The following is a 115,343-nucleotide window of genomic DNA, read 5'->3' on the forward strand; positions in this document are numbered from 1 at the left end:
GTCAAAGCGGCCTCCAGCGCTGCATTTTTCTCCGGGGTAAGCCAGAGCGGGTCGATGCGCAGGGACTCCACTTTTTGAATGCCATTGACCGTAATGCTCAGGGAACGGCTGGAATTGGTCTGTTCCGCTTTGACGGCCTGGAGCTGTTTTTGCAACTCCTTCGCCTTCTTCTGCATCTCGTAAATCTGTTTCATTTGATTAAGCATGGATGCTCCTTCTTTTTCGTCATCCCCGGCGGTCACTGGCCGGGGATCCATCATGCGTATGCGGCATGTCTAGATTCCCCGCCAGAGACCGCGGGGAATGACAACGTGACAAAATGGCTCTTCTGACGGTTAAGTATGCCTGATTTAGGCGTTCAATCAAGGGATTTATCGTATCAAATACGCATCTCAACTCCGAAGTCCCCGGCGGTTGCTGCAATGTATAATGAGAACATTCAATGAATCAACGTTTGCTGGCTTATGGTCGTCTGGTCAAGGTGGAACACACCCTTTTTTCGATCCCCCTGCTCTTCAGCGGAGCGGTTTTAGCGGCCGGCCATCTTCCGTCCTGGTCGTTATCTGTTCTCATTCTATTTGCGGGTTTTGGCGCACGAACCGCTGCTTTCGCCTTAAACCGTATTATAGACCGTCATATCGATAAACTAAATCCGCGGACGGCCGGCCGGGAGCTTCCGAAAGGATCCTTGACGGTCGCCGAGGCCTGGGGCGTTGGCGTGTTCGGGACCCTGCTCTACGGGGTTGCCGCTTGGTTCATCGCCCCGATTTGTTTTTATTTGTCCCCCCTTCCGCTAGTGGTGTTTGTCCTTTACCCCTATCTCAAACGGGTTTCCTGGATGGCTCATTTTGGGGTCGGACTGGCCGACGCTCTGGCTCCTTTGGGCGGATGGATCGCTGTCACGCAGTCCCTTCATCCCGTCTGGCCGGGGTTGTGGCTGGGGCTCTTTACCTTTTTCTGGGTGAGCGGTTTCGATATTATTTATTCCACGATGGACGAAACGTTTGATCGGGAGCATGGGCTGCATTCCCTGCCGGTGCGTGTGGGCTCGGAGGATGCGTTGCTGGTGTCCGGCGTTTTTCATATGGTCGCTTTCTGGGCCCTCGTTGCTCTCTATAAATATTATTTTCATTCCACGACCGCTTTCCTGACCCTGGGAGCGATCGGCGCTCTGCTGTACCTGGAGCATGCGAACGCCCGTGATGTGAATTTGGCTTTCTTTAAAATCAATGCCGTCCTCGGTTTTGGCGTTCTCGGTTTTATCGTCACAGGGGTCCTCTTCGCATGAGACTCATCGTTGGAATTTCCGGCGCTTCCGGGGTGGTTTATGGGGTGGAATTCCTGAAACGCTGTCCGGCGGAAGAGAAATACGTGATTCTGACGCGCTGGGGCCGTAATCTCCTGAGGACCGAAGCCGGTCTGACGCCGGAGCACTTGAGTCCCTTCGTTAAAAAAGTCTATGCCACCGAAGATCTCTCCGCGCCTTTCGCCTCTGGATCGAACCCGTTTGATGCGCTGGTCATCATGCCCTGCAGCGTGGCCACGCTGGGCAAGATTGCCAATGGTATTTCCGATACGCTGCTGACGCGCACCGCTGAAGTGGCGCTCAAGGAACGCCGGAAATTGATTCTGGCGATCCGTGAGACGCCGCTCTCTTCGATTGCCCTGGAGAATGCGCTGAAGTTGTCGCGCGAAGGGGTGGTCATCATGCCGATTGCCCCGCCTTTTTACACCCAACCCCGGACACTGGAAGATCTGGTGATCTCCTTCGTTGATAAGGCCATCGGAACGCTGGGACTGACGACAGCCGCCGCCGGCTGGCGCGCCTCGGAACTCGAATGAAAAATTCTTCTGTTGGAGTGCCAGATCCTAATCGTCGTCATCCCCCGCGGTTGTTGGCGGGGGATCTATGGATTCCCCCCCTACACCCGGGGGGAATGACGATCTGATATGTCTTTTCGAAATCTTTCGTCATTCTTAACAGAGTTGGAACAGCAAAAAGAACTTCGACGCATTCGCGTCGAGGTGGATCCCGAGTTGGAGATCACGGAGATCGCTACGCGGGTGGTGCGGCAGGAGGGGCCGGCGCTCCTCTTTGAAAAAGTCAAAGGGTCCCCTTTTCCCCTGGCGATTAATATTTTCGGCAGCGCCCGCCGGATCGAGCTCGCGCTGGGCCGTCCCCCCCAACAAATCGGGCAGGAGCTTCTGTCGTTGGCGCAGTCCATGAATCCTCCCCGGTGGCTGGGTCTTTGGAAATCCCGTAAGGCCCTTCGGCGGACATTCGCCATGCATACGCAAGTCGTACTCTGGGGAGCGCCCTCGCAGCAAATCGTTCAAGAACCCGCGTTGGACCGTTTGCCGGTTCTGAAATGTTGGCCGCAGGACGGCGGGCGTTTTATCACCTTCGGCCTGGTCATGACCCGGCATCCGCAGACGGGTGTCCGCAACGTCGGTGTTTATCGGATGCAGGTCTTCGGCCCTTCGTCGACAGGGATGCACTGGCAGATTCAAAAAGGCGGCGGTTTCCATTACAGCGAGGCCGAGCGTCGCGGCCAGAACCTTCCCCTGGCGGTTGTGATTGGAGCGGACCCTTGCCTGCTTCTGGCGGCGGTCGCGCCGCTGCCCGAAGGCATGGATGAAGTGGCGTTCAGCGGATTTCTTCGCGGCTCCCCGGCACGCCTTGTCAAAGCCCGGTCCATTCCCATGCGTGTGCCCTCCGAGGCCGAGTTCATATTGGAAGGTTATGTCCACACGGATGAGCGGGCCATGGAAGGACCTTTTGGGGATCATTTTGGGCATTACTCCAAAGCCGCTCCTTTCCCGGTGTTCCATGTCCGGTCCATGACGCACCGGAAGCGGCCCATTTATCTGGCCGCGGTGGTCGGCAAGCCGCCGCAAGAAGACCGGTATCTGGGGAATGCGACGCAGGAAATCCTGTCTCCTTTGATTCGTCTCATCCACCCGGAGATTCAGGAACTCTGGGCGTATTATGAGACGGGTTTCCATAATCTTCTGGTGGTTTCTGTCCGGCAGCGTTACGGAAAAGAAGCCGTCAAAACCGGGCTGGGTTTACTGGGAGAGGGGCAGCTTTCCCTGACCAAATGCCTCGTTCTGGTCGATACGAATGTCAATGTGCGGGATTCCCACGCGGTCTTCCGCGCGATCCAGCAGAACTTTGACCCGAGCGAGGATGTGCTGATTTTGCCCGGGACGCCGCTGGATACGCTGGACTTTACCGGGGATGCGATGGCTACGGGTGGAAAAATAAACCTGGATGCCACCCGCAAACCGAACATACGTCCCGTGCGCAAGTCTCCCCCGCAGCAGAGTTTTCATTTTTTAAAGGAGCGCGACTCGCGTATCATCGGCTGGAAGCTTCTGGATGACGCGCTTCTGGTTGTGCAGGTCGGCCGGGAGGGACGGTCGATTCTCGAGAGCCTGCTGTATGACGCCGCTCTGGAAGGCATCAAAATCGTCGCGATGGTCAGCCCCGATGTTGATCTCGAAGACCGCGAATCGACGTTGTGGGGTATCTTTACTCGCTTTGATTGTGTTCGGGACGTGACGTTTACGGAGATGCGTCTCGACGGTCCCGTCGCCCGCTACGGGGGCCGCATGGGAATCGACGCGACCTGGAAGAAGGGTTACCCGGATCCTCTGGAGATGAACGAAGAAATCCGCGAGAAGGTCAACGTCCGCTGGGATGAGTATGGAATCTGACATCTGGGAAAAAATCCAGAAGGGCGGCCGCCTGGATCTCGACGATGTCCGCACCCTTTGGGCGAGTCCGGATATCGTCGGGCTTGGCTGGATGGCCGATCAAGTGAAGCGGCGACGCTATGGAAACCAGGCGTTCTACGTCATCAATCAAAAGATTGAACCGACCAATGTTTGCGTTCTTTCCTGCACGTTTTGCGACTTTGCGACCAAGCGGAACCGCCCGGATGCCTACGAAATGACGCTTTCCGAAATGGTTCAGCGCTGCGCGGCAGGTGTTCGCGAAATCCATATCTCCGGCGGCATGCCTCCAGAGTGGACGTTCGACCATTACCTGGAGATCGTGCGGGCGCTGCGGCAAGCCTGTCCCGAGGCCGGGATCAAGGCCTTTACCGCGGTGGAAATCGAGTGGATGGCCCGGATTTCCCGGCAAAGTATTGAAACCGTCTTGTGGCGTCTGAAAGAAGCCGGACTGACCGCCCTGCCGGGCGGAGGCGCCGAAGTTTTCTCCGAACGTGTTCGTCAGGCGCTTTTCCCCTTCAAGATCGGAGAGAGGGAGTGGGTGGACGTTCACCGCAGAGCGCACCGCCTGGGGATCCCGTCGAATGCGACGCTCCTTTACGGACATATCGAAACGCCGGAGGAACGGTGGCATCATCTGGAAGTGCTTAGAAATTTGCAGGATGAATCACTACATCACACGTCATCCCCGGCGGGTTCTTTTTCGTCATCCCCCGCAGGTTCTGGCGGGGGATCTATGGATTCCCCCCCAGTGGCCGGGGGGAATGACGGTATAGAAACCGAGGGGAATGACGACACAAAAGCGGGATTTATGAGTTTCGTTCCGCTGGCCTATCAGCCAGGTCCATCAGGATTGACGACACAGCCGTCCTCTTTATTGGATGACCTGAAGATGCTTGCCATCGCACGGCTTTATTTGGACAATTTCCCGCACATTAAAGCCTATTGGGTTACGATGGGTGAACAAGCGGCCTCCGTGGCGCTTCATTTTGGAGCGGATGATGTGGATGGAACGATTGGCGAAGAGCGCATCATGCATGCGGCCGGCGTATCCTCTCCGTCAGGTCTCCTGCGGGATAAGGTGGAGGATCTCATCCGGGACGCCGGCTGCATCCCTGTCGAACGGGACGCTCTTTACAAGGTTGTGGCCTATTCTTCTGACATACTCCCTCTCCCTGTTGAGGGAGAGGGTTGGGGTGAGGGTAAGGGTAAGGGTAAGGGTAAGGCCGCGGATACACCCTCATCCGGCCTCCGGCCACCTTCTCCCTCAGCAGGGAGAAGGGGATGAGGTTTTTTGGAAAAGTGATCAACGTATGATTATTCGAATCGGATATATTCCCTATTTGAACATGGTCCCTTTCCAGCAAGGGTTCGGCCCGGAACCGCTGGAGATTGACCAGCGGCAGTTTGAATTCAAAACCCTTTCGCCTCGGGATTTAGGGATCAACGCGGGAGAAGGAACCATCGATGCCGGCGCTCTTTCGCTGGTGGACTTTTTGCGGGTGTTTCCCAGTTTTGAACCCATCAGCCGGTTTGGGGTGGGCGTTCGAAGAGCTTCGAAGAGCGTTTTGTTTTTTTCCAAACAGCCGATCGCGGCATTTTCCGGGACCTGCGCGGTGTCCGAAGAAACATCCACTTCGTTTCGTCTGCTTCAGCTGCTGTTGTCGGTGCGCTACCAGCGTCCGAATGTCCAGTACGGCCGGATCGCTTCCCATCAGACCTTTGACGGAGAGGCGGATGGAGTTCTTTTGATCGGGGACGAGGCTTTGCGCGCCAAACAAAAGGGTATTCCAGGACTGCCCTGCGTGACGGATCTGGGCGAAGAGTGGTATTTCTGGCAGGGAGTGCCTTTTGTGTTTGCGCGCTGGGCGGTTCGTCAGGGGCTTCCGCAAATGGTTAAAGATACTATTGAGACATCAGTCGAAAGCTCTTTGAAATCAATTATTTACAACAAGAAAGATGTGGCACTGCAGGAGAGTGCTAAACGCGGTTTTGATCCAGCTTTTATCGAGAACTATTGGAACGGGTTTTGCTACCGGTTGAATGAAGACCACCAGGAGTCCATCCGCCGTTTTTCCGAACTTTTGGAAGAGCAATGCTTGATCGGATAACCGCGAAAGTCACCCGGGGGCAGCGCCTGGACTCTGACGAAGGGCTCTATCTCCTGACCCAGGCCAACCTCATGGATCTGGGGCGGCTCGCCCAGCGGGTCCGGCAACAGAAACATCCGGGGAACCGGGTGACCTTTGTCATCGATTCCAATCCCAACTACACGAATGTCTGCGTCGCGGGCTGCCTGTTTTGCGCCTTTTATCGCCGGCCGGGCGCACGGGACGCCTACACGCTGACGGTTGATCAGGTGATGGAAAAAATCCGCCTGGCGGTAGAGCAGGGGGCCACCACCATTCTTCTGCAGGGCGGGCTGAACCCCGAACTCCCGCTGGCGTATTACACCGCCCTGGTCCGAGAGACGCGGAAACGTTTCCCCCAGGTGACGCCTCACTTTTTTACGGCCAGTGAGGTGCTCCTGATGGCCGAGGGTTCGGGGCAATCCACCGTCGATGTTCTGAAGGCTTTGAAAGAGGCGGGGCAGGTGTCCCTTCCCGGCGGCGGCGCGGAAGTGTTGTCAGAAGTGGTTCGGCAGCGCATCGCGCCGAAGAAAAACTCTTGTGACGAGTGGATCCGAGTGCATCGTCAGGCGCATCAACTCGGAATGAAATCCACCGCGACGATGATGTACGGGCACGTGGACAGGCCGGAGGATTGGTTGGAGCATTTTAACCGCGTGCGCGATCTCCAGGATGAAAGCCTTCGACAGAGCTCAGGCCAGGCCGGTAGTTTTACGGCCTTTATCCCCTGGAGTTTTAAACCGGGGAATACCGTTTTAGAGAAGAAAATCCCCTCCGGTAAAGGACCCTCAACTTACCTGCGAATGCTCGCCGCCTCACGGATTTATCTGGACAATATTCCCCATATACAGGCCTCCTGGTTTTCGGAAGGGAAGAAGATCGGGCCCCTCGCGCTTCACTTCGGAGCGGATGATTTCGGCGGGACGCTCATCGACGAGAATGTCCATAAAGCCGCGGGCCACGTGGTCACCACGAACGTCGACGACACGATCCGCATGATCCGCGAAGCGGGCTTCATCCCAGCCCAGCGCACGACGCTGTACGACATTTTGAAGGTCTACGAAGGACCTGTAGGGGCGGACCGCTGTCCGCCCGCACATGAGATGGAATTCGTTAGCGGTGACTGTCACAACGGAGCAACCTATTGATTCTCTGTGACAGTCACCGGAGTTGGTCAGATGAATCGAACGATTGGTTTGGAAGGTAAAAAGCCTAGGCGGAAGGCTTCGTCGTAGAGCTTTTGGAGTCCCTGCTGGACGTCGGCGCCCTGCTCGAGCGTGTCCTTGTTCACGTACATGGCGACAAAGCGTTTACCGAGCTTTTTGTCGAGGCCGCGGCCGTACCGGAGCGCGTACTCCAGTGCCTCCTCCGGATGGGCTTGCGCATAGAGGATGCTGTCCCGCAGCGCCTGGCTGATCTGCCGCGCCAGGGGTTCCCCGAGGTCGGCCCGCACGACATCGAGTCCCAGCGGCAGGGGTAAACCGGTCTTCTTCTGCCACCACTCCCCGGCATCCCAGACTTTCTCCAGGCCGTGGTCCCCGAAGGTCAACTGGCCCTCATGGATCAAGAGGCCGGAGTCGATCTCTCCCCGCTCAACGGCCGGCAGGATTTCATCAAAAGGCATGATACGTGTTTCAGCTTTCAGATTGTTTTCAGCCAGCCACAGGTTTAGAACCAGCGCGGCGGTGGTCCATTGGCCTGGAATTGCGATTTGAAATGGTGATTTTTTCCCGGAATTCTTCTGCTGCACGAGAATCGGTCCGTAACCGCGGCCCACGCTGGCGCCGCAGTTGAGCACCCAGTAGCGGTCCGTCAGATAGGCGTACGCATGGGCGCTGACCGCTGTAATCTCAAACTCGCCCCGGAACGCCCGGTCGTTGAGCGTCTGAATGTCTTCCAGGTGATGGTCCATCGTATAGCCCGGGATTTTGACCGCACCCTGATCAAATCCAAAGAACATATAGGCGTCATCCGGGTCGGGGCTGTGCGCGAAGGTCAGCGTTTGGATGGGAATTCCCCTTTGAGGGCTTTCCAGCAGAGGTCGACGACTTCCTGGGAGAATTTTCCGTCGCTGACGATCCACTGGATGTAATCCGGCTGTTGGCGGACCATGTTTCGCAGAAGTTCCCCTTTATATTTGCCGAAGTTAAAGGCGGCTTCACCGTCCCGCCAGATAAACTTGCGGTGGTTGTCTACAAAACGCTCGTCCTGCCGGTTGCAGTAGGCGTGGAGTCCCTCGGTATCCTGAGGAAGGTCCGGATAGCGCTGGAGTTGCGCAAAAAACACTTCCAGGCTGGCCAGGGCATCCGCCCGAGCGCCGTGGGCTCCTTCGAGTGTTTTCTGGCAGTAGAACTGATAAGCGGCGGAGAGGTCGCGTCGTTCGCGCTGATGGTAGATGGCCAGACCGTCGAGAAGCGCCCGGTCTTCGAGCGGGAGCGTCAGGTTGCAGCGTTTGAACTCTTCGGTGAGCAGCGGAATATCAAAGCGCGTAATCCCGAATCCGCCCAGATCGCAGCCTTCCATGAACGTGAGCAGCGAGGCGGCCACTTCTTTAAACGAAGGAGCGTTGGTGACATCTTCGTTGCGGATGCCGTGAATGGCGATGGCTTCCAGCGGGATGCGAACGCCCGGGTTGATGCGTTGGATCAGCTCTTTCCGGGATTGGTCCGGGTCCTGCCGGATCAGAGCGATTTCCACGATGCGGTCGCGCTGGGGGTCGGCGCCGGTGGCTTCCAGATCCAGAAATATAATGGGGCGCGTCAGTTTCATTTGGTTAAAGGGTTTCCTCTCCGTCATTCCCGGCAGTCACTGGCTGGGAATCCATCCTGCTGTATGGACGTGATAGATCCCCCGCCAATAGCCGCGGGGGATGACGATGGGTTAGATAGGGCATTTTTGTCATTCGATCGACGCGAGCGCTTGCGCGTTGGTCGGGTAACGCTGGAGCAGTTCAACCAGAAGGGAAGCCGCCTGAGTTTCTTCGATACCGGCCAAGGCCCGGCGTAATTTATAGATCTTTTGAAGCTCGTCGGCCGGAAGCAGAAGCTCTTCTTTCCGGGTTCCGGAAGCGTTGATGTTAATGGCCGGGAAGATTCGCTGCTCCGCGGCGGCGCGCGACAGCACGAGTTCCATATTTCCGGTGCCTTTAAATTCCTGGAAAATAATGTCATCCATCCGGCTGCCGGTGTCCACCAGAATGGTGGCGAGGATGGTGAGCGATCCCCCCTCTTCAATATTCCGCGCCATGCCGAAGAAACGCCGCGGCAGTTCCATGGCGCGGGAATCCAGCCCTCCGGACATCGTGCGGTTTCCTGTACTTCCCGCATTATGGACCCGCGCCAGACGGGTGAGCGAATCCAGAAGGATCACGACGTCTTTGCCGGCGTTGGCTTCACCGACGGCTTTTAAGGCCAGTTCCCGCGCGCAGCGAAGGTGCTCTTCGTAGGGCCGGTCGTTGCAGGAGGCGTGCACCTCGGCTGGGACCGAGCGTTTGAAATCCGTGACTTCTTCCGGCCGTTCGTCGATCAATAGACAGTAGAGCCGCAGCGCCGGATCAATGCTGGCCAGCGCCTGGCAGATGCATTTCAGAAAGGTTGTTTTCCCGGCTTTGGGAGGCGAAACAATCAGCCCCCGCTGGCCCTTTCCGATCGGGCAGATCAGATCCACGGCCCGGACACAAAGATGGGAGGATCCTTTTTCCAGATGAAGGCGCTTATTAGGATCAATGGATGTTTTGGCCAGAAACTGTTCTTCGTCGATATTTCGGGCCGGTTTGGGCTGGGCAAAGAAATGCGACGGATAACCTGGACGGTTCCCGTTGAAATTCTTCCCGTGGAAGCGATGATGGGGACGATTCTTCTTGTACAAGAGGAGTAACCTATTATACCGAAATTTCTTAGTGGCCGCCGCGGATCGGTGTCTCCAGCAGATTCTTGATCACGGCTTTGAACGCTTTTTTCTTCAAAGACTCCACGCGGACCTTCGGATTGCCGAGGGTGCCGGTGAGATGGGCGTTCACATCCATTTCACCCAGAACGGATGGCCGATCGGAGTTGAGATGGGCATCAATAGCCATTCCTGCGGTCGCCGCTTCCATAATTCCCTGAAGAGTGAGATGAAGCGAGTGGCCATCCACCTGAATGCTGTCCAGAGTCATAATCCCCTTATTGAAACGGTAAGAGCCGGCGATTTCGTACGGTTCCGGTTGTTGATTGATGAAAAGTGAGCCCTGGATTTTCGTCGATGTAAAATCGTTCAAGAGGATGCGAATTTCATCAATGGGTCCGGGTCGGCGAAGGGCATCGTAAACCGGTTTCATGAAATGGAGATCGGGATGGTTAAAGACGATCTCCTTTAAGAGGGGTGGGCGCCACAGCGGCCACCAGGACCAGCGGACGCGAGTGGATTCGATATAAATCAAAGTCCCATGGTTGAAATCGGGCGTTTCGGATAACCGCAGCCGTTCGATGGTCAGACCGTTGATCCATAAATGAATTTCGTTCAGCTGGGCATCTCGGTGCAGATGCGTTCGGATTTGCTCTAAAATCATGCTTCTCAATTTCGCCTGAGGCAGCGCCAGCCGCAGCGTCAGGAAGGTCAAAGTGAACAGGCTGACCAGAATGGCCAGCGAGATAAGACAGAATTTTAAGAGACGACGCATGTTCGTTCCCCGCCGTCATCCCCCGCGGTTGTAGGCGGGGGATCCATCATGCCGTCGACGGACGACATTCTTGGATTCCCCGCCAGTGACTGCGGGGAATGACAAAAAATACTTGTGTGTGCATTTATGGGTAGATTACTTCGCGACATTCCAACGAGATTCGTAATAGTCTTTTAAGGGAACGTTTTCGTATAGGTCATTGTAAAGCTCTTCCTGTTGGTGGACCATCCGGTCAATGTTGAATTCGTCGCCCACGCGGCGGGCCGCGGCTTGCCCTAATCGCCGTCCTTCTTCGGGGTGGTCTTGCAGCCACACGATTTTTTCTGCGGCCGAGCTTACGTCTCCCGGCAGGATCAAAAAGCCGGTCTGCCCATCCTGCAGAATATCTTTGACCCCGTTGACGCCATAGGCCACGCAGGGGAGTTGTGCGGCGGAAGCTTCCACCAAAGCTCGCGGAAGCCCTTCCCACAAGGACGTCAGTAAGAAGCCATTCGCGGCCGCCAGGATTTCGGGGATATCCTGACGCCATCCGACGAAATGGATAGAAGCCCCAATCCCCTGTTCTTGGCACCAGGTTTCCACGGATGGACGCAGTTCCCCATCCCCGACGAGAATAAAATGCGTGTTCGCCTTCTTTTTCAGGACTTCCGAAGCCACCCGGACCAAATCCATTGGATTTTTCTGCAATTTAAAATTGCCGATGGAAACCACCACCCAGGCCTTGCTGGAAATGCCGAGTTCTTGACGAACCCTGCTTTTGGCCGCGCGTTGGAAAACGATGCCGCTGCGAATCAAACTGTTCGGCGTCCGACGCCCGATCCCCAGCTCCGCGGCTTCGGTGCGATTGTCCTCTGAAACAAAGATCAAGTGGATGCTCAGGAGTGCGCAAAATTTCTCCAGCGCGATAAAGATCTTTCGGAGTCCCGGCGCCTGTTTGGGGGTAAAGCCAAATCCATGGAACGTGTGGATGATCACGGGCACTCCCGCGAGATAGGCGGCGATCCGTCCCAGAATTCCGGCTTTGGACGAGTGGGTGTGGACGATGTGTGGTTTCTGTTGCCGCAGCAATCGATAGAGAGAGAGGAGCGCCAGAAGATCTTGAATCGGACGGATCAGCCGGACCAGGGATGAGACAAAAAAGGTAGGCCAGTTCCCCCTTTTCGCTTCCTCATCCAGAAAGCCGCCGGCGCCGCAGATCAGTGAGACGTCAAATCGGTTGGAATCCAGATGCGAGAGGGTGTAAAGGGTATTCTGCTGGGCGCCGCCCAGTTCCAGTTGCGTGATGATATGACAAACGCGAAGTTTCATTTTGTTTTGTAGGGGGCGCCGGCTGGCGCCCCGTTACCTTCCCAGAATCCTCTCGGCGGTTGTTTTCCCATCTAAAATCGCTTCTTCCATATACGAGTACTTCCAGGCGCCATAGCGGCCGATGGAGTAAACGTTTTCATGGTCCAGGTAACGAAGGATGGTTTCCGCAGACCGGGTGCAGTTTTTGTCGAAGATGACGTAAGCCACCGGGATATGCAGGACTTTTCGGGCAATAATTCGATCGCGACGCTGCAGAAGGCCGCCGTCCCGCAGGCCGGCCAACAATTGCCGAAGGATAGTTTTGCCATCGGGCGGATGACCCGGTTGATAGGCCACTTCGATATACATCGAACTTGTTCCAGAGGGGGTTGTATGGGACGAGAAATTCGCCGGGAAGCCCACCCGGTAGAAACGGTATTTGGTTTCCGGAAAGTATATCCATTGCTTGTCGGTCAGATCCGGCCGGTCGATCCCCAGATTCAGGTTATAGAGCGATGTCCAACGGAGCAAGCGCCTGGCGTGTTCAATTTCCGGCGGCAGAGGTCTGGCGATTTTTAAAAAATAGGCCAGGGGCAGCGTCGTAATCAGGTGTTCATAGGCGATCACCTCACCCGTGTGAAGCGTCGCTTCTTTTTTGGCGAGATCAATGCCCGTCACTTCCGTATTCAAACGGAGTGCCTTTAAATCGTTTGCCAAAGCGGTCGGGAGCGCCTGAATTCCCCCTCGTTTTGGATAGTAGAACGTGGCGTTGTATCCGAACGTTTGGGTCTGTTCCGCGAGGCCTCCCAGGATAATTTCCTCAACGGAAGGGCGCGGAACAAAAGGAGCGACCCATTCCGCCGTCAACACGTCCGCCGGCACCGTCCAGAGTTTCCGATTGTATGGGAAAAAGAAGTGCTTGGCAAACCCTTTGCCGAAGGTCCGGAGGACCCAGCTTTTAAACGATTCGGGAGAGCGGACCGGAGCCGGACGGTGCTGCAATTGAGCTTCGATGAAACCGGCGACGCAGTCTTTCATCACCTGTTTTGGGAGCGCATACGTGTTGGCCTGGAACGGGTACGGAATATTGGTTCGGTGCGAGTAGATCCAGGACCGGCGCTTGTGAAGGGCGAGGTTATCGCCTAAGAGCTTGGGAATCAGTTGAAGCGTGTAGGGATTTCGCAGGTGGAGAAAATGACCGGTGTAATCAAAAACAAAACCGTCCTGGTGAATGGATTGCGCTAAACCTCCCGGCTGACTGGAACGTTCCACCAGGAGATAGTCGCGCTTCAAGTGATAGGCGCTGGAGAGCCCGGAGAGCCCTCCGCCTAAAATCAGCGTCCGGATTTTCATGGTTCGATGGGTATTCGTGCCAGCCAGGTGCCAAAGGCCAGCGCCAGCACGCCGATCACGGAGTAGATCAACAGGGCGTATTGAAAAGGAACCACCGTCACCCGATAGGCGCTGAATGCCAAGAGCAGGCTGATGGCATAAGACAGAATCAGGATCTCCTCCCGATAAAATCCGTATTTTTCAAGGCGCAGCGCATAATGGTCCCGGCTTCCCATAAAGGGAGACATCCCGCGCTTAAATCGCAAACAGGTCACCAGAAACGTGTCGTACAGGGGGAGCCCGAGAATCAACAAGGGCGCAAAAACACCCAGATTATTCACGCGCGTATAAGCGGTTCCCAGCGAAAGCGCCGCCATCATGAACCCGATCAAAAGGCTTCCGGTGTCCCCCAAAAATATCTTGAGACGTTTGGAGAGGTTATAAGGAATGAATCCAAGCAAACCCCCCGCCAGGGCGACAGAAGCCACATTGACATAAATCTCTTCGGAGGGTAGTGAAATAAACAGAAAACCCAGGCTGGCGATGACCCCGATGCCGCTGGCGAGGCCGTCCATGATGTCGATAATGTTGATGGCATTGATCAATCCGACAATCCAGATGAGTGTGATGAGATCGGCGAACCAATGCGGCGAGATGAATTTAATGCGGATGTCGAAAGCCATCAGACAAAGCGCGGCAACGAACTGGACAATAAATTTTGATTTATACCCGAGACCTTTCGGAACGACGTCGTCGATGAGTCCCAACAGGCAGATGATGCTGCCGCCCAGGAAAATCCCCCGCAAAGAGTGTAGTGTGCCGGTAGGAAAGTTGGTCATCCATCGAATTGTGAGCAGCGTGGCCGCGAGTGCGGCCGCCACGGCCAGCCCCCCCAGGTAAGGGACCGGGTGCCGGTGCGTTTTGACGTCCGTCAGAGGGCGATCCAGTATTTTGTAGGCCATCGCAACCTTCCGCGCGAGAGGCGTCAGAAGCGCGGACAGAACCAGGGCGAGAGAAAAACAAATCAGGTAAAGCATTCTTGTTTCACTGCTCAGGGTGACGAAGCTCATAGCTCGAAAACCTCACAGGCGGGATCCTGATAAAGACGCTTCCCGACCCGGGAAAGAAAATGATCCCAGTTTCTCTGTCCGGCGGCTGAGAACGGGAAAAGATGGTAAGCTTCCAGGCGTTTCATTTCCTTATGGTTGACCACGAGATGCGAATACCCCTGCGCACGAATCCGGTCCCGAAGCGCTTCAGCATCGGCCGCGGCATTGGCCCATGAGGCCAACGGGTTTTCATTAAAAACAGGCGTGATCCCCGTTGGCTTTTCATAATAATACCCTCTTTGGTCGCCAACCACCAGTAGGCGCGTGGCGCCAGGCAGTTGATTCACAAATGAAGCGGCGGCAAAGTAATCCAGTTTTCTCCGGAGATAGGCCGAGCGGTCTTCCAGGCCCAGAGCCACGCCAAAAGGTGAGAAGACGGTCGTTAGAGTGAAAAAAACGCAGAAACCGGAGACCAGCATCAACGTCAGCAGCGTCCGGCAGGTCCATCGAAAAGGCGCCGGCAAGCGTTCCACGCCTTCGGCCCAGGCATGCCCGGCCAGAAGAGCCAGCAGGGGAGCTACGGGCATGAGAAAACGAAGCACCGGCCGCGACATTCCCCACGGGATGAAAAACAGCAGAACGAACAGGCCCGAATCGGATAGGATTTTTCCCCGCTGACGACAGAGCGTCAGCGCCGGGAGCAGGGCCACCAGCGGCATCCAGCCGAAATCCCCCAGGACATCCATGCCGCCGCCGTAACGAAGGCCATTCACGGTGATCTCCCAGACCAGCCTGGCCAGATGGGTCAGCGAATACGGTTGGTATTCGGTCAATCCACGGAAATAACCGGCGGCGGCGCTCTGTACCCAGGGATTAAGTTTAGTCGAGCCCCAGGCATAGAAAAAAGGGAAGACCGGGTTTCCCACGTAAATGATATTTTTAATCAACCAGGGGCTGACGGTCGCACAAGCGGTTAAGCCATAAAGCGTCAGTCGACTCAGAAGAACTTTGGAAGGACTTCCCCAGCTTTCTTTGAAGATAAAAATCACAACGATCGCGGCCGGAATAGCGCCGGTATATTTGCATCCCATCGCCAGGCCCGCCATCACTCCAGACAGAATCAGCAGCGGGGGCTGTTTTTTCTGAGCCCAAAGTTGCAGCGCGTAGAAACTAAGAAAGCTGAAGAGCATGAGCCCCACATCCACATACCCGCCGGAACTCAGCAGCAGAAACGCAGGCATCACGCTCAGCAGCGCTCCGGCCCAGAGAGCTGAGCGCGGATTAAGAAACCGGCGTCCAAAAAGGATGAGAGCGGCCAGGGCGAGTGCGCCCAGAGAAAGCGCCAGAACATTCACCAGCGCATCGCCTCCAAGCAGAAGTCCGGCGGTCCACAGCATTTCCAGTGTTTGAGGAAAGGCGGAGTAAATTAAATTCGGTAGTCCAACCCAATGACCCGCTTTGACATACTCGGCCGGCAAAGCCAGGTGATAAACGAGCGAGTCGTAGTAGGTCGTGGGGGCCAGCGCCACCACGAGCGCCAGAACGCTTCCTAACAGGATAAGACCCCGGGCGGCGATCGAGGTTTTCTCAATCGAGGGATGAGAGGGTTTCAGGCGGCGGCAGGAGATCCAGAACGGATGACTCATCAGAAGGCCGGGGATTAACAAAAGGCAAACGCCGGGGAATGTCCAAGCCTGGCACAAACCGGCCAGGATCATCAAATGACTGAAAAGACCCAAGCCGAGCGACAAGGACATCACGACTTGTTCCCCCGGGCCCAGAACCGAAAAAGCCAGAAACCGGCCCAGGAAGGCGCCATAGCCGCCCGCACTCCAGAGAACCAGCGCGAGCCACCCGAGGGTTATCGCGGATCGAATAACGAACATGGCCAGAGATGAAACCGATGAAGATAATAACGCGCGATGCTTCGCAACGATTCCAGACCGTAACGGACGCTGCGGCTGAAGTTGATGGAGGAAGCTTCATCAAAATAGCGCGCGGGAACCGGGATGTCCCCCATCCGAAAGCCAAACGCGGCGGCTTGAACCAGAAACTCACAGTCGAAAACGAAATCGTTGGAGTTCCGTTCCCAGGGAATGGTTTCGAGCACCTTTCGGGAGTAGGCCCGCAGGCCGCTGTGCCATTCACCCAGATTCTGGCCCATCAAAAAGTTTTCCATCATGGTCAAGAACCGGTTGGCGATGTATTTGTAAACGGGCATTCCCCCATTTAAGGCTTCGTTTCGCGTTCGAATACGGTTCCCGAGCACCACGTCGCAAACCCCATCCTTCAGGAGTCCGGTCAGGTAAGGGACCAAACGGGAGTCGTATTGATAATCCGGATGAATCATGACGACGATATCCGCTCCGGCCTGGAGCGCGCTCCGGTAACATGTTTTTTGATTGCCCCCGTATCCTAAATTCTTTTCATGCACGATGACGGTGAGCCCCAGCTGGCGGGCCAGGGGAACGGTCTGATCGCGGGAGCAGTCATCGACAAGGATAATGCTGTCGACCGATCCGTCCGGGATATCCCCGACGGTTCGAGCCAGTGTTTTTTCCGCGTTATAGGCAGGCATCACCACAATGACTTTTGGTTTCATAAAAGTTCCACCCAGGGTAGATTGACGACTTTCCGAAGCCGGTAGGTGCGCATCCACACGTGAGCCATGGGTTCCTGTAAAAGACTCTCGTGAGCGAAAACAGGCGCCCGTTGTTTGAGTTTCGTCACTTCCGTTTTTAGAAGGTCAGACGGTATGCGCGTGACGTTCCAAGCCGGTCGTCCGGTAAAGTACAGCAGATAAATCCAGGGAACTCCTCCTTCCATCAAGTAAAAAGCGTCGGACGGTGTTCCTCGCGCCAGCGCCAGGGTCTGCTGATACGCGGCGTTGTTTTTCGCGGCATGCATCGGCCGTATTAAGGTTACAAAGTTTACCGCCAGGGTTGATCCGACGAGGCCTGCGAGACACCACCGCCGGGTCGTTTCCGAAAGGCCGCGCGCAAGACCCACCGCCAGCAGAAGCCCCAGGGGAATCACATCCGCCATCCGGTAAAGAAGCGTCCGGGGTTCCCACGTCCACAGAAAGAGCGCGTAAACGCCGATCCAAAGCAGGCTGAATCGCCAGATCCTGTCGGCTCGATGACGGAAAGAAAGAAAAATCCCAAGGCCGAACAATCCCAGGGAAACAACCGTCAGTGTCCATGTCAGAAAAGTGACGTGCGTCGTTCCGTAAGGCGAAAAGCTTCCCCAGAGATAAGGAAGGTTCCCCCAGGCCCATTGAAGCGGAGCGTTCCATCCCGCCCAATGCCAGGCCAGATGGCGGTCCGGGGTCAGACCGGCGCTTCCTCTCAGCCACGTGAGAATCCAGGGGAAGCCGCGATGGGACGGGATCAAAACAAAGAAAAGAACGCTCAGATAAGGGATCGCAACGGTGGATCCTAGAGTGGCTAGATAAGTCAGATAAGTTTTAAAGCCGTCATCCCCGAGTGTCTTTGTCGGGGACGCCACACTGCGGGCGTCCGCCAGTCGTGTGGCGGATCCATCATGCTGTCTGGATTCCCCGCCAGAGACCGCGGGGAAGGACGTCATCGTAACGCGTTCTTTTCGAATCCAATAGAGGGCGGGGATGATCCATAAGAGATGAATCACATGGCCAAGAACCGCCAATCCATGAAGGAGGCCGACCCAAAGATATTTCCGGGTCGACTGGCTTGCGAGCAGAACGTAAACCGCCCACGCCAACGCCGCGAACCCCAGGGGATAGACTTGCGCTTCCAGGCTCCAGACCCAGAAAACAGCAGACACGCTCATTGCCCAGGTGAGTCCCAGCGCTGTCCAGGGTTGACGCGTTTCATGCAGAAAAATCCGGTAAACGCCTGCCAGTCCGATCGCTGAAAGCAGCGGGTTCAGAAGTTGAAGAGCGGATAAAGCGCGAATGGAGGAAGAAAAGAAAAAAAGAGCCCGCCAAAACCAATACCCCAGGAAGCCATAGAGGAGATGATTGGAATGAAAAAAGAAAACCGGATCGCCCAGTTCCAGCGCCGCGGCGCAGGCCACCCCATCAAAGTTCCAAAGACAGGACGGGAAGCGGAAGCAAAGCCCGAGGGGGAGTGCGAACGCAAGAAAGCAGATCAAAGACGTACCAGGTGTTCCGACGAAAGTCCTCGCATGAGGTTTCGGGTGTCAATGACGAGCTTCGAGTTTTTCAGGATATCGTCGGCATTGAAGACGTCATGAGCGGTGGTGACCACCACCGCGTCCTGGCTTTGAAGCAGCCGAGCCGAATAAGGCTTGCTGGTGAGGTGTTGTTTCCCCAGAATCAGTGAAGGCACATAAGGGTCGTGATAGGACACCGTGGCTCCATTTTGCTGCAATAGATGAATCAAATCCAACGCCGGGGATTCCCGCATGTCGGATACATTGGCTTTGTAGGCGACGCCCATCACCAGGATCTTCGATCCGTTCACGGGTTTGCGCCGGGCATTCAAGGCCCGAGTTGTTTTTTCTAAAACAAACTCCGGCATGTGTGAGTTCACTTCGCCGGCCAGTTCAATGAACCGGGCCGAGAAGTTCAGGGATTTCATCTTCCAGGACAAATAGTGGGGGTCGATCGGAATGCAGTGCCCCCCAAGGCCCGGGCCGGGGTAGAAGGGCATGAAGCCGTAGGGCTTGGAAGCCGCCGCTTCGATAATTTCCCACACATTTAAGCCCAGCTTATCGCAGATCAGGGCGATTTCGTTGACCAATCCGATATTCACCGCCCGGAAGGTGTTTTCGAGCAGCTTCACCAGCTCGGCGGCTTCCGGCGAAGAAACCGGTACGACGCGCTGAATGATCTGGCCGTAAAGCATCGTGGCCAGTTCGGTGCAGCTCCGGGTCATGCCGCCCACGACTTTGGGGGTGTTCGGAAGCTTGAATTTTTTATTCGCCGGGTCGATCCGTTCGGGAGAGAAGGCCAGGAAAAAGTCTTTTCCAACCTTGTAACCGTTTCCGCCCAGCAGGGGAAGCACAAAATCCCGCGTGGTCCCCGGGTATGTGGTGCTTTCCAGAATGATCAGCTGGTCCTTATGCAGGTACCTGGCGATTTGTTTAGCTGAACTGGCGATAAACGAAATATCCGGATCTTTCGTTTTGTTGAGTGGGGTCGGGACACAGACAACGACCGCGTCCATCTGTTTGAGTTTGGAAAAATCAGTCGTGGCGGTGAGGTTCCCGGATTCAACGACAGAGGCTAACTCGGCCGTCGAAATATCTCCGATATAGGACCGCCGGGACCGGATCTTTTCGACTTTCCGGTCGTCCACTTCAAAACCGGTGACCGGGAAACCCGCTTTGGCAAATTCATAGGCGAGAGGCAAGCCGACGTACCCCAACCCTAAAATGCCGATTCTGGCGGAATGAGACTGAATTTTATCTTTGATCACAAAGGCACCCCTTTTTTGAAACACGAAATTATAACGGGTAGAGCCATCCGGTTACAACCATCCGCCAGACCTCATTGCTTTTCAATCACAATGGTTTGGAAAATGGAAAATACCCTGGGGCACTTCGACAGAAGATCATCCAGCGCATGCACCACAGGGTAAGCCCCCCCCGGCAGCAGGGCTCTCCACGATACGCCGCCCGATATCAGATACTTGAAGACCGTATGACGTTCCAGCGACCGGATCCGGAGCGCCGGCCAGAGCGATTCAAAGCGCTGGCGGTCGCGCCAGAAAATGATCCAGGGAACGGCGATATTCGCGCGGTGCAGACGGCCCTGCCCCTCGACGGTCCAGGCCGGGGCCTGGTCGTCAAAGGGTTCATGGTGGAGAAACCGGTAAAACACCCGTGACCACCACGAACGGTAGGGTTCGATCATCACAAGGCGTCCGCCGCGAACCAGGCAGCGGTTCGCTTCATTAAAAAATGCTTCGGGATCCGGAAGATGGTGCAGGACGTTCAATAGAAAGATTGCCCGGAGCGATTCATCCGGAAAATCGAGCTTTTCGGAGTGAACCACCCGGTCCAGCCCCGGATCCGGACAGACGTCGGAGGTCAGCACGTTGGGAAGGATGTCCTTCAGAAATCCTCCGCCGGAACCGATTTCGAGGCATGCGCCGGAGAGATGACTCACCGCCTGATGTTCCCGTACGAAGTACTGGTAGTAGTCCTGGTACATTTGGCGGAGGAACGGCTTCTTTCGCAAGATTTGACGGCAGAGACCAATCGACTCGGGCGCGTCGGGATCGGAATGTCTCGTCTCCGGTAGCCGGAATACGGATTCAAACAGTTCCCGAAAAAACCCGTGGGATGGATGAGGAGTGGCGTCGCTCATCGTTTGTCCGGCGCGCGCGGGGGGCGTGTCGCAAACAACAGGATGTCTTCAGCGGCATCCGCATAAAGGATCCAGGCGATCAGGCAGGCCAGTCCCCGCCGGATCCAGCGCAATATCCCGAAATGTTCTTCGACGATATGGGTGCGATACATGGCCACGTCGTACCCGAGGACCCTGAACAGACAATACAGATCCTGAGGCGGGAGGGGATGGATGTGCGTCATGTCCCCCTTCCAGACACAGTTCACGTGATTGGCGTTGGGAGTCGAGATCGCGATGGTTCCTCCCGGATTGAGATGGCTTTCGCAGAAAGCGAGATGCGCGTAAAAATCATCCAGGGGCATATGCGCAATGAGATTGAACATGACGATCACATCGTAGGATTGATTCACCTCCGACAAATCGTGATACTCGTGCGGGAACCGGGCGTCTAAATCGAGCGTGTGGTAAACGCCTTTGTGGCCCGCGGATCGCATCGCGCGCTGCACGAAATTATCGCCGGAGCCGATGTCGAGAACAGACTGGGAGTCTCCGATCACCTGTTTGAGTTTCGATCGGGATCCATCGAGCGTTGTTGGACTCATGAATCCGATGTTGATCGGCATTTTCTTTTTAAAATACTCGGGATAACACCCCTTAATGGCCCAATAGAGATCCCAATATTTCTTCGTGATCTGGCGTTGTGTTTCGGGCATTAGTTCGGTTCTCCTCTGCGCACGTTTTGCAGCGCCGATTCAATTTGCTGGTAAAAGCGGTCAATCATCCGCGTCATGCGGAAACGTTCCCTGATCCGGCCAGCCGCCGCGCGCGAAAGATCCTGGTTCTGGCCCAGGTTTTTCAGAAATTGAAGGCCTATCGCGGCGGCGTCCTGGCGGCCGGCGGCCGGATAAACGATGTGGCCTTCTCCAAATCCCGCCAGCGCGGAGATTTCTCCGACATCCGGAGCCATCCAGGGAACGCCCATGGCGGAAGCCTCGAGCAACGTCTGCGGGAAGCTCTCCTCGCGGGATAAGGACCAGAAGAAATCAATGGCTGAATAAAAACGACTGATCCGGTTCTCCCATCCCAGCCAATGAAGCCGGTTGCTCCAGGGGTGATGCGACGTTCGTTGTTTCAGCTCCGGTTCCAGAGGCCCCGTACCCCCCACGAGCAGATGCAGCCTGGGTTCTGCGCTCAGGAGTGCCGAGGCGAAATCGGGGATCAGTTCCGCTCCTTTTTCCCGGTGCAGGCGCATGAGTGTTCCGCCCACGATGGCATCCTCCGGAAGGTGATATGCCCGGCGAGCGGCCGAGCTGTCCTGAAGAACCAGGACTGAATCGTCCAGACCATTTTCCAGTTTTTCAAAACGCGGCCCCGCGCGGCGGCCCAGCCGTTTCTGAAGTACCATCATGGCCTCGGCCGAATTGCAGAGAACCAGATGAGCCATCGGCAACGTGAACCGGTCCATCCAGCCGTGCCACGGTTTCTGCCAGACATCGATGGAGCGTTGACTTGAGACGATTACGGGAATCCCGAGGATCCTGCCGGCGATCCGGCCAACCTGGTTGGCCCAGTATAAACAGGTATGAAGCGCATCCGGCTTAAACTTTCGTAATTCGTTCAGAAGAGTCGCCGGACAGACCGGGCCTTTCACGGCGACCCCGGCTTGACGGATTCGTTGTCCCATGACCCCATCCTTCCTCAGGAAGAATACCCGGGTCTCCATCGTAGCCGGAGCATGAGTGGTGATCTGGAAGAGGAAATTCTCCGTTCCCCCGCCTTCCAGACTCGTAATGAGATGGGCTATGCGCGTCGCCATAATCTGTTCTCGAGAAAATAGGCTGAAAAAAGAATGAAAATCGGCATGAGCGGCAGCCGGTAACGCATTTGACTGGCCATGATGAGATGGATGCTCATGAGAACAAGAATGAAGGCGTACGAAGGATACAGCTCTCTCCATCGCCGCCGCGTGAGCCAGAGTCCTGCGGCCCCAGCCAGGAGGAGAAACGGTTCCGTCAGAAGACTGATCAGCGTCAGTACCCGTTGGTTGTCCTGGAACGTGACATCCTGGCGAGGGTAAAAACGCCAGAAATTGACAAAATTCGGGATCACACGAGAGAGGATCAGCCGGGGATTTTCCCGGATAAACTGCAGAGCTTCTTTTTCATAGAGGAGGTCTTGTTCCGCTTCATTTAAACCGCTGGCAGCCTGGTAAGCGGGCAATTGAGGCAGAACAGAAGCGAATCGGGTTTCGCGGTGTATGTCGTAGTATTTGACGCAATCCAGCATGGAAATGCCTCCGTGGCTGTCCAGAAAGAAACGGCCAAAGGTGCGTTGGTTGCGTATTCCCCACCCCAGAATCGGAGTCACAAAAACAAGCATAAAAAGGACAAGGGTTTTGACGGAAACCGCGCCTGGGGAGCGGCGCCAAAGGGCTGCTCCTTCGATGGCCAGGAAAATGAGAAAAACGAGAATAAAATTGGATTTGGTCAAACAAAGCAGGCAAAAAGAAAGACCGCTCAGCGCGGCCCATCCGGCGGAACGTGGAGACTTTTTCCAACGAAGGAGAAGTCCGATGGTTATCGTGGTCCAGAAGACGATAAAACTCTCGGCGATCAACTGGCTGTCGTAGTAGATAAAGAAAGGATAGAGCGAGGTGAACACGGCCGCGATCCAGCCGGAGGCTTCCGTGCCAAAGAGAACCTTGCCTGTCCAGAACATGACCAGAACCAGCAGCGCCCCGGCCGCGGCCTGAGCCAGACGGGCGGCTGGCAGCGAATGCCCGGCGATTTTATAAACCCCTCCCAGAAAAAGCGGGTAGGCTGGAAGGCGGTAAGCGGATGGGCCTTCTTTCATGACATATCGGTTTTCGGAAGCGAGATGCCATCCGATCCCGTCAAAATTCTGCTCATCCCCGACGACGACAGGCGGACGCGAAAGGCCGTATCCGGCCCGTAGGACAAACGCCAGTCCGATCAAAGCACCCAGCTTGCCAATCGTCGATGTCATGGTGGGGAAGCTCCCGGCGAGTCGATATACACCTGGAACCACATCTCAAGCATCAGCAGCGCCCACAGGCGGTAGCTGTGATCGATCTGGCCTGACGCGTTTTCGTCGAGAAGCTGCTGAACGGCGGCCTGTTCAAAGAGCCCCCGGTTAGCCGTTCGTTTGGACAGCAGCGTGTCGTGCAGGAAGGGACCCAGATCTTTGCGGAACCAATGACTCATGGGGATCACGAATCCCTGCTTTCTGCGGTTAAAAAGTCCCGAGGGAAGATCGCTTTCAAATGTTTTGCGCAGGATATATTTGCCTCCGGTCAGCCCATGCAGTTTCCAGGCAGGAGGGAAGCTTCCGGCCAGCTCGGTGAGTTCATGGTCCAGAAAGGGAGAGCGGGTTTCGAGTGAATTGGCCATGGTCGCGATATCCATTTTAACCATCAAACATTCCGGCAGATACGTCATGAGATCCGTTAAGAGATAAGGGTCGACTCCTTCCAATCCGCTGGCGCGCTTCAGGGTGTCGAGCAGATAAGCCGGGGCATTGGCGGCTTTCCGGGCGTCCTTCATCAACGGTGTATAGAGCGATTCTTTTTGGTTTTCCTTGAAATAACAAATGGCATTCAGGTAGATCTGGTCCGGTTCCAGGGTGCTGAGGTAGAACAGACGCTTGATCCGGTGTCCCCAGGCCAGCGGCGGATGGCCGTTGGGCAGGCAGGCCGTGGCCCGGCTGAGGGCTTGGCGTAAGGGGGCGGGAACGTGTTGCCATCGCCGCGCAAAAGCCATCGCCTGATAGCGGAGATACCCCCCAAAGTTTTCATCTCCCCCATCCCCATTCAGCGCCACCGTCACGTACCGGCGGGCCATTTTCGATAGAAAATAAGACGGCAAGGCGCTGGAATCCGCGTAAGGCTCTCCGTAATGCCAGGCCAGCTTCGGCAGGACGTCGATGCTGTAAGGGTTGACGATGAATTCGTGGTGATCCGTATGGCAATGCTCGGCCACTTGCCGGGCAAACGGGAGTTCGGAATAGCCTTCTTCTTCAAACCCGATCGAAAACGTCTTGATCGGTTGGGCCGAGAGCCGGCTCATAAGGCTGACCACGATGGATGAATCCACGCCTCCAGATAAAAAGGCTCCCAACGGCACGTCCGCGATCATGCGGAGTTTGGTGGCTTCGGAAAGTTTTTCTTTCAGAGCGATTTGAGCATCGGGAAAACGAAGCGTGGTCTTGGGGGTAAACCGAGGTTCCCAGTACCGCCGGATCGAGGTTTTTCCATTCTGCCATCGCAGCGTATGCGCGGGAGGAAGCTTTTGTATCTGCCGGAAAACGGTTTTCGGGCTCGGGATGTATTGATAGGTGAGATACAAATCAATCGCGCTGTAGTCGATATCTTTGGAAACCGCCGGGTGCTGCAGCAAGGCCTTCAGCTCGGAAGCGAAGAGAAACTGGTTGCCCAGATCCGCATACACCAGCGGTTTCTTGCCGAAGCGGTCCCGGGCCATGAACAACGATTGTTCCCGTGTGTCCCAGATGGCAAACGCGAACATGCCCCGGAGATGCTCCACGCACTGTTCGCCGTATTCTTCGTAGAGGTGCAGGATCACTTCGGTGTCGCTGCGCGTCTTAAACGTGTGCTTGCCCGTTTTCTGAAGTTGTTCCCGGAGCGCCTGGAAGTTGTAGATTTCCCCGTTGAAGACGAGCCATAGACGGCCGTCTTCATTCGTCATGGGTTGATGACCGCCGGAGAGATCAATGATGGCCAGGCGCGCGAATCCGAATCCGGCCGGTCCCCAGGTCTGCGCCGTTTGTTCGTCGGGTCCGCGGTGAGAAATCACATTTGTCATGGACCGGAGAAGGCCTTCGTCCGCTGCCGTTCCATCCTTGTTCACGATTCCGCAAATGCCGCACATGGTTAGAGCGCCCCCTGGGCGATCGGCACGAACTGATTCAACAACTGAAGGCATGCGGCGGGATCTAATGTCTCGAGACAAAATTGAGGAGCCCGGCATTTCGTGAGGTAATAACACTCACAGGAATGAGCCGGCAGCCACGGGGCTCCGCGCCCGTTGAAATCTATTTCCGCAGGGGAGGTCGGTCCAAAGAACGCGATGACTTTCTTCTGAAGCGCCAGGGCCACATGCATGCAGAGGCTGTCGCTTGTAATCACCGCCTCGCAGAGGTTCACGATGGAAATAAAGCGGGCCAGGGAGTTATCCGTGCCGGTGTCGATTAAAAAAGTTCCGGTGTTTTGCAGGAGTTGAGCGTTCCGTTCTTTTTCGTCGGGGCCTCCCAGCAGCAGCCCGCGGCGGTATCCCGCTTTCTGGAGAGCCGTGACCAGGCGCGCGGTGGCTTCCACGGTCATCTGTTTATTGATCCATCGCGGGCCAGCTCCGGTGTTGATTCCCAGAAGAGGATGCGACTTGGGCTGCTCCTGCCGCCGAAGAAATTCCGCGGCCCGTGCTTCCTCTTCCGGATGGGGGATGAGGATCGGTTCGGTCATTTCTTTCGGAGCGTCTGTGAGTCCCAGCATTTCCAGAAGAATCCGGGGGTACGTTTTCCGGTTGGCCTGTTTCAATCGATTGGCTGTTTGGAGAGAGCCATCGGGGTCGCGGTTCAGCAGGCTCATTCCGAACCACGCCTGAGAGGAAGGGGTATAGGTGACGGTGTTGCTGTCGGTCAAATACGTCCCGAATTTCTCCCCCTTCAACCGCGCGGCCAGCGCGGCGGCCCGGCGGTCTTCATCAAGGCAGATAATCTTCTCGAAGGATTCCTTTTCCAATGCCGCCGCATCCTGTTCCCGGTCGACGATGCGCGTGATCCAAGGGTTTCGTGCCAGCAGGGGGCTGGCGGATGGAAGCGTGATCCAGGTGATTTCACAGCCGGGATACCGGTGATGCAGCGGACGGAGGATACTGGTGGTCCGAACCACATCGCCGAGCGCTCCGAGTTTGATGAGAGCCATGCGTGTGGTCATGATCGTTCGTTGATCTCCCAGATCACGACCCGCATATTTTCGAAGGTCGGAAGGTAAGGAAAGAATTCCGCGGCCCGGGCCGGATTATCCAGAACAGGGTGATAGAACGTCGGCAGCAGGGTTTTGAGATCCGGAGAGAGGTTCGACTCGGCCGTAATAATATACGGCGGCAGGGCCGCCGTATTCTGCCATTTCAAAGACACATTCGGTACAACGATCAGTGGATGGTTGTCGAAGGCAAACGGCGGGACGGTGGCGGGGGTAATGTTGCCGTTGACAATTCCTATCGGTGTGCCCGGCCGGATGTTCTCGTTTATCCATTTTCCCGTTTCGGTCATCGTGCCGCACCGGGCATAACGCGGCCAATCGCGGAGTTCCTTTTGAACCGGCCAGGCCAGAAGCCCGGCCGTGTAGATTCCAATCAGACAAACGGCCATCCGGCTGGATTTCCATTTTTCAAAAAGGCCATTCAAACCCAGGGAAAGAAAATAAGCGCTTGCCGCGACGATAATCAGAGCGACTCCTTCATGCCGCAGCCAAAGCGCGTCCACCAGCCCATAGGACAGTAGCAGCCCCAAAAGAAGGGATGTCCGTGAATCCTTCCGGGCCAGGCCGTTCCAAATCCCCCGGGCGATGAGCGGCAAAGCCAGGAGACCGGTTCCGTGAATCATAAAATGTTTCAGGAAAAGAAGGGATTCCGCCAGGTTAAGTTTTCCCTGCGCATAAACATCCATATGATGATGGAAAACCTTCTGTAAAAAGGCGTTCGGGTGGAGAAACATAAATGGGTTGAAGATCATCGAGACGACGGCGGCAATTCCGAGAGCCGCTGCCAGAAGAGACTGAAAACGGTTTTTCCGCGGGTAGAGCACAAGCCACCCAAGCGGCAGGATCAGAAAAGCCAGATAATTCGTGAGAAGACAGGCCGCGGACAACCCGAGAAGGGCAGCCGCCAGCCCATACCGGGGCGATTGACGCCGGTTCGTCAGCACGATGACTGAAAGAATGATCAATAGAACACCCAGAGCATGCGGCTTGGCAAGATGACTCTGCACAACCACCAGCCGCGAACTCAGGAAGAACAGTCCGCCGGCCAGCGCGGCCGGCAGCATCATGAACCGGCTGCCGAGGTAAATCATCAGCAGGGCGATCAGAAGATTGCAGACCGCACTGAAACCGCGTGCCCAGCGGTACATCAAGGCGATCGTGTCGGGTGCTTCCATCAGGGCTGGCAGGGAACGGACCGTCTGCAAACCCACCGGGATGAGGCGCAACCCCTCCAGAGTCCCGATGGAAGCCAGGTAAAAGGCTCCATAGGTGTACAGCTGGGGATCCCACTGACCGGTCCAGGGTTTGAATCGACTAAGAGCGGAAAGGGTCTGTTGATCATCGCTGATCACGCCGATGAGGTAGGCCCGTGAATCGCCTAAAACAGCGGAAGCCGGTATCCGGCTCCAGGCCGGAAGGAGTTCGGACGGCGATTTGTTGACGAAGGCCCGGCGTTCGGCGTCCGAAAACGAGCCGCTTTGAGCCAGAGCCGCCTCATAGCGTTCAAACAATTGATCGCGGCTTGAAAGAAGCGCCGGAATCTGACGGCGGAGGTTTTCCATGGATCCGAAGATCTGAAGGGATTTCGCGAGAGCCGGCGTCCCCCAGTCGAGCCCGTGGAAATGGAGCGGAAGCAGCAGCCCGAGGAACGGAATGATCAGCTGCCAGCGGTAGGTTTTACTTTTCCGCATGGACATAGACGGATCCCGCGATTTCCCGAAGCAGGACGGTTTTCTCCAGAGTGTGCCCGACGGAGTCCATGCACCCGGTCCACGCATCGGGTAGCCAGGGGTGCAGAAAATCGAACGGCTGAACAACGACATTCCGGAAGCCGGCGGCGCGGAATTGTCCGGCCAGAGACCAGCGAAAGAAAGCGGTTTCACTGGGGGTGTCTCCAGCCCAGCGTTTAATAATCGGAACGTTTTTCTGGATCATAATCTGGGGGTTGAGCATGTTGGGCTCGCTGAACCAGATGCGGCCGCCTCGTTTGAGTGTGCGATAGGCTTCGGCCAGCGTCTTGGGAACATCCAGATGGTGAAGAACGGATATTCCGCACACGCAGTCAAATGATTCGTCTGGAAATGGAAGTTGTTCCGCGTCACCGACGAGGAAGCGGACTCTGGGGTTTTGGAGGCGGGCTTGGGCCCGGTCCAGCAATTCTTTGGAAATGTCCAGAGCCGTAATGGACGCCTGGGTTTGCGCTAAATAGTCTGTCCAAAGCCCCGTGCCGCAGCCGAGTTCCAGAAGGGTTTTGCTTTCCATCGGTCCGAAAAACGACTTGAGATCGTTAATTCGATTTTCCAACCGGCGAAGCCCGGCCTGCGAGTTGCGTCCCCAAAAGAAAGGAGCCTTGTCGATAATCCGGCGGCCATGGTCCCTCTCGATTTGTTTGCGAGCGTCATCGGATAGTTTCATCAGAAAGCGTCCTTATGCATCAGCGGAATTTCTTCATGGCGTACAGACACATTTTGACCAGCAACCACCCGTGATAAAACCGGCGGATCTTTGTTGTTCCATAGGTCCGCGCCTGATACCGGATAGGGATCTCGACGATCTTGAGGTTCAGGCGGGCCGCGCCAAAGATTAAATCAAAGTCGCCAAAGGGGTCAAAATCGCCGAAAAAGCTGCGATTGGCTTTGATAGCCTGATAACTCTGACGCAAAAGCGCTTTGGTTCCGCAGAGCGTATCCATCAGCCGCTGGCTGATAATGCCGGAAAGGAACTTTCCGAAAAAGTAGTTGGCCAGCGCATTCAGGAAGCGCATGGATTTTTCCTGCATCGGATACACCAGCCGGGAGCCGTTGACGAACTCCGCATGCCCCTCGGCGATGGCCAGAAAAAACTTGGGCAGATCTTCCGGCTGCACCGTGATATCGGCATCCAGGATCATGAGGACGTCTCCCGAGGCAGCATCAAACCCTTCCCGGACCGCCTGGCCTTTCCCTTTTTGGCCCTTTTGCTGCTGTCCCCGAAGGGTCAACGGTCCTTGGTCGGTGCGGATCTTCTCCTGGATCAGCTCCCAGGTCCCGTCGGTAGATCCCCCGTCGACAAAAAGGAGCTCGGTGTTTTTCCCCATCACCGGGACCCGGTTAATAATCGCCTCGATGTTCCCTCGCTCATTCAGGCAGGGAACCACCACGGAACAACTGGACTGCGCGGGGTCTGAGACGGGAGCGGCGGCCGGCCGAGCAATCATGAAGCGTGAGAACGAAAAAGCCCGAAGGCCCGGCCAATGTGAGCAATACCGGTTGAGAAAATTGGTGATCAGCGGGATATAGAGCGGGAAAAACACGCCACTCCCCTCCCGGATGATTTCAAAACGATTGATTTCCAGGAGCTGGCGCAGGTCTTCCGAAGCGAACCAGTTTTCATCCTCGCGCGGCATCCGGAGATGAAGGGCTTTCGCCAGAGGGATAAATACCTGCCAGGCCGGGTTGAAGTAGGTGAAGACGACCCGCGTTTTGTCATGACAAACGCCCCGAAGATTCCTCAGAGCGGCCCAGAGGTCGGTCAGGTCATTGATGACGTCGGAAACAATGAGGTAGTCGTAGGAACCCCCGAGGACGTCATATTGGATATTCCGGCATTCAAAGGATGCGTCCGGGAGAGCCTGGCGCGCGCGAGCCAGAAGTTCTTCGGAGAAATCAACGCCGGTCGCTTTCCGCCCGGGGAGCTGCTTCAGCAGGTAACCGGTTCCGCAGCCGGCTTCAAGGACGGACATGCCTTCGGGGACCATCGCGCGCATAAACCGGGCCAGTTGTTCGTAATAGAAGCGGTTGCGATGAATCCAGTGGTCGCGTCTCGGCGCCAGCTGGTTCCATCGTTGGCGGACGCGCGCGTCACGCTCTAAATCAGCCGATGAAACGGGCAGGGATGTCATTACGGTACTTTTTCCATCAGCGTGATCGTTGGAAAGGGATAACGCCAATCATGCGGATAACGAAGATCTTTTCCATACAGGTCTATGGGACCAAGACGAACACGTTTACCGAATGTCGCGACGGTGCGGTAAGCCGCCGGGTTAAATACCTCCGCTAGAAATTGGCCGGCTGGCAACAGACGATAAGCGGACGGATTCAGCCGGTAAACCCCCGTGAAATAATCATTCGCCACCAGGTAATCGGGTTGCGTGAGCTGCAGTTGTTGGAGGGATTCATCCAGCGGATAAATTTTGAAAGCCGGTTGATCCGGGTTCTTGCCGGAAGTCTGCGGATGAAAATACGGCATCTGAAAAATCGTGGGATCCCATAAGTAGGGTTTTTGGGTGAATCCGACTCGGGCGTTCGGTGGCCAATGCTCGGCGATCCAATCCGAGGATGTATCCCTGACGTCGGGTGTCGACATGGCATAAACATAGCATGCCGAGTACACCGTTGTTCCGAGCAGAACAACCGCCAGGATGGTTTTTCGTCCGCGGATCGTGCTCAGCCACTCCGCTGTCCAAAGAAACATGGGGATCAGCAACGGAATGATCCAGCGCATCACGCGCCAGGACGTATTCGTGATGAGGACGAAGAAGATCACCAGCCAGGGCCACCAGATCATGTCGCCGGGATCGCGGCGGAACAAGGCTCGTGCGGTTCCGGCGAGAACCGCGATCCATAAAGGAATTCCCAGCCCGAAATAAAAAGCCTCAAGGCCATAAAACATGAGATTCGAGGGCGGGAAAGAACCGTCCATCAGCGGGCTGAATTTCATGAGACTCATGGTTTTCAGGTGATGCAGGAGCGCCACGAAATCATGAGGGCCCAGCACGGGGGTCGGGCAGCCGATCAAAAATCCGGCAACCGCTGTTCCCGTGAACAGAATCCAGTTCTTCCCGGGTTTGATCCCCTGATGGCGCAATACATCGGCGGTCAATGGGATCAGAAGGGCGCTGACCGCGTTGAATTTATTGGCGGTCAACAAACCGAAAACGAAGCCGGCCCATCCGAAGGCGGACAACGATCCCTTTTGGTAGATCCGTAAGCAGGCGATTCCCAACAAAATCAAATACAGGGTAAAAGCCGAATCCGTTGAAATGTAATGGGCATTCACGACATGCACTGGCGAAACGGCTAATAAGGCCGCCGCGATAAGCCCGGTCCGTGAATTCCCTGTCTTGAGGGTGCTCAGCCAGAACAGGGCGATGACCGCGGCCAAGGATTGGAGGACGCTGACCCATCGCCCGACACGGTAAATGCGGGAAAGCTCCTGCGGGTGCTCTTGATAATAGGTGCTGTCCGGGCGAATCGTCAGCCAGGGCCGGCAAACCGTCAAGGCCAGACCGATGGTATACATCTGGAGGGTTCCGCGGCAGCCGATGATCGGATCGGTCGGATAAAATTGCCGGCGGCTCCAGCTGATTTCTTTTAAGGCGTAGAACATGGATTGTTCATCGGGATGATAGGAACTACCGTGGTAATAGCGGCTTTGGTCAGGGAGTCCCCACGAAATTCCCCGAAAACGCAGGCCCAGCCCGAGCAGGAGAATCGCCAGGAGGATCCAAAGATGCCGGCGGCGAATGTCAGGCATGCCTGAGGGTGACCGGCATTCCGTTCCGGCGCAGGGATTGTTGGGCGGCTTCCAGGACGCGGACCACGCGCAATCCGAATTCTCCCCCTGACCGGAGCGGGCCGCCTTGCGTAATGGCTTTGGCCCAGGCGTCGCACTGGGAATGAAGGGGCTCGACGGTATCGATCTTCGGGCTGACGACATCGCCGGAGCGGTAGGTCAGCTGGAATTCGCCGAAGGTTTCAGGATTCTTCACGACGCCTCGATGATAAACCTTGACGCGCTCGTCGCTGGCCGCGTCGTTGTACACAACCATTTTTTCCGACCCCACCAGGGAGGTCCGGCGGAGTTTCACGGGAGCCAGCCAGCTGAGATGGCTCTGGTACATGACTCCTCCGGGGAATTCCATGGTCAAATACCCCGCTTCAGCGATGCGCCGGCGGACATGAGAGGTTCCGATGGCGCGGACGCGAACAGGATCTTTCCCCAGCCATAAGAGGGCGATCGAGACTTCATGCGGGCCCAGGTCCCAGAAGACGTCCACATCCGGCTGAAACAACCCGAGGTTGACGCGGGACGAGTCTACATAGAACAATTCTCCCAATTCCTTGTTTAAAAGCATCTGATGGATTTTTAAGACCGGAGGACTATAGAGAAACGTATGTCCGACGGCTAGAACTCGTTTTTTCCGGCGGGCCAGCGCGATCAGCCGGCGGGCTTCTGGAACCGAGGTGCACAGCGGTTTTTCAACCAGAACATGTTTGTCGTTCTCCAGAGCCTGCCGGACCAGCGCGTAGTGGCTTCCCACAGGGGTCGCGATGGCCACCGCCTCAATCGAACGGTCCAGCAGGATGTCGTTGAAATTGGCCGGCGTACGCAAAAGCGGGTATCGTTCGCTGATCCGTTCCAGACATTTGGGCGATTTGTCGCAGATGCTGATGAGCTCAAACGCGCGGTGTTCCGTCAAAACGCGTGCCAGGTTGGGTCCCCAATACCCATAGCCGACGACAGCACAGGGGATGCGGCGTTGTTCGGACGATCGCTTAGTCATGAGACCCATTCTCCTTGATGTGCAGAATATCGATAGACGGCGCTAAATACCGGTAATCCCACGGCAGGGGTCTCCTCCATTGACGCCATCTCCCGAAAGGAACCGGTTTGGAGAAGGAGGCCTTCACCTCATACGTGTCAAAAAGAGCCCGAATCCCCGCCGCCTGTTCAGGATACCATGTCGGGCTGCGCAAATACTCCCGGGTTTCGAGTTCGGAGACAACCCACCACCGGGGCAACGGTTTCAGGCTTTTGAATCGCGTTTGGCCGGTCCCCAGGGCATCTTGATCCTCGGAAGCTCTCATTACCTGAAAGGGTGAATTTCGTTGTCTCAAAATGGCCGGCGTCCAGAAATAGCTTTTGAAGATTCCGACGGACGTTCCTTTGGGTACATGTGTCTGGAGCCATTGGCTAGCTTGTGTCCGCGGGTCAGGCGGCCGGGCCAGGGACACAAAGCCGGCCGCGAAGGCCGCCTGAGTCGCCAGGACAACGCAGACCAGCCAAGAACCCCCTCGCACTTCCGTCCAGAACCAATTCAGAGCGTAGGCGCCGGCGAGGACAATCCATGGAAGCATGGGAATGGTGTAGCCGACAAAACGCGTGGGCGGAATGGCGGCGGCCAGAAAAGACATCAGCGCCATCATCGCCACAAATCGCGCAAAATTGTCCTCTCTTTTCCGAATCAGCAAAAAGACGCCGACGAGGGAGATCAGCCAGGGGCCCCAGCCAACGGCAAAAGGGACATAATAGGAAGCCATCCGCCAGAAACCATTGCCCTGACCGATTTCCCATAAGGGGGCATTAACCGCCATGCCGCTCTGTTGCACCAGCGCGGCACGAAAAGACGGGAAATCCAGTAACGCATAGGGATTCCCAATCAGAAAAAATACCGCGCTGGCCAGAATCCCTCCCAAAAGGGATTTAAAGGAACCGTTTCCAAGCCATAGCAAGACCGGCAGAGCGAGGATAAAAATCCCTCCGGTGTATTTGGTCGCGGCGGCCAGGCCGATGAGGGCTCCCGTCACCACCAACCCGCGCGGTTCGCGTTTAGCCAGGTAGCGTTGGGCGGACGCCGCGATCAGCGCGATCCAGAAGAGAAGCAGACATTCCACTTTGATGTAGGAGTTGTAGATGATGGCCCCGGGCGCAAAAGCCAGCACGAAAGCCGCAAAGAAGGCGGTTCGTCTGCCCGCCCATCGCCGGGCCAGAACAAAAAGCACGCACAGGCTCAAGAGCCCTGCCAAAACAGAAAAGAGGCGAGCCGTCAGATACATCCGGTCCAGCATCTCCGGATGGTCCAGCAGATAATCCCGCGAGCCGGGATGAACAAAGCCTGTCACCATGGCCGCTCCCAGCAGCGCTCCGGTCATGTACGTGTGCAAGCTTCCGTAGAGCAGGCCGAGGCCCGGGTGAAGGCTATGCGTCGATTTCATGTGTTCCAGGGCCAGGAAGGTATAGGTTTCGTCCGGGTGGTTGGAGGAAAGCGTGCCGGTCTGGCTCGGAAGTCCCCAGGGGACGCAGGCCAGCCGCAAAAGAAGCGCGATCGCGAGGAGGCCGATGAGCTCAGGGTGTTTCATTGAAAAAAGAGGCGACGGACGATGTATCGAAAAATATCCCGGAATACAGGCAAGATGACCTTGAGCTTGAAAATCGTCGAGGATCCGCTTTGCCTCTCGCGGTGAGAAATCACCTGTTCGATCCAGCGGAATCCTTTCCGGTGGGTTTCGAGGAGCAACTCCGCATGGACAAACGCGCTGTCAGCGGAAAAGTGAATGGCGTTGATCAGCGACCGTTTGAATACCACAACGGTGTCTACATCATGGACTCGCGCCCGCAAGAATAAGCTGATCAGAAGATTGTAGGTTCCCGAGAGGAGTTTCCGGAAACCGGCGTCCTGACGGTCGCGGCGCCAGCCGAGGATCAAATCAGCGGAATCGAGGGCCGGCAGGAGTTTGTCCATCTCTCCGGGAGCGATCTGCGCGTCGCCGGGAATAAAGAAAACGATCTCTTTTGTTGGTTTTTGAAAGACATCCTTGAGCGTGGCCCCAAAGCCCATGTTGCGCTCATGATGAAAGACTTTGACGCGGGGGTTTTCGCGGGACAGCGCGTCGACGATGGTTCTCGTGCGGTCGGTGCTGCCGTCGTTAATGACAACGACCTCGTAATCGTCCGTGCGTTTGGCCAGAACCAAGAGCGATTCCCGGATGAGGGGCTCGATGGTCTCTTGTTCATTGTAGGCCGGAATGCTGATGGAGATGGACGCGGACAATGGATCCTCGCCGTTAACGGGTCTTCCGATTAAGAACCCGCAGGGTTTCAGCGATCTTTAAATCTTTAACCCGTTTGTGAATCCGGGCGGGATTTCCCCAGGCCACGACGCCGGCGGGCAAATCGCGGGTGACCACGCTTCCCGAGCCGATCAAGGTGCCTGCCCCGACCGTGATATAAGGGAGCAGCGTGGAATTCACGCCGACTTGGACGCCCTTCCGAAGAGTCGGCCCGCGCAGTTGTTTTCCTGACGCGGCATTCCCGGGGTATTGATCATTGGCAAAAATGACTCCGGGGGCCAGGAAAACGTTGTCTTCCAGAATACTGTTCTGGGCGATGTAGCAGTTGCAATGGATCTTGACCCCGTGGCCGATCCGGCAGCCGTAATCAATCGTCGAGTTGTTCCAGATTTTTACGGAATCTCCTAAGCGATTATCCTCCCGGACGATCACATGGTGGCCTGTTTCGAACTCCGATCCGATCGACGTGCCGGCATAAATAACGGATCCGGATCGAATCCGGGCTTTCCGCCCGATGGAGAGGCTGGGCCTTTTCCCTTTACGCGGAGATGGGTATCCCAGAATAACGTCGGGATCAATGGTGTGGCCGGGATCAATTTTGACGCGTGTTTTCCGGATCATTTTGGGATTATCGTATCATCTTTCGAGCCTCGATCGCTTCCCGATAATAGCGGACAAACGTTTCGGTATGAGCGGACCAGGAATGGTTTTGGAGCACGAATTCGCGGCCCTTCTTGCCCAGGGTTTCCCGAAGAGAAGGGTCTTTCAACAGCCGGAGGGTTTGCCGGGCGAATTGCTCGGGTGTATCGGCGGTCAATAGATGCTCCCCATCCCGGGAATCAATCCCCGCCAGGCTCATGGGTGTGGCGACAACGGCCTTTTCCATCGCCAGCGATTCGAGGATTTTGTTCTTGATCCCTGAGCCGATGCGCATCGAGCTGACGATCACCGCGGCTTCGGCCATGGGTTCGCGTAGATCCGGGACAAAACCGGTCAGCCGGATACGCGGCTCGCTGCCGGTCAGGGCCCGCAATTCCTTCGGGGCCGCGTCGCCGACAATCCGGAACTCCGTATCCGGGCGCTGCGCCCAGATCAGCGGAAGCACCTCTTTTGCGAAGAACATGGCGGCATCGTAATTCGGGAGAAAACTCATGATCCCCCGGAATAAGACCACGTTGGATTTCACCGGGACAGGCTGCGGTTGAAAATAATCCGTGTCAACCCCGTTGGGATTCCACTCGATGGCGGCGCCGGGGCTGCGGCCCTGAAGAACGTCCCGGTCCACCGGTGAGACGACAACCGTTTTTTCAAACCAGGGAAGTATCTTGGACTCGTAGGCTTTCATCTTGCGGGTTTGGCTGACCATATACATGCGGAACAATCCGTTGCGTTCGGCTGAAATGTTGCGCTCGAAGAGCATGGACATGGCGTCATGAGGGAAAAAGATCTTCGGCCATTCCTTCAGTCGAGGCGCGTATTGAGCCATGCTGACAAAATCGATATGAACGATGTCCGGCTGAAATTGCCTGGCGGCTCTCTCGATGGTTTGGTGCATCCGTGCGGATTGAAATTGGTATACGGCATAAGGGTCGGGCTGGAACAGCATATTGAAGAGTCTCTTCCAGGCCTGCTTCGGCACCTTGTGTTCGACCACGTCGACCGACCGGCAGAACGGCGTGATGCGCGGAAGATACTCTTTTTCTTGAGCGGATTCCGTAAAGCAGATGAAATGGATTTCATGATGGGCCGAGAGGTGCTTGAGCAGATGGTAAACATGCAGGCGCACGCCTTCATGCAGCGGATAGGGAAAACTGTGGGCGATAAATAAGATCTTCATCGTCGAAACCGCTCCCGGATGAATACGACCGAAGTGTGGAACGCGAAAAACGGCATTAAAAAGCAGTAGACGCCCGGACCGTAGTATTTCCGGTAATAATTCAACAGACTCCGGTGCCGCAGGCGAAAAATAGCCCAGGGTTCAACGGCTCGCGTGGTCCCGGCCACATGGTGGCGAACCCGCGCGTCGGGATAATACACCACCTGCCACCCGGCTTGCCAGGCCCGGCGGCAGTAATCGGCCTCTTCCCCGTAAAAGAGGAAATGAGCCGCATCCAGGCCGCCGATCTGTTCGTAGAGGCTCCGGCGGATCAGAAAACAGGCTCCTCCGACGAAATCCACGGGGCGAAGGCTTTTACGGTCCCATCCCGCGTACGAGTAGTTCCGGAGGACCGGATTATTTGGAAATAAGTAATTCAGAAAGAGGTACTCAAAGAGCGCGAAGGCGATGGTTTGAAAGCGGCAGCCGCTTTCCTGGATCGATCCGTCCATGCGGAGGACCTGCGGCCCTAGGATGCCAATCTCCGGATGCTGGTCCATAAACCGGACCATGCGGTCGAGGCAGTCCGATTCATACATCACGTCATTGTTTGAAATCAGCACATACCGGCCCGTGGCCATGGCCAGGTTACTATTCGTGCCTTGAGCGTAGTACGTGTTTTCAGAATTGATCGTGAGTTTGACCTGCGGGTAGCGGCGCTGAATCAAGGATACGCTGTTGTCGCTCGAGGCGTTATCCACCACGAAAACCTCAAACAGGCAGGACGGCGGCCGGGTGTAGATCGAGTCCAGCAATGGGCTTAAATAGATTTCGCCGTTGTAATTCACGATGGAAATCGAGAGGTCCATGGCGTCAGGAGATCGTGTCATAACGATACATTTCGTCATTCCCCGCAGTCTCTGGCGGGGAATCCATCATTGTCGTTCGCAATTCTTGGATCCCCGGCCAGCGACCGCCGGGGATGACGAATTGCGACACAGTCTCCAGGTCCAGGGGACTGTTTTGTGAGGGTTCGTTCGACGATCTGGTGAATCTTCTCCTGGAATTTCTCGAGGGTGAATTCGCGCGATCGTTCCAGCAGCGTGGTTTGAACGGCGATCTGCAGGGCCTTGTCCTGCAGCAGGCGGATGATCTTTTGCAGAGCATCATCGGGATCTTTCCAGAGGATCCGTGAATCATTCCCGAGAACTTCAGCCTGTCCCCCTCCCTCATGCGCAAAAGGGATCATTCCCCCGCTGATCATTTCGGCGATGGCGATGCCAAAGCCTTCAAAATCCCGCATATGAATCCCGTATTGGAACCGGTTCATTAAGGAGGTAATGCCCGCTCGATTGAGCCGGCCCTCCCAGAAAATGCCTTGAGCTGGATTGGCCATCCGTTTCACGCGTTCGGCGTAAGGGCTTTTCCCGTCCCCGATCAGATGCAGATCGACGGAGAACCCTTTCTCCCGGAGTTGGCGAATCAGCAGGACCGCCTGATCCACCTTCTTTTCCGGCAAGAGATCCCCCACGCAGAGAAAACCCGTATGCCGCTGCTCCCAGGGAGCCGGATTGTTTCCGGGCAAAACCACCGGCGGGTAAACCACCTCAGCGTCCGTTCCGGGGTAGGTTCGCTGGAATACGTCTTTGCCCCATATCGAATTGACCAGCGTCGTATTCTGGAGGATGTGATCCGGCTGGAAGTGCGAAATCTGATCGCACAAACGATAGTACAGTTTCCGCCAACCCGATTCCTTGTATTGGGACAGGTAAAGCTGCGCGCCGAGCGTGCTGCGGGAAGGACCGTGAATGTATTGAATCCCGGGGACGCCGAAATCAAATTCGTTGTACGTGGAGATCAGAAGATCGAACCGCGGAGCCAACTGCTTGACGAATCGCTCATAGAGCGCGAGGATCAGCCTGAAAGGCCTTTGGTGGGCCTTCAGGAGCGTTAAAGAGGGGCAGTAATAGGTTGTGACCCTGGAGGGGTCGATCCGTGTGCCGTAATAGCTGTTGAGGGCGTTCCAGTCGATCGTCTGTCCCCAGGTCAGATAAGAGAGATCAAACGATTGGTGGAGCGCATCGAGGAGCCAGGCCGCGACAAAATCCCCTCCGCCTTTGTTTTGCAGCAGATTGTGGTGAACCAGCGCGATTTTCGGGCGCGGGCTCAAGGGATTCCAGCCTGGATGAGGATCTGATACCCGAAAAGATTTGGAAACACGTTATAGGCTTTCCACAAGAGCGGCCAGCCGATGACCGGGATCCGCCGGATGATAGGTTGCAGGAATGGGATTCCCATATCGGGATCTATCGAGAAGGCCTGAACGATATACCCCGCTTTCATGACCAATTCCCGGGCGGTTCGAGAGTTAAAAAATCGTAAATGGGTTTCATCCAGGATTCCGGTGGGCTGATAATGAAAGCGTCCCAGTAACAAATTCCACCGGATGGACCAATGGGCGATGTTGGGGAGAGCGATGATGAGTTTCCCCTGCGGTTCTAATTTGGTTTTGAGCCGTCGTAAGACGTCCAGCGGGTCATTCAAGTGTTCCAGAATCGACAGGCAGACAATGACGTCAAAGCTCCCCGGGAGGCTTTCGAGGACCGCCGGGTCGTCCAGGTCCCCCACGATGACCTTTTCGTAGGCTTGTGCCCGTGCCGCGGAGGCGGCGTCTTGCTCAACGCCAACGACGGAGCATTTTTTCGTTTGAACCAGATACCGCCCCATGTAGCCGGTTGAACAACCCAATTCCAGAACGCGCGAGGATTCAGGGATCCAGGCCAGCGCCTGTTTATCCGCGGCCCATGGGTATCCTTCATTCAGGGCTAATCCTGCCGGGCGATCATATTTCAAAGGCTGAGAAGCCCGTTCCACGGTTTGTCTCATGGGAGCACGACCGCCGTTGGAATTTGAAGAAGATGCCGCGTCCAGCGTTTGGCCAGGGTGCGGTCTTCTTCGTCGAAAAGCTTCCAATACAGGGTGATTATAAAAATCGGGATGATGATCAAGAAGGCGACTAAACGGTGCGGGACCCAGAGAAGCGGGGCAAAACAGAGCAGGGTGGTGCCCAGCACAGCGGTCAATCGAAGAGGTTCCCAGATGCGGTGAATTCGTTTTCGAATGACGAGGAAGTACAGCCCGGATTGTACGACTTGGGAGAGAATGAAAACCCAGGCCGCGGCGTCCGCTCCAAAACGGGGCATCAAGAGGCAATTGAGCGAGAGCGTCATGACAAACGTTCCGGCGTTGATCTGGAAGTAAGCTTTTTCCTCATGGGAGGTGATGAGGAGATTGCCGAAGATCCTGTTCCAGGCCACGAAGGGAAGGCAGCAGGCGAGAAGAGCCAGCAGCCGGCCGGTCGGTTCATAAGCCATTCCCCAGATCCGCTGCACGATGGTTGATGAGAAGAACAGCAGTGTCGCGGTGGCCGGAAAGGCCAGGACGGCCGTCCACAAAATCGCTTTCCGGCAGATCCAGGGAAGGTCGACGTCGTGATGGACGCCGGCCCGGGACATAATGGGATAAAGTACCGTCATAAAGGGGTGCCAGACGGTTTCAACCACCGTCAACATTAAGATCGACGCCAGACTGTAATAGCCGACAATCAGCGGCGCGCAGAAAAGCGATAAAAGGACCCGGTCCAGTTTTTCGCCGGCGGTGTTAAACAAGGACACGCCGCCCATGGGCGCGCCCTCTTTCAATTCACGGACCATGGTGGTTCGATCCAGCGTAAAGTCCGGCCATTCAAAGCGATGCTTCACGACCCACGCGTGGGCGGCGGCGATGAGAACGCTATTCAAGACCATCGCCCCGAACAGCCAGTTCAGGCCTTTCCCGTTGCTTAAAACGCAGAACCCCAGCAACGCCCACCCGATGGCCGAAGCGAGTTGGGTGGCCCAGAGATAGCTTGTTCTCTGATGCGCGATATAGATCGCTTCGCCGACCTGGGTGATGGTTGTCACGGCCAGGTGAGCGCCGGCCAGCAAAAATACTTTCCACATGAACTGGGGATATCCCAGAACCGGCAGGACAATCATCAGCCCGGTCCAGAGGACAAGGCTCGAGAGCAAACGGATCCAGAAAAACGAGCCAAATAATTTCGGCGCCTCAGCAGCGCGCCGGGTCGCCTCCCGGATGACCGCCAGGCTGATGCCGAAATTCGAGACGGGTAAAACCAGCGCCACAAAACTCATCGTCGTGTTGTATAAACCAAAATCCGACGGCCCCAGATGCTTGGCAAAATAGATCATCCAGCCGAAATTGATGAGCCGCGTTAAAAACTGGCCGCCGCCCAGCAGAATCGCGCTGGCGCCGATATTGTTAGCCGGGGACGTGAATGACGGCGGATTAATCGACTTTGAGGATGTCATAGGCTCCAAACCGTTGATAAGGCCGCATCGGGCCGTGAATGAATTTCTTCAGAGTGCCCCACGCCTTCACGTCCTGGGTCTGCAACACGACATAGCGGATGGGGTTCCGGGAAGACAAACCGTCGGGGACCAGCGTGACAGGTACCCCCCCGTTTTCCCTGAGCGCCACGCTGATCTCCCGGTCAAGGGGCAAGGTGCGCGCATGGCTCCGCGTGTTGTATCCGATATCTTTGTAGCTGGCGATCCCCTCCGTCCCTGTCAGATGATGGTTCAGGAAATCAATCGTTTCCGTATAGCCAGGATCGTCCTTGGGGTTGAGCAGCGTGTACGGATAACGCTTTAAAACAGATAATTCAACGAGATTCGCCGCGAGAGCGGCCACCACCAGGCCGAGGGTTATTCGTGAGCGGATGGATCCCGTCAAAACCCGCAGACCCAATACCAGGATGATTACAAAATCGGCTATCGCTTTCAAATAACGGACGAACCGGATATCCGTTAGACAGCCCCGGAAAGAATGAGTCGTCAGCTGTTGTTGCAGGGAAGGGATGACCACGATGTCCGGCGCCAGCCAGAAAGTCAGCGCCAGGGCCGCCAGGAAAAGCAGGGCCATGCGCTTGATTCCGGAAGCGGGCACGGAAAAGTCCAGGGATTGCACAATGGTCAAGAGGAGAAACGGCATGAAGGGAACCAGATATTTATCCACCGTCGGGATGCAGAGAGTATAGAGGATAAACCCGGTCGCGCCGATAAAAAGCGGCAAATCATCCGCGAGTGAACGGTCGCGGAGGGGTGCCGTGAACGTCCGGCGGATCAGGCTATAGAGATACAAGACAAAAACGGGGATGGACATCCAGGCCGCGTACCAGCGGACCGCACTGATCCGTTCATACAGCGAGGCGGCTTCCTGAAACTTGGTGCTCTGGGCGTGAAGCCCCAGCATAAAATCCCAGGGGACCCCCATCGCCTTTGTATAAAGCCACCAGGTCATCATGAACAGGATCACTCCGGCGATAACCAAAAAACACCACTGACGGAAAATTCGCCATTCGCGATGGAACAGAAAGGCCAGGCCGATACCGGCAAACCAGACGAGAGTTGTTTCTTTGATCCAGAGGCAGATCGATAGGTAGACGATCAGGACGAGGCTGCGCTGAAAGCGCCAGTTATCCAGGAGCCAGGTCATCAAGCCGAGAAGACCCACGCCGGCCAGCGTCATAATGCTCGTATCGATATCAATCAGCAGGCTGCCGCGAAGCCAGTAAGGGTTAAGGGCCGCCAAAGCGGATAACGTGAGGACTTGGGGCGCCCAGGGCGTCGAAGGCGCTTTCTTCTTTGCCCGTTGTCTCAGCCAGAAAACACACAAGAGAAGGCTGATCATAAAACAGGCCTGACCCAGAACACGAGCCCCCCAGGCGCTTCGGGTCCCGGTCAGAAGGGAGATGAGATAGAGATAAAACGGCGGATGCCAGAGGCCGATATCAGCGCCCCATTGATTGTTCCAGGAGCCTTGTCCGGTTAAAAACAGTTCATTCGAGGAACCCGTGGGTATTATCGGGAAACCGGTGTCGATGATCGCGGTCCGGAAGTACAGAAAGTCAATTTCATCCGCGCGCGGAAGGTTGTGCAGGTAGGGAAAAGACAGGAGGACGTAAAGGAATAGAAAGAATCCGACAGCCGCGATAATTCGTGAGCGCGTCATTCACTTTTTCTGGCTAGAATCGTTATGAAATCAAACGCGTTCAGCCGGATTCGATGATGTCCCAGATGCAGGGCCTTGATCAGCCGGTCAAACGCGTCGGCCATCCATTTCTGGTAATTCCTTAAAAAACGTGACCAGTGTACGAGTGTGAAGACGTGAGGAAACGTCTGAATCCGGAGGGTCTGCAGACCATAACGGCCGAGCAAGGATTGGATGGTCCGGCGGCCGATGTAATGGAAGTGGACTTTGTTGATTCCCCACCAGCGCTGTTTCAGGCCTCGCGCCATCCAGCTGTCCACATCCGGATCGATCATCAGCAGGTATCCGCCCGGGCGCAATTTTCCCGAGATGTATCGCATGAGCTGATCCGGATCCAGGACGTGCTCAAAAACATCCGCCATGACGACAATGTCAAAACCGGATTCCGGGACAGCGGCCCGATCGTAAGTTCCCTGGCGCACGTCCAGCCCCAATTGCTCGACGGCATACCGGCAGCGTTCCCGGCTGGGCTCGATGCCGACGGCGCGGTAGCCCCGGTCGTGCGCGGCCTTCAGAAAGAACCCGGCGCCGCTCCCGATTTCAAGTAGCTTGGCCGGCGGTGGGCTCTCTCGCGCCAGTTGCTCGACGATCGGCTGAAAGGCCTGGACCCGGCTGTCTTTTTCGCTCAGGTAGACAGGATCCGAAAATGTTTCGTAGCCCGCTTCAATGTCGCCGGGCATTTCCCGGGGATCCACGCGGATAAACCCACACGCCGCGCACCGGAAGAGGCTCAGCGCCAGGCCGAACTCATCGCTGTGAATGTTGGTAATTCGAGCGGGGGCTGTGTTCGGACTGATCCATAAGCGCCACGCGTCGGAACCGCAGACCATGCAGCTGCTTCTTTGTCGGGTGGTCTTCCAGAACGTTGCCGGCCAGAAGGCCATCCGAAGCAGAGCCAAGCCCACTTTCAGTTTGCTGTAATTCGATAACCCGCCTGTTTCGACGTTGGATATAGGGACTTCCTGTATCCGAAATCCGAGTTTGCCTGTCTGGACAATCAACTGCTGGTCAAAGAAATGACGGTTATCCAGATGGTCGACACAGAGCTTTTGGGCCGCCGACAACCGGATGGCTCGAAACCCGCCAAAGTATGTCGAAAATCGCAGGCCGAGGAGTTGATTCAGGAAGGAGGTAATGCCGGCATCCATCCAGCGCTTCCATTGGGGGCGATGGGTCGAATCGTCCCGGGATTCCTGCCGGGCCCGAAGAGGCCGTGAGCCGAAGCAGATATCCAGCGACGGATCGTTCCGGAGAGGCTCCAGCAAGTCGGGGATTTCCTCCGGCTTCATTTCCCCGTCGCCGTGAAGAAAAACGAGCACATCGTTGCCGGCATCCTGATAGTGTTCCTGGAAATACCGCAGAAGGGTCTTCTGCGTGGCGCCATATCCTTGATTCGACGGGTGTCGAATCACTGTGAGGCCTGGGATTGTTTTCAGGACGGCCGGAGTGGCATCGGTGCTGCCATCGTCAACGACCAGTATTTCGGAGACGGCGTTTCGGTCAATACGGCGCAGAACGTCTTCGATGTGCGGGGCGACATTAAAAGCCGGTATCCCAACTAACAGCTTCATCGAGCGGCAGCGAGGGGTTGTTGAGTGAGTTCAGGATGATCCCGGTAAAACGTCAGCGTATCTTCAACCACGATGCGCAGACTGCGGGTGGGTTGCCATTTCACAGCCGTTGTCAATTTGGTGCTGTCCGGGATTTTGTCAAAGGCTTCTTCGTAGAGCGATCCGTAGATCTGTTTGGGGTCCACCTTCTGGATGGCTGCCGGGGTCCCTGTGATTTGTTTGACCAGGTTGGCCAGATCATGAATCGTGGTAAGGTTGGCGGGGTTCCCAACGTTAAATACTTCATTCACGCGATCGGAGTTCATAATCGCGAAAATGCCGCTGACGATATCCAGGACATGCGTGAAACACCGGATCTGATTTCCGGATCCGAAAACCGTTAAGGGCTCGTTGTGCAACGCCTGCAAGAGGAATCGCGGCAGGACAAATCCGCCTTTCGGGCTCTGGCGCGGCCCGGCGATGTTAAAGGGGCGTACGATGTTGAATTGAATATCCCCGTGAGACCGTTGGCGATTGATCAGCATGATCTCGCAGAGGAGTTTGCCGATGGCGTACTCGAGACGGGCGCTCGTGATAATGGGAACGATTTTCGGCACATCTTCGGAAAAAAACCCGTCCCGGCCATAGATCTCCGACGTGGAAACAAATAGCAGCCTCGCCTTGTGAGTGGCGGCGAGTTCCATCATGTGCTTTCCGTCGTTCACCATCAGCGGCCCGATCCGGCCCGCAAAGGGCAATACACCGGCCGGCCCGACCACGCTGGCGCAATGATAAATTTCGTCGATTTTCTTGTCCGACGTAAAATCCGAGCACGGGATCGTTAAAACGTTCAGGTTTTTATATTTGCTGAAGAAATCCTTCGCGATAACGTTATTTTGAAAATTGTCGACCAGGATAACGTCGTCGCCCCGGTCCAGAAGTGCTTCGGCCAGATGGGAGCCCAGAAATCCGAACGCCCCCGTAACTAATACGCGTTTCATAAATTGGTTCTATCCTTTCAATAATCGAGTTTCATCGTCGACGTTAATGAATGTTTTATCGTACAACTATTTCTGAAAATTGTCACGCTAACGGGATATTGGAGTGGACCGGCGGATTATTCTGGGTCGGTGGCGGGGTCACGTTTAGCCATCAAGGACTGGACCGACAGGCCTTCATGCCACATGGCCCAGGCCCCGAACAGGCAGATATAGATAAACTGCGTTCCATGAATGGCCAGAATCAGCGGCAGTCCTTGTTGCTTGGGGATGCCCAGCAGCGCGAGCGCGGTCACGCCAAAGAGCTCCATGGTCCCCACATAGCCCGGGGCCTGCGGCAGCGTGACGGAAAGACCCAGAAAGAAAAGCAGGAAGAAGCTTTGCGGATAATGCAAAGGGACCTGGAAGGCCCGCGCCATCAGATAGAGCATCGTTCCTTCGATTGTCCAGATCACGAGGGATAACGCCAGCGCCCGGAACACATGCCGTAATTGCCGCATGCCGGATACCCCGTGGGCGAAATGGCTCACCGCCTCGTGTATTTTGAGACGCCAGGCCGGTTTCATCGGCAGCCGGTCCACGATCACATGAAACCGTTCCTGATGCCGCATGATGATGATCAAGACAGCAATCACCAGCGCGCAGGAGGTCCCCAGAGCCGCCGCGCCTTTTTCAACCGATGCCGGAAACGGGAAAAAAATGGCCACGACCGCAAATGTGGTCAGAAAACTGAGCGTGTCGCAGATCCGTTCGAGGAGAACCGTTCCCAAGCTGGTGGTGCGTGAAATCCGGAATTTTCTCCCGGTCACATGGGCTCTGACAAATTCCCCCATGCGGAAGGGCAGGATATTATTCGCAAAAAAGCCGATCGCCAGAGGGGCGAAGAGCTGAGAAGCCGGAATCATCTTGATGGGTTCGAGCAAAATCGTCCATCGCAGAGCTCGAAGAAAGAATCCAATCGTGTAAATTCCAACAGCCAACAGAATCCATCGCGGATTCGCCAGAGAGAAAGACGTGGCCATCTCCCGGATGGAAAGACCCCGGCAGGCGTAATAAAGACATACCCCGGCAAGAGCAAAACCAAATAAGAGCCGTTTTTTCATGAATGACACATTCTACTTGTTGGAGCTTCGGACCGCCACCGCGTCAACTGTACTCTTAAATCAGTGCGATCCGTTGCAGTATGTCGCGAAAAAACGCCGGCGACCAAGCGCCCAGGGTCTCCGGGTTTTTCACAAAGGGTTCGACTTCTTTTCTGGCCATCGCGACGTCCAACTGATCAACGGCCGCGTTGGCCAGGGAGAGGAAACGGTCGCGCGTCACGGAAAGGCCCGGTTTCAGATCGTCGCTCTGGATCATGCGCTGCGCCAGATGCGCCGCATGCAGTTTCGGGTGATTGGCCGCATACCACACCAGATCGTACCAGTCGCGGCCCTTGACCCGGTTCTTCCACTTTCGACAAAGGACCGCATGCATCTTTCCCGCGAAAAGATCCGGGAGGACATAGGTGCGGACACCAAACGGGATAGGATGCAGCAGGAACTTATTTTCCGTTTCGAATCCTGGCGGCGGATCGGTGTCGACTTCGAGGCGGATCTTGATGGTCTGCCCGTAAGGAATCTTTCGCAGGAGCGGTTCGGCGGTTTTAATCATCAGGAGGTGTCTGACGGTGTCGGCCTTGAGGAAGGCGGACTGGACTTTGCTCTCGGCTGTTTTCTCCTTCTTTTCCAGCCGCACATCGAACCCGAACGAGGCGATTTCCCGCTCCAGGGCGCCCGTATACTGCCGCAGATCGAAACCCGGCCCTCCACACGCCCGGCGGGCCGGGTCGCCGGCAGTGTGAAGACCCGGCATCGGCCGAAGGAGCGAAAAGTCCAGATCTTCGGAAAACCGGTCGAGCCCATAGAGAAGCCTGAGCGATGTCCCGCCATAGAAAGCCGCTTTCTCGAAAAACTTGCTTCGCCAGAGGCCCAGAAGGGCGATCTCTTGGAGGATTTCCCGCAGCGCCTGGACGCGATTATCCACCGTCCGGGTTTCGTAGCGGGCGAGCATTCGGGCCACCGCTTCATTCATCGTGCTTTTCCCCTTCGGCCGGTGGTTGGATCAAGAGGCTCAGCCAGCGGATTTTCCGGGAACGATAGGCGGTGGCAATTCGCGCCACGAGATCCGTCTTCATGCCAGCCAGTCCCGCAGGATCCATCCGCAGATGATGTACCAGATACTCCCGTAAGTCGGCCGGGCTCATGATGGCGGTCCCCCGATCGGCAATCAGCTTGTCGGCAAGCGCTTTTTCCGGGACCGCGATCAGAAAGGAGCGATCCTCGTCGATTTCCACCTGATCGATTCCCAGCGCATACGTGGCGGCGGGAACCTGGCGATAGCTGAAGCGGCCGATCGGTGTCGAAAATTCACGCCCGCGACCCGGGGTGCAGGAGGTGATGCTTTCAACCCGCTCGGGAATCAGGCCATAGTAGTGGAGAGCGTAATCCAAAGAGATATAAGAGGGTCCGTAAATGAGGTTGGCCAGAACTTCCCGGGAAAACGGACGCCGGGCCAGCGTTTCACCGAAGACATAGAGGCCCTTCTTGACCCGAATGATCGACTTCTTTTTAAGCAGCGCGCGGATCTTGTCCCGGGGACGGTCGTATTCCCGCAGAACGTCCATCAGCATCTGATAGTCGAATTCTTCCCCGGCCACGCGCCTTCGCAGATCGTCAAGCTCCATGGGGTGTATATATCACAATTAACATAGTATGTCGAGTATTATTCGACTTACTATGTTCATATATTAATGAACCTAAAAGAAAGGCAGGCAGCATCTTTGCCATTAAGCTGAGCGTGCCATTCAGGATGAAGTCGGACATTCAGAATATGAACAACATTTCGAACTTAGAATCGCCACTGCGCCAGTTGTTTGGCGACGACGGAAGGGTCATAGGAAAGAATCGCCCGGTCGTAATCGGAGAAATCCGCCGACGGGGAGAATCCCTCCCGGTTGTATCGAGCTTGTAGATTTTCCAGGAGCTTAATGGCGTGCCGTTTCTGCCCCAGGGCGCGATAGCAACGGGCCATCCAAAGGTCCGTCTCCCAATAGCGCGGCTCGAACTGGCGGGCTCTTTCAAACCACGACAGCGCGGCCGATGGATCACCCATTCGGAAATGAATGCGGCCCAGAGCCAGCGCGTTGGTCGCTCGACCGGGGGCCAATTGAAGCGCTGTGTGATATTGGGAAAGGGCTTGAGGTAAATCGTCCAATCGCTGAGTGGCTTCCAGCGCGCGGCCAAACGACTCCCGGTAATACAATTGCCAAGGCGACAGACGCACTGATTTTTTGTGAAACGCAACAGCGGATCCGGCATCCTGTTGTTGCAGGCTCAACTGATGCCACGCTTCGGCGTCCCAGGGTTCCCACCGGGCCAGCCGGTCCCACCGTTGATTTTGGGCCCAGTGGTCTCGTAAAGCCAGACTCCCGAGGAGTCCCCAGAGACAGACGGACACCAGACAGAGTCCGGCAACGGGGGTGGGGGTCGTGCTGATCCTTTTTTGAGAATCATGATAAAGGGTAGCCGCCCAAACCAGCGATAAAAAAACAAGAAACGGCATATGCCAGACGATATTGGTTAAGCTGCCCATCGCCATCACCAGCAGAGCGACATACGCTTCCGGGTGATGGGTGCCTCTCTTCCCCCCGTATTTCCAGAACAGCCCGGCGAGTGCGGTCAAAAACAAGACCGCGGTGCCCAGCCCATATTCGCTGGCCAGCTGGAGATATTCATTGTGCGCAAATTGGGTGGTGCGGCCAAAGCGGATCGGGTCCGTTTCGATCGGGAAGGCATAGCGTTGATAAGCCATCTCGAAATTGCCCGCTCCATAACCCATGAGAGGGTTGTCTGCAATGGCTTTAATGGCGATCCCCCAGATCGGTATCCGGCCCTGGACCTCATTGGTTCGCAAATGGCGAGCGATCACGGTTTGTATCGGAGGAATCCCCAAAGCGATCACGACCCCTGCGACGCATCCGATCAAAACGCGACGCGCTGTTAACCAGGGACGTCCCAGATACATCACGCCTGCGATGGAAGCCAAAAAGGCGCTTCGAGAAGGGCCTTGGACAACAATGAAAAGGAGTCCGATCGCCAAAAGAAGTTCAAGGCGGTTTGACCATCGCTTTTTGTCGGTCCCTGGGCGCTGCCATCGAGCTAAAAGACCGAACGAAAGAGCGGTCATCCATAGGGCATTAAAAATCCGGTTGATGGGTAAAAAACCAGAGCTGAAACTCCATAGTCCTTGATGCCACTCCCACAGCGTCTTCAGCGCGCTCAGGGCTACCAATAGAGAGCAGACATGCCAAAAAAGGTCGTCTTGCTTCAGAAGCTTTGGATGCATTTTCAGGGTGATCCACAGAACCCAATAAACCAATGCTTGGGTTGTCCAGAAGAGGCTGGCGCTTATATCACGGGATCCGAAGAAGGATAAAAGAATCAAAAAAAGCAGAAGAAATTCTATGCGCAGATCCGCAGGGGATGACTTGTTGACTACGTTATTGGTTGTCATCAAAGGAACGATCAAGAGGAGGAGCGGTGTTGCCCAGACACAAAAGGACAGCGGTGTTTTGGCTCCTTGAAGGCAAAACCCAAGGACCAGAAGGAAGGAGAGGCCGTATCGTTCCGTCAGTTTAGAAGCGTTTATCATTCTTTAAATAGGGAGCGGCCGATAGAAGTTCCTGCCGAAGGAGCCCGGCTGCCTGAGGCATCCCAGCGATGGTGTAGAGTTGAAGGGTGTTTCGCCAATAGGAGGTTCGAACAGGTTCCCGCTCCAGAGCGGATAACTGGCCGGCCAGGGCTTCTAGGAGAGGACCGGAATGGCTTGTCGTGCGTGCTTCTTCCAGCGCCAGGCGCGATCGCAATTCATAAGGAGCAGCTGCTCCTGGAGAGAGGCGGGTGGCCTCTTCCGACCAGCGGCCGGCCTGCGCATAATCCCCTGTTCGAAAAGCGGCTTCCGCTTTGGCTTGCCAACGATCCGCCTGAAAATACGAAAGGGCCAGCCAGGCACCGGCGCAACCGATCGTCAGTCCGGTCGCCCGGATAATATAAGGAAGATGGCGATGAGATGTGACCGCGGCCCAGGGGCCGCTGCATAAGGACAGCAAGCTCCAGAAGAGGAAAGCATGAGCCGGGATCAGCAGGCTGTAGTCGATCGTGTTGTGCACTATCACGGCGATGACCCCGGCCGCCAGGAAGGGGCGGTGGGACCCGCGAAGGGCATAAATCCAGAGAGCCGCCAGGCTGGATAAGAACAGGAGGCCATTTTCAGCCAGCCATTGGAGCAGCGTGCTGTGAGCATACAACGAATAGAGGGAAAGGTCTTTTAAATGCGGGATGGCCATCTCAAAGGATCCTGGACCCAGACCCCGGAAGGGATGGACCGCGGCCATTTGGAGCGTGGCTTGCCACCAGAGCCAGCGATGCGGGTCGCCTCCCGCGGAAAACTTCCAGAGAACTCCCCCCAGTAAAATCAACACGGCCATTAGAAACCAAGAACGGTTCTGTCTCCGGCCTTTCTGTTCGCGGCCGGACAAATACAGCAATCCTGCGGCAAAACCCAGAAAAGCGCCTATTGAACCGGTCCGAATCAGAGTCCCACCTGTCAGAATCAGAAACAAGACCGGCCAGAGACGGGAACGGGAGTCATTCAATCGTTCAAGACCAGCAAAAAATGGGATCAGCAGATACCCGGCCAGCAGATTGGGATTAAGGAGACTCGCCTGAAGGGCGGCATGACGGAAGAAGAACTGGCCGAGCGCCCAGAGACAGAGCAGACTCCAGGTCCAGAAAAGAGCGGTGATAAACTTCTTTTGTTCATCAGAGGAAAGCCGGCCCGTTAAGAAAAAAATAAGCGCATAATCCACCCATAACCAAAATTCCTGCTGGCTACGGACAGGACAACCGGAGAAGAAGGTGGAAATACCTAATGTGACGAGGAGACAGGCCCAGAGTCTGGAGTAGATCATCGCTTCTTTCGAAAGAGCAACGTTGTTGAGGACCCATCGGCAGGCCAGGCCAATCAGCGTGACGTGAATAAGCGTTTGAGCCCATAGATCCACGGCCGCGGCGCAGAAAGGTGCGAGGGCAACAACTCCCAACAGGACCCAAAAATCAAAACGCAGACGGATCAAGGATAAAGCATCCGTCTGCGTCTTCAAAGATGGAGTTAACGTCATTCAGCAGTAATTTTTGGGGTCAGGAAAACAATCAGCTCCGTGCGTTGTTTCCGGTCGTCGGTGGTTTTGAAAAGGTAGCCGAGGATCGGGATATTCATCAGGAACGGGATACCGGATACGGTTTTGGTGGTGTTTTCTTTAATGAGTCCGCCGATGGCGATGGTTTCTCCATCTTTCAGAATCACCGTGGTGTCCGCGTTTCGCGTATTCACCTGGGGCGGGGCTCCGGTGGCGGTCACGCTGGCGTCACTGACCTCCGGTCGCACCTTCAGGGTGATGCGGCGATCCGCGTTCACCGTGGGTTTAACGTTCAACTTCACGCCAGCGGTAATAAACTGGACGCTCTGCTGAGACGCTCCGCTGCCGGAGAGGGTGGAGACATAATAAGGATACTGAGAAGCGACTTCAATTTTAGCCTCTTCGTTGTTGATCGTCACAATATGCGGGGTGGACAGAATCTTCACGCGCCCTTTGTTGGCCAGAGCGGTGAGTTGAGCGCCGAGTAAATAGGCGCCCTTCTGGGTCAAGAGCGATAACGCTACTGAACTCATGGACGAACCTGGCAGATTAACGCCTGTCCCTGCCGTTGCTTGATTGTCCGTATATGTAGTGAACGGAGCTACGGGTAAATAACCGCCACTCCCGGGAACTATTGTCGTTTCACTCGTGTTCGATGAACCGATTGAGGAGTCACCGCCCTTATTTTGAACAGCATATTGCCAGCTGATGCCGGTCTGGGTTTCGTCGTCGAGCGTCACTTCAACGATCTTGGATTCAATATCCACCTGCTGCGGCTTCTTATCCAGTATGGGAATCAGGTCTTCGACTTCCTTCAGGCCTTCCTGGGTATCGGTAATAATGATGGAATTCGTCGCTTTATCAACGGTGGAAACCCCCTTGCGGCCGGCGGAACTGCGGATGGCATCAATGGGTTTTTTCACTTCTTCGGCGGTGGCATAATTCAGGCGGAAAACGCGGGTAAAGGTCGTTGCCTGCGATTGTTCCGTCGTCAGGGCTGTTGAGGTCACCACGCGGATCACCTTGGGCCCCATGGGCAAGGCCACCAGCGCTTTGAGGGTCAGAATCGTGTGGAAGGCCTGATCAAACGGAACCCGATCCAGATGAACCGAGACAGGACCCAAGACGTCCGATCCATAAATGATATTCAGCCCGGATTTAACGGCCAGCAGATGGAGCACATCCCGGACATCGGCATCCTGAAAATCCATCGTCATGGGGGTTTTAGGTAGAACCAGATCGCCGACCCGGGTGGTTTGGGCGCGGGGGGCTTCCTCGCTTTCTGAAGAGGGCGTCGTTTGAACCTCGGAGGTGCCGGCGGACAGATCCGCGTCGCGCATCTCGGAGTCCACCGCAGCCAGAAGCGGTTGGCCGGAGAGGCAGATCGACAGTAGCGTCGCTAAAATAGGTTGTCCTTTAAGCTCAATCATACGATCCTCCAAACACCCGTCATTTTCAATTAATAGTCGCTTTCGCCCGAATTTCACGAACCGCACGGTCCGCGCCGGTGATGACGACACTGTCCGTCTTGATGACGCCTGAAATATTTTTGATCGGGCGGTTGCGCGAATTATATAAGCGTCCACCCCGCAAAATGTAACTGCTGGCGCCGCTGCTCAGGAGCGCCATTCGGCCCCGGGAATCCTGCACGATCCCCCGAAGAACCAGCGAGGCGATTTGCGGCGGCCGGTCTATGATCTGGTCATTCCGGGAATCCCCGGTTAAGGGAATAAAGGGGTCTCGATAGCGGTCCCCATAGAATTGGTAATTCAGATAGAACGGTTTGGGAGCCGATGGACGCGGGGTTACGGTCTTCGGGGCAGAGACGCCGACCGTCCAACCGCTGCCGGATACGGATAAAATCAGAAAGGCCAAGAGTAAAGGTCGATTATTCATGGTATTTAAACGCAATGAGCGTAAAGGTGGCCGTCACGGTCTTCGACGCGTCCGTCTTGGAATTGGTGCCCTGCAGGGCCAGATTTCTCGCGGCAAACAAGCGTTCGCCCTTGCCCATGGCGGTAAAGAAATTTCCGATGGTATGGAAGGAGGCGGACAAGGACACCTGATAAGGCACTTCATCATAGAGGCCTTTGGGAGCGGATTTTTGCGGGGCAAATGACGCCAACGTTAAGCCGTAGGACTCGACGCGGTGGGTGAACACGCGGATCAAGCTTGGTAATTCCACGCTCTTCGGCAGCTGGCGTTCCAGTTCAGCCACATCCACCTGAAGGCTCTGCATTTCGGTCTGGATTTTATTCAGCTGTCCGGCCCGGGCGCGAGCGAGGCTCAGTTTTGAGTTCAACTCCGCCACGTTTCTTTTCTCGAAGGAAATCGAGTTTTGTAGAGGCTGGAAAACAAATTTCCAGTATCCCCATACGCTGGCGCCAATCAGCGCCAGGGAACACAGAAGAAGCGTGATGTTACGATTTTTTAGTGGCATCGGGCACCGGGTTCATTCGTTTATACATCGTATTAATATGGAAGGAGATCGTTTGTCCCCCTTCCGCCTGCTGGGTCGCGTTAAGCGTCCCCATATCAATGTCAGAGAAAATTTGTGATGTTTCAAGGTTTGAAATCAGATCGGCGATGGCATAGTTGTCGAGCGCGATGAGATCCATGCCGACCTGAAGATTGTTGCTGCCGGGCTGGCTCACGGTCGTTAAGTTGGTCAGCCAGAGATTCCCCGGGAGCAGTTTGACGAAATCATCCATAAACTGCGGGTAGCGAAGCCTCTCACTTTCCAGCTGTTGAATAATATTTTTCCGGTTTCCGAGCTGTAGTTTCTGAGCTTCCAGAGCCTCGACTTGGTTGATAATCGGCTGGTAACGCTCCAGCTCGCTCTTTAAGGCCGCCGAGTCTATTTGGAGGTGTTTGTGCGTCCCTTTCTGTTTGATCCAGAGGGGAATGAGAAAAATGACTAAAATCAAAACAGCCGGAGCGACAATGGGAATGGCGGGATTAACGGGTGTGGCATTGGTTTCCAATTCCGATGGAAGTAAATTGATGTGGATCATGCGACGCCGTCCTTTACGCGACGGGTGGCCAGACCCAGTGCCACCGCCAGTTGCGGCAGTTGAGCCTGTTGTTCTTCCGTCAGGTCGGTCGGCGGATTTTGTAACAGCGGAAGAGGATTAAAGATTTCAACCTGAATTTTCAGTTCATTCGCCAGAAGGGTGTCCAACATTTTTAAATTGGCGCTTCCCCCGCAAAGAAAAATCTTATTCACCAAGCGATCCGTCCCTTGGGACAGATAAAAATCGATGGATCGTTGCACCTCGGTGATCAGATCTCGGGCAACGGGCAAAAGCGCTTCCGTGGTTTGTTGCGCTTCCGGATCAGAAGCGTTTTCGACCAGGCCGTAGGTCAGTTTCTTTTGTTCGGCTGTTTTGACGTCACATTGGAACTGCCGTTGGATAGCTTTGGTGAACGTATTTCCGGCGATAAAAACATCCCGGACGACCCGGCTGACCCCTTTTTCAACGATGGACATATTGGTAAAGCTGGCGCCGATATTCAAAAAGAGGACCGTCTCCGATTGCGAACCCGGGAAAACCTGTTCGTAGGCATTCTCAAGCGCAAAGGCATCTACATCCACAATCACCGGCTGAAGGCCGGCTTCCTTCAGGACATCCACCCGCAACTCCACCGAGTCTTTTTTGGCGGCCACCAGAAGGGTTTCCATCTGGGATTGCCCCTCTTCCACCAAGTCCCCCAAGATATCAAAACTGATGTTCACGTCTTCAATATTAAACGGGATGTAAGGTTCCGCCTCAAATTTGATGGATTTAGCTAATTCAGCCGCCGGCATCTTATTCATCTTGACGTATCGGACGATGACCGAATTTCCGGACACGGAGGTGACGGATTTCTGGGAGGGAAGGGCTGTTGTCCGCAGGTAATTCTGAAGAGCCATAATGGCTTGACCTTTGCGGTCAATCAGCGGGGTATCCAACGGCAAATCGTCTCCATAAGGAATAACCCCCCAGTGCATCAAGCTCCATTGCCCCCCTTGTTTTTTCAGGCAAACCAGCTTAATCGCAAAGGTGCCAATGTCAACACCTAGAAGGTCTTGTTTCCGTTTGAAGAAGTTCAACATTCGAAATTGTGTAAAGACATATCAAATCTCACGTTGTTTACAAATCAGAGCTAATCTAACAGGAGTGTTAGAAGTTGTCAAGGGGAAATCACCCGGATCCACTCATTCGGGAAGAGACAAGCCAGGTACGCGCCGAAGCTTAAAAAGGGGCCGAAGGGTAAAACGTCCCCTCTTTTCTTTCTGCCGAAGAGCATGAGACCGCCTCCGAGAAGCCCGCCGAGGAGTGATCCAAAAAAGAGAGAACCGAATAACCCGGACCAACCTAACAGAGCGCCAAAGGCGGCCATCAGCTTAATGTCTCCTCCGCCTAGAGCCTCTTTTTTAAATAGTTTTTCTCCTAACCAGGCCAGCAGGAGCATTCCCAGAAAACCCGTCGTTCCAGCCAGAAGACTTTCGATCACCCCCGGCCAACCTCCCGGGAGGAAGGGGTTCTTATAGGAAAAGACCAACCCCCAAATCACTAAGGAGAGAGAGAGTTCATCCGGAATGATGCGATGACGATAGTCAATTATGGAGAGAGTGAGTAAATAAAACGAGAGCAGGTCGGAAATCAAAACGCGTCCTGGAGATCCAAACCACAGGGCATTGAACATAAATAGGAAAGCCATGGTTGTTTCGACCAACGGATACTGCCACAAAATCGGTTGATGACAGAAGTGGCATCGTCCCCGGAGAAATAAAAAGCTAAGCAAGGGAATGTTGTCGATCCAGCGGAGGGGGTGACTGCATTGAGGACAGCGGGATCGCGGAAAGCCTAACGATTCGCATTTTGGGAGTCGGAGGATACAGACATTGGCAAAGCTTCCAAAGGCGAGTCCAAACAAAAAGGAGATGAGATAACGCATTTAAGGATAAAGCAAAAAGCGATCCCCGATTTCGGGGATCGCTTTTTGTAAGACCTGTTCTTGAATGTTTGTTAGTACGACGTCCACGGGCTGCTTTTCAGGTCATTGTGTGAACAATTGACCACAAGACTCCCGTAGGTCGTTGACGTGGCGGAGTTGTCGTTGTTGTAGTACCACCCGCCGGCATCGCCGAGAGTGTTTACAACCGCCGCACTGGTCCCATGTCCAGCACCATTGTTCGTGGTCCTCGGCAGGGTTGCCGATGGTATGGATTGCATGTATTTCTGCGCCGTTGTCAGCACAGCCAGGCTTGCTGCGGCTACTGGATAGACCCCTTCGTTATCTCCGTAATAAATAGATAACGCGGAGCGGATGGATCCCAGGTTCCCTTTCGTGGCTCCTTCTTGTGATTTGGACACCATGTTCGCGAATTGCGGAATCGCGATGGCGGCCAGGATACCAATGATAGCGACGACAATCATGAGTTCGATCAGGGTGAACCCTCGTTTGGATTTCAAGTGACTCATTCTTCTCACCTCCTTATGTTACTTTTTGTTTACTTCGTCGGAAGTTTATCACTCGCATGCGAGGCTGTCAAGCTGAACGATGATTGTTCGATGGGAATTTACACCGTCCCGCGGATGTAACCAAAGGCGCCAAAGACGCAAAATCCGTATCGTTATTACTTATCGACGAGAGAACTCATCTGGAAAATCGGCAAAAACATGCAAATCACAATGGCCCCGATGACCACTCCCATGACGCAGATAATGACCGGCTCGATCAGCGACGTCATCGCTTTAACGGCGGTATCCACTTCCTGATCGTAAAAATCAGCGATTTTGGCCAGCATGGTTTCCAGGTTCCCGGTTTCTTCTCCAACGGAAATCATTTGAATCACCATCGCCGGGAAAATACCGGATTCCTTCAGAGGATCGGCGATTTTTTCTCCTTCCCGGATCGATTCCCGGCACTTCATAATGGCGTTTTCAACAACTCGATTGCCCGATGTTTTCGCTACGGTATCCAATGCCTGCAGAATCGGAACACCGGATTTGATCAGCGTCCCCAGCGTTCGCGACAGCTTGGAAACAGCGACTTTCTTAAGTAAATCGCCTATCACCGGCAGGCGGATCAATAGACTGTCAATCACCAGGCGGCCTTTTTCAGTCTTATACCATCTGGATATCCCGACAAAGACCCCGATCGGGAGGGTTAGTAAAAACAAGAAATAGCTTCTGATGAAATCCGAGACCGTCAGCAATATTTGTGTAGGCAAGGGGAGTCCAGCGCCAAAACTGGCAAAGACGGTCTTGAACGTCGGGATGACCGCCACCAGCAGGAACAGAGTGACCGCGCTCGCCACGCCGCTCACGACCAGGGGGTACACCATGGCGCCTTTCACTTTCCCGCGGAGTTCCTCCGCGGCTTCGAGATAGGACGAAAGACGTTCCAGGATGCTGTCCAGTACGCCTCCTGTTTCTCCAGCCCGTATCATGGAAACGTAGAGTTCCGAAAAAGCTTTGGGATGCTTTCTCATCGCATCCGCGATGGCAATTCCGCTTTCGATATCAGTCCGTACGGTGGTTGCAATCCGTTTGAAAACAGGGCTTTGGATCTGCTCCGTCAAAATGTTTAATCCTTGCACAATCGGCACGCCCGCTGAAACCAGCGTCGCCAGCTGCCGGCTGAAAATCACCAGGTCCTTGCTTTTGACCCCCCCCTCGAACAGAGACAATTTACTCAACAGGCTCCCGGCGGGTTTGACTTCGGCCACCGACATCACCGTCATCCGTTGGGTGCGGAGTTTCTCCATGGCGGCGCGTTGGACTTGCGCGTCGATTACCCCTTCAACGACTTTGCCGGCGGTTGTGCGTGCGGTATAGCGGAACTGGGGCATAAACGGTCCTCTCAATCTAATCTAAATCTAATGAGCTCCATTGCCTGTTCGCGAATCATTTCCTCGCTGCATCAGCCGTTTGATATCGTCCGGGTCGCAGGAAGCTCCGAGAGCTTCCTGAAAACTGATGACATGGCGAAGATAAAGATCGTTTAAGGACATATTCATCGTCTGCATCCCATGCTTGGCGCCGGTTTGCATGGAAATAATGATCTGTTCTGTTTTGGCTTCGCGGATCAGATTCCGGATGGCCGGGGTGACGATCAAGACCTCCACCGCCAGCGCGCGTCCGACGCCGTTGATGTGGGGCAAAAGTTGCTGGCTGAAAACCGCCTGAAGAACAAAAGAAACCTGGGTGCGGACCTGCGCCTGCTGATGGGGCGGGAAAACGTCGATCATGCGGTTAATTGACTGCGCCGCATCGGTCGTGTGCAACGTGGCGAACACCAAATGACCTGTTTCAGCGATGTTGATGGCCGCCTGAACAGTTTCCGTGTCGCGCATTTCGCCGATCAAAATGATATCCGGATCTTGCCGCAGGACATATTTCAAGGCCTGTCCAAAAGAGGTCGTATCCCCCCCCACTTCGCGCTGGTTGACGATTGATTTCTTGTGATAATGAACGAATTCGATCGGGTCTTCGATGGTCACAATATGTCCCTGGATGGTTTGGTTCAGGTTGTCGATCATGGAGGCCAGCGTCGTGGATTTTCCCGAACCGGTCGGTCCCGTGACCAGGATCAGTCCTTTCGGAATTTTCAGGACGTCGTAACTGATGGGCGGCAACCCCAATTCGTCGAGGGATTGGATTTTTTGCGGGATGGAACGAAGCGCGGCGCCAATGGCGCCGCGCTGGCGGAAAACGTTCATCCGGATGCGGCCGACATTCTTGATGCCAAAGGAAATGTCCAGTTCATTGACGGACTCGAATCGTTGCTTCTGGGTATCGGTCAACAGGGAATAAATTAGATGCTGGCAGATTTCGGCCGTCAATTTTGGAAAATTGGTCGGCACAACGATCCCATCAATCCGCAGCATGGGCGGGCAGCCGACCGTAATATGCAGGTCCGAGGCATTTCTCTCGATCATCGTGCGCAAGAGTTCCGACATGTCGATAATCGTCGGGGCGGGGCTGGAATCGTTCGTTGGGCCGGTAGCCATGTTAATCTCCTGGAGTCTTCGCGGCTTGAGCTTGAAGACTGGTCAGCGCAATCATATCGAGCACGTCTTCCACGGAACAGCCACGGGAAAGATCGTTCGCCGGTTGTGCGGTCCCCCAAAGGACGGGACCCACCGCCCGGCATCCTCCCAGTCGTTGCACCAGTTTGTAGGCAATATTGCCGCAATTCAAGTCCGGAACAATTAAAACGTTGGCTTGGCCGGCCATCGGAGAATCCCCTGCTCCCTTGATCCCGGCGCTAAAGACGTCTAAAGCGGTATCTCCCTGCCATTCCCCGTCAATCGAAAGATGGGGTGCTTTCTCGCGGGCCAATTCCGTCGCTCGACGAACTTTATCAATCAGGACATGCTGAGCGCTTCCCCTCGTGGAAAACGAAAGAAAAGCGACACGGGCTTGCTGCCCGGTAAAAAACGTGTAAGCTTCGGCGGAACGAATGCCGATGTCCGCCAATTGTTTAGAAGAGGGGTCCGGGATTACCGCGCCATCGGCCAAGAGGACCAGCGATTTCGGCGAACGATGGGTTTGACGCTCGATCAAGAAAAGTCCAAATAGAATGCCGGCACGCGCCGCCAGGCCCGTGACCGAGAAAACAGCGCGCAGCGTATCGGCGGTTGTCCGAGTGGCCCCGCCGATAAAACCGTCGGCTTGCCCTCTCTTCAAATAGAGACATCCAAGAAGGAGTGGATCCTGCAGGCGTCGGCGCGCTTCGCGGCGGGACAGGTCTTTGAAATGGGGGCAGCTTAAAAGGTCATCCAGTAACTCGTTTTCGTTCCGGTCGATATACGTGCTCGGGTCAATCGCCTGGAGCGGGAACCCATCGGCATGGGCGGACCAGACGCTGTCCATCTGAATCGGGTCTCCGATCAGAACCGGTTCCGCAATCCGTTCATTTTTGGCAATGGCCGCGGCTTGAATCACCCGCGGATCTTCGCCATCCGCCAGAACAATACGTTGCGGAGAGCGCGAGGCCTTTTGACGGAATTCATGCCATGAATCAATCATCACGGTCTGATTGTTAACAGGACTTTAGAAGCTTGTCAATAGGAGGTTGTTCGCGGAGGAAAGGATTTGGTTCGGGGCTAGCGCAGTCGCAGCTTCAGAGCCTTCTCGACGACAGAAGGAACCAGCCCTTTGACGTTCCCCCCCAGCAGAGAAATTTCGCGAACCAGGCTGGAAGAGAGATAGGTGTATTTCTCGTCCGGCATCAGGAAAACCGTTTCGAAGCGCGTACTTTGACGGCGATTCATGAGCGCCATTTGAAATTCATATTCAAAATCGGAGATCACCCTCAGGCCGCGGATAATCGCTGAGGCCCCTCTCTGCTTCGCGTAGTGAATGAGGAGCCCTGAAAAGGTTTCGATCTTCACGCGGCGGTTGCCCCGTAAAGCGGTTTGAAGGAAAGTGATTCGTTCTTCCAGGCTGAAGAAAGGTGATTTGTGCGGGTTACGGGTCACGGCCACAATGAGGTGGTCGAAAAGATGCTGACCGCGTTCGATGATATCCAGGTGCCCGTTGGTGACTGGATCAAATGAGCCCGGATAGATGGCCAATCGTTTCATAAAGCAATCATATCATCCGGTGGATCCGAGGCGCCACCGGCTGGCGTAGTCTCGCTGAACGGCTTGCCGGATGGGTTGATGGTCGGCCCGTCGAAGCGATGGGTCCTGTTTGAGCATTTCCTGCGCGGCTACGCGCGCTTCCTGAATGAGCCGGGCATCGTCGATCAGATGCCCCACTTTGAACACGGGAAGCCCATGTTGCTGCACCCCCATCACCTCTCCGGGCCCCCGAAGCGCGAGATCTTCTTCACTCAGCCGGAAACCATCGGTCGTCACCGTCATGATTTCAATCCGCCGCCGGGCCTCATCCGTGCGCGGATCCGCGATGAGCAGGCACTGGGAACGGCTGGTCCCCCGCCCGACGCGGCCTCTGAGCTGATGGAGCGTTGATAACCCAAATCGCTCGGCATGCTGAATCGCCATTACGGTCGCGTTGGGGATATCGATCCCCACTTCGATAATGGAAGTGGCGATCAGGATATCCAACTCCTGCCTTCGAAAGCGCTGCATCATCGCGTCCTTATCTTTGCTGGGCATTTGCCCATGCAGCAATCCAACCCGTAAATCTCGAAAGACCGATTGGCGTAGCGACGTGGCTTCTTGAACAGCGGCTTTCAACTCCAGTTTGTCTGATTCCGTTACCAACGGGAAAACAATATAGGCCTGGCGATTTCGGGAAACCGCCTCGCGAATGCGTGCATAGGCCTCCGGTTCCGACACATGGAGCGTATCGATGGGTGTCCGGCCCGGCGGCAACTCATCCAGGATGGAAACGTCCAAATCTCCATAAAGCGTCAAAGCTAAAGTTCGCGGAATGGGAGTCGCTGTCATCACCAGCACATCCGGCGATGTGCCTTTTTGTCGCAAAAGGCTGCGATGTTCGACACCGAACCGATGTTGCTCGTCAATGACAGCCAGCATGAGTCGTGAAAATTGAACAGGTTTTTCAATCAAGGCGTGCGTGCCGATGACCAGATCCATCCGTCCGGCTGCGATGTCCTGCAGGCAGGCCCGGCGTTGGGCTGGTGTTTGGCGGCCGGTGATCAGGCAGGAGCGAACCGGCAATCCTTGAAGGAAGCGAGAAAGGGTCAAGGCGTGTTGCTCCGCCAGAATTTCTGTCGGGGCCATGAGAACGGCCTGCCCTCCGTTTTCAACCGCCAGAAGCATGGCGGAAAGCGCGACCAGCGTTTTGCCGCTTCCGACATCTCCCTGCAGGAGGCGATTCATCGGGAAAGGCGACATCATGTCATCGAAGACGTCCCGAATCACGCGTTTTTGAGCCTGGGTGAAGTCAAAGCCAAGATTTTCGCGAAAAGGGGTCAGGATTTTTCGTTGCAGTTCGTACCGATGGGGTTTAGGGTCTTTTTTGATCGCCGTTCGTAAAAGGCCGAGAGCGGTTTCAAGAACAAAGAACTCTTCAAAGGCCAGCGCCTGCCGGGCCTTTTCTTTTTCAACGAGAGAAGCGGGAAAATGGATCTTCTGGAGAGCCCAAGTTTTTTTGATCCCAGCATTTTTTCGCCGGAGCCATTCAGGGACCAGATCGATGACCGGATAGGCGAGGTTGGATAGAACGCGGCCGATGAGGGTTCGCAGCAGGCGTTCGCTGATTCCTTCCGGAGCGGTATAAAGAGGAACGATCCGGTCAAAGTGGAAGGCCTCCTCTCCCTCGAGAGTTCCTTTCAAACCGGTGCATACAGACATCTCTTCAACCCGGATTTGCCGTCCGGCAAGCCCCCATTCCAGAAGGCCGAAGACCGCCACCCAACGTCCGGGTTGCAAGGCTTTCTGCAGGGACGAAAAAACGTCATACCGTGGATTTAATTTTTTAAACCAGACCGCCTGGAGGGTCCCCGTTGCATCGTCCAGGGTGGCGATGGCCACCCCGAGATTTTTGCGGGTGGTGGAGAAATCCGCCCGTTGCACTTGAGCGCGAAGGGCGATTTTCTCCCCCATCGGGGCATGCCGGATGGTATGGAGAAATCGCCGGTCCTCCCAGGCGCGTGGAAAGGTGGTGATCAAGTCCTCCTTTTCCACAATGCCTCGTTCCGCCAGGACCTGCGCGCGGACCGGGCCGACGCCCTTCAGGTATTGAAGCGGGCGGCTCTTGCTTTGTCCGACGGAATCTGCCAAAATAACGGGGCTCAAATTTCGTGAAGGAGTCATTTATGGCGTTACGCTGTGTCGTTTGTGGCAAAGGACCTGTGGCTGGAAAATCGATCAGTCATTCTCATAAAACGTCCAACCGGCGTTTCCTGCCGAATGTTCATAAGGTCAAAGTTCTGCTGAACGGGCGTCCTCAGCGGGTGAAAGTCTGCTCGCGTTGCCTGCGTTCCCGCAAAGTCAGCAAAGTCGGTCCTCGACAACTTTCCGCCGCTTAAATCATTTGCTTATCGTGAAACGGGCGTCACCGTCCCGGCCACCGGGCTAGACGGCGATGCGAGTTGCTTCTTAGGCATTCGGCCGGAGAGATACGCCAGACGGCCGGCTTCAACCCCCAGTTTCATGGCGCGGGCCATTTGAACCGGATCTTGCGCCTCCGCCACAGCGGTATTCATCAGAACTGCCGCCGCTCCCAGTTCCATCGCCACCGCCGCGTCTGAAGCCGTTCCCACGCCGGCATCCACAATCACAGGTACTTTGGATTGTTCGAGAATCAGCCGTACCGGCAGAGGGTTCAATATCCCCTGCCCGCTTCCAATCGGGGCGGCCAAAGGCATGATCGTGGCCGCTCCGGCTTCTTCAAGACGCCGGGCGATGATGGGATCATCACTCGTGTAGGGGAGAACCGTGAAGCCTTCTTTAACCAGAATTTTTGTGGCCTGCAGCGTGGCTTCAACGTCCGGAAAAAGGCTTTTAGGGTCGCCGATCACTTCAAGCTTTATCAAATCAGTTTCAAGCATTTCCCTCGCCAGATGCGCGGTCCGGATGGCGTCGTCCGCTGTATAGCATCCGGCGGTGTTCGGCAGGATCGGCAGGCCTTTGGGGAGGTAGCTCCAGAACGATTGGGACGATCGATCGTTCAGATCCACCCGGCGGATCGCCACGGTCACCATGGCGGGTTCAGCCGCTTCCAGCGCTTGGCGCATCAACTCAAATGTTTTGTACTTTCCTGTTCCTAAAATAAGGCGGGATGTATATGTTTTCCCGGCAATGACAAGCGGTAAATCTTGCATAACTCTTAGCCTCCCCCGATGGCCTGAATAACTTCGACGGTATCCCCTTCTTTCAGCGGGGTCCCCGCATAAAAAGCGCGTTTAACGATTTTTAAATTGACCTCACAGGCTACGCGTCCGGTCTGGATCTGCAAGGAGTCCAAAAGCTGTTGGACGGTCATTGGCCCGCTCAGCTCTTTGGTTTCCCCGTTGAGAGTGATTTTCATTTTTCTCCGTCATCCCCCGCAGGTTCTGGCGGGGGATCAATGCGTCAATGATGGATCCGCCAGACGTCTGGCGGATGACGACTGTTGGAAAATTATAGCACAGCCACGATTTTGGCTGGCGAATGAGCTCCCTTCACAATCCACAATTTTCCCGTTGGGAGGGTCAGGGTCTGGCTCAGGAGGTTTAACGCAGCGGTGTTCGCCCGGCCGTCGCTGGCCGGGGCTTTGACTTCAATCAGAAAGGAATCCGGTCCGGTCGCCTGAATCTGGTTTCGTTTACTTCCCGCGCGGACCTTGATTTTGAGAAAGCGTGACGGCGTGCGGGAGGACGTCATCGGAGAGACAGGACAAACTCGCTTACGTGGCGGTTAAAGTCTGCCGGGTTTTCGAGGTTGCTCATGTGTCCGGCACCCGGGATCATATGCATTTTTGATCCTCGAATCTGTTGTTGCATGGCGCCGGCCGCGGAAGGGGGTGTCATTCCGTCTTTCTCACCCACTAAAATCAAAGTGGGGACCTGGATGGCGGCCAGTGACGGGGTGGTATCCGTCCGCGAAGCGAGTGCCAGAAGGGTGCCGCAAATTCCAAGAGGTGAATTTTTCCGGATCATTTGGCGGACGTTATCGATAACCTCCGGCCGCGCGCGAAAGCTTTCTGGCGCAAAAAGTCCTTTAAGAAACTCTTCCGCAAAAACAGAGACTCCGTCTTTCTGAATCGTCTTGATCTGGGAAGCACGCTTGATTTTGGCTTCGTTGGAATCGGCTTCGCTGCGCGTATCGCAGAGGACAAGGGCTTGAAAACGGCTGGGGTCTCGCTCGATGGCTCTGAGGGCAACATAGCCGCCCATGGAAAGGCCGCAGACAATCGCTTTGGGGATCGTCAAAACGTCCAATAACGCGAAGAAATCATCCACCAGAAATTCGAGCGTGAACGGCCCGTTGCCGGTTTCGCTTTGGCCGTGCCCGCGTTGGTCGTAGGCGATGACGCGGCAATCCTTTTTGAGAAAATCAAATTGCGGTTGCCACATCGTGTGGTTAAAAGGAAATCCGTGAAGGAAAATCAGCGGGACAGCCGAGGGATGACCTTGAGTAGCGTAGAAAAACGTTAAACCATTGAGACGAACGCCCATGCATCAAATCTTAGCATTTCGAAAACTTTCGGCTACGAAGTGGAACACAGCCAAACGAGGCCGGGAAAGCCGATGCGCGTGATCTCTCTGATAGTCAGTCCAGGCCATCAGGCCATACTCGCCCACAAAACACAAAAATGAAAGCGCCAAGCCGAAAAGGCAAAACATCCGGACCGTAGGACCGTCAAAAAAAGGAATCTGTTGGGTGCGAAGAATAACGGTGAGGCTGGATGGAAACAGTAGAGTTAAGCCAAATCGCAACATGCTGGAGATCCTTTCGTTGTGAATAGGTCAGAACTGAAATGAGCTTTGAGTAAATGATCAATTATTTCAAGATATTATTTGTTCCGTAAAGAAATTCAAAGGTTTGTTAAAAGAAACTAAATGAAAAACGAGGTATTTCGAAATCCCGTTGTCATTTCATGTGGATTTCAATTGGTGTTAAGGTGAGTGCATGAACGAATCGATACCTTGAGCGTCTGTTTGGAAAAGGAGAGGAGGAGTGTCTTAGAGTCCGGCCAGCGGAATACGGACGATCTGGCCGGGATCTCTTCCGGTTCCGAGATAAACGGCCTGTCGTTGCCCATCAAAAACCGCACAACGCACGTCGCCGATTTCTTCAGGGAGAGGACGAGAGGAGAGAATACTAAACGGTTTCAATTTGATCTGGATCAACTGCGCCGGGGGTCCTGCCGCAATCAGGTAGGCGATTCCTTTCCCTCGGGGGCAGAAGCCTGCCACCAGGTCGTTCTGCCCGGTGGCGAGCAGAAACGCTTCCTCGGGCCGGAAATCCGTTAACAAGAAACGGATCACTTTAGCGGGTTTTCCCTGCGTTCCGAAATAGACATAAGGAGAAGCCGGATCGAAAAACGCGCATCGAAACCCGGGTTCCTGACGCAGCGCGGTAATATTCTCGAGAGGCGACATGTCGGCCAGGCGGATTTTCATAACATTGCCGGCGGTCGTGCCGAAATACGCGAACATCCCGGACGGATCCCGCACCGCGCATTGAAAGGCGTTGGTTTCATCCGCCAGTTTCGAGTCACCGATCAGCGTCATGCCCGTCAAATCGATGCTGACGACGGTGCCAAAGAGTGTCCCAAAATAGGCGGTGTCTCCCTGCGGGCTGAGAACGCCTGAACTGATGCCGAACTCGCCTTTCGGCAAAAGGTATGTCTTTTTCTTTTCGAAAGGATCCACACCGATCTGGATGATTTGTCCGGAGACCTCACGGTTCGGGTCGCCGTAAGTGCCGAAGTAAATCCTCCGGCGGTGTGGGTCCAGAACGGCGGCTTGCAAGGGGGTTTCCCCGGCCTCGAGAACGATGCGCTTGCGGATGGAAAAGTCTGAGACGCGAATCTGCAAAACCGTTGCCGAAGAGGTTTCCAGAGAATAACGGAAATCGCTTTCCGCCGTCGCAAAAAAAGCGGTGTCGGACCGCTCATCCAGAACGCCAGTTGTGACGAAATTTTCTCCCGGTTTCAATCGAATAATTTGAAGCGGTGCGGCCTGTAGCGTGGTGTTGATTCCGACGAGAAACAGAAGTCCCAATCCGGATGAAAGCGGTGCGTTCATGGCAGGGGTAATTTTGAGTCATGATAACATATACGCATGGAACTGATGGCCGACCTCCATATTCATTCGTATCTCTCCCGCGCCTGCAGCCGGGACCTTCATCCGGAGTCCCTTTACCGGTGGTGCCAGCTCAAGGGAATCACAATTCTGGGAACCGGTGATTTTACCCATCCGGCCTGGCTGCGGAAGCTTCGGGAAAAACTGACGCCGGCGGAACCTGGGCTTTTCCGGCTCAAAAGCGAAATCGAGAAGGCGGTTGATCCGAAACTCCCCCCCTCGTGCCGGGCCCCGGTCCGTTTCCTGCTCGAGGTAGAAATCAGCTGCATCTACAAGAAGGGTAACCGGGTCCGGAAGGTTCATCTGCTGGTGTTTGTCCCCTCCTTTGAGGCCGCGGCGGTGCTGAATGCCCGGCTTGAAAAAATCGGCAACATCCGCTCCGACGGGCGCCCGATTCTCGGATTGGACGCCAGGCATTTGCTGGAGATCGTTCTGGAGGTGTCCGATCAGGCGGTCCTGATCCCGGCGCATGCCTGGACGCCGCACTTCGGCATCTTTGGTTCAGCGTCGGGTTTTGATTCGCTCGAAGAGTGCTTCGACGATCTGACGCCGCATATTTTTGCGATTGAAACCGGTCTCTCGTCCGATCCTGCGATGAACTGGCAGTTATCCCAGCTGGATCGTCTGGCCCTGATTTCGAACTCGGATGCGCACTCGCCCGAGAAACTCGGGCGGGAAGCCAATCGGCTCCAGACCGAGCTCTCCTATCAAGGGATTTTCAGCGCGATCCGGGAACGAGATCCGGCGCGGTTCCTGGGGACTTTGGAATTCTTCCCGGAAGAGGGCAAGTATCATGTCGACGGCCACCGTTCGTGCGAAACGCGGCTGTCTCCGGAGGAAACCCGTCGCCATCAGGGGCTTTGTCCCCGTTGCCACAAGCCTGTAACCGTGGGTGTTCTTCACCGGGTGGAAAAACTGGCGGATCGGAAGCCCGGACAACGGCCGCCTGGAAAGCCCGGTTACGAGAGTCTCATCCCGCTCAAAGAAATTTTATCGCAAACGCTTCAGGTGGGTTCCAGCAGCAAGAAAGTCGATCAAGCCTATCACCGGTTACTGAACCGGTTCGGCAATGAGTTCCATATTCTGCGTCACCTGCCTTTCGAGAGCCTTGAGACCGAGGGATTCCCTCTCCTGGCCCTGGCGATCCGCCGGATGCGCCAGAGAGACGTCCGCGTCCAACCGGGTTACGACGGCGAATTCGGCCGGGTCAGTCTTCTTAACCCAGAGGATTTCGGCGGGAGGGATTGAAACGGCGATTAATGGCCGAAGAGACCCTTGAAGGAGTCGAGGGGTTTGGCGCCGAGGCCGGGGACGGAATGTGCGGCTTGAGTTTTCACCTGGTTCAGCAGATTATCGATGACCTTGTTGTTGGCGGAGAACTGAGAAAGATATTTCTGGCTTAAATCGTTGGCCATGCCCTGCAGTTCCTTGATTTTCCCATCCGTCTGACGATCCAGTTCCGCGCGCAGAGCCTTTTCCTGAGAGGCCAGTTCCGAACCCAGAGCGTTCTTCATCGCGTCAGCCACAACGCCTCCGATGTTCGAGGTGACGGTAAACTGCGGAGCCTCCAGCGTGCCGGAAAGGCCGACGCCGACCGTCAGTGATTTTACGGCGGACAGAGACGACGTCACAGCCTGGGCCGCCCGCTGAGCCATCGCTGAGCTGGATTGAAAATCAATGTGCGGGTCCAAAACGAGGTTGCTGGCCTGCACATCCGCGCTGCCGATCAATTTGTCCCCTTGGATGATCGCCACGGCGCGTGTCCGGCCGGTCCCCTGGCGAAGTCCAAAAGCCATCGAGTGGGCTTGCCCGAAGGACAAATCCTTGAGAGAGAAGCCGTCGTAAGTGATCTGAAGGGAATCCATCGGGGTATCGTGAATGTGGTTGAGAACCCCTTTCGCGGCTAGCAGACAGCCGTCTCGGGATCCCTGAAGATCAAACGTGGCCGGTTTGCCGTAGAGCGCTGGATTGGTGGTCACGCCGGTGAGTGTTCCTAAAAATCCAAACGGCCGTTCCTGTCCGATTTCGCCCGACAGTTCCGCTTTCACCAGCAGGAAGCGCGGCAGCACGTTGTGCCGGGGAAATTCGATAGTGCGGCCGCGTCCGCGGGGCGGCGGCGGAGGACTTTGGGGTTTGGACGGCATGTACTGCCGGGCGGTTTGAATCCAACCCAGCAGCCGCTCCATCCATTGCGCAACCGACGGACCGAATAGCGCGTTCGCCATGGTTTCTTTATCCAGCGTCGGAAGCGAAAGCGTCGAACGTAAATTCTTCCAGTCTTCTTCCCGTGCTTTTTTGACGTCTTCAATCAGGCCCTGAGCCGACTGAATGCGCTCCGTCACGCTGGACTGGGCCGTCGCCACGTCGATCTTAAGGGTTCGCAGGTCCGTTTGAAGCGTTTTCACTTCCCCGGCCTTTTGAAGGAGAGCCGACGGATCATTTCCGCCCTGACCGAGCGCCTGGATGCGTTTCTGCAGCGCGTCGGTCCGCTGGGAGACATTGAGCTGATTGATCTGTTTCTGGAGATCCTCCGGGAGCTTCTGAATTTGTTCTTTGGTTTTCTCCGCCGCTTTCATCGAGGCGAGCTTGTCCGGATTGACGAGGGTTTTTGGATCCACCCTCTGCTTCGCGCCTTCAAACTTCTGAAGGGAAACCGTCTCAACTTGTCCCCAGAGCTTGCCGGCGGCCTTGGCCACAAAGCCGGGGCGGGTCTCTTCCCGCCAGAGCGCTCCCGATGTTTTTCGCGGAGTCCCGAACCGCAGTCCCTTCAACGAGGCATCATCAATAATGACTTTCTTTTCCAGAAGCGGAAGCGTTCGAAAGGCGAAAACCGCTTCATCAAACTGGAATAAATTCTTCATCGGTTCGGATTTGTCCGCCACCGCCAGGGTTCGAATGCGCAGGGAGCTGTGACGGAGGCTGAGCGTCACGGAATCGATCGACACGCGGGCGCCGAAAACGCTCTGACCGCCTTTGATCATCGCCCATTTGGCGAAGGGATCGAGACAGAATACCGCCAGGAGGAAGCCGACCAGCAGCAGAATCAGCGTTGGGAGAACGGTTTTCCGGCGGATCATGGGCGCTGAACCCATCGATGGTAGAGGTCAAAAAACTCGTGAATCTTCAGAAATTTCATGATTTTCCACTGCATCACCCGCTCCCGGTAGCGGGTTCGATAGGTGACTACGAATGCGCGCATGCCGAAAAAGACCGGCAGGGCCAGAAGAAGGCCAACGGCGAAATTCCCCATCACGAGGGTATTGTTGAAAGATGTAAAAGGAATAATCGGGGTATTGTAGAGAAAAGTCCAGAAGCCTTTGAATAGCGGAACGCCCGAGAGAAGCCAGAATCCAAACTTTTCACAGAAAGGATCCGTGAGGTGTCCCAGAATCGAAAACACGACAATGGCCGCCCCGGCCATGCCGGCGTTGACGCGGAAGATCATAATGAGGATCGACAAGGAGAGCGCCAACAGGTTGCCCTTGGGAATCAGTCCGATCATGACGCCAAACACAACGCCCGCGGCGATTTCATTGGGAGAGACGTCGTCGTTCAGGGTTTGAAGCAGTCCTTTGAGATATTTGATCCAGAATAACATTTTTCACCGTCATCCCCCGCGGTTACTGGCGGGGGATCTAGACCTCAATGATGGATCCCCGCCTACGGCCTGCGGGGATGACGACTATTTGTATTCTAGTAATTTCGTCAGGCGAAAAAACCAATGACCACAATTCCAAGCACAAAAAAGAACAGACAGTACCGGTCGTGGGCATCATGAAGCCGCGGTAAGAGGTCGGCGGCGCCGATGTAGATGAAGGAGCCGGCGGCCACGCCCAGAACAATGCCGATCACCGTCGAGGATTGCGGTCCGGCCCAGAGAAAGCTGGCGAAAGCGCCGAGCGGCGTGGAAAATGCCAGGGCAACGGCCAGAATACATTCCATGAATCTGGAGTAACCTGCGGCGCGCAGAAGGCTCGTCAAGGTAAGGCCATCCGAGAATTTATGCAGAATCACGCCGAGCGAAATCACACTCCCCAGCAGGACGTTCTGACGAAGCCCGACGCCGATAGCCATGCCGTCGATGCCCGCGTGCAGGGACAGCGCCGCTAGAGCGCTGATCGGCATCAGGGGCGATTTCGGAGGTTCCAGAAACTCTTCGCAGGTGTGAACCATCGTCACATTTTCCGCCGCGAAAAGAAGGACGAACGTCGTCAGAATGGACAATCCAGCGGTGTTCCCTGCCAGTGAAAAGGCTTCCGGCAGCAGTTTAAGGAAAGCAATCCCGAGAAGGACTCCGGACCCGAAAGCGAGCAGGCGCCAAAGATGCTTTTTAGTCCACTCCTCTTTGAGCATGGGCAGTAAACTACCGGAGAGGGTTGTTAGAAAAGCGATGACGCTGTAAAAGAAAAGTATTTTCATTAATGGAGTAATTGAAGGTTATGTAGTTTAAAATAAGTCCCTTGCTTGGACAAAAGAGCCGCGTGGTTTCCTTCTTCAATAATGCGGCCCTGCTCCAAAACCACAATCCGGTCTGCTCGCTGGACCGTTGACAGGCGATGGGCAATCACCAGCGCGGTCCTGTGTTCCATGAGCCTTTCCAGAGCTTCCTGCACCAGTCGTTCGGACGCCGCGTCAAGAGACGAGGTGGCCTCATCCAGGATTAAAATCGGAGGATTCTTTAACAGGGCGCGAGCGATGGAGAGCCGCTGGCGTTCACCGCCGGAAAGCCGCACACCGCGTTCCCCTATGACGGTGTCGTAGCCTTGCGGCAGTCTTTTGATGAATTCATGCGCGTTGGCGGCCTGGGCGGCCGCTTCCACCTCCGCTTGGGAGGCGCCGGGTTTACCGAAAGCGATGTTGTAACGGACCGACTCGTTGAACAACAACACTTCCTGTGTGACGAGGCCAATCTGCCGGCGAAGCGAATCCAGCGTGACACGCCGGATGTCAATCCCGTCAACGCTGACACGGCCGGAGGTCACGTCATAGAAACGCGGCAGGAGTAGTGCCAGGGTCGACTTCCCGGCCCCGGAAGAACCTACCAGCGCCACCACTTCCCCTCGCTGGATGGTGAGATCAACCCCTTGAAGCGCCCAGCGGTGTTCGGTGTGCGGTCCGGTTTCCGTCGTACCGGGATGCGATTGCGGATAGCGGAAGGATACCTCTTTATAGGAAATCGCCTTTGAAAAAGCGTCCAGGGACTGGGCGCCGGCCTGTTCCCGTACGGTCGGGAGTTGATCCATCAGTTCAAAAATGCGCTCCGAAGAAGCGAGACCCAGCTGCAGTTGGGCATTCAACTCGGCAAAGTTTTTGAGCGGGCGATAGGTCATCACGGCATACGTGATAAAAGCGACAAAAGAACCCGCTGTCCAGACTCCATGAATCACATCGTTGCCGCCTTTCCATAAAAGAAAAGAAAGAATCAGCGCACCGACCATCTCCATCAGGGGACTGGACAACGTGTCGGCCCGCGCAAAGCGCAGGTTGAGGTCCTGAAAACGCAGGTTGGAACGGTGAAAGCGTTCGGACTCCAGCGTTTCGGCGGTGTAGGCGCGCACCACCGCCGCAGACTGAATATTTTCATTCAGCACCGAATACAATTCCCCCATCTGTTCCTGCCCTTTATGCCCGACGCGGCGCAGAATCTTTCCCAATTTGACGATAATGGCTCCTGAAAAGGGCAGAATCGACATGGTGATCAGGGCGAATTTCCAGTTCAAATAGAAGATCAATCCGATGTTGCAGAGAGCGGTCAGTCCGTCGCGGATACAGTAAATCGGTGCGCGGGCGATGACTTGCTGGAGAGCGGTGAGATCATTGGTGAATCGGGCCACGACCTTCCCGGAGGAGGTGGCGCTGAAAAAATCCATCGACAAGCTCTGCAGATGGTCAAAGAGTTGTTTGCGGATGTCTGTAATCGCGCGTTGGCCGATATAGGCCATCAGATAATTTTGCGCATACGAAAGAAATCCAAGGACCACCGAAATCAGCGGGACCCACCAGAGCAGATTCTTCAGCATGCTCAGATCATGGCCGATAAAGACTTTGTCCTGCAGCGGCTTGACCAGATAAATGCGCAACGCATTCAATCCGGCGACACCGCCCATACAGAGGACGGCAACGATCAGCCGGTTGAGATAGGGACGGAGGTACTTCAAAAGCCGTTTGTAGATAGTCATGGATGAACCTCCTGCAGAATCGCTGTGGCCGCACGCTCGCTTCCGCCCTGACCGAGGGATTGGCGAAGATCCATCAGTCCGTTTCGCGTTTGCTCCCAGAGGGTCTGCTCTTGCAAAAAGCGTTCAGCCGCTTCGGCTAGGCGGTCCGGGGTGGCGGCCTCCTGGATCAATTCGGGGACGATCGAACGCCCGGCGAGGATATTGGGCATGCCGATAAACGGAACCGTAATAATCCTTCGGGCCACCTGGTAACTGAGTGCGGACAGGCGGTAGAGGATGACCATGGGAATTCCCAGAAGCATGTTTTCGAGGGCGGCGGTGCCTGAGACAGAGAGGGCGACGCGGAGCGTTTGACGCTCCCGGTAATCGGCGTCGGTCACAAGCCGGATCCAGGGCGCGCCGGTCAAGTCAGGACGATACCGCGCTTCGTCGATTTCGGCGGGTTTAAACATCAGAAACTCCGCCTCCGGATGCCGTTCTCTCAGGCGTCTGGCTGTTTCAACAAGGATCGGCAAATGCCGTTGGATCGTTCCCCAGCGGGATCCCGGCAACAGGCCGATCCGGGCTGGTCCTGTGGGCGGACCTGCCTGACCGGTAGGTAGGTCCGCTGGCGCCGGTACTTTTTCTAAAAGGGGATGTCCGACGAAGGTGACCGGCACACCGGCGCTGCGGTAAAGCGTTTCCTCAAACGGCAGGATCACCAGCATCCGGCGAATAATCGTGGCCAGGTTTCGAATGCGTCCAGAGCGGCTGGCCCAGACTTGCGGGCTGATGTAGTAAACAACCGGGACGCCTTTCGCATAGGCGCTTCGAGCCACGTGGATATTGAAGCCGTAGTAGTCCATCGGAATAACCAGATCAGGGCGGTCTTCTTGAAACAATCGTTTGATTTTCCCTAGAGCCACCCAGAGTTGAGGAAGCTTCATCAGCGGTTCCCAGAAGCCGAATCCCCCCAGCCCCACCAGGGGATAGATAAAATGATCGGCGGCTTCCTTCAGATGGTCCCCTCCGAGAGCGGAAATCCGCACGCCCGGCCGCTGTCGGCGCAGGGCTTGAACCAGAGCCGCGCCATGGCGGTCTGCGGAAGGATCTCCGGCCACGATCAGAAAATGATTTTTTGAAGAAGCGTCAGTCATGAATTTTGAGGTTCTGCAAAACTTCTCTGGCTAGGCGTAAGGCGTCGCGGCCATGATACCCGGAGACCAGCGGCTTTTTCCCCTCCCGCACACACTCGAGGAAATGACTCTGTTCCAGGGCCAACGGGTCCTGTTTGGCCAGTTTGGGTTTCAGAAATTCGACGTCGGAAAAACTTTTCACCACCGGATGCTTCTTGCGGTAAATCTTGAGCTGTGGGGCGGCGTAGTCGATCGACAGATAAGCGTTCTTCTGGAAAACACGAATGCGGCGGTATCGTTCCATCGAGACCCGGGACGCCGACAAGTCCGCGATGCAGCCGCCCGCAAAATACAGACGCACTTTGGCGATGTCTTCGTGGTCCGACAGGACGCGGGCTCCCACCGCTTCCACCCGCGTGATCTCCTGCCCCACGAGAAAAAGAACGATATCGAGATCATGGATCATCAGGTCCATTACCACGCCGATATGGGCGACGCGCAGATCATAGGGACCCAGCCGGTTGACTTCGATGAACTGCGGCGAAACGATATAGTTGGCAGCGGCAATCACCGCCGGATTAAACCGTTCGATATGGCCGACCTGCAGGATCACTCCGCGCTGTTCCGCGATGGCGATGAGCTCTTCAGCCTCCGGCAGGGTGGCGGTGAGCGGTTTTTCGATGAGGCAGGGAATCCCAGCCTCCAGAAGCTGTTTACCAATGGTGTAATGCGTGGGTGTCGGCGTGGCGATAATAGCCGCATCCATATGGCCGATCAATTGGGAGGGATCGGGATAGGCCGGCACCCGGAATTTCTTAGAGATCAGCCGGCTGTGCGCCGCGCTGGGGTCCACCACCCCTACCAGAGCGACCTGAGGGTTCCGTGCCAGATGTCGGGCATGGAACTGACCCATGCGTCCGGCGCCGATGAGTCCGACGCGGATCCGCGGGAAGCGGGCCTCAAGGGGTTTCCTAGAGGTGAAGACCCGTAAGAGTGAGCTCAGAGGCATTGGCAATCTCAATGAGTTTTTCTTTTTCAAGAAGGAGCGTTTTCCCGGTCTCCAGCGCCAGAACCTGTGCGCCGGCTTCCTGCATCGAGGCCAGCGTCCGCGCGCCGACCACCGGGATGTCAAAGCGAAGATCCTGTTTGGGGCGGGCGACTTTAATCACCACGCAGCCGTCCCCTGCGACCCGGCCGGCGCGTCGGATGCAATCATCCGTTCCTTCCATGGCTTCCACGGCCACCACCGTTTTATCTTTAACGACCAGCGTTTGCCCGATGTCCTGACCGGCGAGGGCGCGGGCCAACGGCCAGCCAAACGCGACATCCGCTTCTTCCGCTGAAGTCATGCGTCGTTTCGTGAAAAGACCGTCGGGACAAAGCCAGTTGTCCAAATAAGTGGTAGAAGGCAAAAACGCGATGCCGTCTTTATTAAACTCGTCTGTCACCGCGGAAAGAATCGAAGCGGCCTTTTTGTTGGCGACGGACGTCAGCAGTTTGGCCGCCCGCCAATCGGGCACAATCCCGCGAAAAAGCTGCGTGTGCCGGACCCGTCCGGCCATGACGGCCCGGGTGACGCCCTGTGTTTTAAAATACTCGATGGTTTTCCCGAGTTGTCCCAACGATAACCAGGTGACCGCATCCACATGCTTCTCGATGGAGGGATCCGCTTCTTCCTTCAGCGCGACTGCGATCACTTTCTCGCCGCGCCGGTGAGCGGCTTCGGCAAAGTAGATCGGGAAGGCACCCTGGCCAGCGATCAGGCCGATTTTTTTGTCAACGCCTGGGGAAGAGACATCTCCCACGTTAGTCTTCCTCAACAGCGTTTTTTTTGGAGGCAGGGCGGCAAATGCCGCGGGTGCTGGCTTGCAGGAAAGAAAGCAGGTCCCGGACAGCCGGTGTCCGCTCCTGCTTCATCATGTGTTCGATTTGTTCCTTGAGCGGGATGGTGGCGTCAAACAATTCGCGATAAGCCTTTTTTAAATCAGCGATTGCTTCCGTCGAATAACCGCGACGCTTCAAACCAATCAAATTCAATCCATGCAGTTTGGCGCGGTCCCCCTGCGCCATCGTAAAGGGGGCGATGTCCAACGGGACCATGGCGCCGGCGCCGATCATGGCCAGTTTCCCGATTCTGACAAATTGATGGATGCCCGCCATGCCGCCGATGATCGCACCGTCTCCGACGTCGCAGTGACCGGCGATGGCCACGGAGTTGGCGACGATGACTTCCGATCCGATGATGCAGTCATGCGCCACGTGCGAATAGGCCATAAACAGACAGCGGGCGCCGATCTGGGTCAACGCGGTGGCGGCGGTTCCGCGGTTGAGCGTCACGCATTCGCGGATCACGCAGCCGGGACCCAAGCTGACCCGCGTGCGCTCGCCGCGGTACTTCAAATCCTGAGGAGCGGTGCCGATAAAAGAGCCCGCATGAATCTGGCAGGCTTCCCCCACGTCGGCAAACTCCACCACGGCATGAGGCCCGATCCGTACCCGAGGGTGCAGCACAACGTTTTCACCGATGACGGCGTAGGGACCGATGATCACCCCATCAGCGATTTGTGCGGTCGGATGAATAATGGCGGTTGGATGAATAGTCATCACGGTATTCATGCCGTTGCGTTTTCCTTATCGACGATGGCGAAACTGAATGTGGCTTCGGTGACCAGCTGTCCTTCCACATAGGCTTCACCCTTGGCTTTCCCAAAGCGGTCGCGCACCTTCAGCATTTCAATCTTAATCTCCAGCCGGTCGCCCGGAACAACGGGTTTTCGGAATTTGATCTCTTCCATGCCCATGAAGAAGGCCAGTTTGTCCTTGAACGACGGCTTCGACAGAAACAACGCGCAGGCCACCTGCGCCATGGACTCGACAATCAGGACGCCGGGCATGATCGCACGATCCGGAAAGTGTCCCTGAAAAAAAGGCTCATTGCCGGAAACGCATTTCAAACCGACAGCGCGCTTATCGGGTTCCGTAATGGTAACGCGATCGACCAGTAAAAATGGAAAACGATGCGGAATAATCTTCCGGATGGCCTCAAAATCTAGGACGGTTTCTGACATGATAACTCCTTGTTCAATAGGTGTTCAGCCAGTTGTTTGATAAAATTCGTATTGTGTCCGTGGCCGGGCCGCCGCGCAATGACATGGCCTTTGAGCCGGCAACCCAGAAGGTAGAGATCGCCGAGGAGATCCAGGATCTTATGGCGGACGAACTCGTCAGGGAAACGCAGCATCTTCTCCTTGTTGTGAATGCGGTCCAAACCGACGACCACCGCGTTGTCCAAAGACCCCCCCCTGGCCAATCCCTGTTTTTTGAGCGCTTCCACTTCGTAATCAAAACAGAATGTGCGGCACGGAGCGATCTCGGTGCGGTACGTGTCGGGCTGGATGGTGACGGTCATCTGTTGTTCCTGAATGAGCGGATGGTTGTAGACAATGGACGCGGTCAGCCGCAGGTCCTCGGAGGGTTCCACGCGAATTCCCGTCTCGCCGCCCCGGTATTCAAAAGGCTCTGTCACTTTCAAAATCTGTCGCGGTACGCCGAGGGATTGAAGACCGGTTTCATTTAACGCGTCGAAAAAACCGAGACTCGATCCGTCCAGCACCGGCGGCTCATTGGCATTCATCTCGATGAAAACGTTGTCGATACCCAAGGCATAGAGCGCCGAGAGCATGTGTTCGATGGTATGTACCCGCATGGCTGGGTTGCCGACGGTTGTCCCCCGGATGACTCCGAGGATGTTCGAGTAATGGGCCAGGACGGATGGATTCCCCGGCAAGTCAGTCCGGATTAAAACGATTCCGGTCCCCGCTGGAGCCGGTTTGAAAACAACCTTACAGAGGTTTCCGGTGTGAAGGCCGATGCCTTGAACATCGGCTTCCCGGGCGATCGTGTGTTGAATTTCCATGGCGTCCTTTATCTTGAGCGGTTATAAGCCGAATTTTCTTTTCAGGAGCTTCAAGGCGTCGTATATTTCAGGGAGCTTCCCGTAAATCGCTTGCAGCTTCATGGCCTGGCGGTGCGGCCGAGCCGGGCTGCCGAACAGGACCTCTCCGGGTTTGACGTTATTCATGATGCCGGACTGCGCGGCGATCACGGCCCCGTCTCCGATGGTCAGATGACCGGCCACTCCGACCTGGCCGGCCAGCGTGACGTTGTTGCCAATACGGGTTGATCCGGATATGCCAACCTGCGCGACGATCAGGCAGTGGCGGCCAATCCGCACATTATGGGCGATGTGGACCAGGTTGTCGATCTTTGTTCCTGCGCCGACGCAGGTTTCTCCGGTGGTGGCGCGATCAATCGTGACATTGGCGCCAATTTCGACATCGTCTTCCACGACCACCCGGCCGATTTGCGGGATTTTATGGTGCTGGCCGTTCTGGGTGGCGAATCCGTACCCATCGGCGCCCAGGACCGCTCCCACGTGGATAATGACGCGAGAACCCACCTCGACATCTTCGCGAAGGGTCACATTCGGGTAAAGGATGCAGTTCTCTCCGACGTGGCTGTTGGCTCCGATGTAGCATCCAGGATACAGAACGGTTCCGGAACCGATGACCGCTCCCGCTTCGATCACAACAAAAGCGCCGACGCCGACAGTGGCCCCCATTTGGGCTTTTGGATCAATGCTGGATTGAGGGTGGATGCCTTGCGGAGGACGCTGCCGGTCCTTGCCCAGAAGACCGAGGATTTGAGCAAAAGCCCCTTGCGGATTAGAGACCCGTATCCACGTTTTTCCTTCGGGCAGGGTTAAGCCGTTTGTTTTCTCCGGGATCACCACCACCCCGGCTTTGGTCCGGTTTAAGGCATCGCTGTATTTTAGGTTATGAAAAAACGAAATCTGGTGTTCACCGGCTTCTTCCAGTCCGGCGGCTCCTTCGACGAAACGATTTTCGTCTCCCTGGAGCTCCCCTCCAACCGCTTGAGCGATGTCTCGCGCCTGTAGACGGGCCATTACATCGCCTCCGCTTGCAGGCGGCTGATGAGTTTATCGCTGAGATCAACGGTCTCCTCGCCGTAAAGGATATAGGCTTTATCGATGACGACCGTAATATTCTCATCCCGCGCCAGCGTCTGCAGAACAGCGTAAATCTTAGACATCACCCCATAGGTTTTTTCGGTCTGCAGCTGTTTCATGTCGCCGACCGCATTGGTGCGGAAGGATTTAAAGGAGGTCGTGGCGCGGTCCAGGGCCCGGCGGTTTTTCTGGATGCGGTTCTCCAGCGCGGAAATCGCATCGGCTTGAAGGACAACGGGTGCGGTGGCTCCGGCCAATAGATCCAGGAGGGTCGGAACCGGTTTGGCCGGTGACGGTTTGATCCCCGGTAAAGTTGGGGGTGTGGGCAGGAGTGTCGAGGCGATGTCCGTGTGCCCCGGAAGTCCGGCCAGAGGATCTTCGGTTGGATAGGGCTCAACCGCCGTTGCGGAACTGGTCCGGACGGTGCTCGTGCTGGAAGCCGGCGGTGTCGCCGCCGCCGCCGCGGGTTTTGTGGGTTCCGGTTCAGGAATGTTATTGAAAGGGACCAGGACCGGTTGGCCGGTTCGGGCCTTCACCAGAGCCGAATCATCGGCCGCAATTTGTTCGCGCAACGTGCCGATTTCGTTCTGCCGGCGGCCCAGCTCGCGCTTGCGCTTTTCAATCTCACGCAACAAGTCCCCTTCGGCAAACGATTTTTCCGGGTAGGTATCAAAGACCCGCTGCAGATCGATATAGCCGATCCGGAGGGGTGAAATGGTGTCGAGCGGAATTTCGACGGCACGGCTCCTCCCGCAAGAAAGCAACAGGAGGCTGGAGAGGATCAAAACCGTTCGTGACGATCGTCGCATCATTAGAATAGGCTTCCCACTGTGAAATAAAACTGAGATTGCGCTTCTCCGGGATCGGGATTCAGTGCGTGTCCCCAGTCCAGCCGCAACGGGAACACAGGGGTTTTAAAGCGAATGCCAAATCCAACGCCTGACTTCAGGCCGGCATGAGATGTCCCGATGCGGTAATCGATGTCTTTGAAACGGTTCCAAGACCCCCCCACATCGTAGAAAAACACCCCCTGCAAGAGCGTGCGGCCATGTTCATCCGGGGCGATTGGGAATTTGTATTCTACATTATACACGTTCATGATTTCGCCGCCCTCCAGGACACCGACATGACCCAGATCATAGCCGCGGACCGTCTCGCTGCCGCCCACCCGGTAGAGTTCATCCACGATGTCGGAACGGGTGGAGTCCCCGTAGGGTCTCACCCAGGAGAATTGGCCGTGAAGCGAAAGGACAAATTTCCAGAAGGTCGGGATATGGATGCTCTGATCGATGTAGGGTTTGTAAAACCGGATGGCGTTGGCCGGGAAAATCCCGCCTTCGGTCACCGCGAAGGAGTTTCGCATCCCCCGCTGGGGATCAAATTGATTATCCCTCGTGTCCCGCACGAATTGTTGTGTGAGATTGGAGTTAATGGCATGGAATTCGTTGCAGTTTGGATCCGCGGCGCAGCCCGTCCCCAGAACGGCTTGGCGGGTCACGATATCGTTGGCGACGTCGGACCGCAGCCGGTTGGCAAACGTATAGGTGAAGTGGAGGCTATAAATGTCGGAAAAACGGGGTCCGACGGTCAGACTGCTGCCGATATCGTGGGTTGTGTAAGCATTCGAGAGGGTCCCCAGCTGCTGGATGCGCTTGGTGTTGAAGATATCGACTCCGAAGGTGACGGGTTTGCCGAGCATCCACGGCTCGGTCCAGCCCAGATCAAAGCTGTTAAGCCGGCCGCCGTACTGCCACATGAGGTTCAGCCGTTGGCCGCGTCCCAAAAAATTGATGTGCTGGATCTGGAACGTCCCGATGAGATGGTCGACGGAAGAGTAACCGGCGCCGGCGGAGAGCATGCCGGGTTTGCCTTCCGTGACCGTAAAGATCACGTCCGCTTTATTCGGCGAGCTGGGTTGTTGAACGTCGACATCGACATTGTCCAGGAAGCCAAGATTATAGAGACGTTCCACGCTCTTGCGGGCCTTGACAGAGCTGAACGGTTCGCCTTCCTTCAGCTGAACTTCGCGGCGGATGACGAAATCTTTGGTGTGCACATTTCCTTCAACGCCGATATGATCCACGTAGACCACTTCCCCTTCCGTCATCTGAAATTCCGTATCGACGATTCCTTTGGCGGCATCCTGCGCAAATTCCGGTTTCACCTGGACGCGAATATAACCCTGCGCGCCGTAGACGTCCTGTAGTTTGGCGATGGCCGAATCCATTTTGTCCTGGTTAAAAATCTCGCCCGGTTTGAATTGAACCGCCGGCTGCAACTTGTCATTCTGGAAAATGAGATTCCCGGAGAACCGCACCGCACCGAAATGGAAGAGCGGGCCTTCGTCGATCGGAAGGGTCAGGGTCAAGCGGGTCTTGTCTTCGTTGAAAACCTGCTTGATCTCTCCGATTTTGATGTTTTGATAACCGTTGTTCTTGTAGAACTTGACGACTTCTTTCAGGTCCTCCGTGAGAACTTCCTGCTTGAATACTTTCTTGCGCCGTGTCTTCATGAGGCGGGCGATCTTTTTGGGCTTGAAGGCCGTCACCCGGTCGAGAATGACTTCGTTCACGAGGACCCGCGTACCCTCGGTGACAAAAAACGTTACGGTCACATGATTGGTGGCGTCGCTCGTGGTAAAGGGTTCGGCCTGAGCGGCGGCAAACCCTTCATCCTTATAGAGGGTCAGGATTTTATCGATATCCATCGTGAGTTTGAGCTTATCCAGGGGATCGTTTTCTTTCAGCGTAATCGCATCGCGCAGCTTGCTGGAGGAGAGTTTTTTATTGCCTTTAAAATCAATGCGTTTAATCATCGGTTTCTCAACGACCTGAAACGTGACGGCAAGGCCTCCGGTCATGTCGGAAACATCCACATTCACATCGTCGAAATTGCCCAGTCCGAAAATGGACTGCACGTCTTTGCGCAGTTTTTCCGGGTCATACAGATCGCCTTTTCGGGTTTTCGCCTGGGCGAGGATCACCCGTTCGCGAACGTTCCGGTTGCCCTCCGTCTTGATCTTCAGGATTTTGGCAAAACGCGAAATGTGTTTTTCTTCAAGCGCAGGAGTAAAGGACGTGGACGAACCGGAGGCCTGGTAACTGCTGGTCGAGAAAGTCGGAGGGAGCGGAAGGCCTCCCAATGCCGGCGCAGGGAATGTTTGGGGAGAGGCGGAGGGGGTCTGGCCGGGTGTCGCGGAGGTTCCAGAGGAGCTAAACTCGGCGAAGATTTGATCGGGGGCAGGTGTTTTCGCGGCTGAATCCACGGCTTTCACCTTGGACGCCCCCAAGACCATGAGTCCCGCCACCCATAAAAGTACCTTTCGTGATCGCAACACCGGCTCCATCAAAAAAATTGAAAAATCGCAGTATTATAACACATTCGTGGATTTGACCAGCCAACAGGTTAGACGTGAGTCGAGTTGTTTTGTTCCCATTTAAGCGGTGGAACAAGCCTTTATCGGCAGAACTTGTGGGTTTTCACCGTGCGCTCAGCGGTCTCTTCCTCTGAAGATCGGTCGGTGTGAGAGAGATTCTCTGGCACGTCCGTGACCGGTGGCTTGGGTCGGTCAGGAGGGGCATAAAGAGGAGTCGAATTCCCCTTCAGTGAGGTAAATCGTGGACATGGACGATCGTCAGGCATGAACAACCTCTTTCTATTATTATAGCGCTCGGGGAGACAGCCGACACATCTATTTGGTGGGGGTCTTCTTTTCTTTGCCTTTGTTGGTGTTTCCCCACCAGCCGAAGCGGAGACGGGGTTCAATCGTGATGCGGCGTTCCGGCAGAAAAGCCGGATTGCTGGAGTTGGGAAGATCAAAAACGCCGCGGACATAAACATTCTTAAACCAGCGGTAAGAAAGTTCCACGTCGTTGATGAGATCCAGCTTGTTCTGGAGCGTGTCCGGAACGGTTTCCTCCACAAAGCGCACCCCGTAGCCGAGGGAGATGCGGCTGGACAGATTTTTCTCGAAGGTGTATTTCGTGTTGGCCAGCAGGTTCGTGCTGGTTTGCTGCTGAGCGGTGGCCCCGGCGGTTTCCGGCGGGGTGATGGTTGTCGGGTTAATAATCCGCGAAACGCGTACCGTGTCCACCAGCCCCGTCGGTTTGAGCAGTCGTTTGGCCAGCGGTGTGGCCAGACTCGTATCGATCAACCGCACCATCTGCTGTTGAAAAAGATAGTTTCGTTCCTGGGGCGAGAGGTTCCCCGTGTCGATCTGGGTGACGCGGGCCAGCAGTTTTTCTTGGCTGAGCGTCGGGTTCGTCGCCGAGGCGAACCGTGGTTTGATCTGATCCACCGGCGCGTAATCGATGGTCAGCGTGATGGTGTCGTTCACATCCAGGCGGTTCCCCGTTCCACCGCCGGCTTGTCCACTCACCGTGTCAACGGCCTGCACCTGGGATTCGGCGATGCCGCGAACGTAAGGCGTATTGAGTATGCCCTGATCGCTGTCGCTCGAGCGCACGTCGTAGCGCGCGGAGCGGATCGCGAAATCCACCCCCAGATAGCTGAATTGTCCTTCCGTGATATCCATGCCGCCATCCACCCGAAGCCGGTCGCTCGGACCCTTCAAATGCAGGTTGCCGTTCAGATTGGCCTCAACCAGCTCATTTTCAAACCAGGCGCCGTCCTGGAATTTCAGATTGACGTCCCACGCGATCCGCCGGAACCATTCCATCAGGGCGGGAGGCGGCGGGTTCTTGTGGGAGGGCGGGAAACTGAAATGGCCGTTCGTGATCAAGGCTTCACCGGAAAACGCGGGTGTTTCCGCCGGGCCCTTGAAGATCACATGGCCTTTGACATCCCCATAGGAGGAGATGGTCAGGAAGCGAAACCGTTTGGCCAGCGGGCTTTCCGGAATGGCCAGCTCCGGGATCTGAACCTGGATGCCTTTACGGGAGACCACGTCCCCGTGCAGGTCATAGGCTCTCGGGGTGAGGCCTGCGAAAGCGATTTTCCCTGCGATTAAAATTTTCCCTTCGCCCGATTGTCCCCGCAGTTCATGGATAACCAGTTCGTCGCCTTCAAAGTCTGCCGCCATATTCAAATCATGCAGGCGCTTGAAGTAATGGGAGCCCGTAATGTCGCCGTCAATAATCCGGGCCGATCCGCGCAGGTGCGGCTGGTCGGCGGTGCCGGTAATCTGGACGAGCGCTTGGACATCGCCGTTGGCCTTTTTCACTTGATTGGAAATCGACTGCAGAAGACCCAGATTGGAATCCTGCAGGCGCAGAGAAAAGTTTACGGTTCGATCGGAGCCCTTCTTTTTCCCGCTGGCCGTGCTCAGCGGAAAAACGCCGGTGCCGGAAAGGGTGTAGCGGTCCGGGTCAGAAAGGATGAGGCGCGTAAAGGTGATGCGGTCGTCCTGCCAGGCAAAGGCCGAGGCGCCGTTTCTGAAAGACAGTCCCAGCACGCTTCCCTGGCGCAGGTCGATGGTGCCTTCGGCGTACGGATGGGCCGCGTCACCGGTCCCGCGGATCGAGAGGTCAGCGGTTCCATTGACGGGATAAGGAAATCCCGCCAGGCCGCCCAGCGTTCCCATGTCCAGGCCGTGACCGGCCATGCGGAAATCCCACAGGGAAGGCCCGATGTCGCCGGTGAGTTCGAGCCTCTGATGGTCTCTTCCTGAAATGAAGAAGTCCGTGAAATGAAGTTGCGGGGCCTGCCGAAAATCCACCGTTCCCGTCATCAAGGCCGGGCTGCGGGCGGCCGGATGAAATTGCAGCACATTGTTGTAGTAGTCGACAGAGACGAGTCCCTCTTCCAATTCATAATCGTTGATGAAAAGGGAGCGCGTGTGGAGATCGCCGCGCACGGCGATGCCTTCCGGCCGGATCTGCCAGAGACCCTGAAGATCCAGCCCGCCAAAGAGCGTGAACACGCCCAGATGAAGATTCCGGATTTCCAGACCAGCCTGGATTTTCGCCTCCCGAGCGTCGCGGACCAGATCGACAAAACTGCCCGGATTCAGGCGGATCCGTTCTTCCCGGGTCTTGGCCAGGCCTTCCATAATTGTGAGTCGCAATCCGTTGTAGCGTTCAGGGGACGGTTGGGCGGTCAGGTCGAAGGAGAACGTTTCCAGCTTAAAGGGGTTGGCGACATTGGATCCGTACACCACCGGACCTCCCTCGAGATGGCCGGTGAAGCTGGGACGGTCGATGGGACCGCGGACGGTAAACGTTCCATCCGCGCGGCCTTCCAGCGTCCGGGGTAAGGAAAAACTCTCTCCCAGCGGATGGAGGGGCAGCTTGGCCAGAGAGAGAGTCCCCTGGACGTCGCGGGCCGCCGGATCATACCCGCCCTGAAAATGAAGCTGTCCCCCCTGGTCGGTCGTCGCGTCAATCGTCAGCGGGAGCCGGGCGGCTGTCCATTGACCTTTCACCGTACTCTGAAACCGGATCGCCCGCCAACTGGCGGTTTCCAGATTGATGGAAAACTCAGCGGTGGGATGATCGAGCGTTCCGCGCCAGGTGCAGATGCCGGAAAGCCAGCCCTTCAGTTCCTGGCTCCACTCGGTCAGCGGGACCCGGCGCGCCTGCAGCCGGGCTTGAACAGAAGGGGATTGCTTGCCGAACAAAAGGGATCCGTTCGACGTCCATTGTTTCCCCCATTCCGTATTCGTCCATTGCAGCGACTGCCGGTCCCACGCCAGATGCATCCGTGCGCCGTCCGTGGTCCGCTGCCGCACGGATACGGTGGGGGCGCGCAAATCCGCCTGGCCGTTCCAATTATCAGCGGGATGAACATCTCCTGTGGCTTCGAGCGGAACTTTCCAAAGAGTTCCGTCCTGTGGAGAAAGGGCTTCTCCTTTTGCTTGGAAACGGACCGCGGAAACAGCCTCGCCGGGTTTCGGGACCTTCCAGGAGGCATGACCTTCAAGGTTGACGGTTCCGGAAGAGGAAACGCAGGACATTTTTTGAAGAGTCAGGGACCCCGGTAGAAATATGAAAGAGGTTTCTGCGCGGGTCAATGGCCAGGGTCCCAGGGCGCCATTCTCCCAGAGCACGCGGCCCTTTCCTTGAAGTCCTTCATCCGCGTGAACAGTGAGCTGGCCGGAGAGCGAGCCCGTCCAGCTTGTGCGAGGCATGAGATAAGCGCCGGCGGTGGCCGCGGGAGCGCCTTGGGCGGTGACGTGAAGATCCCAGACAGGGATCGACCCGATTTTGTAATCCAGATTCCCTGAGATCCCCGGTTCCATCTTGAAAGAAGGAAAAGAAAGTCGTCCGGGTTTATAGAGGAACGACGCAGACGCTTTCCCGAGTGGGACGTTGTTTAAAGTGAGGGATGGCGCCATGAGATCGCCTTTGAGAACAGGTTCCTCCCATGTTCCGGACAGCTCCGCATGCGCGCTGGCCTGTCCCTTCAATCCCGGCAGTTTCCGCCGCAGGAGGTTGATGTCCGAAGCGAGGTTCACGTTTTCAGCGTCGAGGGTCCCTTGCAGCCGGCGGTCCTTGTCCAGGCGCGCTTGAGCGATGAGGGAAGCGCCTTGCGGCAGATGGAGCTCCAGCCGGTCGAGCGCCATTTCGTTTTCTTCGGTTGTTCCTTCAAGCGTCAAACGGGTTTTGGAATCCTCTGAGCTGGCGTGGGCTTGAAATCGCCGGGGCGTGATTTCCATTTCCCCTTTGAGGTTGGTTGGGGCGGAGGAGCCCCAGGCAAAATTGTTGATCCAGAACGATCCGGAGGTGCGTCCGTTGTCGATCGGTCCATGGAAGGCGCCGGCAAAATGGAGCCGGCCATCCAGTGCCCCATTGAACCGCTCCGGCAACACTTGTGACAGGGCAAGGTTTTCTCCGGTCACTGAGATATCACTTTCCGTTTTTGATGCCATTCCCTTGAGATGGATTTGTCCGTCCAGCATATGAACCTGGCTTTTCACAAGTTCCAACCGGTGCGATTGATACCGCCAATGGATCAACCCATCCTGAAAGGATCGGTGCGCGAATTCACCGGCAGGCACTTTCGCATGAAGCGTCAGTTGAGGGTCCCGGAGAGGCCCCTCGATCAACAACTGGGCGTCGCCACGCCCCCGCAGAAGATCCGGTTGAATGCTGAAGGCCGATAAAGAAGCCAAATCAAAATCCCGGGTTTCGGCGCTGGCATTCCAGCGGCCGGTGGGGCCAAGGGGTGACAGCGAGCCGGAAAGGTGAATTCGATTAGGACCCATCGTGATCATCAGACCATTGGCCAGGAGACGGTGAGGGTCCGCGGTTAAACGGCCTTGAAGATGAAGAACCAGATCAGACGGACGGAAACGGAGCTGCACCCCTTCGAAGGAAAGGGAAGCCTTTCGAAGCCGGTCAGCCACAGACGCCGGCTGAGGCGGCCAAGTCGAACCGCCCAGTTGGACCGATAAATGGTAGCGGCCGCTGACGGTGCAGGAAGAAAGATCCAGCGGTTTGGCGGAAAGTTTTTGTGCCAGCGCCAGGGTCGTTGAGGCGTCTCCGTTTGTGATGGCGGCCTGAGCGCTCCAGTGTCTCCCCAGGCGAGCCAGCTGCACCTGAACGATTTCCGCCTGCTCCAGAGAACCGGAGGCGGTGAAACGAATGCTGGGACCTCGGACGCTGAAAGCCCCGTCGGATTTATACAGCGTCCATGTGCCATGCGGGGCCGAGGGGTCCATCCATTGGAGCGTGCCGTGTTCCCAGGCCAGTTTAAAGAAGATGGGCCAGCGCTTCGGTTCCGAACCGGAGGCCGGCCAGTTTTTCAAAATGTCGGGAGATCCGCGCACCCAGGGGGTGTTGAGCGAAATCAGGCCAATCGCTTCCAGCGGGCGCCTGCGCCAGAGGGCCCGGGGCACGTCAACCAGGCTCAGGGTCAGTGAAATATCCGAGGCGCGAAGAATTAAATGGGAGGGTTTTTCCGTGTCCCAGACCTGAACGTTATTCAGCCGGAGGCGGTGAAGAAAGGCGACGGAAATGCTGTCAATTTGAACGCGGGCATGGAAGACATTCCCGGCGCGGCGCTCCAGCGCGGACAGAAGCCGGGGCTCCCAGCTGGACACAAAGCTTTGCATCGCCCACAGCGAGGCTCCGAGAATGCAGAAAAAGAGTACGACCGTATTGAGGAGGCGTCTCATTCGATACTTAGTATAACAATCGACCCGCAACGGCTCCTACCTATTTAGACAGTTTCTCTATGCTGAAAGTTCCATCGCTTGGATTATTTTACCCTCACTCCATCCCTCCCCCTCCTCAGGGGGAGGGTGAGTAAGATTATCTGCCGGGATTATCGCCCCTCTCCCTGCTGAGGGAGAGGGGCGGGGTGAGGGTTTGGGTTGAGAAGATATAAAACACCCCACTCACGGGTTTTCTTGAGCGAGGTGTCTGTCTAAAAGGTGACGCTTAGTGTTTAACGGATTTCGGTACCGGCTGACTGCCGAACGTCAGATGTTTATCCTCCGCGTCATAATCCGTGAAGATCGTGGCGGGTGCGCTGAAGCGCTTCGCCAGGATCTCGCTGGCCAACGGGTCTTCGATGAGCCGCTGGATGGTGCGCTGCAGCGGACGGGCGCCGTAGTGCGGATCGAATCCCTTTTCCAGCAGGTGTTCCTTGGCTTGATCGGTGAGCTGCATCGTGTAACCCTGGGTCTGGAGTTTGGCCCTCACGCGATTAATCATGAGTTCCAGGATCTTTTTCATGTCTTCCTTGGTGAGCGCGTGGAAGAAGATGATGTCGTCAATCCGGTTCAGGAATTCCGGATTGAACGCCCGTTTGACTTCCTCCATAACGATTTCTTTCATGGATTGGTAGTCCCGTTTGGCGTCCTCTTGGACGAGGAAACCCAGGGATTTGCCTTTGGAAATCAGGCGCGCGCCGACATTCGACGTCATGATAACGACGGTGTTCTTGAAATTCACTTTGTGGCCCAGGTTGTCGGTGAGCTGTCCGTCATCGAGCACCTGCAGCAGGATGTTAAACACATCCGGGTGCGCTTTTTCGATTTCGTCCAGCAAAACAACCGAATAGGGTTTTCGGCGGACGGCTTCGGTGAGTTGGCCGCCTTCCTCGTAGCCCACGTAGCCCGGAGGAGCCCCAATCAGCCGGGACACGGAAAATTTCTCCATGTACTCGGACATGTCGATGCGGATGAGCGCATCCTCTTCGCCAAAGAGCACTTCCGATACCGCGCGGGCCAGTTCGGTTTTTCCAACACCGGTGGGTCCCAGGAAAATAAAGGAACCGATTGGGCGCTTGGGATCTTTGAGCCCCGTGCGCGAACGGCGGACCGCCTGCGACAAGGACTTGATGGCTTCTTCCTGGCCCACGACCCGTTTGTGCAGTTCGTCTTCCAGATGGATCAGTTTGTCGGATTCCTTTTCCGTCAAACGGTTGACGGGAATGCCGGTCCATTTGGAAACAATGTTGGCAATTTCCTCGGACGATACCGTGGGCTGGGTGCTTTCACGTTTTTCCTTCCACTTTTTCTTGGAATCATCGAGTTGTTTGCGGAGTTCTTTTTCTTTGTCCCGCAAGCGCGCCGCCTTCTCATATTCCTGGGACGAGATGGCGGTGTCTTTGTCCTTGGAGATCTGGCCGATCTCAATTTCCTTGTCCTTTAAATTTTGCGGCAGGACGGTGGTTTGCAGGCGCGCGCGGCTTCCCGCCTCGTCGATGAGATCGATCGCTTTGTCGGGCAGGTAGCGGTCTGAGATGTAGCGGTCCGCCAGCTCGGCGGCGGCTTGAAGCGCATCGTCGGTAAACTTCACCTTGTGGTGCGCTTCGTATTTCTCCCGCAGTCCGCCTAAAATTTTGACGGTGTCTTCCACCGAAGGCGGGTCCACCGTAATCGGCTGGAAGCGGCGTTCCAGCGCCGCGTCGTGTTCGATGTATTTCCGGTATTCGTCATAGGTTGTGGCGCCGATGCACTGGAGCTCTCCGCGCGCCAGCGCGGGTTTCAGAATGTTGGAGGCATCAATGGCGCCCTCGGCGGCCCCGGCCCCGATCACGGTATGAAGCTCGTCGACAAAAAGGATGATGGAGTTTTTGGCGCGCCGGATTTCTTCGATGATGTTTTTCAGCCGTTGTTCGAATTCGCCGCGGTACTTGGTGCCGGCCACCACAGCGGCCAGGTCCAGGGTCATCACGCGCTTGCCCAGCAGCATTTCCGCTATATCGCCGGAGGAGATCTTTTGCGCGAGGCCTTCGACAATGGCGGTTTTCCCCACGCCCGGATCGCCGATCAGGACGGGATTGTTTTTCGTCCGGCGGGAGAGAATCTGAATCAGCCGTTCAATCTCATCCAGGCGGCCGATGACCGGATCCAGTTTATTGTCCCGGGCCATCTGGGTGAGGTCGCGCCCGAATTCGTCCAGCGTCGGCGTTTTGGATTTCGAGCCGGAGGAACGCGCCGGGGCGGCCGGCGCCGGGCCGGGCTGTCCTTCGCCTAGAAGGCTGATGACTTCCTCGCGCACGATGTCCAAACGCACGCCTAAATTTTCAAGCACCTGCGCGGCCACGCCTTCCTCTTCGCGGATGAGGCCCAGCAACAAATGCTCGGTGCCCACATGGCTGTGTCCCATATTCTGGGCTTCTTCCACGGCCAGTTCCAGAACTTTCTTGGCGCGCGGGGTGAAGGGAATTTCGCCCAGCAGCATCACGTTGTCGCCGGTTCCGACAATCTTTTCAATTTCAGCGCGCACGCGGCGCAGATCCACGCCGAGGTTCGCCAGGACCTGGGCGGCGACGCCTTCACCCAACGCAATCAGCCCCAGGAGGATATGTTCCGTTCCCACATAATCATGGTTGAGGCGCTTGGCCTCTTCCTGGGCGATTAAGATCACTCGCTGGGCGCGTTCGGTAAAGCGGTTAGACATGGAAAATCCTCATCGAACAATTCCTATCAGATCAATTTCCATCTGACAAGGGCTTATCGTTCTCATCGTAGCTGATCCAGCGGGCGTTGCGCAATATCCGCTACGTTTCATCAATTGGAACGCCGCTGACACGCGTCAGTTCCTTGAACTCTTTCATGAGTTTTTGCGTGGCTGGTCCGGGTTTGCCTTCTCCGATGAGGCGGCCGTCGACTTCCCGCACCGGCACCACTTCCGCCGCTGTTCCCGTTAGAAAAACCTCATCCCCCACGTAAACATGATAGGGAGTGATCACCTCTTCCTTCACAAGAAGTTTCAGCTTGCTGCGCGCAAGGTCCATCACCACGTTGCGTGTAATGCCTTCCAGGGCGCCGGTCCAGGTCGGCGGGGTGATCAGGGTGTTCCCTTTCACCACAAAAATGTTGTCCCCGGTACACTCGGCCACAAGGCCTTCGCGATTGAGCATAATGGCTTCGGGAACGTTCTGGCGCACCGCCTCTATCTTGGCCAGAATATTGTTCAGATAATTCAGCGACTTGATCGTCGGGTTCAGGGCTTCCGGAATATTCCGGCGGACCGACGAGGTAATGACCGACAATCCGTTCTCGTAGAATTCCGCGGGGTAAAGGGTGATCTTGTCTGTGATGATGATCAGCGTGGGTTTCGAGCACTTCCGCGGATCCAGACCCAGATCCCCTTCGCCGCGTGTGACCACGAGACGAATATACGCGTCTTTCAGATTGTTAGCTCTTAGGGTTTGAAGAACCGCGTCTTCCATCTGTTTCTTCGAAAGCGGGATCTCCAGCAGGATGGCGCGCGCGGAGTTGTACAGCCGTTCCAGGTGTTCCCTGAGCATGAAGACGCGGCCATGATAAGCGCGAATCCCTTCGAAAACACCATCCCCATAGAGAAGTCCGTGATCAAAAACGGACACGACGGCTTGTTCTTTTTCGAGGAGTTGGCCATTGATATAGATCTTCACGGGAATACCTTCCTTATGAATTATTTCGATTCTGATTCGATGCGGCCATCCCGCAATCGAATCCAGCGGTCCGCCCGCTGCGCAATATCTTCCTGATGCGTCACTAAAACGGTTGCGGCGTTCATGCGCCGGGCCTCTTTCCAGAGGAGTTTCAAGACCTCTTCGCCGGTTTCCTTATCCAGATTCCCGGTCGGTTCATCCGCCAGAATCAGCCCGGGTTCATTCATGAGGGATCGGGCCAGCGCCACGCGCTGCTGTTCCCCTCCGGACAGCTGCGCGGGTTTCTTAAAAAGGTGGTTCTTCAATCCGAGCGTATCCAGAAGCACCGTGGCTTTGGCGAGGCCCTGTTCTTCCGGAATTCGCTTGATCCGCGACGGAAGCGAGACATTCTCAAGCACCGTCAACTCCGGCAGTAAATAATGGAACTGAAAAAGAAAACCGATGAAATCATTCCGGAACCTGGCGCGTTCTTTGGCGGCCAGATCATGCACTTCCTCACCCAGGATGGAGAGTGTTCCCGAGGTCGGCTGCTCCATGAGGCCCAGGAGATGAAGCAGTGTTGATTTTCCGGCCCCGGAGGGGCCCAGGACCGCCACAATTTCCCCTTCTTTTAAATCGAGATCAATCCCGTGCAGGACCTCGACGTCGCGTTCCCCCTGCGGAAACCGCTTGAGGAGCCCCCGGGCTGACAGCGTAATAGCGGTTGAAATCTCAGCCATAACGAATCGCCTGGACCGGGTCCATCTGGCTCGCTTTCCATGCCGGATAGAAAATGGACGCCAAAACCAGTGTCAGCGCGCAAGCCGCCACGCTTCCCACCATGGGAAGCGATAAGTGGATCGGCAGACGGTCGATGTAGTACACCTCCGACGGGAGGCGAATAATCGGATACCGTCTCAGAACAGCGCTGATGCCGACGCCCAGCACCAGCCCCAGGCCGACGCCGCTTCCTCCGAGAAACAGCCCGTTCAGAAAAAAGACACCCGCGATCTGGCGCGGAGAAGCGCCGAGCGCCTGAAGGATGCCGATTTCCCGCGCCTTCTCGATGGTGAGCAGAAGCAGATTCGAAATGATCGTAAAGCTGGAAACCAGGATGATCAGCGTGAGAATAATGAACATCATGGTCCGTTCCAGCTTCATCGCCGAGAAAAGAGGTTTGTTGAAGTCTTGCCACGACCGGGTCCATAGCTCTTGAGAGAGCTGCGACTGCAGCGCGCGCTGAACCGCGGGCGCCTGGTCCACGTCCTTCAGCCGAAGCCCGTACCCGCTGATCTGGCGGCTGATGCCGAGCAGATCCTGAGCGGTCGCCAGGGAAACGTAAGCCATATTGGCGTCGTACTCATACATCCCGGAGTGAAAAACGCCGACGACCGTTAACGGCCGCATACGGGGCATTTGTGTCCAGGAGGCTTTTTGCTCCTGAGGCGAAATGAGCGTCACCCGGTCTCCAATCGAAGCGCCGATCGCCATGGCCAATTCTTCGCCGAGCACAATGCCGCGATCCTCGAGTCCCTGCCACTGGCCGTGGGCCAGAATCGAGTTCAGACGCGTGACTCGGGCTTCGCCTTCAAACGAAATGCCGCGTAGAAGGATGCCGGTCACTTTACGGGAGGATTGCAGCAGCGCCTGAGCGCTGATGAACGGCGAGGCACCGGTCACGCCGGGAACGCCCGCGAAATGATCCAGCTGATCCTTGTCGTAGGAGACGAAAGCGCCGAAGGGATTCATCGCGACGATGTGCGGCTGGGTGCCCAGAATTTTTTCCTGAATGTCGGTGCGAAATCCGTCCATGACCGCCAGCGTGATCAGAAGCGCGGCCACGCCTAGGGCGGTTCCGCCGATGGCGATGGCGGTCGTGATCAGGCGAAAAACGCCAAACCGCTGGCCGGCGAGAAAGCGCGTGGCGAGAAAGAATTCAAAGGACATAAAATAATCGAATAATCTATTGACCCTGTTCCGGTCTCAATAGAGGAAACAAAATAACTTCACGGATCGAGGTTTGTCCGAGGAGCAGCATGGCCAGGCGGTCGATGCCGATGCCCAATCCTCCGGCTGGCGGCATGCCGTGCTCCAGAGCGGTCAAAAAGGCTTCATCAACCACTTCGGCTTCTTCGTCGCCCTTCTTCTTCAGGGCGGCCTGGCGCTCCATCCGTTCCCGTTGGTCCACCGGGTCGTTGAGTTCCGAGTAGGCGTTGGCCACTTCCCCGTGAGCGATAAACAGTTCGAAGCGTTCCACCAGGCCAGGTTGGTTGCGGTGTTTCTTGGCCAGCGGGGAGATCTCCACCGGATAATCCAGGACAAACGTCGGCTGCCAGAGATGCGGTTGAACCTTGAGATCAAAGATGCGATCAAAAACCTTGTGTTCATGTGTTTTTGGATCAGCGTCGACGCCAAGATCAGAGGCGGTTTTTAAAAGATGGCCTTCTTTCCAGGCTTTGATGACATCCACTCCGGCATACTTTTCGAACAACTCTGTTAAGGTCACCCGGGCAAATGGAGGTTTGAGTGAAAGCGGTTTGTCATGCAAGGCCACCTGATCGGTGCCGTTGAGCGCGAGGGAGGCCTCCTGAATGATTTTTTCCGTCAGGCTCATCATATCGTTATAGTCCGCGTAAGCCTGGTAGGCTTCCAGGAGCGTAAATTCGGGATTGTGCATCGTATCCACACCTTCGTTCCGGAAGACCCGGCCCATCTCAAAAACCCGGTCGATCCCACCAACGAGCAACCGCTTCAGGTGAAGCTCCAAGGCGATGCGCATAAACAGCGGCATCTGAAGGGTGTTGTGGAATGTCTGGAAAGGCCGGGCCGCTGCGCCGCCGGCTTGCGCCTGAAGGAGCGGTGTCTCCACTTCCAGGAATCCCTGATGATCCAGCGTCTGTCGAATGGATCGAAGCAGCTGCGAGCGTTTCACGAAAAGCTTATGAATGTCCGGGTTGCTGACCAGATCCATCTCCCGCTCACGGTACCGGATTTCAACGTCTTTCAAACCATGAAATTTTTCCGGGAGCGGCCGCAAGGATTTGGCCAGCAGGACAAAAGCCATCACGCGCACAGTGAGTTCACCGGTTTTAGTGCGGAACATGGGTCCTTCCACGCCCAGAAAATCACCGATGTCGGTGTCCTTCTGGAAAATCTTATAAGCCGCTTCGCCGACGGCATCCTTTTTCACGTAAATCTGAAGCCGTTCGGGCCCGTCGGCGATGTGGGCGAAGCAGGATTTGCCCATGTCGCGCTGCGTCATCAGGCGTCCGGCGGTGCGGATCGTCTGTTCCGTTCCGTGTTCCGGCAGCGGGCCGGAGAACTCCTTCAGGAGTTGAACCAGCGTGTGGGTGCGTTCAAAATGATGGGGATACGGTTCGACCCCGTTTTCGCGCAAACGCTTGAGTGTTTCCCGGCGCTGAGCCAGGAGAGACTCCAGCGGAGGAGCGGAAGGAATGGGTGCGGAGGCCGAAGGAGCCTCCGGTTTTTTGGGATGGGGATCCATTTATTTATCGCTGGCGGCTTTGTTGAGGACTTCTGTGATCTTTTCGCGCAGATGCTTCGGATCGAAGGGTTTTTCCATATAGAACGCCACGTTGGAAGCCATCTCGAAAACGTCCCGCATTTGACCTTTGGCGGTAAGAATAATCACGGGGATGCGCCGGGTGCTTTCATTCTCCGTGAGCCGGGCGTTCACGGTGTAGCCGTCCATCTCCGGCATCATGATGTCGAGAATAATTAAATCGGGATGTTCCGCAAAAGCACGTTCCAGCGCTTCGCGGCCGTTAAAGGCTTCCAGGACTTGATGGCCGTCCCGTTCCAGAAGGAACTTGACGAGCTCCACCACATCCCGTTCATCGTCGACTACCAGTACGCGTGCCATAGTGAGGTAATCTTATCAGTCCGATTGGGGGGTGTCAATCAAGGGGTGGTGTGCCGCCTTCGCGGCTCCGCTCCGGCGCGGTTTTTCAACGCTCGAAGTTCGTCATCGCCACCCTCCAAAACCGCGGTCGGGCTGGCGAGTGGCCTGCCGAACTTCTCGCTGAAACCGCAGTCGCTCGCCGCGAAGCCGGCACACCTTCAACGAATATTGGATGTATTGTTGCTTCCTCGATAGGGCGAAAAAAGAATTATCAAGATGCTAATAATCCACATGAAATACCCGCAACGTGGAATGCTATTGGTTGCGAATGTTCTTGAGGTAATACGGGTGAAAAGAAACTGATTACATAGAGAAGAAGACCTATAAGAAGAAGTACGTTGCCAACTGAAACTGGAGGAGCTTTTTGTTTCCCCGTCATCCGAGTAGTCATGCCAGTATTTGCATTTTCAAGTTGCATGCACGTTGTTCTTTCAGAAATTCTAAGCTATTGCCACTCGAGAATTGAATTATTGATGAATATTTCCGCCATTTTCCCCTCTAATTAGGGAGAGGGAGTAAATCATGGGTGGTTTATTGCAGGATGATTTTCATAATCGGATTTTCCGAATTCGCGGCCAGCATGTCATGCTGGGACCCGACTTGGCACGGCTCTACGGCGTCCAAACGAAGGTGCTCATGCAAGCCGTTCGTCGAAGCCTGGAACGTTTCCCGCCTGATTTTATGTTCCGGCTGACCTGGCATGAAGTCGATGGCTTGTCGACGGTAAGGTCACAATCTGTGACCTTAGAAAGTCATTTGAGGTTCAGGCCCCTTGCGTTCACGGAAGAAGGCGTTGCAATGCTTTCTGCGGTTTTGCGCAGTCAAACGGCTATACAAATCAGCATCGCGATTATCCGAGCTTTCGTCAAACTTCGCCATGCCGTTCTGGCCCATCAGGATCTGGGCCGTCGTATCGAGAAGGTTGAAGGCCGTCTCCATATAGCCGAAACCGATATTCGTCTTGTTCAGGAAGACGTTGGCAGGCTGAAGAAGAAACCCTCCACTCCCCTGCCCTTTATCCACGGCTTCGAACCTTAGATCGAAGGCTAAGCGGTGAAATGTTCTTTATAGAACGTTACCGCAGATTCGAAGGCGAGGCGAAGCGGGAGATCGTTGAGGTCGGTGGAACGCCAACGCCGCTCATCCGTGCGGAACCGGACTGTCCAGTAGCCCCATCCGTCATCCATAAAGCGAAGACACGAGATCCAGTATTTTTTGCCGGACGGATCCTGCACTTCGCGCCACAGATGAATTTCCGAGCCGATCTTCTCCGTCTTCAGGCGAGCCAGTGCCGGAAAGGCGCGAAGGCGATGGGCAAAATCCCGCCGCGTGGGGTCGTCTTCGCCGCGTGTGCGTCCCCAGACGTAACGCCGGGCTTCTTTGGATTGGTCAGGCCGCCAGGATCCCATAATTAATTTTGTGTTTTGGTTTTTTTCATGGCTTCATGTTCCAGGTAGGCGTCGATGAAGCCGTCAATTTCACCGTCCATGACCTTGTCGACCTGCGGATACTCGAAACCGGTGCGGTGGTCTTTGACGAGCTGGTACGGCATGAAAACGTAGGAACGGATCTGATTGCCCCAGGCGATGTCTCCCTTATCGTCGTAGCGTTTTTCTATGGCTTGGCGTTGTTTCTCCTGTTCCAGTTCGTAGAGGCGGATCTTCAAGATCTGCATCGCTTTTTCACGGTTTTTGATCTGAGAGCGCTGGTTTTGACAGGCGACCACAACTCCCGTCGGTAAATGGGTCAGACGCACGGCGCTGTCCGTCTTGTTGATGTGCTGGCCGCCGGCGCCGTGGGCCCGGTAGGTGTCGATGCGCAGGTCGGCTTCTTTGATTTCAATGACCACATCATTCTGAATATCCGGGAGCACGTCCACGGATGCAAAACTGGTATGGCGCCTCTTGTTGGCGTCAAAAGGCGAGATGCGGACTAGGCGATGAACCCCTGTCTCTCCTTTCAGAAATCCATAGGCGAACAGGCCGCGCACAAAAAAAGTGATCGATTTGATTCCGGCTTGATCCCCCTCAAGGATATCGGTGATTTCCACGGCAAAGCCCTTCCGTTCAGCGTAGCGCTCGTAGAGCCGGGTGAGCATCTCCGCCCAGTCGCAGGCCTCGGTGCCGCCGGCGCCGGCGTGCAGGGTGACGAGCGCGTCATCACGGTCATTGGGATCGGCGAATTTGGCCTCGCGCTCCACGGCCCGCAGCGTTGTCTCCACGACATCGGCGGTTTTACGGAGGTCAAGGAGGATCGGATCATCGGATTCGTTCGATAAGGCGGTTAACTCCTGAAGATCGCGGAGCTGATTCTCCAAATGCTGGAAGCGCGCGAGTTCTTCTTTGAGAAGGTCGAGTTCTTTGAGCTGGCTTTGGGCTTTTTGCGGGTCGTCCCAGAAGGACGATTCCGAGGCGAGGGCTTCTAATTCGCGGCGGCGAAGCGTTTTCCGGTCAAGGTCAAAGATACCCCCTGACCTTATTCAGGCGTTCAACCAAGGATTGAAGATGGCTTTGCAGTTCCTGTTTCATGGGTTCGATTTCGCTTCGTGCTTCGACTTTCGCTCAGCACCCTGAGCCTGTCGAAGGACTCCACTCACCATGCCCTGAGCGAAGTCGAAGGGCATTGGACGAAGTATAGCAATTAGTAATTCTTGCGTGCCGCATAGGTAAAACTCAAATAATATTTTCTCCAGGAGGATTCTGACGACGAAAATTGGTTTGTTCCCCAGAAATAATCGACGATAGCTTCGCGGGTTCGTGTGAGTTCTTTCAACCGGGACCGGTTTCTCAAATCTCCCAAGGTCAGATCGATCAGTTCAAGGGCACGTTCAAATGCTTTCTGACAGTAGGGTGAATTGTTCTTCGCCTTCCAGGTCAATGCGCGCTCCACTTCACTGCCGATATTGGCCATTTGTTCGACGAAGGGCAAATTAAACCAGCGTCCCTCCGCGAGTTGTCGATGCTGAAGGCTCATCGTTTGACTCTCTGAATAGTGATTTCGATAATTCGCTTGCGGATGGCCTCGTCTTCAACTCCGCGGCTCCGGTTGTTTTGTGACGGGCGCATATTGATCATGGAGTCGAATTCGATGAATTCATTTCCCTGCAGTTCCGGATAGAGGTTTATGCCCCAGAGGTTCGTCTGTTTTGAACCATCTTCCAGGAGCAACGCTTCTAAATCCGAATGAAGCTCGGCATCAACCGCCAGCAGTTCCCGGTCAACATCAATAACCGCTTTGACCATATTGCCAAAGAGGTCGGCGGCCATTTTCTCGAGTTCATCAAGTGGTATGGAGTCCGTAATGATTTTCATCGTTATCGTCGGAGTATAGCACGAAGCGAAATGAGACCGCAAAAGAGGAGGCAGAGCCAGGGGAGCCAGTCGCCGAAGCGCGTGTAGAGGGTAAAGGAACGCAGCGGCTGAACCGTTCCTTCGATAATCGTGGATTCAAAAATCGGCGAAGCCGCCTGAATCCGTCCATAGGGATCCACAATGGCCGAGACGCCGGTGTTGTCGGCGCGCACCAGCCAGCGGCTGTTCTCCACGGCCCGCAGCACGTTGGGCGCAAAGTGCTGATAAGGCGCCGCTGTTTTCATGTACCAGCCGTCGTTGGTGAGATTGGCGATCACTTCCGCGCCCTGGCAAACCGAGCGGCGGACCAGATTCGGAAAGAGCGCTTCGTAGCAGATGTTCACGCCGATGAGGCAGCCGTTCGCCGCCAGGACAGGGGACATCCGGCCGGCGGTGAAGCCTCCCAGTTCATTCAGGACTGAAATCCAGCGGCCCAAAACATTTTTAAAGGGCACAACTTCCCCGAAGGGAACGAGATGCTGTTTGGCATATTCTCCCCCCCAGGCTCCGGTTGGATCGAGCATAAACGCCGAGTTGTATGACCGGCCTTCGTGAGCCACCGGCGCGCCGACGAGGTGTGTGGTGCCGCTCTGTCTGACCACGCGTAGCAGCCAGTTCAACAACGGCGGATCCTGCAGCAGGTATCCGGGGACAGACGTTTCTGGCCAGATCACAAGCTGTGCGTGATGATCGGATGCCTCGCGGACCAGGTGTTCATACGTCGTTTCAATTTCCTGAATGTATGCTTTGTCCCACTTCTTGTACTGATCAATGCTGCCCTGAAGCAGCGCCACGCGGATTCCCGGCGCCGGGTTGGTGATTGCAGGAGCGGAAGCCAGCCGGTGGTTTCCAAAGATAAAACAGGCCCAAAGCAAAACCGCTGGAAGGAGCGCCACGCGGATCTTTAAGGCATGTCCCTGGCGGTAATCGTGAAGAACCAGAACCAGGGTGGCGTTCACCAGGACGATTAAAAAAGAAAGACCATAAACCCCTGTGATCGAAACCAACTGAAGAAACGGGAGGGTCCGGTACTGGCTGTCTCCCAAAAGTGTCCAGGGGAAGCCGCTCAAGAAATAAGTCCTTCCATATTCGAGCGCTACCCAGGCGGCCGCGCAGGCCAGAGGCCATAGTTCTCTAGCCACGACGGATCGGGCACGAGCCGCAAAATATGTCCAAAGCCCCCAGTAAACGCCTAAATACGCGGCCAGGGCGAGGAGAGAGAACACCGCCAACAGAAGCGACTGATGCGCGGCTCGAAACGTGACAAGGATCCAGTACAGGAGTCCGCTGTACGTGAGCAGGCCTGTCAGCCATCCGCTCCAGAACGCCTGACGAGGTGAAAGGCGGAAGGTGAAAAGTAAGAGAGGAACCAGTGCTACCCAGGCCACCCCGGCTCCATTAAAATTCGGAAAAGCAAGAATGTAGAGAAGCGAAGAAAGGAGAACAACCGCCAGATGCGTTATTGGCCGTGACACTTCTTGTATTTTTTCCCGCTTCCGCAGAAGCAGGGGTCATTGCGGCCGATTTTTGCAGGCATGGAGGGTACCGGTGGCGCCGCGTTTGCCGGCTCGCGGTCCAGGATGCTTCGCCGCGCTTTCTTTTCGGAAGGGAGCGGCAACGGTGAGGTCGGCTCCGCAGAGGAAGGACCTTCGAACTCGGGTTTTTCCGCACGCGCCCCGATAAACACCGAACGCGGTACAAGCACAGGAGCCGCAGGTTCGTCGGGAGCCGCGGCCACGTGCATTTTCATAACGTATTCGATGGTCTGTTCCCGGATGCGTCCCATCATCTGGCTGAAGAGACTAAAGGCTTCATGCTGAAATTCGATGAGCGGATCTTTCTGGCCGTAGGCCCGCAGCCCGATTCCCTTTTTCAGCTGGTCCAGGTCATACAGATGTTCTTTCCAGGCCACGTCGATCATCTGTAAAAGAACCATGCGCTGCAGTTGCCGGAAGAGATCCCCGCCCAGCTCCTGGTCACGCTTCTGCAGGGCGGTCTGGATAATTTCAGCTGTCTTTTCTTCGATCTCGATTCGTGCCAGTTTGGCCCACTCCCCCGGTTCCAGGCCCCCATCAAGACTGAAGATGTGTGTCAGCCAGGCATGCAGTGAGGCCACATCCCAGGTTTCCGGAATCGCCTTGGGCGGGATCCACTGCGTCAGCTTTTCCTCCAGGCTTTCGTCCATCATGCCCTGAATGCTCTTGGTGACATCGACGCCTTCGAGGACCTGATTGCGCAGCGAGTAGATCATTTCGCGCTGCTTGTTCATGACGTTGTCGTATTCGAGCAGCTGTTTGCGGATATCGAAGTTCATGGCTTCGACTTTGCGCTGGGCGTTTTCAATGGCGCGGGTCAGAAAGGGATGCTGGATGTCCTCCCCCTCCTGCATGCCGAGTTTTTGCATGACGCCGGAAAGGCGGTCGGTCCCGAAAAGCCGCATCAGCTCATCATCGAGCGCGAGATAGAAGCGGGACGATCCCGGATCCCCCTGCCGGCCCGTGCGGCCGCGCAGCTGATTGTCGATCCGGCGGGACTCGTGGCGTTCTGTCCCGAGAATATGGAGTCCGCCCAGCTGGCGGATCTCGTCCCCTTGCGCCGCGTTCGGCGGGTTGCCTCCCAGGACGATGTCGGTTCCGCGGCCGGCCATGTTGGTCGCGATGGTCACCGTGCCTTTGGCGCCGGCCTGCGAGATGATCTGCGCTTCCATTTCATGGTATTTGGCGTTCAGGACCTGGTGCGGGACGCCGGTTTGCCGGAGCATGGCGGAAATCTTTTCTGATTTTTCAATGGACCGTGTTCCCACCAGAACGGGTTGTCCCACTTTCCAGAGCCGGGTGATTTCCTCGATGATCGCGCCGTATTTTTCGCGCTCGGTGCGGTAGATGACGTCCGCATGGTCGGTGCGGATATTGTTCCGGTTGGTCGGGACTTCCACGACATCGAGTTTGTAGATTTCCCAGAATTCGCTCGCTTCGGTCATGGCGGTTCCGGTCATCCCGGCGAGTTTTTCGTAGAGGCGGAAGAAGTTCTGAAAGGTGATGGTCGCTAGCGTCTGGTTCTCTTCGGCGATGCGGATACTTTCCTTCGCTTCGACGGCCTGGTGGAGGCCCTCCGACCAGCGACGGCCCGGCATCAGGCGTCCGGTGAACTCGTCGACGATGATGACTTCGCCGTCTTTGACGACGTAGTCCACGTCGCGGCGGTAGAGGTGATGGGCGCGCAGCGCCTGGTTGATGTGGTGGACCCACTCGCCCGACACGTCGTCATAGAGGCTGCCGGTGCCCAGGAGCTTTTCGCAGTGCGCGATGCCCTGGTCGGTGAGCGTGACGTTGTGGGCTTTTTCATCGACGGTAAAGTCGACCCCTTTGCCCAGGTCCTCGCCGGAGTATTTCGCTTCGATCTCTTCCTTTTCCGTCACCCAGCGGCCTTTGAGGTGCGGGACCAGGCGGTTAACGATGGCATACTTTTCCGTGGATTCCTCCGCCGGGCCTGAAATGATGAGCGGGGTTCGCGCCTCGTCCACGAGGATCGAGTCCACCTCGTCGACGATGGCAAACGGCAATCGCCGGAAAATGCCGTCGCGCTCCACCGCCTTCGGCAGGTAGCGCAGGACGCGGTCTTCGTTGCGAATCACCATGTTGTCGCGCAGGTAGTCGAACCCGATCTCGTTGTTCGTGACGTAGGTAACGTCGCAGGCGTACGCGGCGCGGTGATCTTCCGGCCGCATGTCATGCTGCACGGAGCCGACGGTCAGCCCGAGAAATTCGTAAACCGGTCCCATCCATTGCCGGTCGCGTTTAGCCAGATAGTCGTTCACCGTCACCACATGGACTCCGCGGCCCGGCAGGGCGTTTAAATATACGGGAAGCGTCGCGACCAGGGTTTTCCCCTCTCCGGTTTTCATCTCCGCGATCTTGCCCTGATGAAGAATCACGCCGCCCAGGATCTGGACGTCGAAGTGACGCAGACCGATGGTGCGCCGGGCCGCTTCCCGGACCACGGCAAAGGCTTCGGGAAGCAGGTTGTCCAAGGTTTCTCCCCCGGTCAGACGGTCCCGGAATTCCTTGGTTTTTTGACGGAGGTCGGCATCCGAAAGCGGCTGGATGGCGGGTTCCAGCGCGTTTACCTGCTCGACAAAGGGCTGCAGCCGTTTGAGCGTGCGTTCGTTTTGCGAACCGAAGAGTTTTTGGAGAAAGACGAATTTCATAAATCGAGTTTATTTTAACACATAAAAAACCCCGGCTGGTTTTTACACCCGGGGTTCCTTACGGACAAAAGACAGAAGGCGTCAGGCTATTTTGACAACGTTGGCGGCCTTGGGTCCCTTTTCGGAGTCCACAATCTCGAATTCGACGGCATCCCCTTCAGCCAGACTTTTAAAACCATCTCCTTTGACGGATGAGAAATGAACGAACACATCTCCCGACCCGTCATCCTTAGAAATAAATCCGTATCCCTTTTGATCATTGAACCACTTCACTTTGCCTTGCACCGCCGTTCACCTCACATGATGCTGTGTCCGTCCCGAGAGACGGATCGTCGGTAAATCGCCCTTAGGCTACTAGAATGATGTTTTCTTGTCAAGCGACCCCTCGACTCGGGCCCCGGTCTTGCCCGAGGTGCCTCGCTCGGGATTTCGCCCCGGGTCGAGGGGTCGTCCTGAGCGAGCGCAGCGAGTCGAAGGGCGACGAAAGTGGAACCCCGCGCTTGCCCAAGGAGCTCCACTCGCGCCGCAAGAGGAGGCGCTTTTTGTGAACACCGCCCGGGGCGGAATATCCTCCGAGGGAACCGTCGGTGCAGACCACGCGGTGACAGGGGACGCGGGGGGCGAAGGGGTTGGCGGCCAGCGCCTGGCCCACGGCCCGGGCCGCGCCGGGGTGCCCGATGGCTTTGGCGAGTTGCCCGTAGGTCCGGGTTTGACCGCGCGGAATTTTGGAGCACGCCTTCCAGACCTTCTGATAAAAAGGAGAATAGTTTTTCATGGTTCACCTTGCGAGTAGTCCAGCGGTTTGACTTCCTGGGGTTTTCCCAGCGTGGACAGGGGTTTGTTGAAAAGGCTCAGGTCCCCCATGATCAGGATCGTGCTGTCCTCGGGACGCAGGTATTTTTCTCCGACGCGCGCCAGGTCCGCCGCTGTCACGGCCGCGATGCGCCCGGGATAGGTGTCCAGATAATCCGCCGGATAACCAAAATACTCAAACCCCATCACTTCCGAGACGATCTGTTCGCTGGAGGTGTAGTTTTCGATAAAGCGGTTTTGAATGGCTTCTTTCGCGTCCTGGATGTCTCCGGGGGTGAAGGGCGCGGCGCGGCACTCTTTGCTGATCTGGAGAATCGCCTGGACCGCTTTGATGGTTTCCGCGTTGCGCGTCTGCGAGACTGCGACAATCAGACCGGGCAGCGCCGGTTCGGAATAGCCGCTGCCGACAGAGTACGCCAGTCCCATCTGGGTCCGAACGGTCCGGAAAAGCCGGGACGTGGCGCTTCCCCCCCAGAGCTCGTTGAAGACTTCCCAAGCGAAATGGTCCGGGTTGTGTCGCGCCAGTCCCAGCGAACCGATGCGGATCTGGCTTTGACTGATCGGTCGATTGATGTAGAAGAGTTGCTTTCCACGAGTCGCCGGAACCTCTGGTACGGTCGGGAGAGAGACCTCCGCCTTTGGCCAGTCCCCGAAGGTTTTCTGAAGCTTCTCTTTCATGGCCGAACTCTGAAAATCGCCCGAAATGGCGAGGATCGTTGTATTGGGATGGAAAAAGCGCTGGTGCCAGGCGATCAGATCGGAGCGGCCGATTTTCTTGATGGTCTCCGGAGCGGGAAGGCGCGCATAAGGATGATTCGCACCGTACAGAATGCGCCGGAATTCCCGCCGCGAGACTTCACCGGGGGCATCGTTGATGCGGCGGAGCGCTTCGAGTTGTGTGGCCTTGGCCAATTCCATAAAGTCTTTCCGGAAAAGCGGATGGAGCGTGAGATCAACAAAAATGCTGAAGATCTCATCAAAATCCCCGGCGCGACATTGCATGGAAGCCGAGCCCTGCTCCAGACCGATCCCGAAGCCGACGGAGGCGGCCTTCTGATCCAGCGTTTTCTCGATGTCTTCGGGTTTGCGCGAAAGCGTTCCCCCATGGGTCATGGCTTCTCCGAAGATGGCGCCGAGTCCCACCTTGTCGGCGGGCTCATGCTGCGAACCGGTCCGGAAGACCGCATGAAGTTTAATCAGTGGAAGTTCATGGTCTTCGAGCAGGAAAACGACCAGTCCGTTTTCCAGAACAAAACGTTCTGGTTTGGGTGGGTGAAATTCCAGCGGTGGGAACACCGGAAGTGGCGGCGGGGTGGCTTGCGAAAATGTAATTGATAGCAGGCAGGAGAAAATAAACATCCCTCCCACCGTCATTCCCCGCGGGTGCAGGCGGCCCCGACCACCAATAGACGTGTTTATCGACGGGGCCGCACTGACTATCCGATTCGACGGGAGGACGGTGCGGGGAATCCACGATTTTAACGACATGATGGATCCCCGGCCAGTGACCGTCGGGGATGACGAGAAGTGTCGCATTGTTTTTTCACCGACTCCAGAATCCCCAGGGTTTCATTTTCCCGGGTCAGCGACTTTTTTGCCGCCGCCTGAATCGCCTGCGGGGTCAGCCCGTGGATCAGCTTCTGAAAACGAAGCAGCGTGCGCCAGTCGCCAAAAATAGTTTGGTCATACACCAACGTGCCCGCCATCCCGTCGTTGGTCTGCAGCGCGTTGAGCAGCATCACGTCCACTCCGGCGCGGAGTTTTTCGAGTTCCCACTCCTGCACCGGCTCGTTTTTAAGCCGGTCGAGTTCTTTCCAGATCGCTTCAACCACGTCCTGCGCGGTATGCGGATGGCGCGGGGCCGCGGCGATCGTCAGGAGCGGGTCATAGCGTTCGCCGGGGTCATCTTCGGAAACATCGACGGCGGAGGCCAGTTTCTTTTTTTCAACCAGGATCTTGTAAAACCGCGAGGAGGTGCCGCTGCCGAGCAGCTGGGCGATGGCGTAATAAGTGACGCGCTCGGGTTCAGAGGTTCCCGGGATGTGGAACCCCATCAGCAGGTGAGGCTGCGCGTCAAAACGGATTTTAAATTCCTTTAAGCCCGTCTGCGGCGGTTCCTGGGTGATGTTCGAAGCCGGGGCAGGCGGCACGCGCCACGATCCGAAATAGCGGTCCACGAGACGAATCACCTGATCCGCCGTCACATCGCCGACGACCGCGATCGTCAGGTGATCGGGGGTGTAATACCGGCGATAGAAGTCTTCCAGGTCCGCGACCGTCAAGTGGCTGATATCAGAGTCCCATCCGATCGTGGGATGACGGTAAGGGTGCGCCGTATACGCGGTGGACAGAAATTCTTCATAAAGCTTGCCTTCCGGAGCCGTCTCCACCCGCATGCGCCGTTCCTCCTGGACCACATCGCGCTCCTGATAAAACTGGCGAAAAACGGGGTTGCGGACGCGGTCGGAGTCCAGAATCGCCCAGAGCTCGAGCTTGTTAGACGGAAGGTCAACGACGTATTGCGTGAAATCACGCGAGGTGCCGGCGTTCAGTTCGGAGGCGCCTTCCCGCTCATAGAGGTTCCAAAGCTCGTTTTCGACAACGAGCGGCGCGGCCTGCGCTTCAACCGCGCGGACCTTTTCCAGAAGAGTGGAGACGCGGTTGGGATCCGTCAGGGCTCCCTTGCTTTTCTCCTGATCGAGCTGTTGATGGAGGCCATCAATTTGTTTCAGAAGCGGGAGTTCTTTCGCATAATCCCGGGTCCCCAGGGTTTTCGTGCCCTTAAACATCATGTGTTCGAACATATGGGCCAACCCGGTTTTCCCGGAGACTTCATCCACGGAGCCGGTACGGAACATCATCCGGATGGAAACCGTCGGAGAGAAATGCCGTTCGAGGACCAGCAGCTTGATGCCGTTGGAAAAGGTGTGCTCGATGACGCGCTGTTCCAGCGTCGGGGTGTCCGAGGCATAAGCGCCGGTGAGTGCGAGGACGGCCAGAGTACAAACAAAAATCCGTCGGATCATGAAGGTATTCTAGATGATCCGGCAGATATGCGCAAAAAGACCCGGAAGGAAGGTGTTGACGTCAGGCAATTGTCGATGTGCAGTGGCCGCAGCGTTTGGCCTGGAGCGGGATCAGCATCAGGCATTGTGGGCACTGTTTCTCGGTCGGCGCCGGCGCGGCTGGCTGTTTTTTCAGAGCGGTCATCGCTTTGATAATGAGGAAGATACAAAAAGCGACAATTACAAAATCAATAACCGTATTAATAAATAAACCATAGTGAATAGTCACCGGCTTCATTGTTCCAATGCCGGTTTTAAGGGTAATCGCCAAATCGGTGAAATCAATTCCCCCGATGAGCATGCCGATCGGAGGCATCAGGACGTCATTGACCAGAGAGGTGACAATTTTCCCGAAGGCCGCGCCAATGATGATACCAACCGCCATATCAATGACGTTGCCCCGCATGACGAAGGCTTTAAATTCTTTTAGCATGGTGGATCTCCTTTCGGTGGTGGGAGGAAAACGAATTGCCTGATAAAGTCATTAAGGCATATTTTCTGATCGATGGGCAACAGGTTGTTGTCGTTGTAGGGGCGGGTTTCAAACCCGCCCCTACAATGAAGCCCACCCCTACAGGAGATTGGAAAGTGTCAGACCCCTTTTTCTGTATCAGCCGGAAAGTATAAGCCAAATTCGGTATGGCCGGGACTACTCTGGACGTCAATCTGAGCGCCCTGTTTCTGGACCAACTCAAACACCAGGCTTAAGCCCAGTCCTGTCCCTTGGCCGACCGGTTTTGTCGTAAAGAACGGCTCGAAAATGCGGGAGCGTATATCTGAGGGGATGCCGCTGCCGTTATCGATCACCTTGAGGCAGACGGACCGGCCGTCACCGCGGGACGCGCACAACTCCGTCACGATCCGCAGACAGCCGCCGGGAGACATCGCATCAATCGCATTATTGGCCAAATTGATAATGATCTGCTGAAGCTGATTTTTGTTAGCCGTGATTCGCGGGAGCGAGGAATGCAGATGGGTTTCGATGCGAATCTGGCGGACCCGGGCTTGCGGTTCAACCAGTGCCAGCGCTCCCTGAATGGCTTCGCTGATCTCAACCGACTCCTTCTCCTGATCCATCGATCTGGAAAATGTCAGCAGGCTTTGCACGAGATGTTTGCAACGAAGCGCCTCGCGTTTGATGGCTCCCACCGGGGATTCAAACGGGTGGCCTGGCGTGATCCGTTGGGCGAGCGCCTCCACGTAACCGATGATGACTCCCAGTGGATTGTTAATCTCGTGTGAGATTCCGGCCGCGAGCTGTCCAACGGCCGACATCTTTTCGGATAGCCGGACGGCCTCCTCCATACGTTTGCGCTGGGTAATGTCGTACATGATGGCCACGGCGCCCAGGACCTGGCCCTTCTCGCCGGCAATCGGTGCGGCCTGCGCGAGAATGTGGCGTTTGGGTTTGCCTTTGGCGGCCAATACCATGGTGGCATCGCGAACCCGTTCGCCGTTAAAGGCCCGGGCCAGCGGAATTGTGTTCACATCCATCGGGGTGACACCGTCGGCCATAAAAAGGTTATAGTGTCCCGCCCATTCCGACGGATCGATGGCGAGTGCATCCATCCCATGCCACTCGCGAGCCACACGGTTAAACAGGATCAGTTTGCCATGCTCATCGCAAGCAACGACGCCGGCTTCCATATTTTCGAGCAAGGCGGTGTTGAAATTCCGTTCGCGATCGAGAGCTTTGAGCACCCGTTGACGATCGGTGATGTCCATGTAGGTTCCGAGAACTCCGGAGATCTCTCCGGAGGGTCCGTAGAGTGGAATTTTATTGGTTAATAGCGTGATGGATTTTCCGTCCGGCGTTGTCTGGGTTTCTTCTATCAAGAGTTTTGAGTGGCCGCTGTCGATCACCTGCCGGTCGTCGGCGCGATACAAATCCGCCTGCTCGCGCCAACCCATCTGATAGTCGTCTTTGTCGATGAGGTCTTCGGCATGGGCAAACCCGGCGTCGCGGGCAAAGGCCGTGTTGCATCCGAGATACTTGAGGTCTCGGTCCTTCCAGAAGACGCGGACCGGAATGGCATCAATAATCGTTCCCAGCACTTGTTGCGAACGGCGCAGGTCCTCTTCCGCCGACCGGAACGCGGTGATGTCTTGTGCGGTAGATAATGCGCCAACAACCTGCCCCTGTTTGTTGACTAGCGGCCGGCACCACCAACCCAATAGCCGGATGTTGCCGTCCTTTCGACGCTGCCGGCTTTCCACATAAAGCAGGTTGGTTTTGCCGTCGAACAGGGGCTGTGTGATGGTGTACGTTTCCTGATCGCCCGCAAAATACTCCTTCGCCTCCCGGCCGACCACCTCATCCCCAAAAAATTCCAGTCCGGCCCGATTGGCCCATGTGTAGACCTTGTTCGCATCAACGCGCATGATAATTTCAGGTATTTCGGACAGAATGGAGGCGGATTGCTCCAGTTCGGCAATGCGTTGTTTGAGGAGACGGTTCTCTTCCTGCCATCTTTGTGGATCCGGATTTTCACTCATTCCTGTAAGTGTAAGTAGGGTTCCCTGGGGAGCAAGGAAACGATATGTTAAGACAACGGGGTGTCCCTGTTGAGCCCCTGGCTTCCCGGAAAGTGTCAGACCCCTGACCCTACATCTGAAACCTGGCGACCACAATCGATACAAGTGATTAGGCTCATTTAGATTTTCTCCATTTGCTCCGTTGCCTGGCGACCATCCTTGCCTGAATATTGCTCTGTCCCTTTTGATCCCCTGGTTTCGCGGAAAGTGTCAGACCCCTTTTCTCAAGGCAACGGGGTGTCCCTTTTGAGCCCCTGGCTTCTCGGAAAGTGTCAGACCCCTGACCCTATTTCCATACTCTGCGCCCACAGCCCGAGCAGTATGGCACTGATTCCATATAGATATAGTAAATGACCCCGGGAACCACAAAGGCAAGAACGAGAATCGCAGCTACTAGAACTTCATCAAGACCTTGTAGGCCACGCACTTTGCCAACGGCGGATGAACCGCAGTGAGGACAGATAATGTCGTGCTTTCCAACTGAACTCGACTCGACAGTTCGTTTAATGGGTCGTCCACATCCGACACAGGAGGCAGACTCATCTGAAACCTGGCGACCACAATCGATACAAGTGATTAGGCTCATTTATATTTTCTCCATTTGCTCCGTCAGGTCAAGCACCTTTCCCTAATGAATCGAACATCGCATGAATGTCTGATAGGGATGTGCCATCGTGTTGGACAGAAGGCATTTGTTGATCATCATCCGGCTCCCAGGCGCCTTGCGAATGTTCCTCGAGCTTTTCAATATCTTCCTTAACGTCAATATTAAAATGATGGGCCACATACTTCAACGAACTCGCATAGTTTCCAGCCCATCCTTTGGCATCCTCATCGTTTAGTACTGATTCGATGTCCTCTTCATACATGCCTATAAAAGTGGTCTTAGATTCATCTAATTCTAGTTTCGATAATAGCTCGGGCACTTTTTCTGCGAGTTTGAGCAGTTTTTCATAGTCTTCAACGCTATCGAGGGAATTCAAAAAATAGTTTTTCGCCAAGTCCAGTGCCTCGTCGTATATATCTCGATATATGGGTTTCATAAATTGCTCCTGCGCAAGCAGGTCAATAATCTCTGATTTTCTGCCCCCACGTTTACAAATCCGCTTTTTAACAATTTCAAAAAGTCTGTGAATTTCTGGAAGACATTCCTCCTTGACAGAGCAATCTCCAGCCATCATCAATAGGCTTCTAAATCGGTTTTCAAAGCCAATGTTCATTTTCTCGCGTCGCATATCCTTTGGTCCATACCAGAAATTATGTAGTTCGAGATTTTCCGATTCAAAACAACGTACTGCTGACTTTGTGAACTCGCTTTTCTCGCGTTCATGTGCAGGTAAGGTGACTGCCCATAGAATGGTTAGTTGTTCAAAGAACACGGCGGCCTCAGCGAGTTCCAAGATTTCGTCCCGGTCTGTTTTTAAATAGGTGACTATGAAATCACGAACAGAAGGATTGTGAAAACTTACCTGATGGCAATCTTTGAAAAGTGCAATTTGAATAAAATTCCCCTCTAATTCTTTAAGCGCACGTCGGAAATCTTGCGGGGAGCAGACAAATCGGTATCGTTCTGCCCTGCGTTGATGAAAGTCTAAAAACGCCTTATGTAGATCGTCTGTTAATACTTCATGTGGCATACTGCCCATGAGTAGTAGCAGGTCACGTGCCTCATTCGAGAGCTGGTGTCGAAACGCATGAGCCCATAGCGCTTCGGGGTTGTCAAGGTTTTGAAGAAATTGAGAAAAATAGGAACCGGGCGACAAACACATAAGCCGCGCATGATCCGTCATCCAATCGATAATCCGAGGACTAAAATTCTCGTGGTCAATGATAGCCATGTAGTTCTTATCTTCCAGCAGGGCTGCCTTATACGTTGCCGGCAATTCTGAGAAATGAATATGGTTAAAGAGAATTTTGGCTCGATCAAATCGAGTATAGGCAGAGAGGTTAAGTACATAACGATTTACGCTGAAAGTATTATCAGAGAGCTTCTCGTATATGTTCTGTGCCTGATGAAGAATAAATTCACGAGTTGTTAAGATGAACCGCGTCCGACTGGATCGAGAGACGACGCCCATGAAGTCGACAAGAGTTTGATCTTCATTTTTGACAAGTTTATTTTTTATGGCTACCTGTCCTAGGAAATCGTCATAGAAAAACAGTTGCTTCCGGGTCGGACGATACACCTCGAGCGCATCACCGAGACTTTCACCAATCTTATAAACCTCATAGCCTCGTGTTACGTGGTCGACTAACAGGATCTCTGCGAGTGTAGTCTTTCCGATGCCCGGAATCCCGGCGATGATACAGCAATGGCGGTTCTTTAGGAGGGACTTGGCATCAAAAAAGCTTCGATTCTGAACGTAATATCTGACTTTTCGCCGAATTCCCTCGAGTGCCAATACCGATTGATTGAATACTTTCGCATGCAGTATGCGTTCAAGAACGGTCGAGCTCGTTAGCCACAACTTGAAGTTACGACGTTCAATTTCCGGGAATTTCCGGATTAAGTTATTGAGATCTTCTCGACCGTAAATGTCAGCGGTAGACCGGCAAAATCCAGCAAGCAAGGTATGTAGTTGATCTTTCTGCGCTCGAGAAAGTGGCACAGAGGTTGTTAGGAGATATCGCTTAGGCTTAAGCCTGTGAATTTTTGGCAATTCTTCCCGTTTAAGATGGGATCGCAGTGATGCCCACCCGGAGGATGCGAAATGCTTTGCTTGGACAATAACGCGATGTTTCGTGTTTGGCGCATAACGAAAATCGATTCCGCCATCGCGCCCCGTCCTAAAACTCTCAAAAGTAATCCGTCGCTCTGCCTGAAGAAGGTCTCTTATGAGGATTTCAAAGTCATAGGGCGAAAGTGATTCGAAATTATAAGGAGTCATAATGTCGATTGTCCCAACGTGGAGATTCAGTAGACGTACTTGCCTTTTTGCTTTCAGTGTCGACCATCAGGGCAACAAAGTAACTACGTTCCCTACTCCAGCAAAAGGAAGAAAGGAAGCAGCGTCGTCAAGACGACAGAGAAGACTAATCCCCATTTCAGCCCAACCTATCGCTGGCCGGGGACTTGATTTCTTTCAGAGAAGGCACCTTCCCCCTGCTAGTGAACCTCATCGACAAAAGTGGAGACTGTCTTGAATTCTGGTGCATTACGATGCATGACTTCAAATTTCTTAGCCGCGTTCGGCATGACTGTTTCTGTCGAGTTTGTGTAGTCAGTATCAACGACCTCGCCCTTCCCGTTCTTGTATTCGACGGTGACTTTGAAGTAACGTGCAGGAGCATCCCCCGTATTCTTCACGCTGCCCCGGACGTAGGTGTAGTTACCGTCCACAGTCCATGAAAGCCCCTTTTGAATCACTAGCTTTGGAGCGGGACTACTCGGAGCCACGAACCCTTGTCTTGAAGTTTTGGAAAGGATGGATGAGAGAACGGCTAGACAAAAGAACGCTAGAAAAACGAGGCCGATCATAGGAAGGCATCCGATTCGCTTCTTGGTAGGGGCGCCGCATTTAGGACACTGCTTGGCTTCTGTTGATACTTCGGACTGACATTCTTTGCATTTCGTCAGAGCCATCTGATTTCTTTTCCTTTCGTAGTATTTTTTACGGGTGACAGGCTCCCATATTCGGTAACGGGGCTGTGCCTAGTCTTGTGGAATGCCCTCAATTGTCCTATAAATCCCTCCCCCCTGCCAGTTAAAAAATGCCCCTTGTTCAGCTGGGGTGAACCGGGCAAAAACCAACGAGCGAGGAACAGCGGATCTGCCAAAACGACAGATCTGCCGGGACAACGGGTTTGATTGGGATTAATCTCTGAAACCTTGAACGAGGGGTGATTTTTCGTCCGGCGGGCGAGGTTTTTTCTTAAGGTCTTCGACGTCGTGGATCAAAAGCCGGATGTCGGTGTCGTGCACGGCGACTTTTCCTTCGAGTTTTTCCACCCGTCGGGCGATCCCTTGATGCGCCAGGACCGCGTGACGCAATTTCACAAAAGCCCTCATGATGGCGATATTAACTTGAATACCCTTTTGACTGCGCAATACGGACGAAAGCATCGCTATCCCCTGTTCCGTAAAGGCATAAGGAAGGGCTCGGCGTAGACCGCCCCAACTTGAAGTCACAATTTGTGACTTCAAGTGGTGAAACTCTGCTGGTGTTAACTGAAACATGAAATCCGGCGGAAAGGGGCGCACCGATGTGCGCCCGCCAACGTTATTTACGATTTATTGGTGACGAACAGCCGTGAAACCCCCGGAATCTTACCGAGGATGAACGATAGGCCTAATGAGCAGGCCAGGACAGCGGTGGTGGTGAGAGGCACGCCGATGAGCGGCGAGGGGCCGGTGTCTTCGGAGAGCACAAAACCCAGGTGTCCTTTGATGAACAGCCAGATGAAGAAGGCATGGATCAGGTAGAGGTTAAAACTGTCCTGGCTGATGTAGAGGACGGTTCCGCGCAGTCCGGGGGTTTTCAGGAGGGGCGCCTCTTCGTTGATGTTTTTCAGGATCAAAAAGGAAGCGGAGGCATAGAGGACGATGAGCGGCGCGACGCCGCCGTAAAACTTCTCATCGAG

101 protein-coding genes and 1 pseudogene (2 of these 102 only partly in view) are annotated in these 115,343 nt (G+C 55.6%); 9 read left to right on the plus strand and 93 right to left on the minus strand.

Translation table 11 applies throughout. From position 1 onward, the window contains the following. Window positions 1-206, minus strand: the 5' portion of a protein-coding gene (locus WC859_00880; protein MFA5974703.1) for a YbaB/EbfC family nucleoid-associated protein. It extends 103 nt beyond the left edge of the window; only the first 206 of its 309 coding nucleotides appear in the window; the start codon lies at window positions 204-206; its stop codon lies off the left edge, out of view. 236 nt (window positions 207-442) lie between these two features. On the opposite strand from WC859_00880, the gene WC859_00885 reads away from it, so the two are divergent. From WC859_00885 to mqnC, 6 genes are all read left to right on the plus strand, one after another. Further along, window positions 443-1,288, plus strand: a complete 846-nt coding sequence (locus tag WC859_00885; protein ID MFA5974704.1) for a UbiA-like polyprenyltransferase — start codon at window positions 443-445, stop codon at window positions 1,286-1,288. Next, complete coding sequence (locus WC859_00890; protein MFA5974705.1) at window positions 1,285-1,842, plus strand: UbiX family flavin prenyltransferase; 558 nt, start codon at window positions 1,285-1,287, stop codon at window positions 1,840-1,842. The genes WC859_00885 and WC859_00890 overlap by 4 nt, the downstream gene beginning before the upstream one ends. Window positions 1,843-1,950: 108 nt before the next feature. After that, window positions 1,951-3,720, plus strand: coding sequence for a menaquinone biosynthesis decarboxylase (locus tag WC859_00895; GenBank protein ID MFA5974706.1), 1,770 nt, complete (start codon window positions 1,951-1,953; stop codon window positions 3,718-3,720). Next, the gene (locus WC859_00900; protein ID MFA5974707.1) at window positions 3,710-5,026 is read left to right on the plus strand and encodes a radical SAM protein; all 1,317 of its coding nucleotides are present in this window, start codon (window positions 3,710-3,712) and stop codon (window positions 5,024-5,026) included. Before WC859_00895 ends, WC859_00900 begins: the two co-directional genes overlap by 11 nt. 25 nt (window positions 5,027-5,051) lie before the next feature. Further along, window positions 5,052-5,849, plus strand: coding sequence for a menaquinone biosynthesis protein (locus WC859_00905; protein MFA5974708.1), 798 nt, complete (start codon window positions 5,052-5,054; stop codon window positions 5,847-5,849). Continuing rightward, entirely contained in the window at window positions 5,834-7,015 is a 1,182-nt protein-coding gene (gene mqnC, locus WC859_00910; GenBank protein MFA5974709.1) for a cyclic dehypoxanthinyl futalosine synthase, read from the plus strand. The genes WC859_00905 and mqnC overlap by 16 nt, the downstream gene beginning before the upstream one ends. 26 nt (window positions 7,016-7,041) lie before the next feature. Here the strand turns inward: mqnC and WC859_00915 are convergent, their stop codons facing one another. The 50 genes from WC859_00915 to recG form a co-directional block, all read right to left on the minus strand. Continuing rightward, on the minus strand, window positions 7,042-7,827 hold the full coding sequence (locus tag WC859_00915) for an MqnA/MqnD/SBP family protein (protein ID MFA5974710.1): 786 nt from the start codon (window positions 7,825-7,827) through the stop codon (window positions 7,042-7,044). Between the two features lie 35 nt (window positions 7,828-7,862). After that, window positions 7,863-8,636: a 3'-5' exonuclease gene (locus tag WC859_00920; protein MFA5974711.1), complete on the minus strand. Its 774-nt coding sequence runs from the start codon at window positions 8,634-8,636 to the stop codon at window positions 7,863-7,865. A 129-nt stretch (window positions 8,637-8,765) separates the two neighbouring features. Then, complete coding sequence (gene rho / locus WC859_00925) at window positions 8,766-9,626, minus strand: transcription termination factor Rho (GenBank protein MFA5974712.1); 861 nt, start codon at window positions 9,624-9,626, stop codon at window positions 8,766-8,768. 136 nt (window positions 9,627-9,762) lie between these two features. Further along, a complete protein-coding gene (locus WC859_00930) occupies window positions 9,763-10,527 on the minus strand; it encodes a hypothetical protein (protein MFA5974713.1) in 765 nt (254 codons plus the stop codon). A gap of 135 nt (window positions 10,528-10,662) precedes the next feature. Continuing rightward, complete coding sequence (locus WC859_00935; protein MFA5974714.1) at window positions 10,663-11,835, minus strand: glycosyltransferase family 4 protein; 1,173 nt, start codon at window positions 11,833-11,835, stop codon at window positions 10,663-10,665. Window positions 11,836-11,868: 33 nt separating this feature from the next. Further along, a complete protein-coding gene (locus WC859_00940) occupies window positions 11,869-13,167 on the minus strand; it encodes an FAD-dependent oxidoreductase (GenBank protein MFA5974715.1) in 1,299 nt (432 codons plus the stop codon). Beyond that, the gene (locus WC859_00945) at window positions 13,164-14,183 is read right to left on the minus strand and encodes an MraY family glycosyltransferase (protein ID MFA5974716.1); all 1,020 of its coding nucleotides are present in this window, start codon (window positions 14,181-14,183) and stop codon (window positions 13,164-13,166) included. Before WC859_00945 ends, WC859_00940 begins: the two co-directional genes overlap by 4 nt. Before the next feature lie 29 nt (window positions 14,184-14,212). After that, window positions 14,213-16,081 carry a glycosyltransferase family 39 protein gene (locus tag WC859_00950; GenBank protein ID MFA5974717.1) on the minus strand — a complete coding sequence of 623 codons (1,869 nt, stop codon included), beginning with the start codon at window positions 16,079-16,081 and terminating at the stop codon, window positions 14,213-14,215. Next, the gene (locus WC859_00955; protein ID MFA5974718.1) at window positions 16,057-16,797 is read right to left on the minus strand and encodes a glycosyltransferase family 2 protein; all 741 of its coding nucleotides are present in this window, start codon (window positions 16,795-16,797) and stop codon (window positions 16,057-16,059) included. Before WC859_00955 ends, WC859_00950 begins: the two co-directional genes overlap by 25 nt. Further along, complete coding sequence (locus WC859_00960) at window positions 16,794-18,329, minus strand: hypothetical protein (GenBank protein ID MFA5974719.1); 1,536 nt, start codon at window positions 18,327-18,329, stop codon at window positions 16,794-16,796. The genes WC859_00955 and WC859_00960 overlap by 4 nt, the downstream gene beginning before the upstream one ends. Then, window positions 18,326-19,618 carry a nucleotide sugar dehydrogenase gene (locus tag WC859_00965; GenBank protein MFA5974720.1) on the minus strand — a complete coding sequence of 431 codons (1,293 nt, stop codon included), beginning with the start codon at window positions 19,616-19,618 and terminating at the stop codon, window positions 18,326-18,328. Before WC859_00965 ends, WC859_00960 begins: the two co-directional genes overlap by 4 nt. Before the next feature lie 71 nt (window positions 19,619-19,689). Then, window positions 19,690-20,355 (minus strand): class I SAM-dependent methyltransferase, encoded by a 666-nt coding sequence (locus WC859_00970; protein ID MFA5974721.1) that lies wholly within the window; start codon window positions 20,353-20,355, stop codon window positions 19,690-19,692. 152 nt (window positions 20,356-20,507) lie between these two features. After that, entirely contained in the window at window positions 20,508-21,206 is a 699-nt protein-coding gene (locus WC859_00975; GenBank protein MFA5974722.1) for a methyltransferase domain-containing protein, read from the minus strand. Further along, on the minus strand, window positions 21,206-22,309 hold the full coding sequence (locus WC859_00980) for a glycosyltransferase (GenBank protein MFA5974723.1): 1,104 nt from the start codon (window positions 22,307-22,309) through the stop codon (window positions 21,206-21,208). Before WC859_00980 ends, WC859_00975 begins: the two co-directional genes overlap by 1 nt. After that, complete coding sequence (locus WC859_00985) at window positions 22,294-23,499, minus strand: glycosyltransferase family 39 protein (GenBank protein ID MFA5974724.1); 1,206 nt, start codon at window positions 23,497-23,499, stop codon at window positions 22,294-22,296. Before WC859_00985 ends, WC859_00980 begins: the two co-directional genes overlap by 16 nt. Beyond that, complete coding sequence (asnB, locus tag WC859_00990; protein MFA5974725.1) at window positions 23,496-25,400, minus strand: asparagine synthase (glutamine-hydrolyzing); 1,905 nt, start codon at window positions 25,398-25,400, stop codon at window positions 23,496-23,498. The genes WC859_00985 and asnB overlap by 4 nt, the downstream gene beginning before the upstream one ends. Window positions 25,401-25,402: 2 nt before the next feature. Next, complete coding sequence (locus WC859_00995) at window positions 25,403-26,464, minus strand: glycosyltransferase family 9 protein (protein MFA5974726.1); 1,062 nt, start codon at window positions 26,462-26,464, stop codon at window positions 25,403-25,405. Further along, window positions 26,461-28,203, minus strand: coding sequence for a hypothetical protein (locus tag WC859_01000; protein MFA5974727.1), 1,743 nt, complete (start codon window positions 28,201-28,203; stop codon window positions 26,461-26,463). Before WC859_01000 ends, WC859_00995 begins: the two co-directional genes overlap by 4 nt. Then, window positions 28,190-28,927, minus strand: coding sequence for a methyltransferase domain-containing protein (locus tag WC859_01005; GenBank protein ID MFA5974728.1), 738 nt, complete (start codon window positions 28,925-28,927; stop codon window positions 28,190-28,192). Before WC859_01005 ends, WC859_01000 begins: the two co-directional genes overlap by 14 nt. 19 nt (window positions 28,928-28,946) lie before the next feature. Next, complete coding sequence (locus tag WC859_01010; protein MFA5974729.1) at window positions 28,947-30,392, minus strand: glycosyltransferase; 1,446 nt, start codon at window positions 30,390-30,392, stop codon at window positions 28,947-28,949. Beyond that, window positions 30,392-32,026 carry a glycosyltransferase family 39 protein gene (locus tag WC859_01015; GenBank protein MFA5974730.1) on the minus strand — a complete coding sequence of 545 codons (1,635 nt, stop codon included), beginning with the start codon at window positions 32,024-32,026 and terminating at the stop codon, window positions 30,392-30,394. Before WC859_01015 ends, WC859_01010 begins: the two co-directional genes overlap by 1 nt. After that, window positions 32,019-33,056, minus strand: a complete 1,038-nt coding sequence (locus WC859_01020) for a Gfo/Idh/MocA family oxidoreductase (protein ID MFA5974731.1) — start codon at window positions 33,054-33,056, stop codon at window positions 32,019-32,021. Before WC859_01020 ends, WC859_01015 begins: the two co-directional genes overlap by 8 nt. Then, on the minus strand, window positions 33,049-34,632 hold the full coding sequence (locus WC859_01025) for a glycosyltransferase family 39 protein (protein MFA5974732.1): 1,584 nt from the start codon (window positions 34,630-34,632) through the stop codon (window positions 33,049-33,051). Before WC859_01025 ends, WC859_01020 begins: the two co-directional genes overlap by 8 nt. Then, on the minus strand, window positions 34,629-35,324 hold the full coding sequence (locus tag WC859_01030) for a glycosyltransferase family 2 protein (GenBank protein ID MFA5974733.1): 696 nt from the start codon (window positions 35,322-35,324) through the stop codon (window positions 34,629-34,631). Before WC859_01030 ends, WC859_01025 begins: the two co-directional genes overlap by 4 nt. Before the next feature lie 13 nt (window positions 35,325-35,337). Then, window positions 35,338-35,964 carry an acyltransferase gene (locus WC859_01035; GenBank protein MFA5974734.1) on the minus strand — a complete coding sequence of 209 codons (627 nt, stop codon included), beginning with the start codon at window positions 35,962-35,964 and terminating at the stop codon, window positions 35,338-35,340. Between the two features lie 7 nt (window positions 35,965-35,971). Further along, window positions 35,972-37,180 (minus strand): glycosyltransferase family 4 protein, encoded by a 1,209-nt coding sequence (locus WC859_01040; protein MFA5974735.1) that lies wholly within the window; start codon window positions 37,178-37,180, stop codon window positions 35,972-35,974. Continuing rightward, the gene (locus WC859_01045; GenBank protein ID MFA5974736.1) at window positions 37,177-38,049 is read right to left on the minus strand and encodes a glycosyltransferase family 2 protein; all 873 of its coding nucleotides are present in this window, start codon (window positions 38,047-38,049) and stop codon (window positions 37,177-37,179) included. Before WC859_01045 ends, WC859_01040 begins: the two co-directional genes overlap by 4 nt. A 14-nt stretch (window positions 38,050-38,063) precedes the next feature. After that, window positions 38,064-39,329 carry a glycosyltransferase gene (locus tag WC859_01050; protein MFA5974737.1) on the minus strand — a complete coding sequence of 422 codons (1,266 nt, stop codon included), beginning with the start codon at window positions 39,327-39,329 and terminating at the stop codon, window positions 38,064-38,066. Then, complete coding sequence (locus WC859_01055) at window positions 39,326-40,045, minus strand: class I SAM-dependent methyltransferase (GenBank protein MFA5974738.1); 720 nt, start codon at window positions 40,043-40,045, stop codon at window positions 39,326-39,328. The genes WC859_01050 and WC859_01055 overlap by 4 nt, the downstream gene beginning before the upstream one ends. Next, window positions 40,042-41,529: a flippase gene (locus WC859_01060; GenBank protein ID MFA5974739.1), complete on the minus strand. Its 1,488-nt coding sequence runs from the start codon at window positions 41,527-41,529 to the stop codon at window positions 40,042-40,044. The genes WC859_01055 and WC859_01060 overlap by 4 nt, the downstream gene beginning before the upstream one ends. Next, window positions 41,507-43,231 carry a hypothetical protein gene (locus WC859_01065; GenBank protein MFA5974740.1) on the minus strand — a complete coding sequence of 575 codons (1,725 nt, stop codon included), beginning with the start codon at window positions 43,229-43,231 and terminating at the stop codon, window positions 41,507-41,509. The genes WC859_01060 and WC859_01065 overlap by 23 nt, the downstream gene beginning before the upstream one ends. Beyond that, entirely contained in the window at window positions 43,228-44,841 is a 1,614-nt protein-coding gene (locus tag WC859_01070; protein MFA5974741.1) for a bifunctional glycosyltransferase/class I SAM-dependent methyltransferase, read from the minus strand. Before WC859_01070 ends, WC859_01065 begins: the two co-directional genes overlap by 4 nt. Next, on the minus strand, window positions 44,838-45,821 hold the full coding sequence (locus WC859_01075) for an NAD-dependent epimerase/dehydratase family protein (protein ID MFA5974742.1): 984 nt from the start codon (window positions 45,819-45,821) through the stop codon (window positions 44,838-44,840). The genes WC859_01070 and WC859_01075 overlap by 4 nt, the downstream gene beginning before the upstream one ends. 116 nt (window positions 45,822-45,937) lie before the next feature. Continuing rightward, window positions 45,938-46,921: a lysylphosphatidylglycerol synthase transmembrane domain-containing protein gene (locus tag WC859_01080; protein MFA5974743.1), complete on the minus strand. Its 984-nt coding sequence runs from the start codon at window positions 46,919-46,921 to the stop codon at window positions 45,938-45,940. A gap of 55 nt (window positions 46,922-46,976) precedes the next feature. Then, complete coding sequence (locus tag WC859_01085; protein ID MFA5974744.1) at window positions 46,977-47,891, minus strand: nucleotidyl transferase AbiEii/AbiGii toxin family protein; 915 nt, start codon at window positions 47,889-47,891, stop codon at window positions 46,977-46,979. Then, a complete protein-coding gene (locus tag WC859_01090; GenBank protein MFA5974745.1) occupies window positions 47,884-48,543 on the minus strand; it encodes a hypothetical protein in 660 nt (219 codons plus the stop codon). Before WC859_01090 ends, WC859_01085 begins: the two co-directional genes overlap by 8 nt. Before the next feature lie 164 nt (window positions 48,544-48,707). Beyond that, entirely contained in the window at window positions 48,708-50,510 is a 1,803-nt protein-coding gene (locus WC859_01095; GenBank protein MFA5974746.1) for an O-antigen ligase family protein, read from the minus strand. Continuing rightward, a complete protein-coding gene (locus WC859_01100) occupies window positions 50,494-52,038 on the minus strand; it encodes an O-antigen ligase family protein (GenBank protein ID MFA5974747.1) in 1,545 nt (514 codons plus the stop codon). Before WC859_01100 ends, WC859_01095 begins: the two co-directional genes overlap by 17 nt. Next, the gene (pilQ, locus tag WC859_01105) at window positions 52,035-53,486 is read right to left on the minus strand and encodes a type IV pilus secretin PilQ (protein ID MFA5974748.1); all 1,452 of its coding nucleotides are present in this window, start codon (window positions 53,484-53,486) and stop codon (window positions 52,035-52,037) included. The genes WC859_01100 and pilQ overlap by 4 nt, the downstream gene beginning before the upstream one ends. A 25-nt stretch (window positions 53,487-53,511) precedes the next feature. After that, a complete protein-coding gene (locus WC859_01110; protein MFA5974749.1) occupies window positions 53,512-53,952 on the minus strand; it encodes a hypothetical protein in 441 nt (146 codons plus the stop codon). Continuing rightward, a complete protein-coding gene (gene pilO, locus WC859_01115; protein MFA5974750.1) occupies window positions 53,945-54,496 on the minus strand; it encodes a type 4a pilus biogenesis protein PilO in 552 nt (183 codons plus the stop codon). Before pilO ends, WC859_01110 begins: the two co-directional genes overlap by 8 nt. Further along, window positions 54,477-55,070: a PilN domain-containing protein gene (locus WC859_01120; protein ID MFA5974751.1), complete on the minus strand. Its 594-nt coding sequence runs from the start codon at window positions 55,068-55,070 to the stop codon at window positions 54,477-54,479. The genes pilO and WC859_01120 overlap by 20 nt, the downstream gene beginning before the upstream one ends. Next, window positions 55,067-56,152 (minus strand): type IV pilus assembly protein PilM, encoded by a 1,086-nt coding sequence (gene pilM, locus WC859_01125; protein ID MFA5974752.1) that lies wholly within the window; start codon window positions 56,150-56,152, stop codon window positions 55,067-55,069. The genes WC859_01120 and pilM overlap by 4 nt, the downstream gene beginning before the upstream one ends. A gap of 77 nt (window positions 56,153-56,229) precedes the next feature. Continuing rightward, window positions 56,230-56,997, minus strand: coding sequence for a prepilin peptidase (locus WC859_01130; GenBank protein MFA5974753.1), 768 nt, complete (start codon window positions 56,995-56,997; stop codon window positions 56,230-56,232). Window positions 56,998-57,068: 71 nt separating this feature from the next. Further along, complete coding sequence (locus tag WC859_01135; protein MFA5974754.1) at window positions 57,069-57,524, minus strand: prepilin-type N-terminal cleavage/methylation domain-containing protein; 456 nt, start codon at window positions 57,522-57,524, stop codon at window positions 57,069-57,071. A gap of 155 nt (window positions 57,525-57,679) precedes the next feature. Continuing rightward, window positions 57,680-58,897: a type II secretion system F family protein gene (locus WC859_01140; GenBank protein ID MFA5974755.1), complete on the minus strand. Its 1,218-nt coding sequence runs from the start codon at window positions 58,895-58,897 to the stop codon at window positions 57,680-57,682. A 27-nt stretch (window positions 58,898-58,924) separates the two neighbouring features. Next, window positions 58,925-60,016: a type IV pilus twitching motility protein PilT gene (locus WC859_01145; protein ID MFA5974756.1), complete on the minus strand. Its 1,092-nt coding sequence runs from the start codon at window positions 60,014-60,016 to the stop codon at window positions 58,925-58,927. Between the two features lie 43 nt (window positions 60,017-60,059). Next, window positions 60,060-61,079: a phosphate acyltransferase gene (locus WC859_01150; protein ID MFA5974757.1), complete on the minus strand. Its 1,020-nt coding sequence runs from the start codon at window positions 61,077-61,079 to the stop codon at window positions 60,060-60,062. Window positions 61,080-61,156: 77 nt separating this feature from the next. After that, window positions 61,157-61,636 (minus strand): pantetheine-phosphate adenylyltransferase, encoded by a 480-nt coding sequence (coaD, locus tag WC859_01155; protein MFA5974758.1) that lies wholly within the window; start codon window positions 61,634-61,636, stop codon window positions 61,157-61,159. Window positions 61,637-61,648: 12 nt separating this feature from the next. Further along, entirely contained in the window at window positions 61,649-63,781 is a 2,133-nt protein-coding gene (recG, locus tag WC859_01160; protein MFA5974759.1) for an ATP-dependent DNA helicase RecG, read from the minus strand. A gap of 20 nt (window positions 63,782-63,801) precedes the next feature. On the opposite strand from recG, the gene rpmB reads away from it, so the two are divergent. Continuing rightward, entirely contained in the window at window positions 63,802-64,014 is a 213-nt protein-coding gene (gene rpmB / locus WC859_01165) for a 50S ribosomal protein L28 (protein ID MFA5974760.1), read from the plus strand. A 9-nt stretch (window positions 64,015-64,023) separates the two neighbouring features. Here rpmB and WC859_01170 read toward each other — a convergent pair whose 3' ends face one another. From WC859_01170 to WC859_01190, 5 genes are all read right to left on the minus strand, one after another. Further along, on the minus strand, window positions 64,024-64,809 hold the full coding sequence (locus WC859_01170; protein MFA5974761.1) for a thiazole synthase: 786 nt from the start codon (window positions 64,807-64,809) through the stop codon (window positions 64,024-64,026). A 5-nt stretch (window positions 64,810-64,814) separates the two neighbouring features. Further along, window positions 64,815-65,015 (minus strand): sulfur carrier protein ThiS, encoded by a 201-nt coding sequence (gene thiS, locus WC859_01175; protein MFA5974762.1) that lies wholly within the window; start codon window positions 65,013-65,015, stop codon window positions 64,815-64,817. Window positions 65,016-65,107: 92 nt separating this feature from the next. Continuing rightward, window positions 65,108-65,350, minus strand: a complete 243-nt coding sequence (locus WC859_01180; GenBank protein MFA5974763.1) for a DUF167 domain-containing protein — start codon at window positions 65,348-65,350, stop codon at window positions 65,108-65,110. Then, on the minus strand, window positions 65,347-66,144 hold the full coding sequence (locus WC859_01185; protein ID MFA5974764.1) for an alpha/beta fold hydrolase: 798 nt from the start codon (window positions 66,142-66,144) through the stop codon (window positions 65,347-65,349). The genes WC859_01180 and WC859_01185 overlap by 4 nt, the downstream gene beginning before the upstream one ends. A 507-nt stretch (window positions 66,145-66,651) precedes the next feature. Further along, window positions 66,652-67,719, minus strand: a complete 1,068-nt coding sequence (locus tag WC859_01190; protein ID MFA5974765.1) for a hypothetical protein — start codon at window positions 67,717-67,719, stop codon at window positions 66,652-66,654. 36 nt (window positions 67,720-67,755) lie between these two features. Here WC859_01190 and WC859_01195 point away from each other — a divergent pair, with 36 nt between their 5' ends. Then, window positions 67,756-69,024: an endonuclease Q family protein gene (locus WC859_01195; GenBank protein MFA5974766.1), complete on the plus strand. Its 1,269-nt coding sequence runs from the start codon at window positions 67,756-67,758 to the stop codon at window positions 69,022-69,024. A gap of 8 nt (window positions 69,025-69,032) precedes the next feature. On the opposite strand, the gene WC859_01200 is transcribed toward WC859_01195, so the two are convergent. The 20 genes from WC859_01200 to WC859_01295 all read right to left on the minus strand — a co-directional run bounded on the left by WC859_01200 (window position 69,033) and on the right by WC859_01295 (window position 96,753). Continuing rightward, window positions 69,033-70,853 (minus strand): TIGR03545 family protein, encoded by a 1,821-nt coding sequence (locus WC859_01200; GenBank protein ID MFA5974767.1) that lies wholly within the window; start codon window positions 70,851-70,853, stop codon window positions 69,033-69,035. Beyond that, window positions 70,850-71,374 (minus strand): TIGR03546 family protein, encoded by a 525-nt coding sequence (locus WC859_01205; GenBank protein ID MFA5974768.1) that lies wholly within the window; start codon window positions 71,372-71,374, stop codon window positions 70,850-70,852. Before WC859_01205 ends, WC859_01200 begins: the two co-directional genes overlap by 4 nt. A 107-nt stretch (window positions 71,375-71,481) precedes the next feature. Next, complete coding sequence (locus tag WC859_01210) at window positions 71,482-72,195, minus strand: ZIP family metal transporter (protein MFA5974769.1); 714 nt, start codon at window positions 72,193-72,195, stop codon at window positions 71,482-71,484. Beyond that, window positions 72,195-73,955, minus strand: a complete 1,761-nt coding sequence (locus WC859_01215; protein MFA5974770.1) for an ABC transporter transmembrane domain-containing protein — start codon at window positions 73,953-73,955, stop codon at window positions 72,195-72,197. Before WC859_01215 ends, WC859_01210 begins: the two co-directional genes overlap by 1 nt. Next, on the minus strand, window positions 73,952-75,091 hold the full coding sequence (gene lpxB / locus WC859_01220) for a lipid-A-disaccharide synthase (GenBank protein ID MFA5974771.1): 1,140 nt from the start codon (window positions 75,089-75,091) through the stop codon (window positions 73,952-73,954). Before lpxB ends, WC859_01215 begins: the two co-directional genes overlap by 4 nt. Beyond that, the gene (locus tag WC859_01225; protein MFA5974772.1) at window positions 75,084-76,079 is read right to left on the minus strand and encodes a Gfo/Idh/MocA family oxidoreductase; all 996 of its coding nucleotides are present in this window, start codon (window positions 76,077-76,079) and stop codon (window positions 75,084-75,086) included. Before WC859_01225 ends, lpxB begins: the two co-directional genes overlap by 8 nt. Next, window positions 76,042-76,890, minus strand: a complete 849-nt coding sequence (gene lpxI / locus WC859_01230) for a UDP-2,3-diacylglucosamine diphosphatase LpxI (GenBank protein ID MFA5974773.1) — start codon at window positions 76,888-76,890, stop codon at window positions 76,042-76,044. The genes WC859_01225 and lpxI overlap by 38 nt, the downstream gene beginning before the upstream one ends. Beyond that, the gene (lpxA, locus tag WC859_01235) at window positions 76,877-77,686 is read right to left on the minus strand and encodes an acyl-ACP--UDP-N-acetylglucosamine O-acyltransferase (GenBank protein ID MFA5974774.1); all 810 of its coding nucleotides are present in this window, start codon (window positions 77,684-77,686) and stop codon (window positions 76,877-76,879) included. Before lpxA ends, lpxI begins: the two co-directional genes overlap by 14 nt. Further along, complete coding sequence (fabZ, locus tag WC859_01240; protein MFA5974775.1) at window positions 77,683-78,138, minus strand: 3-hydroxyacyl-ACP dehydratase FabZ; 456 nt, start codon at window positions 78,136-78,138, stop codon at window positions 77,683-77,685. The genes lpxA and fabZ overlap by 4 nt, the downstream gene beginning before the upstream one ends. Next, a complete protein-coding gene (gene lpxC / locus WC859_01245) occupies window positions 78,120-78,986 on the minus strand; it encodes a UDP-3-O-acyl-N-acetylglucosamine deacetylase (protein MFA5974776.1) in 867 nt (288 codons plus the stop codon). Before lpxC ends, fabZ begins: the two co-directional genes overlap by 19 nt. A gap of 21 nt (window positions 78,987-79,007) precedes the next feature. Next, window positions 79,008-80,036, minus strand: a complete 1,029-nt coding sequence (gene lpxD / locus WC859_01250; GenBank protein MFA5974777.1) for a UDP-3-O-(3-hydroxymyristoyl)glucosamine N-acyltransferase — start codon at window positions 80,034-80,036, stop codon at window positions 79,008-79,010. Then, window positions 80,036-80,911 (minus strand): OmpH family outer membrane protein, encoded by an 876-nt coding sequence (locus WC859_01255; GenBank protein ID MFA5974778.1) that lies wholly within the window; start codon window positions 80,909-80,911, stop codon window positions 80,036-80,038. The genes lpxD and WC859_01255 overlap by 1 nt, the downstream gene beginning before the upstream one ends. Continuing rightward, complete coding sequence (gene bamA, locus WC859_01260) at window positions 80,911-83,433, minus strand: outer membrane protein assembly factor BamA (GenBank protein MFA5974779.1); 2,523 nt, start codon at window positions 83,431-83,433, stop codon at window positions 80,911-80,913. Before bamA ends, WC859_01255 begins: the two co-directional genes overlap by 1 nt. Window positions 83,434-83,790: 357 nt before the next feature. Continuing rightward, the gene (locus WC859_01265; protein ID MFA5974780.1) at window positions 83,791-89,175 is read right to left on the minus strand and encodes a translocation/assembly module TamB domain-containing protein; all 5,385 of its coding nucleotides are present in this window, start codon (window positions 89,173-89,175) and stop codon (window positions 83,791-83,793) included. Between the two features lie 265 nt (window positions 89,176-89,440). After that, on the minus strand, window positions 89,441-91,912 hold the full coding sequence (locus WC859_01270) for an ATP-dependent Clp protease ATP-binding subunit (GenBank protein ID MFA5974781.1): 2,472 nt from the start codon (window positions 91,910-91,912) through the stop codon (window positions 89,441-89,443). 100 nt (window positions 91,913-92,012) lie between these two features. Further along, the gene (gene ilvE, locus WC859_01275; protein MFA5974782.1) at window positions 92,013-92,897 is read right to left on the minus strand and encodes a branched-chain-amino-acid transaminase; all 885 of its coding nucleotides are present in this window, start codon (window positions 92,895-92,897) and stop codon (window positions 92,013-92,015) included. A 14-nt stretch (window positions 92,898-92,911) separates the two neighbouring features. Continuing rightward, a complete protein-coding gene (locus WC859_01280) occupies window positions 92,912-93,610 on the minus strand; it encodes an ABC transporter ATP-binding protein (GenBank protein MFA5974783.1) in 699 nt (232 codons plus the stop codon). Continuing rightward, on the minus strand, window positions 93,603-94,817 hold the full coding sequence (locus WC859_01285) for an ABC transporter permease (GenBank protein ID MFA5974784.1): 1,215 nt from the start codon (window positions 94,815-94,817) through the stop codon (window positions 93,603-93,605). The genes WC859_01280 and WC859_01285 overlap by 8 nt, the downstream gene beginning before the upstream one ends. 16 nt (window positions 94,818-94,833) lie before the next feature. Then, a complete protein-coding gene (gene lysS, locus WC859_01290) occupies window positions 94,834-96,375 on the minus strand; it encodes a lysine--tRNA ligase (protein ID MFA5974785.1) in 1,542 nt (513 codons plus the stop codon). Further along, a complete protein-coding gene (locus tag WC859_01295) occupies window positions 96,376-96,753 on the minus strand; it encodes a response regulator (protein MFA5974786.1) in 378 nt (125 codons plus the stop codon). Window positions 96,754-97,314: 561 nt separating this feature from the next. Between WC859_01295 and WC859_01300 the strand changes: the two genes are divergently transcribed. Next, entirely contained in the window at window positions 97,315-97,830 is a 516-nt protein-coding gene (locus WC859_01300) for an ORF6N domain-containing protein (GenBank protein ID MFA5974787.1), read from the plus strand. Window positions 97,831-97,838: 8 nt separating this feature from the next. Here the strand turns inward: WC859_01300 and WC859_01305 are convergent, their stop codons facing one another. From WC859_01305 to WC859_01385, 17 genes and pseudogenes are all read right to left on the minus strand, one after another. After that, window positions 97,839-98,201: a hypothetical protein gene (locus tag WC859_01305; GenBank protein ID MFA5974788.1), complete on the minus strand. Its 363-nt coding sequence runs from the start codon at window positions 98,199-98,201 to the stop codon at window positions 97,839-97,841. Between the two features lie 2 nt (window positions 98,202-98,203). Continuing rightward, a protein-coding gene (gene prfB, locus WC859_01310; protein ID MFA5974789.1) for a peptide chain release factor 2 occupies window positions 98,204-99,320 on the minus strand; the annotation gives its coding sequence in 2 pieces (ribosomal slippage) (window positions 98,204-99,253 and window positions 99,255-99,320; 1,116 coding nt in all). 112 nt (window positions 99,321-99,432) lie between these two features. Next, window positions 99,433-99,765 carry a hypothetical protein gene (locus WC859_01315; protein ID MFA5974790.1) on the minus strand — a complete coding sequence of 111 codons (333 nt, stop codon included), beginning with the start codon at window positions 99,763-99,765 and terminating at the stop codon, window positions 99,433-99,435. Next, window positions 99,762-100,103, minus strand: a complete 342-nt coding sequence (locus WC859_01320; GenBank protein MFA5974791.1) for a DUF5674 family protein — start codon at window positions 100,101-100,103, stop codon at window positions 99,762-99,764. The genes WC859_01315 and WC859_01320 overlap by 4 nt, the downstream gene beginning before the upstream one ends. 2 nt (window positions 100,104-100,105) lie before the next feature. Continuing rightward, window positions 100,106-101,617 (minus strand): apolipoprotein N-acyltransferase, encoded by a 1,512-nt coding sequence (gene lnt, locus WC859_01325; protein ID MFA5974792.1) that lies wholly within the window; start codon window positions 101,615-101,617, stop codon window positions 100,106-100,108. Then, on the minus strand, window positions 101,602-104,349 hold the full coding sequence (gene secA / locus WC859_01330) for a preprotein translocase subunit SecA (GenBank protein MFA5974793.1): 2,748 nt from the start codon (window positions 104,347-104,349) through the stop codon (window positions 101,602-101,604). Before secA ends, lnt begins: the two co-directional genes overlap by 16 nt. Window positions 104,350-104,430: 81 nt before the next feature. Further along, window positions 104,431-104,634 (minus strand): cold shock domain-containing protein, encoded by a 204-nt coding sequence (locus WC859_01335; protein MFA5974794.1) that lies wholly within the window; start codon window positions 104,632-104,634, stop codon window positions 104,431-104,433. 88 nt (window positions 104,635-104,722) lie between these two features. After that, window positions 104,723-105,124: an MGMT family protein gene (locus WC859_01340; GenBank protein ID MFA5974795.1), complete on the minus strand. Its 402-nt coding sequence runs from the start codon at window positions 105,122-105,124 to the stop codon at window positions 104,723-104,725. Then, on the minus strand, window positions 105,121-106,521 hold the full coding sequence (locus WC859_01345) for a pitrilysin family protein (protein MFA5974796.1): 1,401 nt from the start codon (window positions 106,519-106,521) through the stop codon (window positions 105,121-105,123). Before WC859_01345 ends, WC859_01340 begins: the two co-directional genes overlap by 4 nt. Before the next feature lie 119 nt (window positions 106,522-106,640). Continuing rightward, a complete protein-coding gene (locus tag WC859_01350; protein ID MFA5974797.1) occupies window positions 106,641-108,188 on the minus strand; it encodes a pitrilysin family protein in 1,548 nt (515 codons plus the stop codon). A 61-nt stretch (window positions 108,189-108,249) separates the two neighbouring features. Next, complete coding sequence (gene mscL / locus WC859_01355) at window positions 108,250-108,660, minus strand: large-conductance mechanosensitive channel protein MscL (protein ID MFA5974798.1); 411 nt, start codon at window positions 108,658-108,660, stop codon at window positions 108,250-108,252. Between the two features lie 158 nt (window positions 108,661-108,818). After that, window positions 108,819-110,723 carry a PAS domain-containing protein gene (locus tag WC859_01360; protein MFA5974799.1) on the minus strand — a complete coding sequence of 635 codons (1,905 nt, stop codon included), beginning with the start codon at window positions 110,721-110,723 and terminating at the stop codon, window positions 108,819-108,821. A 653-nt stretch (window positions 110,724-111,376) separates the two neighbouring features. Then, the gene (locus WC859_01365) at window positions 111,377-113,650 is read right to left on the minus strand and encodes a restriction endonuclease (GenBank protein ID MFA5974800.1); all 2,274 of its coding nucleotides are present in this window, start codon (window positions 113,648-113,650) and stop codon (window positions 111,377-111,379) included. Between the two features lie 218 nt (window positions 113,651-113,868). Beyond that, entirely contained in the window at window positions 113,869-114,240 is a 372-nt protein-coding gene (locus WC859_01370) for an FxLYD domain-containing protein (GenBank protein ID MFA5974801.1), read from the minus strand. 33 nt (window positions 114,241-114,273) lie between these two features. Continuing rightward, window positions 114,274-114,345: pseudogene (locus WC859_01375) on the minus strand (zinc-ribbon domain-containing protein). A gap of 231 nt (window positions 114,346-114,576) precedes the next feature. After that, window positions 114,577-114,963: an ORF6N domain-containing protein gene (locus WC859_01380; protein MFA5974802.1), complete on the minus strand. Its 387-nt coding sequence runs from the start codon at window positions 114,961-114,963 to the stop codon at window positions 114,577-114,579. 23 nt (window positions 114,964-114,986) lie between these two features. Next, a protein-coding gene (locus WC859_01385; GenBank protein MFA5974803.1) for an acyltransferase family protein crosses the window boundary here: on the minus strand, window positions 114,987-115,343 show its final stretch. The gene runs 699 nt beyond the window's last position; the window shows 357 of its 1,056 coding nt (coding positions 700-1,056); the start codon falls outside the window, past its right edge — the gene reads right to left on this strand; it ends in the stop codon at window positions 114,987-114,989.

The sequence above is a fragment of the Elusimicrobiota bacterium genome, assembly GCA_041660185.1.
Lineage (GTDB): Bacteria > Elusimicrobiota > Elusimicrobia > 2-01-FULL-59-12 > 2-01-FULL-59-12 > JBAZWU01.

Coding starts and splice junctions, on each gene's coding strand:
- WC859_00885 (MFA5974704.1), top strand. CDS start 443: ATGAATCAACGTTTGCTGGCTTATGGTCGTCTGGTCAAGGTGGAACAC.
- WC859_00890 (MFA5974705.1), top strand. CDS start 1,285: ATGAGACTCATCGTTGGAATTTCCGGCGCTTCCGGGGTGGTTTATGGG.
- WC859_00895 (MFA5974706.1), top strand. CDS start 1,951: ATGTCTTTTCGAAATCTTTCGTCATTCTTAACAGAGTTGGAACAGCAA.
- WC859_00900 (MFA5974707.1), top strand. CDS start 3,710: ATGGAATCTGACATCTGGGAAAAAATCCAGAAGGGCGGCCGCCTGGAT.
- WC859_00905 (MFA5974708.1), top strand. CDS start 5,052: ATGATTATTCGAATCGGATATATTCCCTATTTGAACATGGTCCCTTTC.
- mqnC (MFA5974709.1), top strand. CDS start 5,834: ATGCTTGATCGGATAACCGCGAAAGTCACCCGGGGGCAGCGCCTGGAC.
- WC859_00915 (MFA5974710.1), bottom strand. CDS start 7,827: ATGTTCTTTGGATTTGATCAGGGTGCGGTCAAAATCCCGGGCTATACG.
- WC859_00920 (MFA5974711.1), bottom strand. CDS start 8,636: ATGAAACTGACGCGCCCCATTATATTTCTGGATCTGGAAGCCACCGGC.
- WC859_00930 (MFA5974713.1), bottom strand. CDS start 10,527: ATGCGTCGTCTCTTAAAATTCTGTCTTATCTCGCTGGCCATTCTGGTC.
- WC859_00935 (MFA5974714.1), bottom strand. CDS start 11,835: ATGAAACTTCGCGTTTGTCATATCATCACGCAACTGGAACTGGGCGGC.
- WC859_00940 (MFA5974715.1), bottom strand. CDS start 13,167: ATGAAAATCCGGACGCTGATTTTAGGCGGAGGGCTCTCCGGGCTCTCC.
- WC859_00945 (MFA5974716.1), bottom strand. CDS start 14,183: ATGCTTTACCTGATTTGTTTTTCTCTCGCCCTGGTTCTGTCCGCGCTT.
- WC859_00950 (MFA5974717.1), bottom strand. CDS start 16,081: ATGTTCGTTATTCGATCCGCGATAACCCTCGGGTGGCTCGCGCTGGTT.
- WC859_00955 (MFA5974718.1), bottom strand. CDS start 16,797: ATGAAACCAAAAGTCATTGTGGTGATGCCTGCCTATAACGCGGAAAAA.
- WC859_00970 (MFA5974721.1), bottom strand. CDS start 20,355: ATGTACCAGGACTACTACCAGTACTTCGTACGGGAACATCAGGCGGTG.
- WC859_00975 (MFA5974722.1), bottom strand. CDS start 21,206: ATGCCCGAAACACAACGCCAGATCACGAAGAAATATTGGGATCTCTAT.
- WC859_00980 (MFA5974723.1), bottom strand. CDS start 22,309: ATGGCGACGCGCATAGCCCATCTCATTACGAGTCTGGAAGGCGGGGGA.
- WC859_00985 (MFA5974724.1), bottom strand. CDS start 23,499: ATGACATCGACGATTGGCAAGCTGGGTGCTTTGATCGGACTGGCGTTT.
- asnB (MFA5974725.1), bottom strand. CDS start 25,400: ATGTGCGGCATTTGCGGAATCGTGAACAAGGATGGAACGGCAGCGGAC.
- WC859_00995 (MFA5974726.1), bottom strand. CDS start 26,464: ATGACCACACGCATGGCTCTCATCAAACTCGGAGCGCTCGGCGATGTG.
- WC859_01000 (MFA5974727.1), bottom strand. CDS start 28,203: ATGCGGAAAAGTAAAACCTACCGCTGGCAGCTGATCATTCCGTTCCTC.
- WC859_01005 (MFA5974728.1), bottom strand. CDS start 28,927: ATGAAACTATCCGATGACGCTCGCAAACAAATCGAGAGGGACCATGGC.
- WC859_01010 (MFA5974729.1), bottom strand. CDS start 30,392: ATGACATCCCTGCCCGTTTCATCGGCTGATTTAGAGCGTGACGCGCGC.
- WC859_01015 (MFA5974730.1), bottom strand. CDS start 32,026: ATGCCTGACATTCGCCGCCGGCATCTTTGGATCCTCCTGGCGATTCTC.
- WC859_01020 (MFA5974731.1), bottom strand. CDS start 33,056: ATGACTAAGCGATCGTCCGAACAACGCCGCATCCCCTGTGCTGTCGTC.
- WC859_01025 (MFA5974732.1), bottom strand. CDS start 34,632: ATGAAACACCCTGAGCTCATCGGCCTCCTCGCGATCGCGCTTCTTTTG.
- WC859_01035 (MFA5974734.1), bottom strand. CDS start 35,964: ATGATCCGGAAAACACGCGTCAAAATTGATCCCGGCCACACCATTGAT.
- WC859_01040 (MFA5974735.1), bottom strand. CDS start 37,180: ATGAAGATCTTATTTATCGCCCACAGTTTTCCCTATCCGCTGCATGAA.
- WC859_01045 (MFA5974736.1), bottom strand. CDS start 38,049: ATGACACGATCTCCTGACGCCATGGACCTCTCGATTTCCATCGTGAAT.
- WC859_01055 (MFA5974738.1), bottom strand. CDS start 40,045: ATGAGACAAACCGTGGAACGGGCTTCTCAGCCTTTGAAATATGATCGC.
- WC859_01060 (MFA5974739.1), bottom strand. CDS start 41,529: ATGACATCCTCAAAGTCGATTAATCCGCCGTCATTCACGTCCCCGGCT.
- WC859_01065 (MFA5974740.1), bottom strand. CDS start 43,231: ATGACGCGCTCACGAATTATCGCGGCTGTCGGATTCTTTCTATTCCTT.
- WC859_01070 (MFA5974741.1), bottom strand. CDS start 44,841: ATGAAGCTGTTAGTTGGGATACCGGCTTTTAATGTCGCCCCGCACATC.
- WC859_01075 (MFA5974742.1), bottom strand. CDS start 45,821: ATGAAACGCGTATTAGTTACGGGGGCGTTCGGATTTCTGGGCTCCCAT.
- WC859_01080 (MFA5974743.1), bottom strand. CDS start 46,921: ATGAAAAAACGGCTCTTATTTGGTTTTGCTCTTGCCGGGGTATGTCTT.
- WC859_01085 (MFA5974744.1), bottom strand. CDS start 47,891: ATGAATGAAGCGGTGGCCCGAATGCTCGCCCGCTACGAAACCCGGACG.
- WC859_01090 (MFA5974745.1), bottom strand. CDS start 48,543: ATGGAGCTTGACGATCTGCGAAGGCGCGTGGCCGGGGAAGAATTCGAC.
- WC859_01095 (MFA5974746.1), bottom strand. CDS start 50,510: ATGATAAACGCTTCTAAACTGACGGAACGATACGGCCTCTCCTTCCTT.
- WC859_01100 (MFA5974747.1), bottom strand. CDS start 52,038: ATGACGTTAACTCCATCTTTGAAGACGCAGACGGATGCTTTATCCTTG.
- pilQ (MFA5974748.1), bottom strand. CDS start 53,486: ATGATTGAGCTTAAAGGACAACCTATTTTAGCGACGCTACTGTCGATC.
- WC859_01110 (MFA5974749.1), bottom strand. CDS start 53,952: ATGAATAATCGACCTTTACTCTTGGCCTTTCTGATTTTATCCGTATCC.
- pilO (MFA5974750.1), bottom strand. CDS start 54,496: ATGCCACTAAAAAATCGTAACATCACGCTTCTTCTGTGTTCCCTGGCG.
- WC859_01120 (MFA5974751.1), bottom strand. CDS start 55,070: ATGATCCACATCAATTTACTTCCATCGGAATTGGAAACCAATGCCACA.
- pilM (MFA5974752.1), bottom strand. CDS start 56,152: ATGTTGAACTTCTTCAAACGGAAACAAGACCTTCTAGGTGTTGACATT.
- WC859_01130 (MFA5974753.1), bottom strand. CDS start 56,997: ATGCGTTATCTCATCTCCTTTTTGTTTGGACTCGCCTTTGGAAGCTTT.
- WC859_01135 (MFA5974754.1), bottom strand. CDS start 57,524: ATGAGTCACTTGAAATCCAAACGAGGGTTCACCCTGATCGAACTCATG.
- WC859_01140 (MFA5974755.1), bottom strand. CDS start 58,897: ATGCCCCAGTTCCGCTATACCGCACGCACAACCGCCGGCAAAGTCGTT.
- WC859_01150 (MFA5974757.1), bottom strand. CDS start 61,079: ATGATTGATTCATGGCATGAATTCCGTCAAAAGGCCTCGCGCTCTCCG.
- coaD (MFA5974758.1), bottom strand. CDS start 61,636: ATGAAACGATTGGCCATCTATCCGGGCTCATTTGATCCAGTCACCAAC.
- rpmB (MFA5974760.1), top strand. CDS start 63,802: ATGGCGTTACGCTGTGTCGTTTGTGGCAAAGGACCTGTGGCTGGAAAA.
- WC859_01170 (MFA5974761.1), bottom strand. CDS start 64,809: ATGCAAGATTTACCGCTTGTCATTGCCGGGAAAACATATACATCCCGC.
- thiS (MFA5974762.1), bottom strand. CDS start 65,015: ATGAAAATCACTCTCAACGGGGAAACCAAAGAGCTGAGCGGGCCAATG.
- WC859_01180 (MFA5974763.1), bottom strand. CDS start 65,350: ATGACGTCCTCCCGCACGCCGTCACGCTTTCTCAAAATCAAGGTCCGC.
- WC859_01185 (MFA5974764.1), bottom strand. CDS start 66,144: ATGGGCGTTCGTCTCAATGGTTTAACGTTTTTCTACGCTACTCAAGGT.
- WC859_01190 (MFA5974765.1), bottom strand. CDS start 67,719: ATGAACGCACCGCTTTCATCCGGATTGGGACTTCTGTTTCTCGTCGGA.
- WC859_01195 (MFA5974766.1), top strand. CDS start 67,756: ATGGAACTGATGGCCGACCTCCATATTCATTCGTATCTCTCCCGCGCC.
- WC859_01200 (MFA5974767.1), bottom strand. CDS start 70,853: ATGATCCGCCGGAAAACCGTTCTCCCAACGCTGATTCTGCTGCTGGTC.
- WC859_01205 (MFA5974768.1), bottom strand. CDS start 71,374: ATGTTATTCTGGATCAAATATCTCAAAGGACTGCTTCAAACCCTGAAC.
- WC859_01210 (MFA5974769.1), bottom strand. CDS start 72,195: ATGAAAATACTTTTCTTTTACAGCGTCATCGCTTTTCTAACAACCCTC.
- WC859_01215 (MFA5974770.1), bottom strand. CDS start 73,955: ATGACTATCTACAAACGGCTTTTGAAGTACCTCCGTCCCTATCTCAAC.
- lpxB (MFA5974771.1), bottom strand. CDS start 75,091: ATGACTGACGCTTCTTCAAAAAATCATTTTCTGATCGTGGCCGGAGAT.
- WC859_01225 (MFA5974772.1), bottom strand. CDS start 76,079: ATGCCTCTGAGCTCACTCTTACGGGTCTTCACCTCTAGGAAACCCCTT.
- lpxA (MFA5974774.1), bottom strand. CDS start 77,686: ATGAATACCGTGATGACTATTCATCCAACCGCCATTATTCATCCGACC.
- fabZ (MFA5974775.1), bottom strand. CDS start 78,138: ATGTCAGAAACCGTCCTAGATTTTGAGGCCATCCGGAAGATTATTCCG.
- lpxC (MFA5974776.1), bottom strand. CDS start 78,986: ATGGAAATTCAACACACGATCGCCCGGGAAGCCGATGTTCAAGGCATC.
- lpxD (MFA5974777.1), bottom strand. CDS start 80,036: ATGGCCCGTCTACAGGCGCGAGACATCGCTCAAGCGGTTGGAGGGGAG.
- WC859_01255 (MFA5974778.1), bottom strand. CDS start 80,911: ATGATGCGACGATCGTCACGAACGGTTTTGATCCTCTCCAGCCTCCTG.
- WC859_01265 (MFA5974780.1), bottom strand. CDS start 89,175: ATGAGACGCCTCCTCAATACGGTCGTACTCTTTTTCTGCATTCTCGGA.
- WC859_01270 (MFA5974781.1), bottom strand. CDS start 91,912: ATGTCTAACCGCTTTACCGAACGCGCCCAGCGAGTGATCTTAATCGCC.
- WC859_01280 (MFA5974783.1), bottom strand. CDS start 93,610: ATGGCTGAGATTTCAACCGCTATTACGCTGTCAGCCCGGGGGCTCCTC.
- WC859_01285 (MFA5974784.1), bottom strand. CDS start 94,817: ATGTCCTTTGAATTCTTTCTCGCCACGCGCTTTCTCGCCGGCCAGCGG.
- lysS (MFA5974785.1), bottom strand. CDS start 96,375: ATGGATCCCCATCCCAAAAAACCGGAGGCTCCTTCGGCCTCCGCACCC.
- WC859_01295 (MFA5974786.1), bottom strand. CDS start 96,753: ATGGCACGCGTACTGGTAGTCGACGATGAACGGGATGTGGTGGAGCTC.
- WC859_01300 (MFA5974787.1), top strand. CDS start 97,315: ATGGGTGGTTTATTGCAGGATGATTTTCATAATCGGATTTTCCGAATT.
- WC859_01305 (MFA5974788.1), bottom strand. CDS start 98,201: ATGGGATCCTGGCGGCCTGACCAATCCAAAGAAGCCCGGCGTTACGTC.
- WC859_01315 (MFA5974790.1), bottom strand. CDS start 99,765: ATGAGCCTTCAGCATCGACAACTCGCGGAGGGACGCTGGTTTAATTTG.
- WC859_01320 (MFA5974791.1), bottom strand. CDS start 100,103: ATGAAAATCATTACGGACTCCATACCACTTGATGAACTCGAGAAAATG.
- secA (MFA5974793.1), bottom strand. CDS start 104,349: ATGAAATTCGTCTTTCTCCAAAAACTCTTCGGTTCGCAAAACGAACGC.
- WC859_01340 (MFA5974795.1), bottom strand. CDS start 105,124: ATGAAAAACTATTCTCCTTTTTATCAGAAGGTCTGGAAGGCGTGCTCC.
- WC859_01345 (MFA5974796.1), bottom strand. CDS start 106,521: ATGTTTATTTTCTCCTGCCTGCTATCAATTACATTTTCGCAAGCCACC.
- WC859_01350 (MFA5974797.1), bottom strand. CDS start 108,188: ATGATCCGACGGATTTTTGTTTGTACTCTGGCCGTCCTCGCACTCACC.
- mscL (MFA5974798.1), bottom strand. CDS start 108,660: ATGCTAAAAGAATTTAAAGCCTTCGTCATGCGGGGCAACGTCATTGAT.
- WC859_01360 (MFA5974799.1), bottom strand. CDS start 110,723: ATGAGTGAAAATCCGGATCCACAAAGATGGCAGGAAGAGAACCGTCTC.
- WC859_01365 (MFA5974800.1), bottom strand. CDS start 113,650: ATGACTCCTTATAATTTCGAATCACTTTCGCCCTATGACTTTGAAATC.
- WC859_01370 (MFA5974801.1), bottom strand. CDS start 114,240: ATGATCGGCCTCGTTTTTCTAGCGTTCTTTTGTCTAGCCGTTCTCTCA.